The organism is Candidatus Yanofskybacteria bacterium (assembly GCA_016181175.1).
Classification (GTDB): domain Bacteria; phylum Patescibacteriota; class Minisyncoccia; order 2-02-FULL-40-12; family IGHO2-01-FULL-4-A; genus 2-01-FULL-44-17.
In genome coordinates this window covers 230,685-346,027 of sequence record JACOZV010000001.1, presented here as the reverse complement: position 1 = coordinate 346,027, position 115,343 = coordinate 230,685, and the positions used below count along the sequence as shown (strand labels likewise).

Genomic DNA, 115,343 nt, shown 5'->3' with positions numbered 1-115,343 from the left:
TTTGGATAGCCTCATTGTTTAAATTTTAGGACATTTTTCGCCAGGATGCCAATATTGTGTTTTTGTAAAATCCGGTTTGCCGCCTTCCAAATCAACAGTAACATTCGCGCGGCTGTTATTTGGAATTGTTTTTTCACACCTGGCACAAACATGCTCTTTGCGTGTGTCAAAAACTGCCGCTCTCCAAAATGTTGGATATTTCTCCCATCTTAATTTTTTATGCTCCACTTGCTCTTCTTTTTTGGGATTTTTATAAAGTTTTAACTGTTCAACCATAATTTTATAGGAATTTCAAAATATCTTTTGTCGTAATATAAATCATAAGTAAAATTAAAAGTGCGAATCCGACGGTATTTACGGCATTTTCAATTTTTCTGGAAACGGGTCTGCCTCTTAACCTTTCAATGCCCACAAAAAGAAGGCGTCCTCCATCCAACGCGGGAAAAGGAATTATGTTTAATACGGCAAGATTGATTGATATAAGCGCTGTAAATTGCATTAGATATGTGAATCCAAGCCGCGCTGCTTTGCCGGTAATCACGGCAATGCCTACGGGCCCGGAAAGTTCGACCCCGGCTTTTCCTGTAGCAAAAATATTTTTTATAATTGTCGCGTACCCTGCCACTGTGTAGTGAAAGATGTTGACCGCGTCCATGGTGCCGCGTCCGATTGATTCATACCACGGGTATTTGATAATGCCGGTGGAAGCTAATGATATGCCGAGGGACCCTTCGCCTTCAGGCGGGTTAATGCGGGGCGTCATTTTCTTTTCTGATAACTCGTTGGCGCTTCGCACCAACACAATGACGTTTTTGCCTAGATTTTGATTAATAAAATTCTGCACATCTTGAACCTTGAATACTTCTAGGGTTCCGCCGTCCAGTTTGAATCCAACTATTTCGTCCAAGGGCTTCAATCCCGCTTGCTCCGCAGGACTTCCGGCGGCAATCTGAATGATTTGTACTTTAATGTCACGAGCCTGTTTTACGGATGCCTCATCAACTAATCCCACACGTAGACCCATGGCATTGCCAACCACCAAAAGCACAATTGCCAATAGAACATTCATAACCACACCAGCGACAATGATTCCTGAACGCACTCCTGCTTTAGCCGATGCGAAACTTCTTGGATTTTCTGACTCTTGTCCATCCTCACCCAAAATTTTAACGAATCCGCCGAAAGGTATCCAGTTAACAGAATAAATTGTCTCTCCACGCTTTATGCCAAAGGCGCGCGGCGGAAAGCCAAAACCAAATTCCTCCACTTTCATACCCGCCCGTTTGGCCATAATAAAATGCCCAAACTCATGGACAAAAACCAACACGCTTAAAACAATTATGAAAATTATAGCGGTAATCAAATTAATTTAATAATTCCTGCTCTTTCTTGTTTTCCAATTCTTCAATTTTCTTGTTGTAGTCGTCTATGATTTTCTGCAAGTCGTCTTTGGCTTTAAACTTATCGTCTTCGCCAATTTCATGGCCACGTTCCATTGCCTGAACCTTGTTCCAAATTTCTTCGCGAATTCGGCGTATTTTGACGCGCGCTTCTTCGGTTTTATGTTTAAGAGATTTGATAAACTCTTTTCTACGCTCTTCGGTTAATGATGGTATGTTCAGACGTATAATTTGACCGTCAACAACCGGATTCAGCCCTATTTCGCTTTTTCTTATAGCACCGCTTATTGCCTCAACTACACCCTTGTCCCATGGCTGTATTACTAATGATCGCGGTTCAGGGGTAGTAATGGTTGCTAGCTCTTTAACATGCATCCTCTGGCCATAGGCATCAACAATAATATCCTCCACTAGCGCCGGAGTTGCTCGTCCCGTGCTTATGGAAGCAATATCATTTTTATAAAAATCCAAAACCCCCTCAAAACCAGACTTTTTTTGATTGAGTAAATCTTTAATATTCATGGATTGAGTTTACACTTGTATTAAAAAGTTTTCCAATGCCAACCGTTGATTAAACTGTGGCTTATTTATTATTTCATGAAGCACCAACAGATTTTTAAGGATTTTATGCGCCTTGGGTTCATTTAAACGTGTCCTTAGATAAAGCGTCCAATATAAAATCTTTTTGGCTAATTCGGTCTTATTTTTTTCACCTGCAAATCCGGCAGATGGGTCGGCAAGTTTTTGGGCAATAGCCAGCCGCTCATTGATGTCAGATTTAATTAAATGCATCACCTCTTCAATCGCATCTTTAACTTCATCAAAAGAATTTTCCTCTACAATTTTTTTAATAAGACCCAATCTGCCATTGGCAAATTCTGTCAGTAATTCTTTGTTCTTGTTGGATAATTTAGCGTCAATTAACATGTTTGCTATCAATTTTTTAGGATGTGATGAAAATTTAATCTCCTGACAACGTGATACAATTGTTGTCAAAAGAGATTCCGGGTTAGCAGTAACTAGAATAAAAATTGTTGATGGACTCGGCTCTTCCAGAATTTTCAATAACGAATTCTGGGCCTCAATAGTCATTAGATGCGCATCATCAATAATCACAAATTTATAAGGCCCGACATAAGAACTTAAAGAAACAAATTTTTTAATTTTACGTATCTCTTCAATTGCAATAGAATGCCAGCTTTCAGAACTAGCGGGACTAACAGTTAAAATGTCCGGGTTGTTACCCTGCGATTTATTACCGCTTATAACATGATTTGCTAATTCAAATGCAAAAGTCCTCTTGCCTATCATTTCCTGGCCGGTAAAAAGATAAGCATGGGCAAAACCACCATTTTGTATGAAATTTTCAAATAATTTTTGATTTTTATCAAAACCGATTGTTTGCCAAGACATTGTAATTAAGAAATCACAAAACCAAGAATCTGCTGAGCTATGATTCTTGCCGCTTCGAGTCTAGCGAATTGTTTAATTTTTTGCGATAACTCAACACGATTGCCATAAGCATTCTCTATCTCATTAATTAGTATGTGCGCAGTTAAGTTATCTTGTTCAATTACTATAGCTCCAAATTTAGCAAATTCTCTGGCATTAGCCAATTGGTGATCGCTAGCTGAACCCTTAAGGGGAATGATTATTGCTGGTTTACCAACGGCAGCTATTTCAAATATCGTTCCGGCGCCGGAACGTCCCACAATCACATCAGAGGCGGAATAAGCCAAAGTCATCTGCTGCAAATCAAAAGCAGGGTAAAGACGATAGTTTTCTGCAATAACCTTGCCAAATGTACCTTCTCCTTCTTTGACGATTCTTAGTATTTGAGAGTTTGTATTATCGTAATTATTCAAACCACACTGGTGAATAACCTGGAATTTTTTGGTAAGTTCAGTCAAAGAAAGCAAAAGCTTTTCATTTATAACTTGCGCACCCTGGCTAGCACCGGTAATTAAAACGGTTGGTTTGTTTGGATCAAGGTTAAACGCGGACAAGGCCACCGCTTTGTCTACTAAGTTAGCAATTCCGGCTCTCATTGGATTACCAACTACCTCAATCGAATTTTGCTTAAAATAAACCCTGGCTTCATCGAATGCCAAAAAAATCTTTTTAGCCCACTTGCCAACCCTAAGATTTGCCTTACCAGGTATGACATCTGATTCATGAATTATAATCGGAATAGAAAAAAGACGAGCCGCAAGCACCGGCAAAAAAGAATCATGCCCCCCCTTGGAAAAAATTAAATCTGGCATAAATTGCCAAACATGGAATAACGCCTGCAAAAATCCAAGTGGCACCTTCAAACTATCTACAAAATTTTGGATACTCAAATAACGGCGCCATTTAGGGCTTGCGATGTCAATAACAGCAACACCCATAATAACGGCTGCGTCTTTTATAAACCCACCAGCGCCAATAAATTTTAACTCCAAATCCTGGCTTGTTTGGCCAGCCAATTTCTGTAATTCTTCTGCCACGGCAATAAGCGGGTATACATGCCCGCCAGAACCAGCACCAGTTAGTAAAATGCGTATGGGCATAAATTCAATTCTTTCCACGTTTGATATCCTTAACTATATTATACACACTTTCTTGAAATTTGGTCATTTAAGCAATTTTAACATCTCCGGCCAGGGCCTGGTATTTATTACGTCTTTTTTTCCTGCCCAGCCGCGACGAGCTTGGGCAATACCGAATTCAAGGAATTTGAAATGAGCAACGGAATGCGCGTCAGAATCAATTGCCAATTTTACTCCAGCACTTACGGCCTTGCGTATATATTCGTCTTTTAAATCAAGACGCTCTGGGTAAGCATTGATCTCGAGTATCGTCTTGGTGCGCTTAGCTGTTTTAATAAGTTCATCAATGTTCACTTTGTATGGTTCTCTTTTTTGTATTAACCGACCTGTTGGATGAAACAATATGTCCACATTGGGGTTTTCCATCGTTCGAATTATCCTTTTTGTCATATCTGCTTCTAGCATATTGAAACTGGAATGCACTGACGCACCGACAACATCCAATTTGGCCAATGTTTCGTCGTTAATGTCTAATGTGCCGTCTTTGTTTATATTAACTTCCGCACTCTTTAGTATCTTAATTCCACTAACCTGTTTTTGAACTTTATCGATTTCGGCCATTTGCTTGACTAGTCTTTTTTCATCAGAACCGTTGGCCATGGCAAGGGACTTTGTATGATCAGTAATCACAATATATTCTAGCCCTTGTTTTTTGGCCGCTTCCGCCATTTCTTTTATTGAATTTTCACCGTCAGTCCAATCAGTCTGCACCTGCAAATCACCAAGCAAATCGTCATAACCGATCAACATTGGTAATTCGCCTTTTATGGCCGCTTCTATCTCTCCGCTATTTGTCCTAATTTCCGGATCCATGCAGTTCATACCAAGTTTTTTATAAATTTCCTCTTCTGTTTTTCCGGCAACCAATCGCCTGTCCTTGTATAAACCATATTCATTTAGCTTGTAGCCCTTTTTAATCGCAATTTCACGTAATGTGATATTGTGGTATTTATCTCCAGTAAAATACTGGAACGCGGCGCCGAATGATTCCGGTGGCAGAACACGAACATCCGCATCCGCTCCAATCTTCAACCTAACAGAAGTTTTTGTAGGTCCTTTAGATAGTACCCCCTGGACTTCAGGCATGTGCACAAAATAATCCATCACCTTGTCTGGTTTGTTGGAAATAACCAAAATATCCAGATCGCCGACCGTTTCTTGCATCCGACGCACAGAACCGGCCGCTTCTGCTTGCTTGATATATGGCAAGGCACGTAAATTTTCCAAAATTTTGCGGGCAACTGGCAAAACATGTCCCAACAAAAAACGGCCATGTGACTGCCGCAAAAATTCTATACCCTTGAGTATTTTTTGCTCTGATTTTTCGCCTAAACCCTCAAGTCCCCGTAATTTGCCAGTCTTTGCCGCTTTTTCAAGATCAGCAATATTTTTTATTTTTAATTTTTGATACAATTTTTTGACCAGCTTTGGCCCAACACCTTCAATGGTCATCAGACTCTTAATATCAACCGGAAATTGTTTTTTTAGTTTTTCGTAGTCCTTAACGCGGCCGGTCTTTATATATTCCTCAATGCGCTCGGCAATACCGCGGCCAACGCCGGGAATGTTTTCAAGCGCTTTAATTCCGCCTTTTTTGTAAATCTCGCCCACGTCTTCTTCAAGCGATTGAATTGAAAAAGCCGCATGCTCATAAGCGCGCGGCTTAAATGCTATTTCATTCATCTCCAAAAATGACGCTATTTCAGATAAAATTTTTGCTAATTCCTGATTAGACATATTGCTTAAATTCTACCAACCCACTCAAAAATTACAAACCAACTCATTCCAAAGAGCTCGATAACCAGCTACGCGAGCTCTTTTTGTTCAATCCACCTGATTACAGGATTTTTCACAAAAAGCCTCGCCTCCGCTGGAATAACATCCTCTCCTTAGTAATTTGCTAACGATAAAAACCGCCGATTGGTATCGGCTTAAGATTTGCAATCTTAATTGAGAGAGCAATTACTTGGTTCCGTCTAATTTGAATGGCGCGGCGGATTCGCGCTTTAGTTTGAGCGTCTGAAGAAGTTTTTCCCGTTTTATTTGCATTAACGTTTTGGCGTCATTTTTAAGAGTTGAAAGTATGATAGTAGAAACATAACCCATGGCTGCCAAGAGAATAAAAACAACCTTAAAACCGAATTTATCAGCCAATATGGATCCCAGATACGCGCTTGAGCCTACGGAAATACCGATAGCAATATCCTCAAGCGACCATTCAAAACCGGTTTTACCACGATCGATATGGTCAGTGAATAGTATGCGCCACCCCGGAACAGCCATTGAATTAACTAGCCCTAAAACTGCTTGGATCAAGTAGATATGCCACGGCAAACTTACAAAAATATAAAAAAGTGGCAACGAAGACATGATGAAGGTGCCTGCAACGACAAAATAAAATTCATCACGCTCGCCATCGGTCCGATCCATAAAACGTGACAAGGGCACTGTAGTCGCAGTGCGGACAATCCAATAGCAAGCCGTGGCCAATCCGATTACCCTTAATGAGCCGCCTTCAATGTTATTCAAGACAAAAACAGCAAAAATCGGCGCTAGAAGGCCGAAAGCAAAATTAATAAAAAAATCAGAAATTACAAGATGACGAATTACGCGATTGACCATATTAAAAAATACTTTTTATTTCACTTGAGGCAGCCCAAAACCTGAGGCATCATCGTCCCCAAGAGGCAAGAGGTCGTTTGCTAAAAAGTGAAGGTAATCGCGAGTTGCTAAAAGTTGATCTGAAATAGAAGCAGAAGCGGATGATTGCCAGTATTTAGCGGCAAGACCCACAACAAACGGTGAAGCCATTGAAGTGCCTGAAAGTATTGCATAGCCCTTGTTGTTCCAAGTTGACTCAATATATTCACCGGGTGTGGCTAGTTCCACGTCTCTATTCTCCACAATCCAAGGTGTCGTGGTTGAATTGATGCCCCGAGAACTCCAATCTGTCACAGATTTTGTTTGATTTATGGCACCAACAGCAACAACAGAAGCGTAGGCGGCCGGATAATCAATACTGTCCGGAAACGGCCCATCATTGCCAGCAGCGGCCACCAAAAGCGAACCTTTGGAAAAAGCGTAGTCAACCGCATCGCGTATCAATGACGATTCTTGGTCTGAACCGAAACTCATATTTACCACTTTGGCTCCCTCATCTGCGGCCATACGCAAAGCGGTGGCGATATCATCGGCATAACAAGAACCGTTTGTGCCGCAAACCTTATAGGCAAAAAGGTTGGCTTGTGGAGCGACGCCATATAACCCTTTGCCATCAGCACCTGCGTCAGCCGCTATAATACCGGCCACATGGGTACCATGACCATTCTTGTCATCGCATTTGCCATCAACTACCGGATATCTAAAATTTGAAAAATCCTTGCACTGCGTGATTCTCCTTGCCAAATCAGGATGGGAAACCAGAATGCCGGTATCCAAAATAGCAACATTTATTCCCAGGCCTCCAGAAGTCGTTTCAATGGCCGAATTGGCATAAATCGTTTCAATGCCCCAAGGCGTTTGATCCGAAGGAAGATAGCGAATTGTGCCGCCCTTGCCTTTTATACTTTTCGGCGCGGAAATTTTGGGAGATACAATATCTGAATCGTCTGAAGAAAACGCTGGACTAATTTTGGAATCGGAATCTGTATCGGAAGTAACCGTTGGCTCGCCAGGTAAAATCTGTAATATGGCAACTGGTTCAATTTCTACTCCGAAAACCTTAGCCAAGCGTAATTGGAAGTCGGAAGCATCGGTGGTAAAACCATTGTCAAAATTATGTCTAACTCCAAGAGCATTTTTCCAAAATCCTTTCGTTGATTTGACGAAATATCTGCTATTATCAGCAGAAGCGTGAGCCATCGGCAAAAATGCCAAAAAACCCCCAAAAAGTAAGCAAAAAACTAGTTTTCTATAAGTTTTCATGTTTGTCATTAGATTATAGCACAATAATCAGTTAAAACAAAAAATTATCCACACCCACCCAAAAACTAATTTTTATCGCCATTTGCGGTTATGAAAGCCAATACCAACCAGAAAGCCAAACTTCCCTGCTGGGATGTCAAAAGAAAATGATCAAAAATACCAATTACAATAAAAGAGAGGGCGAAAATTAGAAAAAACACGGTACGAAGTTTCGTGAAATCTGCGTGATGGATAAAATTATAAAAAATATAAAATATAAACAGCATGAGCGTGCCGAAGCCGATAAACCCAGTTTCGCTAACTATCAGTAAATAAATATTGTGGACAGGCTGATAGGCTACTGACGGTAAATGTTTAAATTTATACATAAGATTCAGCACGAATTGACCGATCCCGACTCCAAGCAGTGGATTTGATAGGGCGGTAGAACCAGCTATCTTATTGTAAAAAACCCGCTGGGTAACTGCCTCCTCCTGCGCTGAAACATGAATACGTGAATTCACCTGAGGCCAAAAAATAACCGAAAACAACAAGGCTGCCGCTACGGAAACTGAAAAAAGAATAAACATTTTGCGCTTTAATATTTTATTTTCGCGAAACTCTCTTTTTAAAAAAACAATGACAAATGTTGCTAAAACACCCAAAACCCAAAGTCCTATAATTACTCGCGAAAAAGTAAAGAAAAAGCCGAAGAGTAAAACAGGGTAAATAAACAACTTCGGCACATCATGAAACCGTCTGTCTTGTGCTGTGTGATAATATAAAAACCAATAATAAAAAGCGAAAATTGCTACAAACAACCAAGCGGCTAAAATGTTAGGGTGCGTGGCGGTACCATAAGCGCGCAGATATTTCTCGCCATCAGCCATGAACACGGCCATGCCGGTTGTATTAACAGAAAGTGGACTCTCGCCTAGCAACCGCAAACCGATACTCCCTTGCTTAGCATATTGAACAATGGCAATTATTGATTGAAAAAAACCGGACGCGATAATAACAGCTAAGACCGTTCTGAATTGAAAAACTTTGCCAAAATTGTGTTGCAAATAGAAATAGAATCCGATAAACTCGGCCAGTTTGAGCAGTTGGTAAAAAGATAGACCGATGATACGCGAATTAAAAACAGAAATTGCCGAAATTATTAAAAATGATAGCAACCAAAGGTTTGATGATTTTAAAATTGAAAATTTACTGGAAATTGGAAATTGGAAATTTGAAATTGGGCCATTGTTAATTTTCAGACTTCTCGCCAGCCAAAAAATTAATAACAAGACGAGAAATATATCCGTCCCATAAAGATAGGCTGATGTCCACTGGTTGAACGGTCGAGTCCAACTATGCAAAATCACCCGCGCCTGGACCGGTATGGTAAATATCAATAAATAAAAAATGGTTCGCTCCAGCCTTTCAGACATTATTTAAACAAGTACAAATTTTTTACTTTACAAGAATCGTATATACCGCTCCAGCAGCAAATAACAACATCATCAGATACAGAACCGGGATAGGCAGGCGTATGGAATACTCTGGGACACGATCCCCCTTTTTTCTTACTTTGGCATACAAAAATATTAAAATCACCACCTCAATACTAACAGCCACTCCTCCAACTAAACTGATAATATCAATAAAATTCCTGACCCCAGAAAGAAAAAGCATATACGGCGGGATTACGGTTAAAAACCAGGCCCAGCGTTTCCCAAAATGAAAATCTTGTTGAAGAGACTCATTCAAAGCAGTAGCCAAATTAAGAAAAATCGTAGAGGAAGTTAAAAAGCCAAATAGCGAACCTATAAAAACTATTTTAAAGCCCAAAAAACCGGAAAGCCCGGAAATGGCATCCGGCGAAGTGGCATCTCCTGAAATTCCAACTACCGCTAAAGTAAAAAGGAGGTAAAGTGATGCCGGTATAACAGTACCGACTATCAGCACTTTCCTAAACTTATCTTCAGCTCCGGCTAAAACTTCACGAACTAACGGAATTCCCGGCATTGAGCTCATGGCAAACATGACAATACCAAAAGGTAGGAACCAAAAATCTTTTACGGCCAATGTGTAATTGCTTAAATCAATACGCTTAAATCCAAGCAAACCAACCAAAAGAACTATCGCGGTAAATAATAACATCATAAAAAAATCAATCCTTGAAACAGTCCTCAAGCCGCGAAAAATAAAAATTGAAGCAAATACAACAAAAAGCGTGCTCCACGACACTGGTGATAAGTGAAAGAAGAAAGAAAGAGTGTTTGCCAAAAATCCACCGCTTATAATAATTATTCCGATAAGCGCTCCGTAAGCGCCGACCATAAATGTAAATAAATTAATTTTCCTGGCCCAAACACCAAGATATTTATTGGTATAACCGACTAACTGGTGACGCTCGTGTGTGCGAAGGATGATTTCACCGTACAAAAGTGTGCTAAGCAATATGAGTCCGCTAACAACGACCAAAAATAAAAAACCGACCCCAAAGCCGGCTTTTTGAAAAGCAAAAGGGATTCCATAGATCCCCACCCCAACAGTTGACCCCACAAGGGTCGCCACCGCGTACCAAAATTTATTTTTCACTCGTAAAAATCTCGCCGTTTGTAGCGAGGTTTTTACGATTAGTGAAAAATAACCCCGCCTCAATTTTGCCGAGATTGGCAAAAATAAATAATAAATTAGAAAAGTCTTATTTTACTTTCGCAATGCAGCGGCCGAATAGGCCCGAACCGAAGGTGAGTGCGTTGCTATCCCAAAATTTGCAAAATTGGGGCGTGGGTATTTCTACTCAAAATTTTCAATGTCATGGGATACCGATTCTGCCCCGCTAATGTGTTGATACGGCATTTTGGGAATTAGCCGTTTTTCAACTTGCCACAATACTGTTAAAACCAAATAGCCGACTGCCGCCCCAGCCAATGCTCCAAAAATAAAACCAATTCCAGCGGCAATACCAACTGCCGCTACAAGCCATAATGTTGCCGCCGTAGTCGTACCCATAATCCGCGACCCTTGGCGTAAAATCGCTCCGCCGCCTATGAAACCTATACCAACAATGATATTTGAAATCAAACGCGACGGGTCATACGCACTTCCGTCGGTTAAACCCTCAAAACCATAGATTGAAATGACGGAAAGCAGTGCCGCTCCCATCGCCACCAAAGCGTGCGTACGCAAACCGGCAACTTTGTGCGCCCTCTCACGTTCAAACCCGATCGCCCCGCCCAACCCGGCCGCCAGCAACAATCTCAAAATCAAATCGGTTTCAGTAATCATAAGATAATTTTAAAACAAAAAGCGCTAAAACCACAAGTTGATAAGAACCCCCATCAAAAATTATCCACTCGCCATAGTGCCTTTTATCCCGCTCAACCCCTATCACGAAATCAACATTCGGCTTTGACAAATATAACTCGCTCGCAACGCGGAATCCTTCCGAGCTTTCCTCAACCTTAGTTTGTGTAAACACAAACTAACCCCGCTATTAAGCGGGGTTTGCGGGTTTGCGGTCTCGGCTTTCCGCTGCTCGCTCGCCTTATTTGTTACCAAAGCCTGCCATGAATGATTTCTTAGATGGGGGTTTCGCTGGACTAATTTTCAAAAGGCACTGTGATCTCCGCCAATCTAAGGAAAATCAGCGAATATTTTTTGTTAATTAAAAAGTCCCGCTCTTGCCTATTGGCAGATGTGCGGACCCCAAAATCAAGCATTAAAAACTAACGACAGTTGGCTTGACCGATAAGTCTTTCCAGTGTTTGTTTGGTAAGCTCGAAATGCTTACGTAGGTGTTCCAGTTCCTCGTTATCCCCAGCATAACGAACCCAAGGTTCCAGCCTCGCTAAATACTTACTAAGCCGAGCCATTTCTTCAAGTCTTTCGTAGGTGCGATCGTTTGGATCGGCACCAGCCATTGTCGCTGCAAAACGAATATCATCCATCAAAGAATAATAAGCGTAAGGATGGGTGTCGCTCTGTGTCTTCTCTTGGTTGAGTTGCTCCAAAAGATGCCGAAATTGGCCGAATTGGCCGTCATCTATCAAGTACGTAAAGTAGGAGGTAAGTGTCATCCCGGTAAAATCTCTGGCTCGTTGATTTTCATAGGAGATAATCTCCTGCCGAAAAAAGTTTTTCTCTTTTTTGAAAGTAGCAATGGAGTGAAGCTCGTAACCAATGATTATGCCAACCAGAGCGAATACAATCGCCACAAACATAACTCTGTATTTCTTCATCAGGCATCTCCTTTTTAGATAAACATCGAGTTTTCAAAGGGCATTTTGATAATAACATATTTCTTATAAAAACGCAATAGTGCGAAAGCTATATTAAATGTGGGCAAATCAAATTCATTCAAAAATTACAAATCATATCAAGCAAAACCTCCTGATTTTCGTCATTCATATCCCGATTTACAAATTAGCTTTGTAAGCGTTAAAAATTGTCGGGTAACGCTAAGACTAGTCGGAAAACGCGCAGTAAAACAAGGAATGAAATGACGCAGTTTTCAAGCGGCAAACGGAGAACTGGTCTGTGTCCGACAATTTAGCGAGCAAGGCGTTATTTGTATGAGGGATATGTTGTAAGAAAATTAGGAGGGTGAGCTGGATTTGTAATTTTTGAGGTGAGTGATTACCGGAGAGCGATTTTGAGCAGTTCATCCACGCTTTTGACGAATTTGAATTTGAGGTCTCGGCGAATTTCGCGAGGAATGTCTTCGGCAATATCTTTTCTGTTGTCATCTGGTAATATCACTATCTTAAGTCCGGCTCTATGCGCGGCTAATACTTTTTCTTTTACACCGCCAATTTCAAGAACCTTGCCGCGTAATGTTATCTCCCCCGTCATGCCGACGTCTTTACGAACGGATTTGCCGGTAAAAAGTGAAATAATCGCTACTACCATAGCAGTCCCCGCTGACGGTCCATCTTTGGGAATGGCGCCAGATGGCACATGCACGTGAATATCCTCTTTGTAAAAGTCATTTTTAATTCCAAGCTTTGATGCCTGCGAACGCGCGTAACTTAAGGCGGCATAAGCTGATTCTCTCATGACTTCGCCCAAATGGCCGGTTAACAACAGTTTGCCTCGGCCAGGCATTTTGGTGGCCTCAATTGATAAAACCTCACCGCCGACAGGTGTCCATGCCAATCCGGTCGCCACGCCTATCTCGTCATTGGTTTCCGCCTGTTGGTGTGTATATCTGACCGGTCCCAGATACGTGTGCAAGGTTTTGGAAGAGACACCAATTTTGTCTTTAGACTTTTTTTCTACAATTTTTCTGGTAACCTTGCGAAGAATTGTGGCCAACTGTCGTTCAAGATCGCGCACCCCGGCTTCACGAGTGTGTTTGCGAATAACATCAGCTAAAATCTGGTCTGCAAAATCAAGCGTGTGTTCTTTTAGGCCGTGCTCCTGGAAAAGTTTGGGCAAAAGATATTTCTTGGCGATATGCAGTTTTTCCTCTTCGGTATACCCAGGAAACTCTATTATTTCCAAACGGTCTCGCAACGCCGGGGGAATTGTATCTAATACATTGGCGGTCGTGATAAATAAAACATCTGATAAATCAAAAGGCAATTCCAGATAATGATCTGAAAAAGCAAAATTTTGTTCAGGGTCCAACGCTTCCAATAAAGCCGCCGAAGGATCTCCACGGAAATCAATGCCGACCTTATCTATTTCATCCAGCATGAAAACCGGATTGCGCGTGCCTGCAGTATGGATTCCCTGTATGATTCTGCCCGGCAATGCGCCGACATATGTCCGCCTGTGCCCTCGTATTTCGGCTTCATCGCGCAATCCGCCAAGAGACATGCGGACAAATTTACGCCCCAATGCGCGGGCAATTGATTTGCCAATAGAAGTTTTACCTACGCCGGGCGGGCCGACGAAACAAAGTATCGGCCCCTTGATTTTGCCAACTTGTTTTTGGACGGCCAAATATTCGACTATTCTTTCCTTTGCTTTTTTTAGGCCATAATGATCATGGTTTAGTATTTTTTCGGCATTTTTTAATTCTAACTTACCGCCATTGCCGGGCGATTTCTTAGACCACGGCAGTTCCACCAACCAATCAAGATAGGTACGCAAATATGAAATCTCTGGACTGAACGAAGGCATCTTCTCAAACCTAGCCAACTCCTTGAGCGCCTTGGCTTCGGTCTCCTTGGGCATACCAGCCACTTTTATTTTTGCACGAATTATTTCAATCTCACCTTTTTCGCTATCAATGCCGAGTTCTTTTTCAATGCTTTTCATCTGCTCGCGCAAGAACACCTCTTTCTGCATTTTGCCAAGCTGTTTCTTGGTTTCTTTAAATACCTTTTTTTCAGCGTCAATTATTTCAATCTCGCGCGAAATATAAAAATTAACCTTCTTAAGCGCTTCTACTGAATCTGTAGTTTCTAAAATGTCCTGCTGGTCTTTAAGCTCCAAATTGAGGTTGATGGCGATCAAATCAACGACTTGCTCGGGGTCTCTGACCTGATTGAGCGCTTCTACTAAGTCATTTATAACTGTTGGCATTTGGCGCACTTCCAAAAGTTTTTTAAACTGATCAACTGTTGCACGAGTTAAGGCTTCGGTTTCAACGTTTTTGGGCATGGTCATTTTCACTGGTTCTATTTTAACTTTAAAAAACGGGTCAATTTGTGAAAATTCTTTTATTCTTACTCTAGCAACGCCTTCCACATTAATTTTTGAAGAACCGTCCGGAAGTTTGTGCACTTCAAAAACACGGCCAACTGTTCCGATCCTGAACAAATCTTTCTGGTTAACATCATCGTAGATATTCTTCTGGGCGACAAAAACCACCAGCCGATCTTGCGACATGGCCAAATCCAAACTGCCAGCCGACTTCGGCCTTTGCACTAAAAGTGGAATTGCCACCCGTGGAAAAAGCACCACATTCTTCAGTGGAATTAAGGGCAATTCTTCTTTTATTGTGATGTTGTTGGAAGTAAAGGACATCCGTGTAAATAAAAAGTATAAAGTATTATTTAAAAAAAGTCAATAAAAAAACCCTAACCAGGTCTTGATACTAATGGGTTTATTGGGGCAAACATTATTCTCTGCCCTGCGCAAAGTCCTCTTCTTCTTTAGGCACTGCCCCATCAAAACCCTGATGCTCTTTATCAATAAGTTCAATAAGTTTCTCAATAAGTCGCTTTGGGTCGGAGTCATAAACAATTTTACCTTTACCGCGATGACCAATATCTATAATGTGCTTAATCTCATCGGCGAAACCACCGGTACCCTCAAGAACCCCGATGGGTTTATTGTCTTCAAAGGCAATAGTAAATTCGTTTAGTGTCCCAATACGCCCACAACAAATTATAATGGCATCAGCAGAACGAGTAAGTAACAAATTGCGTCCAGAATAATCAAAACCGGTATAAATTATAAAATCAAAATAATCGTCTGGCAACTTGTACGATCTAACATGTGCTACATAACTAGCGGCCGGCGAAATGCCGATTGATATGCCACCTGCCTCTTTGGCTCCCTTAGCAGCAAAATAAGGGATACCCTTGGTGGCACCGGTAATCAAAATACCGTTGTGTTTAACAATTTCTTGGCCAAGCTCATACGACTTTTTATCGGCATCTATGGCACAATGGCCGGTTTCTGCCGCACCAGAAACTACAAATTTATATTTCATCCCGTACGAAGTAGCTGCTGCGCAGCTATAAATATAAGTTACAGGCGCAGAACTACTGTTATTTTATATCCCATATCCCGTTCGTTTAGCCCGCCAGGGCTACTTCGTACGGGATTCATAAATTAATACTATCAAATCTTTAAAGCACAAACAACTTGACTTTAAACACAATTGAGAATAATCTACGACCAAATAACGCACTTTTAAAATTGGTTGGTGGGTTAAAAATGAATGGCTTCAAACTCGTTCTAATACTTTTTTTGTGTCCACTATCCGTTCTTGCCCAGGAAAAATTCAAAGGTGTTGAATTTCCTTATGACTGGCACAAGGGAGATCAGGACTTTTTTGTTAAAAAAAATTCTATTTCTACCGCTGATGGGCTGTTAAGCTACGAAGCGTATTATTTTGAAAAAGACCCATTTTTTAGATTTGTTTGGATTTCTGAATCTAAAAACGGCTCGGTTATTACTGTTTTACAATGGATTGAAGATCAGGAAAAGGGACATTTATTCCGTTTGGTAAAAAAAAGGAAATTCTTGATTTTACTCAAACAACGCTGGACCGAAGAACCGATGATGCAGGATAGCGATTATCGCAGATTATTTCCGTTGATTTCACCGGACCTCGCCAACCAAAAAACAGGAGAGGCGGTAATGCTAAACGAAATGAGCCGGTCGCTAAACGAAACTCCGACTCTTATTTTGGTGCTTGGCTGTATTATTGTCTTGTGGATTATTTTAAAAAAACACACAAAAACATCTTCTTGATTCAATTAAACCGTCCTTTTGACGGTTTTTTAATCCCGCCAAAAGTTTAAATTATAATTCAAAACTTTCACCCTCAACTGGTGCTACGGCTTCTACGTGATATTTTTCATGTACTAAATTTGCCAATGTGCGCGCGGATTCGTCCTCGCCCTGGACAACAAATACTTTTTTGAGACTGCTCGTCTCGCTGTCTCCAACCGCAGAGCCGCCAACCCACTTGAGAAGGCCCGGCTGATCAGCATGGGCAGAATAAGCGGACAGATTTTCTATGCGGCATTTGACCTGTATATTTTGGCCCATGATTTTGACTTCTTTTTCTCCACTTTGAATTCGCCGCCCCAAACTACCATCTACCTGATATCCTACAAAAAGAATTGCACTGTTGGCGTCTGGCAAATAACGAATCTCATGATGTAAAATCCTGCCACCCTGACTCATGCCTGAACCAGCAATAATAATTTTAGGCGACGGCACATTGTTTATCGCTTTGGACTCCTCCACCGTAGATGTAAGTTTCAAATCCGGGAAATTGAATACATCATCTCCGGAATTTATTAAATACATCGTTTCTTTATTAAAATACTCGGAATGTTTTTGATACACAGCGGTCATCTTGTTGGCTAAGGGACTGTCAACAAATACTGGCACTCTTGGAATTTCTTTATTATTAAAAAGTCCGTTAAGTTCGTGCAAAAGCTCCTGGGTTCGCTCAATGGCAAATGACGGTATCATCAATACTCCCATGCGTTTAATGGTCATTTTAATGATTGAGGCAAGTTTTGCTTTTCTTTCTTCTCTGTCTTCGTGAACGCGGTCACCGTAAGCCGATTCTATCACGATATAATTAGCATCTTTTACCTGTTCTGTCGGCCGTAAAAGCGGGGTCGGTGGATTGCCTAGATCGCCAGAAAAATAGATTTTTTTATTTCCACCAAGAGTTTGGTTGTGCCATTGGATTTCAATAATTGCAGAACCCAAGATGTGCCCGGCGTCGTGAAAAACAACGCTTATGTCACCAAGCTCAACCGACTTGTCATAAAAAACTCCTTCTACCAGTGACATTAGACCGTCCAAGTCTTCCTGTTTAAATAACGGCTCATGTCCCATTTCTCTGGCTTCCTCCTGAATTTTATTAAAATTGTCAGGCAGTGCCACGGCAATCAGGTCACGGGTTGCACTTGTAGAAAAAACTTTGCCGCGAAAACCATCCTTATAAAGTTTAGGTAAACGACCAATATGGTCAATGTGGCTATGCGTGATAAAAATGTATTTTATTCCATTGGGATCGTATCCGAACGGACGGTAATTCAATTCTTCGGCATATCTGGTGCCTTGATTCAACCCGCAATCCACAAGCATTTTTGTTCCATTGTGTTCAAGGAGGTAGTTGGCTCCAGTCACCGACCGTGCTCCCCCATAAAAACTTATTTTCATATGATAATGATTGAATCTTTTGCATTTTACCTCATGACACCTCTTTTATTTATTCCATTACTCAATTTGTCACGCGGTAAAAACTATATCAAATTTACAATCAAGTAACCAACTATACTCATCAAAGCTATCGGCGGTAAAGCCGCCATTGGACGACGGATTGTTTGGTTGGTAAATATTATATGCATCAAAAACAAGCCAAGGACAGAAAATACCGCCACCACAACCGACTGATAAATCGAAATCCTCGCCAACGAAGCGGAAAGCAAAAGAGGGAAAATAACATCGCCTGAACCGAGTATCATAAAACCTCTGCCGGGAACAACTTGGGCAATTTTGTGTTTGATCGCACTGCCTGTTTCTGGAATGACAAATCCAAAAATGGCCCTAGATTCAATCATGGCTTGAGCAAGTTTTATCATGTGGCCTGTTTTATAAACAGAAATAATATCGTAAAAAGAAAACAAAACGAGGATGTAAACAATCGTCATGGGCAAAAATGAAAGACCCAAAACAGCCCCGACCCCGGCCAGAGTAAACACCATAGCAATATTCTGCATTATAACATTGCGCAAAAACCAGAATAAAATCGTAACGGCCAAAGCGAAAATCATGGAAATTAAGGGGACAAACAAGATGCCCAAAACTGCCTGCGTCCCTGAAAATATCAAAAGCGCCAAAAATACCCTAAAGACAACATGACCGACTTTCTTAAACCTAATAGCGGTAAAAATAAAAATAACGGCAAACGCGACAAACGCAACCAAACCCAGAAAAGAAAACTGACTGAAACCAGCGGGTTGGACTGTTAAAAAATCCGGCAAAAATTTATACGCCGCGTAAATTCCCAATGCCTGTGTTATACTAAACGGCACCAGAACCTTCAAAAAATTGTTGAATTTAAAATTAATAGCCATGATGGTTCTAAAAAAAAATAAATTTAGGGTCTGACTATTACAGTTCCCTCTTCCGACTGGTTCTTAAAGTTGTGGTAACCAAAAATTCCCGCCTGGCCAAAAGTATACGTAAAAACCCCATCTGGAGGAATTCCGCCGACACTGTCCAAACCAGCCAAATCCAATACGTTATTAGCGGAGTCCGAAATCACCCGCATGGCAATATTGCTGTCGTTTTGGAATCTGACGCTGTCGCCGACATGAATTCTTATGTTCGTGGGGCTAAAAACGCCCAAACCGTAAAAAACTGTGTAGGTTCTTGGTTGCCTGGTATTTGTAAGACGACTTACAAATACCTGACTATTGTTGGCCAAATCCGGATTCTTGCGGCTAAAATACAAAACTGCCCAAGCAAAGCCGGTTAAAACCAAAATAATAAAAAGCCAAATGGCGCCTTTAGGTTTGAAATCCTTTTCTTTTTCCATGAAATTCAAGTTTAACATAAAATTTAAGAAAATAAAAAAGGACTCTTTTGAAGTCCCGCTAAAGTAGCGCCCACAATTTATTCAGTTCTCTTATTGTGCAACGGAGATTGTCTTGACGATTAGTCCCGTAATTTTCACAGTTTATCAACTGAACGATTATTTCAAAATCAAAATAATCGTCATAAACCCTGTCCTTAGCATAATGGAAGCCCGGCAAATTGGCTTTTGGGGACTTGATGGCTCTTTGGTGTGCCGACTGTGCATCTTGTACAAAATTATGGTCTTTTGTAACTAAAACAAATAACGGCCTTTTGTTGGGATCTTCCCAGGCTTTATTGTTTCGTATTAGATCAAAAAAATACTTTATCACTTGAAAATCATCAAGCCTATCAAGTTTTTTACCGGGGTAAATAATCTGGGCTTTAAAATTAAACCTGTGCACGCAAAATACTAAGTCTTTTCCTTTCTTAGAGCAATTATCACTGCACTTATCCATGTTGGGCATATTCGCATCAAAAAAAATTACCACGTCTGCAGGGCCGTCCGCTTCATTACCCAACTAGTCCCCCAATTCGGTTATAAAATAACAGCGAGAAATTATTATAAAGATAATCTCCTAACAAATTTTAGTCAACTGGGTCTTGGCTACGAACAAAAATCCAATTGACAAAGCCGGGCCAGACATAATTGGAACTACTATTATCCCCACAAAGCCAAAGACCTGGACCGCCATGGCCGCCGTGGCCGACTTCAGCCACACCCAAACCACCGCTTGAGTCCTCAATCGGCTCCATCGCGATAAGCAGCCATTCGCCGTGAGGCTGATCCGGATACTGCAAACGCAGTTGCGCGCCTACCTCGGCCGGAGAAAGTTTTAAACCAAGCTGAATTGCTCTTCCATAGATATCGCCCCGCGTAGCGCCTGTTTTGAAGCCAAGTTCAGCGGCAGTTACCTTCACCAATTCAACTTCTTTTTTTTCTCGACTTATACTGGCCGCAAAAGCTGGCTTTTCAATGGCATCATCGCTCCAATGGCCAATGACAAATCCTTTGTTCGCCAAGGCCTTGCGAAAATCACCAGCCGTATAAAGTCCCGTGCCAAGCCTGATTGTCTTCCATGTTTGGAAACTTTTTTTTAAACTTTGTTTCTCTAGACTTACTTTGTGACCATCACTCGTGTTGGTAGTCGGAGCAACCAGGACCGTAAGGGCAAAAATCAAAAGTAACAAAAAGGCAACAACATTACGTCTCATATTTTCTTTCACGTTTTTCTCCTTTTTTGTCAGAAACTATTTTAAAAGTTCTTCTACGATTCCTTTGTCTGACCAAGGAATTTTTCTGCCTCCGGCAATCGCCATTGAGGTTTCAGATCCCTTGCCGGTAATTACTACAATGTCCCCTAATTCTGCCAGTGTCAAGGCAGTTTGAATTGCTTTTTTGCGATCTAAAATTTTTTGGCATTTAGATTTTTGAATTTGGGCTTGCGAAAACCCGCTTTCAATTTGTTTTAATATTTCTGCGGGATTCTCCTCATAAGGGTCTTCGTTAGTTAATATAATCTCATCACAATATTGCACGGCTATCCTGCCAAATTCGGGCCGCTTCCACTTGTCACGGCCGCCACCGGCCGCGCCCAAAACACAAATTAATCTTTTGGCATACGGTTTCAGTGTTTTGTAAACTAATTCCAGCGAGTCAGGTGTGTGTGCATAATCTATAACCACCTTAAATCCTTTCGTGGAATCTATAACCTCCATACGTCCAGGAATGGTCTCAATAGCATTGAGTGAAGCAACGGCCTTTTCTAAACTAAGATTATAAACATTTGACACAGCCAAAGCTGCCAGAGCATTATAGCCGTTAAAATCGCCTATAATCTGTAACTGCAAAGATGAAACAGGTTCTTTCAGGGGTGTAATCATACCCCAGCTTCGGCCATAGGTTATTTTTAATTTTGCAGGAAAATTGGCAAATTTTTCAAAATGAATGTCGTCAATATTCAAAACATGGGCATTTTTGGTTTTTAAAAAAAGTTTTTGCTTGGCCCCTATGTAATTTTCAAACGAACCGTGGCTTTCCAAATGTTCGCGGTGCAAATTGGTGTAAACCGCACAATCTATTTTGATACCGGCAAGCCGATGTTGAGCAATGCCTTCTGATGTCGCTTCTAATACGACATAGCGCGCGCCGGCCAGTTCTGCCGCGTGAAAAAATTTCTGTAGCTTCAAACGTCCCGGCAAAGTCATTTTTAAAGTATTGGGCCAAGTTTTATCTTTTATCTTAAACCCAAGCGAACCGACGGCCGCCACCGGCAAACCCTGATCTTCAAAAATCTTGCTTATCATAAAAACCGTGGTTGATTTGCCTTTGGTGCCGGTTACGGCAATTATCTTCATTTTTCGAGACGGAAAACCATAAGCAACGGCTCCCGACATAGCCAGCAACCAGTGATAAAATGGCTGGGCCAACTTAAACAACGAGCTTGGTATGAGCCTCCGGCCAAAATCCAGCAATTTGTTTAATAATTTGTTTTCCTGAAACATGAAAAAATAACCCTAAAGTCAATATAAAAACATGATAACACGCACCAATAAAAAACAAAGCCCAAACTTTAAGCTTGGGCTGTTAAATTACACACGACAACAAATTTACTCTACTCAAGATAACCAATTTTGAATTTCTTCCGAAGTTAGTTTGTGGTAAGTTTCTTCTGGTTTGCCGCCCAGCAAAACATCGCGCGACAACACGGAAACTTCCAAAGCGCCATGATTGGCACGCAACTCTTCCTCCATGACATCGGCCACCGTACGAAGCGCCGCTTGCATTGTTGTAGAATTATTAAGGACGCTGAGTCCGGGTGGTGTAACGGCATTTACTGTCGGAATCATAAAGAATGACGAACTTGAACCCTCAATGCCGGCACAATCAATTGAATAAAACCTATCATTTGATTTGTCCTCTCCCAAAAATGCCAAAATTAATTCGCATTGATAATAATCAGCCGAATACAAGTTGCAAAACTTCTGCCTTATTTCCCGACAAAGCGTTTCAATTATTTTATCTAAAATAGTAAAGTCGCGCTCTGAAGCATTTACAAACCTGTGAGCGATGAGAGAGGCGGAGGCAAATTCCCACAACTTGTTAAAATCGCTCCAAATTCCTACTCCGATAAAAGCGGTAGGACCGGAAACCTGTTTGATTTTTGGCTTCCTTAAGTTGTTGAGCGTGGCCAACAATATCCCATCACTACAGCTGACGACAATCGCCGGTCGAGCCCGCTCAAGCTCCTTTTTTATTTTGTTTTCCCTCTCCTCAACCGAATTTTCAACCATCAGCTTAATCACGGCAACACCTCGCTTCTGGCAATTTTTTCGCTAAACCCGCTTATCTCTTCTTCCGAAACGGACTCTACGCCGTGTTTGGTAATAACGCGCATAAATATCTTTCCTCCGGTGGCCGCATCTCTTTTGTGGGCATACTCAAGCGCTAAGACCGCTAGATGTTGGGCATCCTGGAGTGAAAGTTGGTCCGGTTTCTTTTTTATAACGTTAAGGGCCAGGTCCAGAACAACGTCCGCGACTTGACCGCCAGAACCGCAAGTAACGTAGCGGTTTCCTTTTTGCACCGTTCCGTCAATCCAGATGCTAAAAATTTTACCGCACGGTTTGGATTCACTTAAATCAAAAATTGCCAAAATTGGCTGAACAACCAGTTTGTGAGTTAACACCAAACCCAAATTATCCCTGATGCTTGCGGCAACGACATTGGCTTTGGTCTCGGCAGGAAGCGGAAGGTTTTCGTGGTCCATTGCTGAAAACATGAATCTTGCTCTTATTAGTTTCGCCATGGAAAAACCCAGCCCGGGAACGCCAGAAATTGCAATCAGGGAGTGACTATCAAGCATGCATGTTTTGTCAAAAAATTCATCTCCGATATGCATATCTTGTCCGGCGGCTCGGCCGTCTGTAGCTAACACTATCCCGCTCTCAAAAAGAATGGCTAAATCAGTCGTGCCGTGCAATAAAAACTTTCCAATGTCAGCAATACTGACGCCATTTGTATCATTTAACCCCTTAAACGCTTCAGCACTAGATTTATCAAAAACCTCTTCGGCGGTTAGAAATTCCATAATATCCCCTATAAATTTCAAACAGCAAGTTGCTAAAAGTTTATCCTAGATACCATGCTGAAGTCAAGAAAAAAAGCGGATTAAATCCGCTTTACTGACCGCCCTTGCGGCCCTTCTGCCTTTGTTTTTCCGTTTCACCTATTACATCTTGAAGGTCTTCAAGAATGTCTTTATGCTTTTTTGATCTTCGCTCTCGTTCTGCTTTTTTTCTTGATTCTTCTTGCGGTTCGCGATTATCGCCAGGCCTTTTTTTGGTTTTTTCTTCCTGCGACATTTCATCACCTCTTAAGAGAAGCCTAATGATCTTTTTTGATCTTGCCATACTTTGCAATAAAAATCAAAAGGATCTTCCATGCCTATGACGGATCTAACCAAACGCTGGTGCGGCGGAAGACCACTTAAGCTAAAGCTATTCCAATTGCCAACTCGGCCTTCTATTTTGCCAGACTTCATAAGTTGAATCATTTCTCCCCTAATTCTTGCTCTGGTATCTTGCGGCGGATTGGTCACGGCATGAGTTATTTCTTCGTCAGACAGAAGCCTTTTGATCAAACCCGCTTCTTTAAGTTTGTTATACAGGCCGTCAGGCGTGATAAAATGATATGTCAGATCAAGGCTCATGCAACAATTTAAAGTTTCTAGCGGCAAACCATTGGTCTCCCTAATCCTCTCGGGACAAATGCCGTATTTTTCCAAATAAGATTCCATTAAACACAATTTGGTAACCCAGTCGAGTTCACCATAAAGAGAGTAAATATCTTTTTTGAGACGCTTCAGCACGCTTGCCCAATAGGCTACAATATCATTTTCTTCTTCAGTCGACGGGTTACAATTAATAAACTCACCGGCTCTGGCACAAAAATATTCCTGAATTTCAAGAGCAGTTATTTCTTTTTGGAGTCCGCTAAGCATTGCCTTATTTTTTAACAACGGGTCCGAATTAAATATACGCAAGGCCAAAATCGGATTTTCCAAAATTGGCACACCGGCAAAATCGTATCCCGATTCCAACATCCTCACAACCAAACCCGTGGATCCAAGGGTTAAATACAAGGCCACTTCCGACATTAAATGATCGCCGGCAATAAGATGCAATCGTGGCGGACTTAGTGTTCCCAATGGTTCATCACGAGTACAAATCAGGGCTCGTTTTTCGGTTGTGCTCAAACCTTTAATTTGTTCTAAAAAATCAACCCGTTGACTTAACTTATAACCCAAACCTTTTGAATCCAACCAACCTGCTCCGCTAAATAGAATACGCGAGGCAAGAAACGAAACAAATACGCAGGATTCCCAGCTGTCTTTTTTTAATCTTGCTTTAAGTTCTTCGTCATATGAATAATTTTCATGATGGCCGCAAGAAACTTCCACTACTGTGCCGTCCAAACCCCAATAATTTGCCATGCCGCGGCCGTGCTTGACCATCAAAAAAACAGAATTATTCGCACCTGAAAGATCGAACAAGCCCCGCATTATTATTTCCCCGGCTTTTTCCCAACAAACCGCGTCTCTGGCTGATTTACATTCCGGTGTGGCAAATTCTGGCGTACAATCACAGTAATCATTTGGATTATCTTTCTTGATTAAACCGCCATTTTGAACAAAAAATTCGGACAATCGACTAAAATTTAAGTTATCAAAACAGTTAAAAAGGTTTTCATAATCCGTAATGGATAGAGCAAAATTTCTATCCATCAAATCAAAAATGTCGGTTTTATTGGTATTCCAATAGAGGCCGTATTCTGTTTCCGTACCGTAAATCCGGTCCAGCTCACATGCAAAACTGGTTAGTGGTTTCATGATTCTTGCTCCACATCTAAAGCGGGTGAAAATGAATATGGACTGTTTAGAAATATTTTGTAAGGATTGCGTTTAATGCAAATGAGGTTCCAGTTTACAAGATATATGTCGTCCCTGAAATGTCTAAGAAATTTGCCCCTCTCAAAAGCCCTGGTGCCTTGCGGCGGCTCAAGACAAGCAATGTGAATATTAACGTCCTGAACAATACGTTCAACTTCTTGAGCTTCTTCTAATTTATTGTATATGCCAAGTTCGTCTAACCTATGATATGCGCCGCATATCCCGATCAAACGGCGAAATAGCGGGTTCGAACGCGAGGTTACGTCTGTCCAACCAGCATTTCGGTTTTCAAGTTCAGAACAACATAAGCCATACTTGGTCACCCAGTCAATTGTGCCAAAAAGATCCATGGGATCATTTTTTAACTTGGTCAAAACTTGATCTAATCTGAACAAAACTTCCGAAACCCAAGAAACAGATTTTTTGTCGCTGGTATTTTTAAAACGTTCTTCAAGCCATTTTGCCGCCAATTCGCAAAAAAACTTCTGTATATCTATCGCGGTCATGTGTCTAAACTGACCGCCAACATAGACATCTAGGAGATTGGAGCAATCAACGTCAGACATGACGGTTTGCAAGGCTTTAACCGGTTTTTCAAAAATAGGGAAAGAACCTTCAGAAATAAAATTATCTTCTAACATCATCAGCATTATCATCGCCGTGCCAACTTTTAGGTAAATTGCCGGTTCACACATGTTAGAGTCACCAATTATTACGTGCAGCCTCCGGCCAAATCCGGGTCCAACATAAGGAATATCGCGCAGATTTATAATGGGACGGTGTTCCATGGTTCTATGACTAAAATTACAGCTTATAAACTCCGCTCTTTGCGAAATCAAAAATTTATTTTCCAAATCCTGGTCAATTTCACTGCCCATTTTGCCAGAACCACAAAATACAAAACGTGTCACCAAAAAAGAGGCCCAAAAGTCCTGATATGAATTAAGGGTTCTGCGAAAATCGTGACGGTGGCATCCTTCCTCAGTAAGGCTCTCGAAAAGCTCATCGCTTACAAGGTAATTTTCGTGAGAACCCCAGCTTCCCCCCAAACCGTCGCTGTTGTCAGCCGAAAGCGTAATCCGTCGTCCGGTTTCTTCTTCGGTTTTCTTTCTGCCCTCTTCTATGATCCTTTCCCCGGCTTTTTGCCGGCAAACCAAATCAAAAGGAGTGGCACATTCAGGCGTTGACACTTCGGGATGAGTTCCATCAACATAAATCCTAAAACCCGAAAACGTATAACCGCCCGAAAGGCCAAATCTTTGATATGTATCAAGGCAGTCTTCTTCAGATATGCCACGGTCCCGCTTTCTTGCGCTTCTGTTTTCCAAATGCTCTTGTATGGCTTTTTGTGACGACGGATAAAGTTTTTTTAAATTTTCCACAATCGCCAAATTTTTTTGCAAATTTGCGGGTTGCGTGTCGGAACCAACGGCGACAACTCCACCAGATTGGCTCAACGCGTTTTTAACAACACTCCCCGGAAGCACGTAATCTTCCAATTCTCCAGAATTCTTTCGGTTTTTGTCATTTTCGGGATCGACGCAGTCAAGTCTTAGCTCGGTTTCTATTCCAACAATTTTTTTAATACTCATATTCCTCTCGTTTTTAAAGATCTGCACTAATTAAACCACTCTAAGTAAAAAACCTCGCCAAGTAAAGCGAGGTTTTATTTATTTTATTAAGACATGACCCTGCGTTCCGGTGTCCGGGACGGATCTTTCTTGTCCAAAAGAAAACGCATTCTTCTTATTTTTCTGTGTTGATAACCTTCAATTTGAAGCCATTCTTCTAGTGCCTGCTCGCCGGTCGGTAATTTAATTTCGCTTCTGATAATTATTGCAATGGATTGGAAAAAGTCGTCCAACATAAGCCCTTCTAATTCTCTTTTCTCGCCTTGTTCTTTGGGAATATTCACAAACCGGCGACGGGCAATTTTTTTTGCCCTTGAAACTATGTTTTTAATCAAAGCTCCGGACATAAAGTTGCCAATAGTGAACACGATAGATTCTCCGGAGTCATCATCTATGACTTCTGCCAGCTGATTTTCTGGTCTCTGACTGTCATAACACAGATCAACGATGTTGTTAACAAACAGGTTTGCAGTTTGTTCCGGGTCTTGATTTTTATATTGGTGATGGAACTTGAGTGTCGGTTTGATGTATTTGCTAAAGACTTTGGCGGCAGTTTTTTTATCATATCTCGGAATTTCTATCTTGAGATCAAACCTGCCGGGTCTGATTACGGCGGGGTCAATTAGGTCAGCCCTGTTTGACAAAGCCACAACCAGTACGCCATCCAATTCTTCAATGCCGTCCATTTCAGCATTTAACTGGTTAACATCTTCATTGCCAACCCCGGCATCCAAAACCATTGAGCCGCGTATTCTAAATAACGATTCGAACTCATCCAAAATTATAAAAACCAAATGGCCTTCCTTGGCCCTTCTTTTGGCTTCAGCGAAAAGATATTGGATTCGCCGCGGCGAATCCCCCACAATACCGCGCAAAATATCGGCTGGACCGTTTACAAGGATATAAAAACCCTCGATATTTCTGCCTGTTTGCTGATTAACAAACTTTACGGTTTCGCTAAGCGCGACTTTTACGAGAAAAGTCTTACCGACTCCGGGCGGACCGGTAATTAAAACGCCTTTCGTTTGCTCAATTCCGTAAATTTTGGCTGATTCGGGATCAACCAGGTTGGTTTCAACTTCGTCCCGCCACGCACCAATTTGTTCTTCCAAACCACCAATATCATCCCAGGTATAATTAGGAACTTTATGCAAAACCAGTTCGGTTACTTCGGAGCTGGACAATTTTTCAGTAACTAAATTGTTATATCGCGAAAGTAAAACCTTATCGCCTATTTTGAGATCCGCCTCTTGGACACAAGGAGAAATAAAAACTATGCTTTCACCCCTATTTTCTTGGCTAACCCTCAATCGGTTGTCACCCAACAACTCGAGAACTTGCACCATGTCGCCGTCTTTATCAAACTCGTCCAACAATTCTATGGCTACACCGGATTCGTTGAGCCGAACCTTTTGGCCCGCTTTGGCGGTTTTTAGTTTCTCAACCAATTCGTCTGAAAATACTAAAGCAGTACTATCTTTTGTACGAATCCAAAATTCGCCACCTCTTTCTTCCAACTTCTGAAAAAAAACAAACGAATGGGGAGGGCGTTGAAGAGCTTTTATTTCTTCAACGGCACTTTTCAGGTTTTCCAATAATTTATTGGCTTCGGCCTTATTTTTATTGTTTTCTGCTGTTACTTTTTGCAGTTGGTTATAAAGGAAACCGCAAACTGAATCTAAAAACTCAAAACTTAACCCAACCGATCTGCCCGATGCCTCCTGCCTTGTTTCAATTCTTTCAGCACTTTGAACAAGCTCATCAACAAACTTAATAAGCTTTTCGTTACTACCCAATCCTATGTGTGCCCTGTATAACTTAAGGGAAATAATAAATCTGCGCAGCGGGTGTGGCTGTGTCTGTTCCGGCATATCACTCTCCAGTTATAAAAGTACTAATAATAAAAAAGCATATGAGAACTGGCTTGATTCGTCAAATGCGTATTACTGACAACTTTTGAGTTATTTTATAAACCATATACCAAAACTTAGAAATAGGCAAATTGAATGAACCCGGGTATTCAACGGTTTTACCTCCCCAGCCCAGCTTGAAACGGGTGACGCCGGGCCACTTACGGGCATCTATACCCCAAAAGTCATACTGTTTCAATCCTTCAGTTTTTAATTGTTTAATTATGTGCCAATGAAGGGCATAGGGCGCCATCAACGACCGATACTCATAGTCTGACGCGCCATGGAGATAGTAACCGGTATCGCCAAAAACTAAAACTAAAGCCGCCGCAACAGGTTTACCGTTGTGATTGGCAAAATATAGTTTGGTTTGCAATTCTCTGCAATCAAAAAGTTTTTTATAATAATCAGCTGGGTGCGGATTGAACTTATCTCTTTTAGTAGTTTTTTTAAGTAAGCCCAAGAAAGAATCTGAGTCGCTATGCTCGCCAACAACCACGCCGTGCCTGTCAGCGACCCCAATGTTATAGCGGGTTTTGTGGTGCATCTCGGCAAGTAACTCTTCCTCGCCTTTGCTTAAATCAATAACCACAGTTTTGCTAGGCTGGACTTCTTTTTTAGATTTTTTAAATTTATGTTCAGCCAATACCTGTGCCACGCCGTCGGTCATCGGTTCAATTTTTACAAAAATAGATTTGCGCATTTTGGCTTCTTCGCGCAGCCACCCGACAAAATTAGCAACCGGATTTTTGAACCCGCCGATCATTTGGTTAAAATCCATATCCGGCCCATAGGGAATGTATAAGTAATTCTTGCCGAGTGGTAAATCATGCTTTATTATCTTGGCTGATATCCCCCCTTTCTCATATTCAAAAACCTCCCGCCCCAGCGACTTTTGAAATTCCATCCATTGTTTGGATTGCAGAAATATTGACATATCGTAACTTATTTGATATACTAATACTAACAAAGAGGAGGGGGCTAAATGAATAACAAAGAATTAGTAAGGTGGGCCGCGATCATTAGTGCTCTCGCAGGTATTGCCTCAATAGCAGTAGTTGTTTGGGCATTGTTCCAGTAACAAACCTGGAACCTGCCAAAAGTTACTCTTGGCGTAGGCACACCTATGGCCGCAAAGTATACTTCTGTAGAAATGCGGCTTTTTATTTTTTAGACCCAAGAATTCTCAGTGCTTCTTTTATTTTTTCTTCCGATGTCTTGGCGGTTTTTCCAACATGCTTAAGTATGTCTCTGGCCTGATACTGTGAGTAACCAAGAGTTACAAGAGCATCTATGGCATCCGAATCCGTGCCAGCATCTGAATCTGCGACAACACCGACGTCGGCGGTCATAATTTTGTTTTTAAGTTCAAGCACAAGCCGGTGGGCGGTTTTCTCACTAATTCCGGATACTTTATGTAAATAATCGCCGTCACCACGGATTATGCCAATTTGTAGAGTCTGCAATTCAGCTGAAGCCAATATTGCTTGGGCTGATTTTGGGCCAATACCTGACACAGTAGTAAGCAATTCAAAGAAATTCAGTTCCTCGGGTGTGGTAAAACCATATAACTCTACCGAACCGTCTCTGGGGTTGGTTTGATAGTGCGTAAAAAGCTTGACTGTCTCCCCTATTTTTGCTATACTATTCAGGCTTTTAGTTGGCATAGTCACGCGATAACCCACGCCATGGACATCAACAATGGCATACTTACCTGAAATCGCCTGAATTGTGCCTGATATATAGCCAATCATGTCTTTATAATAACATGTTTAACCTAAACTCAAAATTCAAGCCGACTGGCGACCAGCCTGATGCCATAGCAAAACTAACTCGTGGGCTTGAGCGCGGCGCAAAACATCAAACTTTGGTCGGCGTAACTGGTAGCGGTAAAACCTACACAATCGCTAACGTAATCGCCAACATCAAAAAGCCGACGCTTATCATTTCCCACAACAAAACATTAGCCGCACAACTTTATCAGGAATTCAGGGAGTTTTTCCCCCATAATTCCGTTCACTACTTTGTCAGTTATTACGACTACTATCAGCCCGAGGCCTACATTCCCCACACCGACACTTACATAGAAAAGGATGCCCGCATAAACGAGGAAATAGACCGCTTGCGCCACGCGGCAACTCAGGCAGTTATGACTCGCGATGACGTCATAGTAATAGCTTCGGTTTCCTGCATTTATAACCTCGGCTCGCCCGAAGATTACCAGAAAATGTCGCTTCACCTTTTTGAAGGACAAAAAATAAATTTAAAACAATTGGCATTCTCCCTACTGAAATTACAATACGCCCAGGACATAGAACTCAAGCGAGGAACATTTCGTAAATCAACTGATGAAATAGAAATAGTTTCGGCGACTGGCAACAAAATCACAAGGATCAAAACAAAAAACAATCACATAGAAAAAATCGCCGTTGCCGATGGCGTGGATTTGGATTCTCTTATTTATACAGATCCGGCATATGAGAAAATCATTGAAACTAAAATTTTTCCGGCCAAATACTGGATAGCCGCAGACGATAAAATAGATCTGGCTATTGAAAACATAAAAACCGAGCTTCAGTGGCACATAAAAAAACTTGAACGAAATGGGCTAGCCCTTGAAGCAGCCAGGCTAAAAGAACGCACTGAACGCGATATCCGAATGATAAAACAAACCGGTTACTGCCATGGCATTGAAAATTACTCGCGCCACCTTGATTTCCGCACCCCCGGCGCACCACCTTTTACAATGCTTGACTTCTTCAAAACTAAAAGCAACTTTTTGACGATCATAGACGAATCACACCTCACGATCCCACAATTAAACGGCATGCATGCCGGCGATTACTCCCGCAAGGCCACGCTAGTTGAATATGGCTTCCGCTTGCCATCGGCGCTGGATAACCGTCCGCTCCGTTTTGATGAATTCAAAAAAAATGTCGGCCAGACAATATATATGTCAGCCACTCCCAAGGAATATGAGCTCAAGAAATCCGGCAAAAAGGGTATAGCCGAGCAACTGGTACGACCTACCGGACTACTTGATCCGACTATTGAAATCAGACCAACCAAAAATCAAATAAAACATCTGCTCGGTGAAATAAAAAAACGTATAACTAATGGCCAGAGAATTTTGGTTACAACACTTACCAAAAGAATGGCCGAGGATTTGTCGGAACACTTGGCCGACAACGGTATCAAGGTCAACTACATACATTCAGAAATCAAAACTCTCCAACGGCTTGAGATTATACATGACCTGCGACTTGGTAACTATGATGTCATTGTCGGCGTTAATTTGCTTCGGGAAGGGTTGGACTTACCGGAAGTCTCATTGATCGCAATTTTGGATGCCGATAAAGAAGGTTTTCTGCGCAACGCCACCACATTGATACAGACCATGGGCCGTGCGGCACGGCATTTGGACGGCCATGTCATTATGTATGCCGACAAAATAACGCGTTCAATGGCTAATGCAATAAAAGAAACGGAACGCAGGCGCAAGGTGCAGGAAGAATATAATCGCAAGCATGGCGTTACTCCTACATCCATACAAAAAGCGGTTAAACGCTCGGATTTACCTTCGGCAAAAAAAGCACGAATCAGCAAGTGGTATAGTTATGATTTATCCGACAAAGAAAAAGAAATAGAACATCTAACGCCCACAATGCAAGTAGAACGCCTGCAAAAAGAAATGGAACGGGCAGTCAAAGAACTCAAATTTGAAAAGGCGATGTATCTGCGGGAACAGATGCTTAAGCTCCGAAAACAGTTATAATTTTTGAGTCGTTGTCTTGTTTGACAAAAATGTAGCTGTTTGTTAGAATGTAGAAGTAGTTCGCTGACAACCAAACTGGTAGCTATGCCGAGGCAAAAGGCCTAAAAATAGCAGAAGGAGAAATCTCATGCGGATACGAAAGAAGTTTAGTGTCTGAACCGTTGTTCTGACGATCGTTTTAGGTCTTGTCGCCATCCGGGTCGTTAACTTCGCTTTCGCTCTGATCAACTCACCGAGCGACGCTGGCGTCGTCGAGGGTGTAGCGATTCTGCTCACAGTCGGAATTTGCGGATTCTACTACTGCAAAAGGATACTGAAGCCATGCCTGACTGGCGAGCAGAGGGAAGACAACGTAAGGTCAGCCGTCATTATTTTGGCGGTTGCTTCTTCAATGCTAGCCGGCAGTGGCTGTACGCGGATCGGCCCTGGCCATGTGGGGATTGAAGTGGATCTTGCTGGCAGCCAGCGTGGAGTTCAGGACTTCACATTGAAAACGGGCTGGGTATTTTACAACCCGATTTCGACAGAAATTGAGGAATATCCTACCTTCGTCCAAACAGTGGCCTGGACAAAGTCGCTTGAAGAAGGAAATCCGGTGAATGAGGAAATTACGTTCACCACCGGTGACCAGATGAAGGTGGACGCGGACATCAGTTTGGCCTACCATCTCGTTGCAGAGAAAGTGCCTGCATTTTACGTCAAGTTCAGGTCTGACGATCTGCAAACGTTTACGCACGGTTTTCTCCGTAACATGGCCCGCGAGAAGTTCGACAACATAGCCGGCAAGTATAAAATAGAGGACATCATGGGCGACAACGCTAAGTTCCTGGCAGATACCAGGAAGGCCCTCCAAGAAGAACTGGAGCCGCAGGGGGTAATTCTCGATCAGTTCGGTTTCATTGGTGCACCACGACCACCTCAAGCAGTTGTGGACGCAATCAACGAAAAGGTAAGGGCCATCCAGCAAGCCATCATGGCGGAGAACCAATTGCGAACCTCTAGGGCAGAGGCACAGAAACGAATCGCAGCAGCCGAAGGCGAAGCGGAGTCAAACAAGATCCTCACGAGTTCGCTCTCGCCAACACTCCTGGAGTGGCGACGCCTAGAGCTACAAGGCCAGGCGATCGTCAAATGGAACGGCAACCTACCGACCTACAATGGTGGTGGAGCTATTCCTTTTCTCCAATTGCCACAAAAGTAATCACAACAGGATAGTGCTGACTGTGCTATCCACCAAAACGGCAAGAGAGCTCGGGCTAGACATGAGTATTCCTCGGACAAGCCCCAAGCAGTAAACCGTCAAGTTCCATACTGAACTGGCAAGCCTCGTGTAGCTCATGCACACGAGGCTTTTTTATTGAGTAAACTCGTTTTCTATGCTAGAATGTTACTTTCCGCCCTTAGCTCAGTTGGGTCAAAACCAACTGCTTGGCTTTGACGGTAATTTTAGGAAATCGTCTCGATTTCCGTCAAAAAATTCCCCGGAAGAGTTCCGATACAAAGTCCGTCCATAGCTCAATTGGTAGAGCAGCTCCCTTTTAAGGAGAAGGTTCCAGGTTCGATTCCTGGTGGACGGACTTTGTATCGAGAATCCTCGATTTTGTTTACAAAACCAGGACAGCTCCCTTTTAAGGAGAAGGTTCCAGGTTCGATTCCTGGTGGACGGACCCTCATAAACCATAAAACCGGCTTAAGCCGGTTTTATGGTTTATGACCAACATATTTGCAAACAAGATCAAAAACTTCTTTCCATTTGGAATATAGCGCCTGGCGATGTTCAGGCACCACGCAGACCCTGACACACAAATATTTATCCAATTCTTTTTCAAGAAGTTCAAAATAACTCGGATCTTGCTGTTTTAATGAATAAGTTTTCGGTCCGTCAAAAAATAAAATATCCTCTGGAATAAAGCGGTTTTTCTCCACTATATGGCTTACGGCCATTTTCCAACTTTCTATGCCCAACAATTTGGCAATTGCTGTTTCTATTTTTTCCAAATCGGCGGCGCTGGATTTTACAAAAAACTTATCAAAAAATTTCTTATCAGCTTCAACAACCTTTATCTGCTTGCCAGCGCGCCGTTCAAGCCACTTATATCCTGTTAAACGGATTGCCAAAGCAGTCTTTGGAAAATGGCGCACACCGTTATCAAAAATCGCTATGCCATTTCTGACGGTCTCGTCACGGCATTTTTTCAAAGCATGAATCAAGTCGCCGTCTACCATCTCCCACAGCTCGTCTTCGGTAATCCCACCGAGTTTTTTGGGCGTATTGAGTAATCTGTACATCAGCTTCTGCATAAAACGCTGGATTAAATAGGCGCTTTTCTCCAGATGAACGTTTCTGTAAAAATAGATGTAAGCTCTCTGTATTTCAATAGCCGCATCCAACGCTTTTAAATCAACCGTAAGACTGCCGTTTTTATATTCCAAATGGTTAAAAACGCTCTCCACACAGCGACGTATATTAGGGCCGAATTCTGTCGCTTCTTGATCGCGAACCAGGTAATCCATTTTTTCCATGCCAAAATTCTTATCGCTGACTATCCGCCAAGCCGGATCCTTTTTTTTCATATAGCTTTTTATCAGCTTAATATCACCGCCGCATTTTTTAATATCATCCGTCATCCTATCCACAATCTTAAGGCCGTATTCCTTGTGGTTAATCTTGGTAAACGGTTCTATAATATGAGAAAAGGGACCGTGGCCGATATCGTGTAACAGTGCGTAAAGGCCGAGGTTCAAGGCTTGTTTTTTGGTTAAAAAACCGCGCTCAACCATCCGCGCGGTAAACTCGCAAGTTTTAATGTAAGCGCCCATTGAATGCTGACGGCGGTCATGTGTCGCCCCGGGAAAAACCAAGTAACTGAAAGCGAGCTGGCGCTTATCGCTCAAACGTCGGAAAAAATGATTGTCTACAACCGGAGAGATGCTCCCCTTGTCCACCTGTCCTATGCCCGGCCACGGAATCCATTTATGAGTAGCCATTACCTTTGATTAAATATCAAAAAATACAAAAAATCAAATTGCTATCATCAAAAATTACAAAACAAAAGCCGATACCAATCGGCGGTTTTTATCACTCCCATAATTGCTAAGCAGAGGATGTTACTTACCGGCGGAGGCGCGCGCGTTTTGCGCCTGTCCAAGAGGGCCAGCAAAACACGTGCGCGTAGCCGGCAAATAATCTTTTTTGCTAATTAAATTTGTAATTTTTGATGTAACTCCAGGGTTTGCCTAATCAGGGCTTTCTTCTTTGTTCATGCTCTCTTCCAGAATCTTACGCAATCCACCGACATCAACTTCAACTTTTGGTCGCGGCACAACTGTTTTTGGCTCAAGTTTGCGCCCCTTAAAATCAACAGGACCGCTTTTTATGGCTTCTGAAAAAGAAATTGGTTTAATTGGTGGTTTAGATGAAGCAATGGGATTAGATCGCATGGGTCCAGGCACGGCCCTAACCTCGCTGGGTGCGGGACGATGCTGAAAAACTTGGGGTCTGGGTTCAAATCGTGTTGGAAGAGTATCGAATCGGTTTGACTCGCCATAATTTGGGCGTGGCGAACGCATTTCGCGTTGCGGACGTTCATCATAAAATCTGCCCGCGGTGGATTTGTCGAATCTGCTAATATCAGCAGTTACCGGGGCATGCCAGTCAGCAATTTTTTTCTCCACATCTTCACGGCGAGCAGAATAATGTTCTCTTGAATAGTCGATAATTCTTTGGCGATAACCGATGGGTAAGCGTTTAATTGTATCCATCGTCATTGCTGAAAAAGCGCGCGACGCCACACCGTCAATCATAAGCTTCAAATATATCTGCCTTTTGCCTAGATTAACTATATCGGTTGCCATGAATTCCGGCGCTAATTCTTTTTCCAGTAATTCTGCATCTTCTGCGCCCACTCTAAAAGAAACAATTGTTCCCACATTGCCAAAAACCGCATCTCTGACACCTTCGTCCATTTGTGCAACATACTGGTGTGCAATAACCAAACTTAAATGATATTTGCGGGCCTCCGATAAAATATTGGCGAATGAAGCAGTGGCAAAATTCTGGAATTCGTCTACCATAAGTATAAAATCCTTGCGCTCCCGCTCTGGCATGTCAACACGAGACATTGCCGCAAGCTGAATTTTGGTGATAATCAACGCACCAAGCAATCGCGAGGCATCTTCGCCGATTCTTCCCTTTGAAATATTGACCAGCAGAATCTTACCGTCGTCCATAATTTTTCGCATATCAAGCGTGGATTTCGATTGGCCAATAATGTTGCGGATTAAAGATGAGGATACGAACTGACCAACTTTGTTTTGTATCGCCGCTGTTGCCTCCGAAGCAAATCTGTCGGCGTATTTGGCAAATTCTTCAGTCCAAAACGCTTTTACAACCGGATCAGTTAGCTGATTCACAACTTTTGCCCGATATTCCTTCTCGGCAAGCATTCTATTAATGCCAAGCAGTGTCGCATCCGGAGTTTCCAACAAAGCCAAGATGGTGTTATTGAGGATGTATTCCATGCGCGGCGACCATACGTCAACCCATATTTTTTTGAATACGCCCATCACACCGTCAGCAACCAGGTGGCGCTTGTCTGGATCAACTTGTTCCATGACATTGAAAGCAATCGGATATTCCAAATCGGCAGGATTTATATAAATAACATCTTTTATTCTGTCTTCTGGAATGTAATCAAACAGGTCTTCAACAGGATCCCCGTGCGGATCAACAAAAGCAAGCCCCCTGCCATCCTGAATATCCTGTATGGCAATATTTTTGAGCAGTTCTGATTTGCCCATACCGGTTTTACCGATTACATACATATGGCGGCGGCGGTCATCCATCTTAACACCAAAAGTCACTTTCTTATTGCGAAAGTTAGTTTCACCAAATAATACGACTGGATTGTCATTCACTACGTTCATGAAAAATTTTTAAATTTTTAATTTTATAAATAATTTCTAATGTTTAAAAATTAAAAATTGGAAATTAAAAATTATCAACATTCTACCCTGTTGGTAAACCGGCAGGCGGTTGCCCCTTCTTCGCTTCAACCCTTGGAAATGCCGGCGCCTTCACGCCAATGCCAGGCAAATGGAATAATGTGGCTAGTTCTTCAGTGTTTAAAATTATAAACTGGTCGACAAAAGCCCTCTCGCGGTATTTCTGATAAAGATACTCCTTGCGCCTATATTCACGTTCACGATAAAAAAATCCTTTTTCCGAAGGGAAAAGCCATGGGAACCATCCTTTGTCCTTGGTAATAACCCTTTTATTGGGTTTGAAACTGTTAAGGTTATTGAAATAAAGCTGTTTGAACATGCCCATAACCGCTGAAATATGTGACCCATGAAAACGGTCTTTGCGCGCAATGTAAAAAAATCTATAACCGGATTTGAAGCCCAGTTTTGAAATTTTATTTTCAACCTGTTCAAGAGTAAATTTCTGACCCGGCGTAAGTTTTTGCGGTGAAAAATCTTCTTTTTTCTTTTCTTCCTGCGGTGGTGTTCCGCCAGGCAAAAGCTGGTCCACAAAGTCAACAGCTTTGCCAAGCGCATCGCGTTCAATTTTTGGCTCTTTGCCGACTAGTTTGTCTATCTCAATCTTTGCTTCTTTAACCCACGCATCGCCAGTAGCCCTTATTAAAAGCTGCACCCAGATGTGCTCGCCTGATTCCAACGCACTCATTATTTCTGCAAGCGGTGCCAGTGGATCCGTCCGCCTGAATTCGTCCTTGCCGGACTCCTCTTCAAAAAACGGATACGTTTTGACTGGATAGGCGTTTGGTTTTGAAAATACGAGTTCGGTGCCGAACATATCATAGTCATTGTTGGGCAAATGCTCGGGAAGTTGGCTTATGTAATCATCAGCAATTTTAATTTCCGCGTCTGGATACTGCGCGAAAATTTGAGCTTCGACTAAGTTGCGCAGGTCTTCTGGTGTCCTGACATAAAAGTTAATTTCACCGCCATTGCCAACGATTTCAAACGAAAACCAGGGCTGAACTTCGCCTTTAAAAAATTTGTCCTTCCAGCTTTTTGGTCCCGAATAAACAGCGTGAAGGCCAGAAAATATATTTTCAGCTATTTTGGGACTTTTTTGGACGTCAGGTGGAGGCTTAACCTCAAGTAAAACCCACCTGATGGAGAGCAGGTGCTTTTTTCTTTTATAAAAAAGCCAGCCGTCAAGTGCGCCGAAAAAAAATAAAAACGGGGTGAAAATCCACCAATAGAGCAAGATAAGAGAAAAAGCGGTTTTTAGTGGACTAAAAACGTCGTAGAACAAAATACAAAGTAATTAGTAACTCGTAACTGGTAACTGGAAAAATCAAAAAATAAATTACTGATTACTGGTTACTGATTACCGTTTACTGGAAGCATTTATGCTTCTTTAAGTGCGTAGACTCCATTGCCTTTTCTTTCAAAGACTTTGGGGTTCTGTAAATTTAAAAGAATCGTATTTTCTTTAACCATACGATTAGATAAAACCTGGGTTACAATGTCTTTTTTATGCATGGGCTGACCGGTAGAACGCAATATGTCAACTATAACATCTTTAACGGTTCCCGCCTTATATCCCCATTCGGTCAAACCGTATAAACCGCGGCCAACTAAAACAAATCTTTTGTCCTTGATTAGTTCGTTGTGAACTGTTTGTACATTAGCCTTGCGGTTACCAAAACTTGACGTATTAATCAATTGGGTTATTTCCCTGAAATGTCGGGGCTTACCATCACGCTTAAGCACAAGAAAGGCCTTATCTTTTACGCCACGAGGTTTTATGTCAGGCCAACTAGTCAAACCAAGCTGGCCAAAGTTGTTTTTGGCAATATTCTTAGAAACTGAAATAAAAGAAGCAACAGTTGCAGACGTTACATCTTTGAGGGTGGCACCAGATTTCTTATAAAAATCGACAACTGCCGATTCGGCAATTGGCGTCCCTAACTTTTTTAGAGCGTCGATAAAAGCAAAAATGGACTTATTAAATGATTCGGCATGCTGATCGGATAATGCCCAAAAAGTATTAAAATCATCAGTCTCAATAAATTTCCTGAGTCTGCCATCCAAAGAAAGAAAAAAGACTAGTGTAGCATTGGCCGGATTTTCTTTAGCAACACCCGAAAACTTTGCAAAAAGATTATCTTCGCTGGTTACACCTCCGGCTTGTTCAAGAGTGTTTTCAGCAAGGTCAACAAAGGGCTTCACCTTACTGGCCAGGCTGGAATTTAAATTTTCCCTAATCTGCTTTAGCGATGCTTCTTCAATCTGCCTGACTCTTTCACGAGTAATACCGTAGCTTTTACCAATCGATTCCAGCGTCTCTTTTTTGCCGGTTTTCAAACCAAAACGCCGGGATATCACATCCTTATTTCTGGTGTTTAAAACATAAAGCACCTGTCCGACTACCCCCCTGATTGTACTATTCAAATTTGTCAAGTATCACTTATGCCAACAAATAATAGTAAAAAGTAAACTAATTATTACTATTTTCTAACCATTAGTTGGTTGTTATTTATAAAGATACCATATAGTTTTAAATGGGTCAACTGCTTAACATATCAACATATAACCGTGCGCCTGACATGTCAATACCACCATATTTTTTAACTCTTGCGTCGATTGCTAAGCCAAACTAGAATCGGAGAAGCAACAAAAATTGAAGAATAAGCGCCTGAAAAAATACCTATAATTAGGGCTAAAGAAAAGTATTTTATTGATTCTCCTCCAAAAAAGTAAATCACAATCAGAGAAAATAGCGTTGTGAGGGTCGTATTAATGGAACGGACCAGGGTTTGTAAGACACTTTTGTGGACAAGTGCTCCGAAACTTTGATGAGAAATGCCCAAACGAAGCACGTTTTCTCTTACTCTATCAAAAATAACAACGGAGTCAGAAAGCGAATACCCCAAAATAGTTAATGCGGCCGCCACAAAAATTGCCGTAATCTCAATTCCATAATAATGCCCAAGTAACGCAAAAACGCCAACGGGTATAATAACATCATGAACCAGCGCAACAATGGCAGCTAAACCCATAGCCCAAGAGGAAAGAACGCGTGAAATTTTCCTAAAAACAAAAGCGAGATAAATAATTATAGCTATTAATAAAATTACTATTGCCTTAACGCTCTTATCTCTCAACTCATTGCCGACTACAGGACCTATGGAATCAAAGCGATTTTCCATTATCTCACCAAAACTTCCGGAAATCTTAGTTAAAATATCTTGATGAGTCTGCTCATTGATATCATTTAGCCTTATTAAAGCACCGTTGTCACCCACCGGATTTACATTTATGTTTTTGACACCGTCAATCCCGCTTATAATATTTTGTATTTCTCCGGTTGATGGACGAGGATTAACAAAGGCAATTTCCAGTAAAGAGCCGCCCTTGAAATCTACCCCAAAACGCAAACCAAAAACTGCCACCAAAATAACGGCCGCGACAGTCAGCGCCATGGAAATAAAAAACATAATTGTATATATGGGTTTCATCCAGTACGAGACAGGAAACGCTTCAATCTGTTTTTGAAGTAGCGTTTACCTGTTCCAGATTTAAAATACTTTTCTCTTTAACGAGCGTCATTCTCATCAAGACAAGCTTCATAGTAAATAAGTTCGTATGGGCCACGATATTTTGTATAAGTTGATTTTTTATTATTATGTTCATTGAAGCGTTTCCGTAAATCATAAGTAAAACCAACATAAAAGCGGCTTTTTTTATTTCTTAAAACATATGTATAAAACATGGTTTTGCTGTCTCGTTTGGGATTCATATTTAAAACATCCACTTTGTTTTCTCCATTTTGTGTCCAATAAACAACCTTAAAAATGATTTAGTAATAACAATGGCCGTAAACAAACTTGCCAAAACTCCGATTCCAAGCGTCAAAGCAAATCCCCTAACCACAGATGTTGAAAAAGCATACAGCACAAAAGCGCCGAGCAAAGTTGTAACGTGACTGTCACGGATTGAGTACCAAGCTCGGTGGAAACCGCTTGCAAATGACTGTGCTAAAGAATTGCCAGCCTTTAACTCTTCGCGCATTCTGGCAAAAATCAAAATATTGGCATCCACAGCCATACCCAAAGACAATATAAAACCTGCTATTCCGGCCAAAGTCAGCGTTACCGGAATTACTTTATAGACAGTCAGAACAATTGCAACATACACCAACAAAGCGACAACTGACACAAGGCCGGGCAAACGGTAAAACAATATCATGAAAATGGCTACCGCAAGCAATCCGTATAAGCCGGCCGTCAATGATTTTTGCAGTGATTCCTGCCCCAAAGAAGGGCCCACCGTCTGTTGTGAAATTAAATTTATCGGTACCGGCAGTGCCCCGGCATTAAGATTGTTAACTAAATCCCTGGCTTCTTTTATGGAAAAACTGCCACTGATCACGGCACGACCGCTTGGAATTTCGCTTTGAACCGTCGGTGCGCTTATGCCCACGCCGTCAACATAAATTGCAACACGCTTCCCAATATTTCGCTTTGTAATTTCAGCAAATAATTTTGCTCCGTCGTCGTTTAATTCCAGCGAAACCTCCGGTTGTGATGTTGTCTGATCAAATGTCAATTGGGAACGCTTAAGATATCGACCGGTTAAACCGGTTGGCTTAAAATACGGATCTTCAAACTGTTGCTTGTCCAGCACCAGTTCGGGGCTGTCCAAACTGGTGCTGGATGAACCTTTTTGTTGGGCTTCAATAATTTTTTGCGACTCTTCTGACGGACGTTCTTCTTTGAATTCCAAAAATGGCGTCTGACCAATCATCTGTATTGCCTGATTTACATCTTTGATGCCGGCCAATTCCACCACAAGACGATCGTTGCCTTCAATTTGCACCAACGGTTCTGCAACGCCAAAAAGATTAACTCTGCGCTCGATAACGTCACGCACACCAGACATAGCGTCACCAGCGCTTTGACCCTCGGTTCCAGACAAATCGGCTTGATAAACTAAGTGGGTACCGCCCAACAGGTCAAGACCAAGACGAAATGGCGGAATTTTAAACATACGTGGAATCTTATATTTTGAATTTTGGATTTTGAGTTTTGAATTTACTATGTCCGCGCCCATATCCCAACCTTGAGGATAAGCAAAAACGCCCAAAAACAGAGCAACGGCTAAAATTATCAATGGAGTAAATCTACGTAACACTTGTCCCGTTAGAAGTCGCTACTGTGTAGCCTTATACATAAGTTACGGCTAAACAATAAGACTTTAAATTATTTGCTAATTATGACCGCGAACCCGTTAGGGCGACTTCTAACGGGATTAAATTTGATAGTAAAATACTATTATTTAAAAATCAAGTCACCAAAAAATCAGCATAAGCTGATTTTTTTCTTGTTTTAATATAAACACTAGTCTTCCGGCAGTCGCTCCTTGCTTGTTCGGGGTTTTTGTTTATCCAACCACTCCTTGAGAAACAGTGTAGCTTTTACATCGTCCTCATTATATTTGATGATTTTGTCCATGATTTTTTGGTCATGCTTCTGCAACCAATCATTGTACCAAACCACCGATTCTGCTCCGCCAGCGTCATCGGCCTGCCATTTGAAGCCAAGATACTTGGCAACATCTTTTAGGCTGTAAAAATAAATTGGCAAAACTGCTGCTTCAATAAATTTCCAGTGTAAATCAATTGTATTATTTTTGAACTTATCTTCAAGCGCCACTGAAATACCATATTCATTGCCCAAACGCTTAAAAACTTCTCTTTCGTAATAAGAATAGTGATAAATGACAAAGTCATTAAGAGATTCGAGAAAATCCAAAAAATCACGCCACACCCTTTCCTCGTCCTTTTTATCCTGTGCCAAAAAATATTTGTATTCGGGTTTTTTGTTTCCGCTTTTTATGAGCATCCCAAAAAGATAATCGATGCCCTCCGTTGGATCAGATTCAATATCAAAATATATTTCGTTTTCTACTTGAGGAAACTCGCTTTTCTTGAGAACTTTTGGCTCGTTTGAAACCAGTACTTGGGCCTGATTATAAAAACGCAGGATTTTATCAAACGGCCAGTCTTCAAGCCGCGAACGTAAGTTATCCAAATCGGCTGAAGCCAAATCTTTTACGCTATGTATACCAAGTTCATAAAAACGCCGTTGGTCGTTCTGGCTCAACCTGTAAATCAACGAGACATCGTCGCAACCCTTTGTCTCATCAACACAAAGTGAATACCATGGCGATTGCTTGCAGCCACTTTTAAGAAATGGTGGCGGTTTTTCGCCGGCCAAAACTCGTTCAATTCTCTCCCTGGTCAAGTGAAAATAGTCAAGAAAGTCATCAACCATGAATGAACGCTCCTCGCCGTCAGAGTTGACGATAAAAGCATCGCGCGGCAAAACCCCCTGCAGTCGTTCCAAAATTAAACTGTAGAAAACCAGCTGGAATTTGTATTCGTCACGCATTTCTTTGCCGGTTTTAACATCATATACAACATAGTAATGGTCACCAAAGTTAGATTTCATTCCTTTCTCCACTGGCCGCGCTTCAAGCAGGTCCGGAATGCCAACCCAATTCTGATCCATCAACACACCGTGGTAGATATTTTTCCCTTGTTTCATCAGCTCAAGCGTAGACAAAAAAGCTTCATCAAGATCGCGAAAAAGTTCCGGCTTTATTTCTTCAAACTTGCGCGTCTGGATCATTTCTTTTTCATGCTTGAGACCGCCCCGGTGAATCATCTCTATCAGAGGAGGAATTCCACCCTTTTTGGTTTGATCGGCATAGATATCATACCAAATCCAATGCGGACATTGGAAAAATTTATAAAAATGTTCGCCGGTAAGTTTTGGTTTTTTATCAACCATTTTATTCATTTATATGTTTATGGTGCTCCGCATACATACAATATTGACACTCGGCATGAGACGGAGGTGGATTGTCTGAACGAGCCAAGGTAACGGCCTTAGCAAAAAGATCATAAATATAGCTTGGATCAGCATCCACATCACGTATTTCACCACGAAACGGCAAACGCCCTCTAAAACCGTCTGTTTTGTCTACCTGAAAAAATACGAAATACCCTTTTCGGGCAGTCTTATAACCGAGTTGTTCCAAAATATACGTATAGACATCCATCTGCATTTTGTAATCATCATAAACGGATATTTCCTTGGCACCTGAAGATTTATAATCTATCACCGCAAGCGAACCATCGGAAAACTCCAACATATCGTCAACCGCACCGAAAAGCGTGGCATCCAGACCCTCGTCGTGGTATTTAAGTCCTTCAAAATTATTGCGCCACTTTTGAAGCTGTCCTTGGTCAGAAAAAAGATGAGCTTCCGCCAGCCCATCAAATCCAACTAAAACCGGGTGCATCTCTCCCCTCTCCCGATACTCGTCAAACTCATGCTTAAGCAACTGGTCTACTGCTATTGAAAGCGTGTACGGATAGCCCTGCGGCCGACCGATACCCTTATGCTTGTATAACCAAAAACAGCGCGGACATTCTTTCATCAGCTGAATATTGGCGCGGGATATTTTTAGTAGTTTTGAGGTTCTTACAAACGACATTCAAGAATTTTTAATTTCCAATTTTTAATTTTTAAATAAATATCAATGTTTAAAAATTAACAACTGCCTTCTTTAATAAATCTCCCTGTTTGATTTTTAACACCACATCCATTCCCTTAACCACTTTGCCAAATACCGTGTGTTTGCCATAGAGATGTTGTTGGGGTTTAGTTGTCACGATAAAAAACTGACTGCCATTGGTATTAGGTCCGGCATTAGCCATGGCAATGTAACCCGGATCCACAGGCAATGACTGAAGGATGTTGCTATATTTATAACCTTGCGCTTCATATTGGGCAATTAGTTCATCCGGAGCGCCAAGTGATTTGAGGTTAATTTCGTCTTCAAATTGATAACCGGGCCCGCCTGTGCCCACGCGAGGATCGTCAGTTTTAGATAATGGATCGCCCCCTTGTATCATAAAATCGTCAATGACCCGATGAAACTTGGTGCCATCGTAGAAACCCGATGCGGCTAATTTTACAAAGTTAGCAACGGTTTTGGGCGCCACTTTCTGGTAAAGTTCAAGCTCAATATTGCCGCGAGCGGTTACCAGTATGGCTTTGACTACATCTGGCAATGGTTCTTGTGACTGAATGTCTACAGGAGCAGTCGGTGTCGGTGACGGCTCTGGCGATGCGCTTACATTGACGCCACCACCTTTCTTCATGGCAAAATAACCACCAAGGGCTACGACCGCTATTGCGAAAAGTAAAACTAAAATTTTCATGTTAAGCCAACTCTATCAAATTGCTAAGTTCCTGTAAAATTTCATCGGGTATGGGTACGGTTTTGCCAACCGGACTTACGCCGGGGTAACGCCACGCGGAAATTATTCTTATCTTATTTTGCTTGAAATCAAAAACCGGTGACTTATTGTTACTTGTGCGTCCAGAACCCACGGGTTGAAACATCACCCACACTTCTTGCGGTTTATTCTTGTTGCTAGTCGACTGCATAACTGCAACGGTATTGGTCGCAATGCCAACTTCTTTACGTTTAGGAAATCTAGTTATACGTTTTATTAAACTTTCAGAAATCCCGTAATAAACCATCTTGCCTTTAACATGGTTAGTCCACTGGTATTTATCGTCGTTTTTAGGAGGTTTAAATTGCATCAGTCTGTTGAGTAAACAATCTTTCCGGCTTCAAAAATGTGGAAAGTGTTGTTCTCTTCAGAAACAGTAAAAACGGCGGTATTTTTAAAAACATGAGAAGAAGTAATGGCAAAAAGATGTCTTGAATGGACTTTTTGCTTGAAACCAAACTGTTCTGACAAGTCCTTGAACTGACCCGGATTTATCGCGTCGGCAACCATTCGGGGACGCAAACCTTCCAATATAACGCCGGAGTGTTGTATCACGCCGTTACCATCTATCAGGATAGCACCGTCAAAACCAACCGTAGACTCCACCTCAAGATACCAATCAGAGTGATTTTCTATATCGTTCAGGTTTATGCGGTGAGCAACAAAAATATCCTGAGCGGCATCAGAAATATCCGTATATTCCTGCCATTTATCCTGCCAGCCAAGTATTATAAAAAGACCAAAATTTTTTTGATGGGCCATAAGATTCAAAACCAGCTCGGTGGTTTTTATTTTAAGCAAAAGCGGTAAAGACACGTCCGACTTGAGAAATATATCTCTCGTCTCCGAAATTACTTTTTGAATATTCATCCCGTACGAGACAGGAAATGCTTTATGCATTTCCGTTGATTATAAGTAATCCCGCCATAAATGACAACTAATAACACGGCAATTATTTAGCAAGGTAAAAATTAGCTGTCTCGTTCGGGATTCATTATTAACTTTCTTTTGCAAAGCCGGCAACAAGTTTAGAACTTGAAGCGATTTTGCCTCCTCGTCCGACATTAAAAACCACCTTGCATCCTATTTTTTTGCAAACAGCAATTTCTGGAATATTACCTTCGTTTCTGTCGCCGCCGTTTGCAAAAATGTGGGGCCGAATTTTTTTCAGTTCGGCACGCACACTCATATCTAACGTCTTAGACGAATGTTTAGTAAGAATTACCCGATCAACCCCCTTGATTGCCTCAATGACTTCCTTGCGTTCTTTTTCAGACATAAACACGTAACCTTTTTTCTTTTTCAACCAGTTGTCGTTATTTAGAATGACAACAAGCTCATCGCCCAACTTCTTGGCTTCCTGGAAAAGACGTATGTGGCCCGGATGAAGCGGATCCATACCGCCTGACACGACTATAATAATTTTATTTTTGTTTTTCATGAAAGATAAAAAGCAAATGCTTTCCAAGTGGGGACGGGTTGACCCCGTTAGAAGTGGCCTCGCCGATGTCCTTCGGACTCGTGCCATTAGGCACGAGCGAGACTTCTAACGGGGTTGACTCTATTAATATTAACAGTTAATTTTAAACATGAAAGCGGCTTAAAATCAGGTGAGGTCTAAAATGCTTAGTGAGCTTGAGGAAGATGCACGCAGCTTAGGAATTAAAGACCTGTGCCCCAACAAAGGACGCTTCCATCCGCTCTGCGGCAATTCTCCTTTCCGCTATGGAATAAAGCGCAATGGCACTATTGTGGAATGGTGTACGGAATGCGGGCAATTTGTTTACCCGAACAATCTGAAGACTTGCCCCAACTGCAAATCGGCAATTGACCTCCAAAATCCTCAAGATAGGCACATTAAAAATAATGGCAAAGAAACTAGAATTGTCTGCCCAATTAGAGAGTAAATTTTTTTGTCACCCGTTGGTCCAACCAACGGTTTTTTATCCTCACTTTCCATGACACTTCTTATATTTTTTACCAGACCCGCAAGGGCAGGGATCATTCCTGCCTATTTTATTATGGTCATGAACATTTGCCAACCGACTTTGTTCTTGATCATTGCGACGCTTTTCTTCAATTACCATAGCATTCGATTTCTGAACTCCAGATGAAGCAAGAGCATGCTGCGTTCCCTTACGGCTTCGTTCGGGGTGAACAAATCCTACTTTAAAAATCATGCCGGCGACTTGCGCGCCGATTGCCTCTTGCAATTGGTTGAACATTTTCTGGCCTTCTATTTTATACTCAACCAACGGGTCACGCTGACCGTAGGCGCGTAAACGCACCGAATCACGCAGATATTCCATTTGCTCAAGATGGTCAACCCACAATTCGTCAATCACACGTAGTAAAACCATTTTTTCAAGATGCCTCATTGCTTCAACACCAACCTGCTTTTCACGTGCAGCATAGGCATCATCAATTATTTTGTGAGAAAATTCTGATAATTGGTTCGGGTCCTTTGTGGTTGAAATTTCTTTTAACTTGCCGTGCAGGTCATTTTCAATGGGTATAATAGTTTTGATGTTTTCGGCAATTTCTTCAATATTCCATCCCTCACTAAAAGATTCCGAAGTGACACTTGTATGGAATTGCAAAATTTTATCAATTTGATTGTGGACATAATCTAGTGTTTTTTCTCTGGTATTAGCCGATCTAAGTATATCGTTGCGCAATCCATAAATCGCTGTTCTGTGCTTATTCATTACATCGTCATATTCTAAGACGTATTTTCTTATGTCAAAGTTGTTGCCCTCAATCTTGGATTGCGCTTGTTCAATAGCGCGTGAAATAAATCGGTTTTCAATAACATCATCCTCGCCCACTCCCAAGCGATCCATGAGGTTCTTTAAACGGTCACCGCCGAATATGCGCACTAATTCATCTTCGGTGGATACAAAAAATTGTGAGGAACCGGGATCGCCTTGACGACCAGCGCGCCCGCGCAATTGGTTGTCAATCCGTCTCGCCTCGTGTCTCTCAGTGCCCATAACGTGCAAACCACCATATTCGCGAACCCTGATTGCTTCTTCTGTGTCTAGCGGATTGCCGCCAAGAATAATATCAACTCCCCTTCCCGCCATATTGGTCGCTACCGTTACGGCACCCGGACGACCAGCTTGAGCAATGATTTCACCTTCCTGCTCGTGATTTTTAGCATTTAATACTTTATGCGGAATACCTTCCCGATTGAGATGAACCGATAAAAGTTCATTCTTGGTAATCGCCGCGGTGCCGACAAGCACCGGTTGACCCCTCAAATGACGATCTTTGATTTCAGCGACAATCGCCCTTAATTTGCCGGCTTCAGTTTTGTAAATGCGATCGGGTAAATCGTTACGAACCATTTGTTTATTTGTCGGAATTGAAACAACATCAAGTTTGTAAACTTTGTGGAATTCTTCAGCAGATGTCTGCGCCGTACCGGTCATGCCTGCCAGTTTTTTGTACAAACGAAAATAATTTTGAAAAGTAATCGTGGCAAATGTGCGCGATTCTTTCTGCACGTAAACGCCCTCCTTAGCCTCCACGGCCTGATGCAATCCCTCCGACCAGCGTCGGCCCGGCATCAAACGCCCCGTAAACTCATCAACTATAATAACTTCTCCATCTTTAACAACGTAGTCTTTGTCGCGGTGAAAAAGTATTTCCGCCTTTAACGCTTGCTCAAGGTGGTGGACATAGCGAGTACCGCCTTCTTCGTAAATATTTTTTAAGTTAAGCATGCCTTCAACTTTTTCAATACCTTTCTCGGTAATTGACACGGCCTTTAATTTTTCATCAACATTGTAATCTTCGTTTTCATGAAGACGCGGAACGATTTTGGCAAAAGTTTCGTAAAGTTTGGTTGAATCGGAGTCTGGCGCGGAAATAATGAGTGGAGTGCGCGCTTCATCTATCAAAATGGAATCAATCTCGTCTACTATTGCGTAATTGTGGGATTTAGTTTGTGCAATTTGCACCAGCTCATAAGCCATATTGTCACGCAGATAATCAAAACCGAATTCATTGTTGGTACCATAGGTTATGTCCGCCTCGTAAGCCTCTTGTCTTGTAACCGGTCTTAAGAATTCATGCACAACCCGAAATGAACCGGTTGTATCGCGTATTTCATCTAACTTTTCTGATTTTTCATTTTCCTTTTCACTTTTAAATTTTAAATTATCATTTTGAATTTCACTATGTAGCGGATCGTATACAAAAGATGATTCGTGGTTAATACATCCCACAGTTAATCCAAGCAAGTGATATATTTGACCCATCCAAACCGCATCGCGTCGTGAAAGATAATCGTTAACGGTTACTATGTGGACACCGCGCCCAGTAAGCGCATTGAGATAGGCTGGCAGAGTTGCGACCAAAGTCTTGCCTTCACCGGTTTTCATTTCAGAAATTTTACCTTGATGAAGCGCTACGCCACCCATCAGCTGAACATCAAAGTGCCTCTGGCCAAGCGTGCGCTTGGATGCTTCACGGACCATAGCAAAGGCGTCAGGCAATATGTCATCTGGTGATTCACCACCAGCAAGCCGTTGTTTAAATTCAGTTGTCTTGCTCCGAAGTTCATCAAATGAAAAACGCTCGAACGTCGGTTCGAGCTCGTTTATTTTCTGGACAATCGGCTTGTAACTATCAACTGTCCGCTGATTGGCATCACCGAATATTTTGGATAATAAATTCATGACCGTTTTGGAATCCTCTGTGTATCTCTAATTTTAGATTTAAATTTTTTGATTTGACGTTCAACTTCGTCCCTAGCAAAGTCAATGGCGGTTCGAAGATCCACGTGTTCGGTAGTAGCTCTCAATAACTTGCCGCCTATTTTGAGGTTAATCTCGGCATAATAAACCGGGCCTTTTTGGTGATGACTAGAGGGCTTACCAATTTCAATACGCGCCTCGGTTAATTGTTCACCTGGCTTAAAAAGCTTGGCAATCGTATCCATCTTTTGTTTAACAAAAATTTCTATTGACGGAGTCAGCTCCAGGTTTTTAGTATGAATCATTGTACGCATATATGAACGGGCTTAGCGAATAATACCTTATAGCACCGTCAAAAGTGTTAATTGCATGGTTTGATTTTGTTACAATATTTCTTCAACAAAATCAAAATTAATATTTTTGACGGAATGCAGTCGCCTCGCTGGGGCGACAAATGGTGATAGAAGGTATTATTCGCTAAGCCCCTATAATTTATCACAAAATAAACAAATTGAAAACCCCGCAACGCGGGGTTTTCGGAGTACGCCTTCCGGCGCGAAGAAGCTTATATTCTCTTCTTCTTCTTTGCCTTCTTTTTCTTTGCCATTTGGCTTTGAAGTCACGAGACAACTTTTTGCTAGTTCCTAGAAACTAGTTTCTAGCGATCAGTTATCTCGCCCTCCTAATATGACGACTGACCAAGCCGTCAAAAGTTTTCAAAAATATTTTTGTTATCAAAAATATTTTCCACTTACTTATTAATTATATCACGAAAAAATTTTTTTATTATAAAAAAGTGGATAACTTGGCGGCAAATTAAAACCGCCTTAATGGCGGGTTAAAACTCTCCGATTTGAATAATTTCTTCTTCCAGTAAAATTCCTGATTGTTCAAGAACGCGGCTCTTGGCAACTTTAATCAGCTTAAGAAAATCGCTTGCAATGGCGCCACCAAGATTTATAAAAAAATTGGCATGCTCGTAAGATATCATCGCCCCGCCAATGCACATACCCTTAAGACCGGCTCTTTCAATAAGCAAACCGGCTGATACTTTTTCACCGTCAACATCCGGATTTTTAAAAATGCAACCAACGCTGGGCGATTTTGGCTGACTTGTCTGGCGCAATTTTCTTATTCTTTTTGTTTCTTTTACAACTAGTTCTCTGTCTTTTGGCTCAAATTTTAAACGACAGCCAGTAATAATCCAGTTGGGATTTCTTTTAAAAATACTCTGGCGATAGCCGAACAGAACCGGGTCTTTTTTTATAGTTTTAAAATATTCCCCGTCAAAAAACATAACCTCCTCAACCACATCCCAGAACTGTCCGCCGTAACAACCGGCATTTCCGAAGATTGCACCGCCAACAGTGCCGGGTAAACCTGCAAAACACTCCAATCCCATGTAACCATTTTCGTACAGCGTAACCAGTTCAGAAACTAATACTCCCGCTTCAACCCATAATTCGTCATTGTAAAAATGCACCCGCGACATGCCCATGCGCAAAACTAATCCCCGAAAACCGGAATCGGCAAACATAATATTAGAACCACGCCCAAGAACAAAAATATCAAGTCCGTTTTCTTTTGCAAATTCATGAGTTTCGCACAGATTAACAAAAAACTCCGCCTTGGCTTCCTGAATGTAAGTTTCTTCAGACCTGGAATTATATGTTTTGATCCTTTTGATATCAGTAAAATAGTCAGCCGTACCGCCCACTCCCAGCGTAGAGTAGCCGGCCAATGGAACATTTTGTCTTATAAAGTCCGGCAACTTCATATTTATCCTCCCAATTTTGAAAAAACTATTCCACTATACTAGTCCCGATCTTGTAGAAATTCAACTCTCTTATATTAACTTCAAAAATAGCGTCCCACGCACGGCCAGAAGCAGTGAATTGCGCGCCGCTTATATCTAACCAGTGGCGGACACCAATCTTATCAATACTATAAACTCGCTGGCTATCAGCATAACGGACAAGGTCGCTTTCCTGATACTGATTTAATATAGACGGTTCAACTTCCGTTACTTTTTCAAAACCAAGTCCGGGATAAAAATTGAAAATCCTTGAATCTATTATGTGTCTTCGCCATTTACCCTTTACGACATAAACCTTGTAATCTCCGCGCGCGCGGATCAAAGAACCGTCGGGAAAATTATTTTTAGGTATTTCGTATTTAGTATCAGACACAGATGGCACAGAATCAGCCATTACAGAAACGGGTGCGGAAATGATTGACGGCACCGAAGCAACACGTTCAAAAGTAGTATCCAACCGTACGGACGTTTCATTAATAAAAAAATTGGAAAGTTTGTCTTTTTTAATAGGCAAAATCAAAACTCTTCTAACATCGGCTCCTATGTTTGAAACATAAATAGCGTTAGAACTAGGCGTAGGATTGAAAATGTATAATTGATGTTTACCAGTAGAATCAAAAACAACATAAGGAACGTAAAAACTGGCCAGTGACGACGAGGTAAAAGAAATCTTCAAGACGTTCTTCTGACCAGGCGCAAGTTGAATAAGATCGTACCATCTGCCTTGCCAATCTTTTATAGAACCAGAAACAAGAAATGCAGCATTATCGTCAAGATTACTTAAGGTTTTTGTGGCTGACACCTTGAAATTGGCCAAGTCTATCCTTGAATAACCAAATTTACCGTTATAAGAATCGTCGTTCAAGTAATTAGAAATAAGCCAATCTCGATAAACATCAGTGAAGTTGTCGGAAAATCCGTTTTGCGAAAGCGCATAATTAAAACTGGGTATACTTTTAAGATTATTCTTCAGTGTATCGGCTATTACTTGAGGCGACCAGTGTTCGGCTATATATTCACTGAACATGCCAATCTGACCGTAATCTGCCGGAAGGTTTTTCCATTCGGTTAAACTGTCGGATGGCGCATCTGATAAATCAAGGCTACGCTTTTCTAAATTTGAACCCAGGAAGATATCGTTATAACCAAGCAGGGTGGGCGCGTATTCCGACCTCAACTCATTGAGCCAAATGTCATCGTAGATATTTCGGAGTTTTTCTTTTTGATTAAAAGAAATAAGGTGCTGAAATTCATGGGCTAGAAAAATAAACATCCTGGCTTGATCAGCCACTTCTTTGACGTTCAGATAAATAATCTCCCTCTGGTTAGAGTTGTTGGCTTCGGAAATGCTATACTGATTAACCGCATCAAAATAACCACCGGCGTTTTCTATAAGCGGCGCCATTAGAATCGTAATACGAGAATCGCCATCAATACCCGGATTGGGTTCGGAACCGAAAAATTGAGTCTCAATAGGATAAATACGTCCGTCGAACTCACGAGCAATAATTTCTACTTTGTTCAAAACCTGATTACGCGCATTCGTACTTATGACATTCCAATAGTCATCAGCAATATAAAAATAGGCGTGTTCTGAAACATGCCTAAGGGTAGCCGAAGTTGACTCGCGTGATTGAGCGTCATATTGCGAACTGATAAAAAACCGCTGATTTTGGCCAAGAGTATCTGCACTCGCGCTAAAAGAAACCGAAATAAAAAATACAAAAATAGAAACAGTGTACAACTTAATTTTATTTTCCATTCTAATAATCTTACACTAATATTAAAAACCGGCCTAGCCGGTTTTTAATTGCTTCAAAGTAGATAAATTAAATTTTTTTTAACATCGCCAAGCCGTCTTCAAATGAAATTGTTGGTTTCCAGTCGAGAAGTTCACGGGCTTTTGAGTTATTAGCTAAACTGCGCTGAGATTCATTAATACGCGGGGGAATATATTTAGCACGGTTACTTTTAAGAGCGGCCGCAAGCACAACTTCGGGTTGTGAATTTTCAATTGCAACGGTTCTGGCCTGCGAACCGCCCATCGACTGGAATGTATCTGGTGCCAAAATCATTGCCGCCACTTCGTTTATTGAATAACTTTTGCCGGGTCCGATATTTATTACTTCACCCCTGCCTACTTTCTTGGATTGGGCCGCCAGCATATTTGCCCTTACCACATCATAAACGTGTGTGAAATCTCGACGCATTCTACCATCACCAACAATTGTAAGGGGCTTACCCTGTTTTTCTTGTTTTAGAAAAATACCAATTACCGTGGCATAATTACCGGATGACAATTGCCTCGGACCATAGACATTAAAATATCTTAAAGAAACGGTTTCTAAGCCATGCAAATCGGTAAAAAGCTGGCATAGTTTTTCACCCACATATTTGAATAGCGCGTAAGGATTTTTAAAATTTGGTGTCATTTCTTCATGAAACGGCACTGTTTCTTGATCGCCGTAAAAAGAAGACGAAGCCGAGTAAATTAACCGCTTAACTCCGGCATCGCTAGCCGCAATTAAAACATTGAGTGTTCCTGTTACGTTATTATCCAAAGTAAGGGTCGGATCTTTTATTGATGGCTGCATTCGCGCTTGAGCCGCGGTATGAAAAACCAATTCCGCTCCTTTGAAATATGGCTTGATTTTTTTAAGATTCCGGATATCTGTTTTGACGAACTTGGCTGCTTTATTGACTTGCGATCTCTTGCCGGTTGAAAGATTATCCAAAACCACAACGTCAAAACCGTCTTTTATCAACGCGTCCGTTAAGTGCGACCCGATAAAACCAGCCCCGCCGGTTACCACTGCTTTTTTTCGTTTTTTTATAATTTGATCGATCATTTTTTTATGATTTTCTAACTCGTATCGGCTTGCGTTTTAGCGTAATAATTTCTTTATCGTGACGCGAGACATCTTCAATGGTTAATCCCTGCAAATTAAGAATTGACTTATTGTAATCCGTAACAGCCCTTAAAACAGCTACACCCTTTTTTAAAGAAGTGACCAAATCCAAGTTCTTTTTATTCTTGGACAAGTCTTTAACCAAACTTTCTGCAAAACTTATCAGGGCGTTCATATCCTTGGGAAAACAATATCCGCCGGCTCCGCAATAATTGCCATGCTCCACATTGAGCCATGCCGGGCCGATTCTGGGATCTGCAGAAATAACTTCTTTTATATTTTCGTAGGTAACTTCCGAATTTATTTTATTGTTTTTAAAATTGACTGCGAGAGCATGGCACAGATCAGCTAAAATATTGCCATAAATTACCTTGATATAGCCAAAAACGTTGCTGGCATATTTGGCAAGTTCCGCTTCGGTAGCGTTGATATCTTTCTTGCTATAATCACTCGCCCAGGGGCGCTCAAAATGCGCTTGAGGAAGCAAAGCCATAATTTCTTTTACGTCAGCATAGCTTCGGGCTGTGTGGCCAAGAATCTGACGGCTTGGCTTTATAAAATCAAGCCAAGCTTGTGACTCGGTTAAAAATTCCGGATTAAAAACAAACTTCTTGCTAGGATATTTCTTTTGCAGCCCCTCCACTGTCCCCGGCGGCACTGTAGATTTAATAATCACGATCTTACCGTCATTAATTGTTGAGGTAACGCTTTGTACAATAGAAACATTACAGCTACCATCAGGATTTGTTGGTGTCGGTACGGCAACAAAAATAATATCAGCCAAATTAACGTCATCGCTATAACCCTTTTTGGGATCGGCATCGTAACAAAACAGTTCCTTTCCGCGTCTATATTTTTGGTTTTCTTCAAACCACCTTTTAATCGGTTCCCCCACCATTCCAATACCGAAATGGTTACGATGGTTATCTAGGCGGGATTAATAAAGTAGATTAAATGGGCACGGAAATGATTTACTCAGATAAATCATTTCCTGTCTCGTACGGGATGCGTAAATTTTTACTCTTCTTGGGCGACATTATTACCCTATATCTAGCGCTTTTTTTGACCCTCTATGCAAGGTATGGGCGTAGTTTTGACGAGCAGATCAGCATGCACTTTCTACCGTTCACCATTATTTTTGTTGTTTGGGTAATAGTTTTTTATATTTCCAATCTGTATGAAATAGGTCTTTCTAAAAATAACGCCCGCTTTTTTTCCGATCTTTTTTATACAATTGCCGTTATTTCGTCTATCTCTATTTTTTTCTTCTATTTTGTCCAGTTTTTTAGAATCGCCCCCAAAACCAACTTATTTGTTTTTATTGTCATTATTGCAGCCTTACAAGGATTTTGGCGCTTTTTCTTTAATCGGCTCACCGCCAAAAACGGCTACAAAAATAATACATTAATAGTCGGCTTGAGTCAACAATCTCAAGAGCTTTACGACTTTTTGTTGAATAATCCACAACTGGGATACGGCGTCTTAGGCATACTTGATATTGGAGATAAAACCGCTTCTGCAATTTTAGACAACCTGATTAAGAGAAAAAATATCCGGACATTGGTTCTGGCTCCGACGGTTTATAAGATACCGCACATAATAGACGTGTTTTACCACCTGGTAGGTTTTGGGATAAATTTTTTCAACTTGTCCGATTTTTATGAACGAGTTGCCGGAAGAATACCACTGGAAACTATAGATCAGGTTTGGTTTTTGGAAAACCTCTCTCAGGGTAGCCGACGCGGATACGAAACTGGAAAAAGAATTTTAGATTTAATCGGCACCATAATCATAGGGCTGCTGACCCTGCCGTTTTATCCCTTGATAATCTTAGCTATAAAACTTGATTCGCGTGGTCAAGTTTTCTATCACCAAGGACGAATGGGACGAATCGGCAAAATTTTCACCGTAATAAAGTTCAGGACAATGTTTCAGGAGATTGAAAAAAGTACGGGTCCGATTTGGGCCGCTGAAAATGATGCTCGAACTACGCGAGTCGGCAAGTTTTTGCGCAAAACAAGAATTGACGAACTACCGCAAATTTGGAACATATTGCGCGGCGAAATGTCATTTGTTGGGCCTCGCCCGGAAAGACCCGAGTTCCACCAGAAATTAAAATCTGAAATCCCTTTTTACGAAGAACGCTACTTGGTCAAGCCGGGACTGACCGGTTGGGCGCAAATCAAATATAAGCTGGACTTCCGCGGCGGCATGACCATCAAAGATACGTATGAAAAACTCCAGCATGATTTGTTTTACATAAAAAACAGGTCATTGATCTTAGACCTGGGAATTTTACTTAAAACAATAAATATCCTCTTAAAAAAAGCATTCCGCTAGTTAGACCTCAAAAATTAAAATAAGGTAGCATAATAGTTTATCTTCCGGCTCCGCGGACCCTTTTTGTTCAATCCACCCTGCTGGGATTTTTCACAAAAAGGGTCCGCCTGCGCCGGAAACTGACATCCTCTCCTTAACAATTATGGGAGTGATAAAAACCGCCGTCTGTTGACGGCTTAGGTTTTTTAATTTTTGAGAAAGCATTCTGAAACATAGCAAAAATTTGACAACATATCACTATTTATGCTATGCTGTTTTAAACTAGTTTTTTAAAAATAGGAGATTAAAATGACAAGGTGTGAAACATTACAAAACAAGCCTACTCGTAAGCAAAGAAAAAGAATAGCACTAGAAAATATTAAGCAACTGCGAAATATGATTCATTTTTGCCTTGGAATGTTACCATTCCACGCTGAATATTCGGCTCAAGAAATTCTATCTTCTGTTTCTGATGCCGTTATTTCATGGGAAGAGCTTGGAACAACGCCGGGGAAATTAAAAGAACTGGTTTTACAAAACAAGCTTCTTTATTACCCCTTGGCATTAAAAGAACTCCGTCGTGCAGCAAACTATCCTTATCATGCAAGAGCATCTGCCACCGCCATTAGAAAAGGGGTGCATTGCGGTGAAATTTCTTGGGAAAAACTTGGTATAACCGAACGGGAGTTTAATGAACTTATGCGTACCTATGAAGATAGGTTCAAGCGTTTTCCTTTATAAATAAATCTACCGTCGATGCTTTCATGGCTGAGGCGGTTTTTATTTTTCTAATTCGGTCAAAGCATTATGCCTCATAGCACCGTCAAAAGAGTGGATTGCACGGTTTGCGAGCAGTATAATAGTAAAACACTGCGAGCAAAATCCACGCTTTTGACGGAATGTAGAATTCTCGCTGGGAATTCAAATGGTGATAGGAGGCATAATGGCGAGCGATAATTTTTGATGGGGGCAAGTGTTATTTTGAAAATTCAAACATTTTTTTGTAAAAGCCATCGGGGTTGAGGCTGCGGTAAAGCTCATTGCGTCAGGACAGTTTTTTCAAGATTTGTGATTCGTTTGTCGTGGTTAGCCAATTGGTCTTCTGCAGATTTGTGGAGGTAGCTATGCACCACACCCTCAAGTTCTTTCTTTTCCAGCTTGGCGTATATTTTTTCTGAAGCAGTTAGTAATTTATCAAACTTCCAATTCATTTTTTCTTCTAGCCCACCCAATCCTTCTTTCAGGTCTTGCTTGGTCGCAAAAATCGCCAAATTTCTTTCGTTTTGTCTGACAAACTCTTTCTTCAAGAAATCCTTGGTAACATAAGGTTCGAGCGCATTTTTAAGTTTCCGCTCTAGAATACTTTCGGTAACTAATTTATCTTTTTTATTTAAATCCTTCTTCATGACATTTAGTCTAGCACCGGTGAAAATACTGTCAAATTCACTTTGACAGCTCAAACATTTTTTTGTAAAAGCCATCGGGGTTGAGGCCGCGATTAAGCATTAAACGTTTGCGAATTAAATACTCAACTATTGAGTAGGCGCGAACGAAGAAGCATTTGAGTTTCAACTGATAAATCATATCCAAAATCAGATGAAACACCAACCCCCAAAAAATCGTCATAAAAAAGTTGTAATTCCAATAACTGGCCAACAAATACACGCCGATAAAAACTTCGACGGTATGCAATATGCTGATTGCAAAAAAGTTTTTATCATGCATGTGCTCGGTTATTCGGTTATAATACCTAAACATCCGCCAACCGCTCCAATCCTGAAACTTGCTCCGCCACAAATAGTCCCAATAATGGTCGGCGTCTATCAGTACCTCCGCTCCCCAAAATAAAAGCGCCCGCCACAGGCCCCAATGCGGAGTTAAAATAATCACAGACACAACGCCAATTATCAGATGTTCTCTAAGTTTCATCCAAAAAAATTATGACATATTTATATCCAAAAACAAGATTGACAATATAACCAATGTTTAATAACTTAAAAAAGTGAAAAAGGCACTAATAACGGGAATAACTGGCCAAGACGGCTCTTATCTAGCCGAATTTTTATTAAAAAAAGGCTATCGGGTTCACGGCATGGTACGCCGGGTTGCTTTTGAGGACAGCGATAACCGCTTTTCCAGGATTAACCATCTAATCAAAACTGGTCGCATTAAACTGCATGGCGCATCCTTGGAAAGCTACCCGAGTATTTGCAACGTTTTAACCAAAGTAAAACCCGACGAGGTATACCACTTAGCCGCACAAAGTTTTGTCTCTTACTCTTTTGAAGATGAGCATTCAACAATGCACACGAATGTTTCTGGGGTGCATTTTGTTTTAGCGGCTATAAGCCAAATCGTACCAAAGGCAAAGTTTTACTTCGCAGCTTCAAGCGAGATGTTCGGGGACGTCCTGGAGGTGCCGCAAACTGAACTGACCGCGTTTAACCCGCGATCCCCTTACGGAATATCCAAGGTTACCGGCCATCATATGACGCGCTACTACCGTAACCATCCTGCTATTAAGATGTTTGCCGTTTGCGGCATACTTTTTAACCACGAAAGTCCTCGCCGCGGTATAGAATTCGTGACCAGAAAAATTACTCACACCGCCGCGCTTATCAAACACGGCCTAGCCAGTAAGTTATATCTCGGCAATCCAAACGCTAAGCGTGACTGGGGCTATGCCGGGGATTTTGTTCAAGCCATGTGGATGATGATGCAGCAGCCAAAACCCGATGATTATGTTATCGCTACCGGAGAAAATCACTCGGTTAGAGAATTTGCCGAAGAAGCGTTCAGGGTTGCCGGACTTAATCCGGCAAAATATATCGTATGGAATAATTCAGCCGACATTCGTCCATCCGAAGTCAATCTACTAATTGGCGACTATTCCAAAGCCCGCAAAATTCTCGGCTGGAAACCCAAAACAAAATTCAAAGATTTGGTCAAAATGATGGTTGAATCGGATATGAAGTTAGTAGCCAAGGGAAAAGTCATATAAACCCAAAACACGCTTACCACTCCCTGCCCAAACTCCGCACAAACGAACGAGCTTCACTTTCAAAAGTTTTGTCTAGTTGAGCAGCGGCACGTGCCTGTTCAACTGCTTCATCTATTTTTCCGATTTTTGCATAACCTGCCGCCAACGAAGCACGATATTGCGGGTTATTGGGCTTTATACTAATCAATCTCTCAAAAAGGAAAGTTATTTTGTTAAGATCGCCGGTTTTAATGTAAAGGTTGATCAGTCTTAAGGTATCGGATTCGGAAAGCATATAACCCAGTTCAGTGGCTCTGCTAACCGCCTTTAATCCCCCCTCGATATCGCCCGTTTCTATTAGGATTGCCCCCAAGTACCAATGGCTCAAACCAACATCGGGGTTTAATTTAACTGCCTGCTCAAAATATTTTATAGCATTGCTATAATCTTTTTTATTTAGAAAAGCCTGCGCTACTTCGTAATACGCTCTTACAAAACTTGGAGAAATTTCCAATGCTTTCATAGAATTTTTTAATGCTTCGTCGTTATACGGCGATTTCAGATCGTCTTTGCCTAAAATTATATAGGCACGCGAAATGTAAAGATATGGTAAATAGTCCTGATTAGACTCATCAGCATTTTTCTGCACTTGCTGTATGGCATACGTCAAAGCGGCCTCTTCTTTTTCTCCCCGTTTTTTGCCATTTGCATATTCAAGAAGCCACTGGGCAAAACGGTGGCGATACTCATATTTGCCGGGTATATCGTAAGCCAACGCTTCTTTATACTTAGCCAAAGCACCATCAAAATCCCCAGACCAACTTCTAACAATGGCACGTGTGGTTGTGTAATTAGCCTTGGACTGCGTGATATTCGTCCGATAAATCAGGACTGCCGCGCCAATCAGCAAAAGAAACAATAGGGTTTGTTGACCGACGGTTAATTTATAACTGGTAACTGGTAACTGGTAACTGGTAATGGGGGCTTGCCCCGCACCTTTCTGCGGCTGCGCTTCGCGCAAGCCCATGTTACCTGCCGCAGAAAGGTGCGGGGTCAACCATGCAATAAAACCTAAAACCGTAAAAAATATTATAAAATTAGCCGAGGTGTCAAATATGAATGAATTGTGAATAATATATGCGGTAATTAAAGATATCAAACCCACACCAATCGCCCTTTCTTTTCCGTTTTGCACTACGCGTTTCCACAACAAACGCATGGCTACAGCAAACAGGGCTATATAGAGCAGAAATGCCAATGCGCCCATTGTTACTAAAATCTCAACGAACTGATTATGGGCACGGTCAAAAAGAGTTTCAGAACCAATACCGCGGAAAAACTTGGGATTAAAATGCTTGGAAAAAGGGACATTAAAGTTTTCCGGACCCCAGCCGAATAAAATTGTTTTTGGTGTCTCCACCCAGCCGGTTAACCCAGCTCGCCAAGCCCAAAAACGAGTTTGAACCGTAAGCGTCTGGAATGAAAAATCAGTCAAACGCGTCAAGTAACCGGAACTTTTTACAAAATTGGAGGTTTTGAAAGCAAAAGCAAACCCGACAAAAATAACAGCCAAACCGACCAAGCCCAATAAAATCTTTTTTGCCGTACGCGAATGAGAAGAAATAGTGTAAAGGAAAGCAAAAAGTAAAAAACCTACGCCAACACCCAATATAGAACCCCTAACGGCAGTCATTAAAACAGCAACTGTGTTTATAAGAGCGGCGGTAAAAAAATAACCTCTGTGTTTAGTCGATACCCAAGAAGAAAGAGCCAAAGACAAAGCAAGGAATAAAATTATAATCTGATAACCAGCAAACAGAGCGGCATTGCCGATAGTGCCAAATATCCTCTCGCGTTTCCCAGAACCTATGAAAAATTCAATATTTGTCTTTTGGCCAAAACCATAAAACGCGGAAAGAGCTCCGACAAAAATAACTATCTTAAACAACCGCAGCCAGTCCTCGCGGGTCTTGAATATGGAAATAAGAATTATGAAATAGACAAGATAATGGATAAAACTCCAGAGTCCGCCCATACGTTCAAGCGAACCCCAAAAACTTAGATAAGGGTTGACGCTGATAAAAGTTGAAATGACAAAAATCAGCGTGAAAAGAGAGAAAATTGTCAGAAGTATATGCTTTTTGGGAAAATAACCTCTGTCTTTGATGATCAGAATAAAATAAAAAACGGCCATTATCTCCACAAGCGAACGAAAAACCACCACTTTGCCGAAATGGAATGGCGATATGAATTGCGAGAATATAATCAACGGCACAAAGGCCGTGGCATAAACTAAATATTTAGTGATTTTGACTAGTAATAGCTCGCGCATGTGATTTTATTTTATTCTACTCCATAATTCTTTTAATTCAAAACCTCCCCCGATTAAAGCAGCCAGCACCTGAAAACCGAATAGCATAAGCGATATGCTTAAGGCTAGCTCACGGGATACGCCCAACAACGAAAAAAAATAGACAAACGTTCCCTCTCTCACTCCCAAGCCGGCATAGGATACCGGCAGAAAAGTGGCTACAGACATTATCAAAAAAGTCCAGGCAATAAATAAAAATGGTACATGGAGATTAAATGAGAGGGCAATAAAATATATAACCAAAACCCATATAAGCTGTGCAATGGCTCCGATTCCGATACCTATAAGAGTAGATTTTCTGCGCTGATTGTATTTAATGAGAAGTCCCTTTAAAATGGCGACGTGGCCGGCTATAAATAACGGCAAAAATTTGACTAAAAATTCAGGAACCTTATAAAAGTATTCCAGCAAAACGCGACTGAAGAAAATCATAATACCGGCCAGCACAATGGCGGCACTTACCGCGAGACTCAAAATACTCAATCTGTCGCCGTATAAAACAGGCTGTGTCAAAAAAGATATTAAAACCAGACAGCCTAGAGCCATAAAACCTATGGCCTTATCGGCAAAAACCGATAAATACAACTGGGGTTTGAATTCTGACTTGTTAGACATCCTCCAAGCCTTCATTCCTTCGCCTAGAAGTTGGCCGCCTGGCACAAATAAAGCGTAGAAATATCCCACAAGATAGTATGAAATAAAAAATCTAAAAGGCGGGGTTTTGTCCACGATGGTTTTGGCCAGGAATTGCCATTTGAAAATACCCACAAGCCACGCGGGAATGGAAAACACCAAAGCAATAAAAATATATTCTATCTGCACGTTCTTAAACGCTCCCGAGAGGTCACCGAAATGAATATTTTGAAAAATAAAAAAAACCAGCATCGCGCTGACAACAATCTGAATTAATAAAAATAGGTATCGTCTCATCCCGTACGAGACAGGAAATGATTTATTGAGTAAATCATTTCCGTGCCTATTAAAAATACTTTATTAATCCCGTTTAGATAGCCATCGTAACCCTTCCTTGTTGTTGGCAAAGGCTGTCTCGTTCGGGATTCATCCCGTTAGATTAACACTTAATTAAAGTCGTGAAAATGGGGCATCTACAAATTCTATTGCAATTATTCCTGAAATTGGGTATCCATTTATTAGCACTATTAACAATCCAAAACTTGACGAGGTAAAAGCATGGACACTTTAGACTGGCGAGATTCAGCATGCAAAGAATATTTTAAACAATGTGTAGATTCTATTAGTTCAATTGAGGCTGATTGTTGTGACGTTCCAAGAAAATTTTCAAGGGTGGTTTTTGCGGCCATCTCAAAGTTAAAGGTTCTAAAACAATCCGGCGGTCGTATTTTTATAATCGGAAACGGTGGAAGCGCCTCAATTGCCAGCGAAACGGCAAATCGTTTTTGGAAGTTTTGCGGTTTGAAGGCTCATACTTTCAACGATCCGGCCATGCTCACCGCCACGGCAAACGACATGGGTTGGGAAAGAGTTTTTGAACTGCCACTTGATACTTTTGGGCAAGCGGGCGATATTTTAATCGCAATTTCAAGTTCCGGCGAATCACAAAATATTATTAACGCGGTTGCCACAGCCAAATCTAAGGGTTTAGCCATAATCACTCTATCCGGTTTTCAGTCGAATAACAGATTGCGTCAAATGGGCGACATTAATTTCTATGTGCCATTACTGACTAAATATGCGGTACCATCAACTGCCTATCGTCACACCGAAAGAACCCACCTTTTCATTCTCGACTGCATTTTGGATATTTATCTTTTGACTAAAGAAAATAAATAACCGCCAAGTCTGACTTGGCGGGTTTTTTTATAGCCAATTTGACCGAGACCGGTTTTGGTGGTGGCTCAAATAGTTAGGAAAATAAAACCCATCAATTATGACGGGCATTCATCAAGCGGGTATTGATTCCTTATCCTTCGTGACCTAAGCAAAATGGTATTTAACCCCTTAAAGAATCAGCCCACTCAAAAGCATTCAGGAAAATAGTAAAAGCCAAAATATTTAACTTGATTTTTACCAAGATAATCCAAGTCGGTCCAATTCAGATAGAGTAAAAATTTGATCAACGCCTCCGAATTACAAAAAAGCTCAAGGAGTCTTTTTAATGTTGGATAGATTTCTTTGTTTTTCAGTTGCCACTCATTTCTATGTGAGCCAAGATCGTGCCATATCCCAGACAAGAATATATTTTCCCCATCTTTAAATGGACTGCCATAATGCATAATACCAATTCTAAGTTTCTCGTCTATTGTAACATAATAGTTAGATAAAGATTCAGATAACCATTGTTTATTCAAATCCTTAATATCCTCATCAGATAACCATTGGCTAAACTCATCCTGATTAGGAATAAGTTTAAAACCCAATCTTGGAATAAATTCTTCCCGATCTTCTAAGCCGCTAGGAGAAGAAGAAAGTTTTTTTAACAAAAACTTTTTAAAACTAGGAGATTCACGAAGTGTTTTCTCCAAATTTTTTTGTGCCTTTTTTCTAAGTATTTCAATTTCCACATACATTCCCTCTGCTTCTCTCTTGGCGTTTGCGCTTTCGGTTTCAAGTTTTAATTTAGCAGATTTTTTAGCGTTTCTTCTTGTTTTTGTAATTGATTTATGAAGCCTTTGAAATAATGTTTCTGGTTTGGTTGGTTGCAAAGAATTCATTTTAACTTCTCCTTCCTCTATTCAATTTAATTGAAAAAGACCAATTTGCTGGGGCTTTTTATGGCTCTCCAACAACATAAATAGGTTAACATATTGGTCTGTTATGTGTCAAGGAAAACATATTTGGTATTTAAGACTTACGCTCCCAATAGTCGCATCTATTTTTAATGGCTTTTAAAAACCTCAAGTCTGTCTCTTGGGCTATCGGTAAAATATGCGCCATTGTTTCTTTAATTTTTCTAATTCGTTTCTCTGGTTTACAGAACTCCAGGGTTAAAAGATTGTGTAATCTATCGGCAAGTTTTACCCTTCTTATTAGAATAGAACCACGTTTAATTGAATCAAAATATTCTTTTTTATTTTCTGGTGTTTTGGTAATTTTACCGTGACTTTTGTAGAATAGCTTTTCGTGAGATAAAGCCTTCAGAGCTTCGTCAACTTCATTACCGAAAAGTTGCCTTATCATGCCCCTGGGAACAAACTGATCTTCATAAACATCATGCAAAAGTCCGACAATTAATTCATCGGGATTAGTCGGTCCATACTTTATCAAAATAAGGGCCACGTCACGACAATGCTCAAAATATCTTACACCCTCATCCCGTACCTGCTCTCTATGAAATTGTTTAGCCAACACATAAGCCCATTCTATCTGCTCTCTACCTTCAAAGCCCATCTTCTTGTCTATTATCTCAAAAAATTTATCTCTGGTCATAATTAGATTAATAACATAGTTTTATTTTCTGAGCCAATGGCAATCTTTAAGATTTTTAAAATAGTTAGTTGACCAAGTGGTTTATGCGTAAATAAAAACGGCGTGATAATTCGCGCCGCTACCTTGTCAAATTTATTATGTTGCAGTTTATCCCAATTCTTTCATAATGCTCTGATAAAGATTCGGCACGGTAATACCGCAATCGCCTCTTATATAAAAGCTTTGTCCGAATCCTCCGGCAACCGTGCGAGTTAAAATAGTTTTTCCGGGACGAAAATAATATCTGGAGTCAAGATTTTCTTTATCTCCATTATCCATGGCTTTCATATCGCGACGCCAGTCGTAAATCTCTTTTCGTGACTCACGCCAGTTACCCAAATCCAAAATGTCAAAAACTGCCGTGGTAAAATTCAAAATATTTTCACGGCCCTCTTGAAGCTCAACGTTTCTGGCCATAGACAAGGCCTTGAGATATACTTCAGGCCCGTGAACCGCCGTGCCAAGGTTTAAAAATACCCCGCCTTCAAGATTTCTAAGCGCGCGAGCAAAAATAAGTAAATCTGTGTAAGTTGCCTGGCCAGTAGCCGCGCCGTCCATATTCGGATGCTGGTGAACAATGTCGGCGCCAATAAGAACATGTACCGTAGCCGGAATTCCCAAACGATGAGCCGCGGCAAAAATACTTATATCCTTGTGCGGGAACTTGAAGTCAAAACGGTCATTTTCTATCATCCAGCCGATTGTTTCGCCAAAACCCCACTTGAATTCAGCAGCCCATTTGGCCGCTTCATTGATTGCAAAACCGACTTCGTCCCAGTTTCCAAACTTGCCATCGCGGATATAAAATTCAACGTCTTCAAGTGTTGAGCCGATAAGCGCGAGCTCAAAATCGTGTATTGGAACGGCACCATTTCCTGCAAGATGGGTTACTATGCCTCGTTCCATCAAATCTATAAGATAGCGCTGGTTACCGCGCCTCAAAGTGACGTGGTCTCCTGTCATCCAAATAACTGGACGGTTATTCCTGTGCGCCTCGGCAATTTTCTTGGCCAGGCCGTTAATTTCTTGTTGGACTTCGGGGCTGTTAATTGATGGCACCGGCTCGTCCAAATACTTTATTTTCTGAAAGGTCATTTTATCCCGACGCATGGAAAGCGGAAGCTGTCGGACTTTTTTAGGATCAAGCTTCGGAAATGGCATTCTTTCTCCTGTTTTATTGACAAGGTGCTGTCTTAATTTCAAATTACAAAACAAACTAACTTACGTCAAGGGTATTATGCGTTACCGGGTGAGTCGTGAACAAACAAAAATATTGTTGCCGTAAAAGGGCGGGGAAACTTTTTTATTATCAAATAGGCGAAGAAGGTTTTCCTTCGTAAAGTAAGCGGAATCAAAAAATGGATATTCAACACGCATTATTTCAAAACCATAATCTTCCAGCATCTTTACCAAGGAAAACGAAGTGAATAAACTGACATGATCCGAATCATGAAGCAGGCGGAAATTTTTTTTGAATCTCCTCGCACAGCCGGAATCAAAATCAGGAGTTTCTATAATTAAGACGCCGCCTTTTTTAAGTATTCTTTTTATTTCTTTAATATATTCGAGTGGCTTAGGCAACTGTTCTATCACATGATTCAAAACCACAACATCAAAATATTTTTTATTAAAATTAATGCGCGGCAATTCACCCTGATAAACCCGCGCGTATTTAGAACAGATATCTAGAGCCGTTTTGGACTTGGAAATATCGGTCCCGTATTTATCCCATTTTTTGTCTAAAACCGACAACAAAAACCCGGGACCGCAGCCGATATCAAGTATCCTGCCCGGTTTTACCTGTTTCAAAAATCCGGCTATATGCTTACGGTTTTTAACCTGCTGGTCCCACTCTTTCAGAAGATTTCTTTTGTTTCCATCGGGATCTACCGCCTCTCCCCAATAACTTTTTTCATAATGCGGGGTGCGCCTGGGATAAAACCAATAGTATTTTTTCCAAGCTAAATCCCCAAATGGACAAATTGGGTTTTTTCTCATAGACATTTTATTAATAGAATTTTTCATGGCATTAAGTAATATAAAATTTAATATGCGGACACATTACATGTCAAGTCTAAAAGCTTGGCAAATACTGCTTTATAGCACCGTTGAAAGGGTGGATTGCACGGTCACCGAGCAGTATAATGGTTGAACTGCGAGGCGAATCCACGCTTTCAACGGAGCGACGCAATCTCGCTGGGGTTGCTAGCGGTGATAGAAGGCAGTATTTGCCAAGCTTTTAGAACTAGAAATCAAGCAGTTTTTTGAGTGAGTACTTAAACTGCGTAATTGGGCCGGGATACTGAAATTCCACTAAATGCTCCCCCGGTGGAACCAAAACCGCCTGATACGCGTAATTTGCCATAAGAATCGGGGACATTTTCCCATCAATCCTCGCCTCCCAATACGGCAAATTAGACTCCGAATAAACTAAATATCTTGGATTTTTGGTTTGCGTTTTAACTTTTAAATAGCCTTCTTTTTTTTCAATGATTTCCAGACTATCTTTGAAATTCGGCTGGCCCGAATAAGCGCAATCCCCGCTCGCACATTCAACAAGCGTTGTGTTCTTAAAGTTTTTAATAGCCAGTAACGCGTCAAAAGCTTTGGCCTCGTCCAGCACCAGTTTGGCCTTGGCTAAACTGGTGCTGGACTCGTCTGGTTCTGCAAAACTTGCATTATTAGCAAAATAGACCCTAGGCAAAACTTCGGTATTTTCATAAACATAAGTCATAATTTTCTCGTCCTCAACCGGTTTGGTTTCAAATATCTTTTTCCATGGCATCTTAAAGTCAAAGGATGAAATAATGTATTTTACATTCATCATTGAAAGCAAATTTCTGTTTTGCAAAGATTGCCATGCTTTAATTCTGTCAGCGGTTGAAAGTTCTATTCTCCTTCCGTCGTCTGAATCTGTAATAAGATCTATAATTTTGGCATAACGGCGCGTATCAAGCATCGTTATTTCACCTTGTATGCCAGATACGCCGTTTAATCCAAAACCAAGCATCCGGCTCCGTTTAAAAAGCATATCTTTTTTGTAATTAGAGAGGTCGTATTTATCATAGCCCATTTTTTCCAGCTCTAAATACCCTTCGGAAATGACATAAATCCTAAATGGTTCTTTATCCCTTGAATTCAGAAATACCGCCGCCGGAGCCGGGTCTAACCAATCCCTGGGCATAAATCTGTAGTGGCCACGCCAAACGAAAAGTAAATCAAGAACAGTAATAATAACGGCGATTATTTTAAAGTTGTTAAATGTAAGTTTGCCCCGACTGTAAAAATAAAATAGGGCGAAAACCGCACTCAACGTAAACAGTGCGGTCAAAAAATATGGATTTAGAAAAGATACGTGCCAAGAAAACTTATCAAAATATCCGTTGATTAAGGCATAGTAGTGCTCCAAGGGACGGTATTTTGTATATTGCAACAAGTTTTCAACAAAATAATTATAACCGAAATTTTGCAGGTTAGACCTGTAAAACTTCATAATCAATGCTATAACCATTGCCGTCGCAAGTCCAAATATAACCATTATTTTCAATCCCCGGACATAATTTTTGAAAAACCTTAGATACGAGATTGTTTTGTTTTCCGACAATCCGTCTAAACCGAATCCAGCAAGTATCGCCAAGAAAAAATTTCCCACGAAAAGTAACTGCAGGGGCACTCGGAAAAGATTAAGCACCGGAGTAATGTTAAATAATCTCCAAACAGGCGAACCGGGAAATAAAGCAGAGATAATAAAAATATAACCGATGAAAAAAAATCTAACCAGCCGGTCTTTTCTAAAATTTACCAAAGAAAAAATGGCTAAAGCAAAAGGTAAAATACCGATATATAAAAAATGTTCGCGGATAAGTTTGGGCATTGAAAAAGACGGATAGATATATGAAAAAATGAGATCCCAAGGTAGAAGCCGTCCTTCTCCTGCCGCCTCTAAAGCAAGACCTCCGGCTCTGGAAGAAAGCTGAATAAAATCATAAACCGGAAGCAACCAAATGAGAGCCAAAAAAGTGCCGGGGATGATAAAGTAAAAAAAACTTTTAATGGCCAGCCAGCGTTTCTGAACTAAACCTTCCGTACGTTTGGCAAAGTCTAAATACAAAGCAAAAGCAAATGTCGCAATAAGCGAGTATAAAAATATCTGGGGCAGAGCGAACGGCCAAGCCAAAAAAATAAAAAGGGCCGACCAATATATAAACTTGCGCTCACCCCGATAAGCCTTAAGCAACGTCAAAAACAAAAAAGGCAAAAGAAAATAGAGAAACGAAAAGGAAAGGAGAAGCCCCCACCAAACATTAAAACTGTTAAAAGCATAAGCTAGAGCGACAATAAGGGAGGCAGCCCTGGATAAACTCAACGCCCTGCCCAAAAAATATGCCGCATAAAATCCGGCTATAAAATAAAAAAGGGTAAGAATATGGGACGCCAAAGCAAAATCTAAAAATTTAGTCAGAATAATATGGAGCGGGTTTAATAGCCCGAAATTCGCCGGAAGTAGCCAGAGGGAAAATCCGCTTGTCCATTGGGAAATCCAAACCGGAAACCATACACCGGAATTAAGAGAACTCTTTAGGGAAAACAGGGCCGAATATTGAACCGTAGAATGCGCGGAATCCAAAAACACCTTGCCGCCCCAAAGAGTAGGGCCGATTAAAACCAGTGTAATTATTACGGGCGTTAAAAAAATAAAAAAACGTGTAATGTTTTTTCTCACAAAAAATATTTTAAGTTTATTATTCATAATAAAAATTACATTGATAAAAACTTAACATAGAAAATGTTACCTACACAACAGATTGACAACCACCGTATTTAGGTTAAAATTATTCATACGAACTTTAAAAAACGAACAAATCTTCAGGGAGAAGAACTGATGAATAAAAAGAACTATCCGGTTCTGGATGAACGTAAAATCGCTTTTGCGGTTATGCCAGAGATATTTACCGCTTATACTGGAACCCGTATTAATGCAGCGACCCAGGTGTTTCCAATTCAGGCCTATCAATGGTTATCGGCTTATCTAAAACTTAATCTTAAGGGTTTTAAGACTTGCGTGATAGATATGGGCATAATTGAGCTAGAATTAGCTTGGCACACTTATAAGAGATTTCTGCTTGAGGAACGTCCTAAATATTTGGGCTTAATGGTAGTAACGCCATCATTTTTTAGTACAAAATTAGCCGGCATTATCGCCAAAGAAGTTTTGGGTCCGGAATTAGTTTTGATTCATGGCGGAGTTCACGCATCTAATTTGGCCAGTGAAGCTCTTAGCGAGACGCTGTGCGATGTTGTCGTTAAGGGTGAAGGCGAGGCTACTTTAGCTGATATCTGCTCTGGTATGCCAATTAAGGATGTTAGGGGTGTATTTTATCGAACTGGCGAAGATGATCGGAGCATCAAAACAACAACTGATGAAATAATTCGTCGCCTCTCGACTGGCGAGCTTGCTTATTATGTTGCTCTGGACGCAATGTACCCGCCCGAACAAAGTGTTAAATTGGAGGTTCTAGAAACCCCGCCCAGGAAATTTCTGACAATGGATGACCTGCCACCATTGGATTTGGACTTGTATCCCTACTATCTTTACAAAATGCCAAGACTTCTTGCTCACGAACACCCCTGGATTGGTTTTGAGACCAGCCGCGGTTGCCCATTTCATTGCAATTTTTGTTCAGCCGAAGATGCGTATCGGGTATTCAGTCCGGATAAGGTTATTGAACTGATGAAGTATTTCAAATTCAGAAATATCAAAGAATTAAGAATTACCGACGATCAGTATTTAACCAACGTGAAAAGAGGTAAAATCATTCATCAAAAAATGTTAGAGCACGGCCTCCATTTTGCGATAAATCTAGGTAATGGAGTCCGGGCCGACCGAATAGACAGAGAATTCTTAGATCTAGCTACCCGCACCGGACTTTACTCTCTTGGCGCCGGCTTTGAATCAGGCGACCAAGACGCGCTGGATTCTATTCAAAAATCATTAAGTCTAGATAAATCCATTGAATGTATGAAATTGCTAAAAGAATTTAATGTCGAGACCATCGGTTTTTTCATGATCGGAGCGCCTAAGGACACTCCAAGGTCAATGCAAAAAACTATTGATTTTGCCAAAAAGTTGCGGCCAGATTTCGCCAAGGCGACAATATTTACTCCCTTTCCCGATACTCGAGCATTCAAAGATTGGAAACGAGCCGGATTAATTCTAAGTGAACGTTGGGACCTGTATAATATTCATCGGGCAGAAGGCATGTTCCGCCATCCCAACCCAGAGTTAACACCCGAAGTTTTACGGGCTTGGTATAATAAGTTTTATCGCGAATTTTACTCACCGCTTCACAATCCCGGATACGCTTTCTGGAAAATAAAAAAATCTATTGGCGACGGTTCGTTCTTAAGAAATGTGGGCTATGCCGCCAAAACCTTTTTCCCGCGCCTTTTTCCCGCGAGTCCTTTAGATAATATCCGGGCCGGCATGAAAGAAGCCGCCAAACATCAAAAGGATCAAATTGACTCCAAAGAAAAGCCTAAAGACGTTGTTTAAACACAAAAACACCCTAGCTAATTAGATTAAGCTAGGGTTTTTAATTTGGACCTACATAGGACTATGCGCGTAAGTCCTATTTAGATGGGTTCTTGGCAGATAATACAGAACTGCGTGTTGTCATGACATTCCTGACAAAGCTGGGCATCCTCATAAAATGAATCACGAAGTGAATCGGGATCACCCGTTGAACACATACGGCATTTTATTTTTACCGAATCTTCTAGCTTGGGCGTATCTTTATGGTTTTCGCAAAGCGGGGACGGTGAATCGGTCATTTTATCTCCTTCCGTAAAATTTTTTCCAAATATTCTTTTGATGCCGGGTCCAGTACGGCACCCTCAAAGTTTGCGTCCAAAATATCGCCTTCCGAAATTACCGTTAAATCAGTACCCGTAAAATCGGCGCCACCACAGTCTATATTTTCAAAAATTGGTGAACCAATTTTTTTAATATTCCTAAACTTCGTACCAATAGCAATCGCGTACGTAAAATTTGTTACCCCCTCAAAATCTGAACCAGAAAAATCAGCTCGAGTAAGAACAGCTCGTACAAAGGCCGTCATTGAAAATTTACAATTATCCAGTTTCGCTTCTGTTAGGTCGGTACTATCAAAAATTGCTTCCCTTAAGCTACAGCGAGCCATCTTGGCTCCAATCAAGGTCGCATAAGAAAATTCGGTTTCATCAAGATTCATGCCTTCCATAATTGCTTCTGTTAAATCTTGTCCGCTTAAGTCTGCAAACTCCAGATTGAAACCCCGCAGGTCTTGGCCGATAAACGTGTCACGAGGATAAACAAAAAGCAATTCTCTTGTATGGCGGTGCAGAATTTTTATCATTCTCTTCACCCTCCCTAAAATTTCGTATCTTCATCCCAGTGCCAATATGATGTTCTGGCGCCATTTTTTCTGGCGCCAGTCAGGTCAGCCCCGCATATGTTTATTCTTTCCATGTCTGCTCCTTCAAGATTGGTACCGACAAACTTGGCATCTTGGCACTGCGCATAAACTAGGCAGGTTTTCTGGCCGGACATATCCGCACCGGAAAAGTCAGCTCCGCGGCAATGAGCGCCACCAAGGTTAACATTTCTCATGTCTTGGCCGCGAAAATCGGCCCGACCCAAGTTTTTGTTATTGCTCAAATTGGCTTCAACCAACGAATCACCGGGAAAAACAAAAACAACTTCTCCGTCTAAGTTTTTTATTTCAACCGACATAAATTATCCTCTTCTTTATAAAAGAACTTTCACCCAAACAAGATAAACCATTACTAAAATAAGGTCAAATCAAAGAGGATTATTTTGCACTACCTTCTTTTCGGCATATAAAAAGAATCTGGCCGTCTATTACCGGCAAAGGAACTTTGTCTAAACGAGTTTTTTGAGCCAAACCGACTAAGAGTTTTTCCAACCAACCAAAACTATCGTTTTTGAAAAAACGCCCAAATAAATGGAAGAAGAATTCTTCAACACTGAAAAAGGTACAGTTGATTGAAGTTTTAATGGTTTTAAAACCGCAATCTGATAAAAACCTGATTAGGTTTCTTTTTGAAAAATAGAATACGTGTTCCGGCACTTTAACCGCACCTCTCCCTAAAAAGTTTCCGGTATCCAATGTTAAAACAACTAGTAGACCCCCCACTTTGAGAATTCTTCGTATTTCCGATAACTCTTCCTTGGGATCATACCAATGCTCAATAACCCCCAAAACTGTCACAACATCAAAAGAACCGTCCGGAAAATTAAGCTCTTTGGTTTTGCCCAAAACCACGTTTACATTGCGGCTCTTTGCATAATCCACCGCTTCCCGCGTTATGTCGTTTCCCATAGCTTCAAACCCGTACTTTGAAGCCAACTCAACGAAAAAACCATATGCGGCACCGACATCCAATAATTTGCGTGGAGCTCCTTCTTTTTTATTCAGCTTTGAAAAATATTTTGAAATCTTGCGAAGTATTGGCTTATGCCCGAGGTTTATAAAAAATTTTTCTCGGATATAATCTTTATACCCCACCCCATGATCATCAGAATGAAAGTACTTTCCCGAATTATAAAATTCCGTTAATTGTTCCACGGTTGGCTGCGGATCAACGTAAATAAGCCCGTCATTGGGACATTCGACTAACTGCCAGCCATCTTTTTCCCTAAAAAAACGCGGGGAAGTTCCGCCGCAAATAATACAATTCATAAGTTCAACTTAGCACATGCAAAATTATTTCACAATAAAAAATCGGATATAATCCGATTGAATTTAATTTATTGAACCAATTTTAATCCTTGTCCTCTTAAAATGAATATTCCAAAATAACAAAGCGATAGTGCCCAAAGCTTCAAAAACACTTTTTAACTTAAAGGAAGATGAGATTGCAGTGGGTTTGATTTCCATTGGAACCTCTTTGTATCTAACTCCGGATTTGACCAAGTAAATAATAATCTCGGCCATGTATGCAAAATTATCGGACTTCGTCGGCACTTTTTGGAGTAGTTTCGTCGGATAAATACAAATACCGTTGTAATACTTCAATCTCAAACCAAACAGCAAATTACAAAACTCAGTAAAACATCTGGACACAAAACGTCTTTTCCATTTCCTGACTTGAGTGTTGGAAGTATAACTGGTAATCATATCGGCTTCGCCGATATGTCTGAAGATGCCGGCAACGGACTCCTCAATATTTTCATTATCGCCCGGCACCCAAGTTATGAAGCTCTTCCGGGCATCTCCAATGCCTTGTCTAAATTTAAAACCCAAGCCCACGTAAGAGTTGTTATGAATATGCCTAACCCTGGAATCTTCCTTCACGATTTGTTCGGCAACATACGGCGTACCGTCGTGGCTACCATCACGCTTCGTGTTGGTTATGATTATTATTTCGTAATCAGAAATACCGGCTATTTTAAGGGCCCCGGTTGCGCTTATAAAAGCCCCCCTAAGATTTTTAAGCTCATTGTAGGCCGGCATTATTACGGTTAATGTTGGTTTCATTTTTTCCATCGCTGTTTGTGTTTCATTCTAATAAATAGCATAATCCCCCTTCTTGTGGTAGATGATAACGTTTTTAAAGTTCTCGTTTTCTGCATATTGAATAACACAATATTCTCTGAAAATCAATCGCACGGCTAAAAATAAAGACCGTTAAGACGGTCTTAGGCTGATGAATTGTTATTGGTTTGTAACACTTGACTTAACTCGTCGGCTGAAATGTGATGGACATGTTTGTCGCTTGGAAATCTTTTTTCCTTTACGGCTTTGACATACCAGCGAAAAGCATCCAGGGTAACATCACCGATCGTAATGCCCTGTCTTTCTGTAAGATATTTTTCAAAGTGAATCGGGGGGTTGCCCGGCCATTCGAAAAATCCAAGTAAATCAGAACTGATGACAAGCTGGCCATCAAGCTTGCGACCGGCGGCAATGCCAAATACTGGAATATTAACTTTGGACTTTAGCATTTCGGCTATTTCTTCCGTAACCGATTCTATTAAAATTATACAGGCACCCGCTTTTTCAGCTTCAACAATTACCTTGCTTAATTCCAAAAAGCTTTCTCTTGTCTTACCTTGCGTCCTGTAACCTCCAAGCATCTCGGCTTTGTTGGGATTTAAACCGATATGCGCCACCACCAAACAGGCGCTGGCAATAACTCTGATGCGGTCAATGTAATCAAGATTGGTTTCCACCTTCACTGCGTTACAACCCGCTTCTTTGACAAAGCGCAAAGCATTACGCACCGCTTCTTCGTTTGAAACCTCATACGAACCCAAGGGCATATCACCAACAACAAATAATCTATCCGTGCCCCTTCTTACAGCTTGGGTAAACATAACCATTTCATCCATTGTTACCGGCAGGGTGTTAGCTCTACCCTGCAAAGTCATACCTACAGAATCGCCGACAATAATCATATCTCCGCCAGCCCTGTCAAATAGCCGGGCATGTAAAGAATCATAGATGCTCAAAGCACAAATAATTTCCGGCTCCGGTCTTTTTTTCTTCATGTCATGCAAGGTTTTAATGGTCACCCGCTTGATTTTCGATTGGAGAGGAATGGCATTTTTTTCGTCAGACACAATTTGTCTCCTTTTTTATTTTATTTAAAAGAACCTTGATATTTATAACCAGTAAATCAAAATGGAATACAAAGTCAACCCCGCACCTTTTCAGCACCCTGAAGGCTATTTTTAATACGTCTTTTTAATTGGGCATAGACTTTGCCAAAGTATTTCAGATTCCGTTCGCGATGCAAGGCATCATCCTTAGAAAAATAGCCTTCAATATAAACAAAAAACCATGGTTTATATCTGGTCGTAGCTCTAGATTTGCCAGTATTATGTTCGGCCAGTCTTTTCACTAAATTTCCTGTGCTGCCGATATATAATTCTCCATTTTCCTTACTTTTAATTATGTATAACCAGTGCATGCTGTGATTATTGTGCTGAAAAGGTGCGGGGTCAACCCCCTTGCTAAATTAAAAGACCCGATCTGGGTCTTTGTTTAATCAATTATCTTAAAAATGTCGTCTTTCTTTTTTGGCTTTGGCGGTGGAGGTATCAGTCCGCCTTGCGGCAAACCGCCAAGCATGGGCGTAGTCGCTTGAGACATGGTCCTCTTGGATTCATAAATACGCTCGCCGGGAGCATGTTTCTTGTACTCTAACGCTATGCTTCTGCGGATATTTAACAAAAGGCTAACAACTGAAAATTTCATCGGATATATTTTGAAAACATTTAGATAACCCTTAACGAAAAAGTATAAAATAAAATAAAGTTTTGCCAGCGGCAGTTTGAACAGAAATTCGGCAAATTTCCTGGAATATAAGAACGGGAAAGCGAGAAATACCGTTCCCAGCAACGACATGTTGCTTTGCATTCTTTTTTCCAGTGGGGTAAAACAATTTAACGGACTCTCGTTTTGATAACTCGCGTGAAGTTTTCCAAAGTCAGTATAGTCAAACCAGCCGTTTTCCACTACATATTCTGAAAGCTCACAGCCTGGGTAGGGATATACCGGCGAAAATTCTCCAAAAGTAACTCTTGATTTGAGATTCAATTCCAGGGAATCAAAATCGTAATCAATCGGGGTTTTATCTTGTTCGGCCATTATTTCCTTTTTTACCGGAATAGCCAAAATTGAATTAGCAAAAGTTTTTACGCCCATTTCATTGCAAAGCGCAAAGGCCTCTTCAATTTCAGGCCGAGTCATATGGCGTTTTATAACTTTTTCTCTGATATAATCATTACCTGACTCAATGGACATTGTTATTGAATGAAGGCCGGCCTTCTTGAGGACGGTAAGATTCTCTCTGGTCAAAACATTACATCGCGTTAAGCAGAAAAACGGCAAGCCGACTTCTTGAGGGTAAATTTCGGCAAATTCGGCAAGCCAAGGATCAACGCTCCGGCTCAAAACGAACATATCATCATAAAACTTAATGAACTGGGTGGAATATCTATTTTTTAATTCTTTAAGTTCGGCGCATAATCGTCTTGGAGAGTATCTCCTATATATCGGACCCAGACCGCGCTGTTGGGCATTCGTTTTTGGCTCAAAACAATAGGTGCATTCAAACGGACAGCCCCAGGAACTCATAAAACAGCGCATTGGAAATTTGCCAAGATGAGTTTTACTGTAAACAATCTCTCTGTCATAAAAAGGCAGGCCATCCAAAGGGTGGGTCAATTTGTGTCTAAAACGATTACGATTTGCTTCAGTTTCATTTTTCCATTTAGAAAGCCAGGAATCTCTGGTAAAGATATTTGGTATGTTGCTTGTGTCTTCTCTGTCCCGTAACGCCTTAAGGAGTTTGGGCCAGGCAACATCGCATTCGCCCATACCAACGGCATCAATTAGGCTTTCTTCAATAATGTCAGGGTTGAAGGTCGGGTGAGGACCGCCCATTATCGTAACGATGCTTTTTGAATAATCCTTTATTTTGTCGTTGGCTTTTAGAAAAAACTGTTGTTCGCCGGTTTTGACACTGCAATGCGCGACTATATCCGGTTTAATACGCTTCAATTCCTCGCCCAAGTCGTCCTGACTTAAAACGGTTAGAAATGTCGCGAATCCCTCCCGTTTGGCCAAGGCCGACATTAGCATCACTCCCATCGGGTCAATGTAATCAACGTTATTTACAACAAAAAGAATTTTGTCGGCCATATTCCACCTCCTCTCCGGCTATAATTTAATTTTTAAAAAACTTGTTATTGAAAATAGCACGAATCACTATTTTTATCAAATTCAAAAACCAGCTCGCCATAGTGCCTTTTGGTAATTTCAAAAACTAGCTCGCCATTATACCTCCTATCACCATTTGAATTCCCAGCGAGAATTCTACATTCCGTCAAAAGCGTGGATTTTGCTCGCAGTGAGGAAATATTATACTGCTCGCAAACCATGTCCCGATTTTCATTCATGAAAATCGAGGATCCTCGATTCTGCAAAGCAGAATCGGGACAATCCACTCTTTTGACGGTGCTATGAGGCATAATGGCCTCGCTTTTCCATTTTGCTATCCACAAAAATCACAAAAGGCACAATGGTTCGCTAAAAAATTACAAACCAAAGGCAAGCGAAACCTCTTGATTTTCGTCATTCGTCTGCCGACTAGTAAATTAACGAACCGGGCGTTTATTGTTCCGCTGGCAATTTGCGGGCCCCGGAGTCAGAAGACGAAGGGGGAATGGATAACCGCAAATTGCCAGGAACAATAGCACGGTGAGGAAAATTTGCAGAAAGGCATGACGTTGTAAGAAAATCAGAGGGTGAGCTTGGTTTGTAATTTTTGAGAAAGCTCGTATTCTTGTATAATAAAAATATGGAAAACATAAATCTTGCCACGATGATGGCATCGGTTGCCATACTATTGGGTATTTTTGTTCTCAATTTGGTTGTGGGAATGTACTACGGTTTTGGTGTTCGGCATTACTGGTTTTTCCAGACATTGCATTTTTTGGGCGGGTTTTTTGTAGCTATGTTTTTCTCAAGTTTTTTCAGCTCCGTCAGTTTGATTTTAATAAGTCTTGGTATCATCAGCATTTTGTGGGAATCGGCGGAGTTTTTGATTGCGTCTGCTCCGACGCTTTCAAGATACATAAAAAGTAAATTCAGACTTAAAAGCGTGAATTACGAATGGAAGGATGGTTTATTTGACCTTGCATTAAACTTCACCGGCGCAATTTTATTTTTGTATTTGTTTTGAAAAAACAAAACCGCCAGCAATGGCGGTAAATAATTTTTCTTTTCAAGTCAAGACACTGTTACAACTCTATCTCACTCTAGTTTTTTACGCTACTCGTTTAGAAATTCCTCTAGTACTTGGAGGGGAGTAACATTGAATTTGTCCAAATTGCTAATTATTAAACCAAAACTATAAACAAAATTCCGAGTAAGGTAGCACCAATATATTCCTAGCGTAAATAACGACAATACCAACACCTTTTTCCGGTTTTTTTAATGTAATCCGTCCTTTTGACGGATTCCTGGATTAGATGGGTCGCTAAAGTTACTAGTTCTTGATCTGAAAATTTTCTAAGTACATCTATTATTACTTCTTGTATTATTATTTCTTGGCGCGAAAGACCAGAAGAATATTCCATACATAAGTAATCTAAAGAATACTCCTTACCTGTATACCAAAAAATACACATGAGAAATCTTCTCTTTACTGCTTTTAGCGAATCGGCTACTTCTTTTTCTTTGCTCTTTTTTAATTTCTCTATTTTTGAAAGCAAGACCTCAATTGGCTTTCTTTCAATTAGTAAGTTACCTTCGGCTGCTTGCTCTAACATTTAAAACCCCCGATTTTTAAAGTTACTAATATTGTAATAGGTTAGCATATGAATTTGCGATGTGTCAAGGGTGCAAAAATTACAAACCCCAAGCCGATACCAAAGACACTTTTAAGAAATCACGAAAGGATCTCTAGCGATATCTATTATTTCAAAAATTTAGCGAGCCATAGTGCCTTTTGGGACTTCTGGGGTTGCCGCCAGCACGGTTTTGTCAATGACCGAACGAAGTGAGTGTCTTGACAAATGGCGGCAATCACAAAAGATGAGAAAACCTCGCTGGAGGTTTTCGAAATTCCCAAAAGGTTCTATGGCGAGCGGGGGTTTTTAATGGAATAGTATTATATTTTAAAAAAATAAAAAGCCTCACTATTGTGAGGCGTCTAAAGTATTTATATCCCCTGCATCCACTCTTCTTCATTATTTTTCAAAACATCAATTAGCATAACCTTTTTTAATTCTTCCCTTGGCAACAGCGGATGCTGGTCTTCAAGCGGATTGCCGAATTCCAGCCGCGGAGTGATTTTTTGATGTTCATCCAGCACCACATCACAAACGATTGGACCATTATAATCCAAAGCTTCTCTTATTCCTGATTCCATTTCGGCATGACTACCGATCCTAAGATTGGCAATGCCATAAGCCCGGGCAACTTTTAAAAAATCAGGACAACTATAACCGTCGCGCGATGATACAGCCAAACATCTTTTTTCAAGCTCTTCCGTGCTTGCAATACCAAACCACGACTCAATTGTCTGCTTAATGATTCCGTAGCTGTGGTTGTTCAAAACAAAAACTTTAATCGGCAGCCCCAACCGCTTAATAGTTTCCAATTCTTGTATGTGAACCTGGAATCCCCCGTCTCCGATTATACAAACAGTTGGTTTTTTGTCGTTGGCAAGGCAAACACCGATGCTCGCGGCAAGCGAATAGCCCATGGACGACAAACCCATATTAGAAAAAACTCTTTGGCCATCTTTTACCTCAAAGGCCTGCATTGTCCAGATAAGGTTTCCGCCGCAGTCCGTAACTGCCGGAACAGAAGCATCTATCATATTAGAAAGTGTTTTTAAAAAAACATAAACGTTAACAGAATTTTTTTGCTTATAATATTCAGGTAAAACTTCCGTGTATAAGATTTTGTAAGTCGTTGTTTGATTGCGCCAACAGTCAATATTAAGCTTTGGGAGATATTTGTTTTGACCGAACAAAAGGTCAAAGAAGTCACGCAAATCGCATTTGATTGGCAGGTCAACTTTGACTCTCGCCCTTGCCAGCTCAAATTCATCAATATCAACCATGATTTTTTTAGCGTCTCGCGCGAATGTGTTCGGACTGCCGCCGGTTTGTCTGACATTTAAGCGCGCTCCAAGAGCAATAACCAAATCTGCGTTTTGAACGGTAAAATTAGCCCGCCTGTTCCCGTAACTGCCAATATTGCCCAGATAAAGCGGATGGTTATGCGGCATATTGTCAAAAGCGGCCCAAGTGGCAACAGTTGGAATGCCGAGAGATTCAATAAATATTCGCGCCTGTTCAATTGTGCCTGATAGTCTTAACCCGCCGCCCAGCAAAACAACTGGACGTTTGGCTTCTTTAATCATTGCCAGAGCTTCTGTAATTTTAGTGGAAATCTTGTCTTGGTTTTGCGGTCCAACTTTTTGCAATCTTAAATGCGCATCCGGATCCGGATTAAAACCAACCAGTTTTTCCGGCTCAACATTTGCTTTTTGCACATCCAAAGGAATCTCAAGGAGCACCGGTCCCGGTCTGCCTTCGTTGGCAATAGAAACGGCTGTCTCCATATAATATTTTATATTCTCCGGGTCTTCCACATATTGGGCATACTTGGTAACCGAACCGGCAATGGTAACCATATCTACAATCTCGCGGCCATGTGAAGTAACGTCTTTGCTGCGGTTCCATCTCTCCCTAACTACCTGCCCACAGATAAAAATACAGGGAATAGAATCATTCCACGCGCCATCTATGCCATTAAGCAGATTCAGTGCCCCCGGCGCATTAGTGCTGATCATAGCGCCAAAACCGGCAAAACGAGAGTAGGCCTCGGCCGCCATGGCCCCAACCTGTTCATGATTAACACAGATATGTTTCAATCTCGGTTCTTTGTGGAATGAGTCAATCAGATTAACGGCATAACCGCCCGTCAGCACAAAAACATGTTTCAAGCCCAAATCGGCCAAAAAATGAATCACGTAATCCGAGAGTTTCATTGGCCCTCCTCAAATTATTAAATAACATTTGGTGCTAATATAACACGCCGGGGCAACAAATCAAGCGTGTATTTTGTCAAGAAAAAAGTGCGTCAATGCGCACTATTTGAGCTGAACTCTATATCTATTTTCCAACCACCTTGTGATATTTATTTGCGTTTGCTCTCGAAAGTGCCATGGCAAACTGCAATAGCCCAGCTTCTTCATCTCGCGCCAGGCATCTTTGGCATCCCAGCCCATCACTTCAACTCTGTATAAAAAACAGAGGCAGCCGGTGCGATCCCTGCCATGAACGCAGTGAATTAAAACTGGCTGGTTAGACTTACAGGAAACAAATTCAATGAATTTGTTTATTTCATCGTCGCTAGGAGCGCGGCCTGATATGGGAATTTGCAAAACGGCAAGATCGTGAGACAAAGCCCAATCAAATTCCCAATCCTCGGCATGTTTTAACAAAATAATAATGGAATTTATGCCATATTTTTTGAAGAAATAAGACAACGCTTCAGGTGCGGGTTGAGATGAACGGTATAACTTGCCCGCTTCTACCTCGTAAAATCTGAATCTGTCTTCATACGACAGCCAGGGAATAAAATGTTTCAAGCGCACAACCGCTTCACGAAGCATTGATTTAAACATTTCTACCCATCCTGCCAGAAAAATAGACTTTTTTTATGAGTTTAAGCACGGTCTTGGCAACGCTTATAACATTATCAATTCTTGTGGCATTGGTTCGACCGTATTTACGGCGGCCGCGGGTATAAAATGGCGCTTCTGCATAGGACAGACGGTATTTTTTCAAAAGCATCACCAAAATTTCGGCCATGTAAGCAAAGTCGTCGGCATCGGGATTAAGCTCGCGTAGTATTTGGGTCGGGATAATCGTCGTGCCATTGTAATAACGAAGGCGCAAACCAAAAATTAAATTCATGAACACGGTAAATGTTTTGGAAATCAGGCGTCGTCCAAATGGCCGGCGGCTCATATCGGCTTGATAGCCAATGACGACATCAGCATGTTCCAGGCAACCGAAAAGGTTTTTCAAAGAATCGCCGTGCAAAGTATTTTTACCAGGCACCATCATAAAGTAACCAAATCGCGCCATGGCTAATCCCTGCTTATATTTAAAACCTAAATTGACGAAGGCCTGATTGTGGATAACGCGTATATGCTGATTTTGCCTTGCCAACTTATCGGCAAGCTCTGGCGTGCCATCACTTGAACCATCCGGTTCAAGAGAATCAACAATTATAATTTCCCAGTCCACGACTTTCCCGTTTTGGATAAAAATATTCATGTTGTCGGTGACATACCCGACCGCACCCTCTAAATTGCCCGCTTCTTTGTGAGCGGGCATCACCACGCTCACAGAAACGGCCATATGATTTTCCTGAATTATTTGTCAACGAACTTGTCTAAGTCAATATCACAAAAGTGGTATATTGCCAATACGTCAAGATTGTTATAAACTCACAAAAGCTATTTCACAAAAAATACAGGAAACACAATGGAAACTCCACGAATTGACACCCAATTTGATAGTCAAAAAATTTCATATCACCCAGCTTGGTTGAAACGATGGTTAGATAATCCTTTTTCAACGCCACCAATTTATATCGAAATATCCCCCATTGGTCTTTGTAATCATCGCTGTACCTTCTGCGCCAAGGAAGTAATGGGCTATCCCGACAGAAGTATTCCTAAAGAGAGGCTGATTGGGTTTATCCGAGAACTGGCATGGTTGAGATCTCAAGACCCTGATGGTTTGGGCGTAAGAAGCTTAATGCACGCGGGCGAAGGTGAACCTACACTCTACAAAGACCTGGCCGAAGTTATCGCAGAAACTGCCAGATGCGGCATTGAAAGCGCTCTCACTACCAACGCCACCGGTTTAACTGAAAAATTTCTTGACCCCGCCCTACCGCACCTAAGCTGGATTAAGGCCAGCGTTAACGCCGGTAAAAAAGAGACTTACACAAAAATACACAAAGCTGGACCCAATCATTGGGATACAATCTGGCGCAATCTCGGAAAAGCGGTAGAAATGAGAACAAAATTCGGATATTCGTGCGAAATCGGCTGTCAAACAGTGCTTCTGGTAAATGACACGCTAGATTTAGACGGCACGGTTGTGCCGGCCAACTGGCATGAAGCTATTGACTTGGCAAAAAAAGCCAAAGAAACAGGGTTAGATCATGTAGTGATTAAACCATACGGCCAAAATCCCTATAGCTTGGGAACCATGCAAAGATATGGGGACATGAAATATACCGGCTTCCTGAAGGAATTTGAAAAAATGGATGGTGAACTGCAAAAACTGAATGATGCAAATTTTAAAGTTGTTTTCAGGTGGAATACAATACTAAGCTATGAAAAGCCGAAACGGGAATACGAAAAATGTCTGGCTACACCCATGTCGTGGGCATATCTACAATCGGACGGTATGATAATCAGCTGTGCCGCCCACAACAGCAACCCGGATTTTGACCTCGGCAACATTACAGATAAGACCTTCAAAGAAATTTGGTGGGGAGAACGCCGTCGCCAGCACATTGAATTTATGAAAAACTTTGACATTTCGGCCTGCCGCAAAAATTGCAGGATGCATTTTGTAAATGAAGCCCTCTGGGATTTGGAAACGAAACGCCAATCAGGACCGGAAAATGTACAAGAAACGTTCCAACCGGATTCCTTACCTAAGAATGTTAATTTTATCTGACGGGAGATGACAGTGCAGACAAAACTAATCATTTTTCTCGGAGTCCAGCTTTCGGGTAAAACAACTCTCGCCAAAATAATAGCCCAAGAAACAGGCATTCCTTTTATCAATCTAGACAAAATAAGGAAAAAACTATTCGGACCGGTTTTATCGGCACCAAAAGATTGGACTAATCAAGAAAAAGAAGCGATAGAAAACCAGAAAACCGCCCAAGCATATGATAAACTCTTTGAAACGATTAAAAATAGTGCGGGCCATAATGTGCCGCTGATCGTGGAAATGCCGTCACTTACCAAAAAATGGCATGTCGGTACCATGGAAGATCGTCTTAAGCAAATAGCTGAATCGTATTCAGTAAAACTAAAAATAATATGGTGCCAAATTACTAACGACAATGAACTAGAAATCAAAAAAAGATCAGATGAAAGATTAAAAGATACCCAAGCAGCTCCGATACGGCCAGAAGACTATTATATGTTCAAAGCAAGATACGCAAGATGCGGAGGAAAGCCAGCGCTTGAACATTTAGCCGTAGATACTTCGCAACCACAGGAAGTATGTCTTACCCAAATACATAAATATTTGGACGAATAAGTCTAGCCAAAAAAAAGAACCCGTTTTACAGCGGGTTTTTATATTATCCTAAAAGAGTATCAACAAAACCAAGCAACATTTTAGAATTTACGGTGGTCTTGTTACCCAGATATGTTGTGGCTATGGCTCCGGCGGCATTGCCAATGAAACCGCACAACTCAAGCGGCAGTCCGGCGCGAACACACGGCGCCACCAAAGAATAGTACGCGTCTCCGGCACCAACGGTATCAATCACTTTTTTTGAAAAAATCGGAATCTCAAAAATCTCTTTGTTGTTTGAAATAACGGAACCTTTGTGTCCTTGGGTGATGGCAACTATGGAAGCTCCGAGACTTGCCATCAGCTTAACTGCCTGATTAGGAACCGTACTCCATTGATCTCTCAAGGCAAGACTGGCCTCAAACCGATCAAGACACACCAGATCAGCTTTGGGATACTTAGCAACGTCATTTAAACCTCTATTTCCGCTGTTTACCTGGGTATTCACGGAAAGGAAAGGAGCGTTATTGCAAACGAATTCAATGACTCTTTGCGTCATCAAACCGTGGCCGTAATCAATTACAAAAACCAAGTCAGCGTCTTTAATTCCTCCATCTTTTAGAAGCGCCATAAAACTGTCTTCTTCGCTTGGGGTCAATGGCGCTTCGTCAAAAGTATATGTCTCGGAATATTTTCTAAAATACGCCATTTCAATCTCTCTGCGTTTTATAATTGTTGACAATCCATCTCTGGTCATTATCAACGGCTTTGTATTGTCGGTAGCCATTGAATCCAAAATAAGACGTTTGTGCGAATTACGCGAACCGATGGCAGTAACCAGGGTTACGCTTGAACAAAAATTGGCAATATGACCGACACAGGCCAAGCTCCCGCCCGCGTACATTTCCGTGTTGAGATATTTTAAAGCGATTACGCCGCCTTTTGGCGATACCCCCATCGGTTTCACAAAATCGTACTGATCAACTATGGCTTCTCCGATCACCATAACCTTGAGTTTTTTCAACTGCTCTAAAAAATTAATAATTTCTTTGAAAGAATATCTTTTCTTAAAATCATCAAGAAAAACTAGAACGTCTTCAGGATAAGGATTAATATAGTGGTTTAAAAGGGGTGTCGCGTGGATCGGAATCTCGTGAGTAAAACACAATTTACCGCCAACTTCCTCAACGGCTTTTTTTTCCAAAAACACTCTTGTTGACGGATCCTCGGCACGCTCACGGCAGGAAGCACCCTTTATATAGAAATCGGGTTTTAAAAGTTTAATGAGCTCAACGCAATCTTGCGTATCACAAAGGACAACATAATCAGTCAACTCCAGAGCTGCGATAATGCTTGCTCTGATATTTTGATTAAAAACCGGCCGGCCCGGACCCTTTAAAACGTAGCGATCCGTTGTTAGGCTTACCACCAGAATATCACCAATCTCTTTTGCCTGTTCAAACTGATGCAGATGTCCGGCATGCCATAAGTCAAAAACGCCGTGGCACAAAACTGTTTTTCTGCCAAGCGCCTTTTGGCCCTCAAGTATGCCCGACAGTTCTTCCGGCGTTTTTATTTTCTTATGAGTCGGCATTGATCACCCCCGCTTAATTTTTAAATAACTTGAGTTGAGTCCACCCTACCACCTACTTAACATACCAGTCAATTGTCTTTTTAAGACCTTTTTGAAAATCAGTTTTTGCCTTAAAACTAAATTCTTTTTTGGCCCTGCTGACATCCAGCATCCGGCGCGGTTGGCCGTCAGGTTTGGTTTTGTCCCAAACAATTTTACCTTCATACCCAACAAGCTGGCAAATTAATTTCACAAGATTTTTTATGGAAATCTCCATACCCGATCCCAAATTTACCGGTTCATGACCATCATAATGTTCAGCCGCTAAAATAATCCCCTCTGCAGCATCTTCTACATACAAAAACTCTCTGGTGGCTTTGCCTGTACCCCAAACTTCAATGCTTTTTTGTTTATTTTTCTTGGCCTCCAAAACTTTACGAATAAGGGCCGGAATCACGTGAGAAGAGTTGAAATCAAAATTATCCCCAGGACCAAAAAGATTAACCGGCAAAAGATAAATAGTGTTAAAATTATATTGCTGACGATACGCCTGGGCTTGGACCAAGAGCATTTTTTTGGCCAAACCATAGGGAGCATTGGTTTCTTCGGGATAACCAACCCATAAATTTTCTTCTTTAAAGGGTATCGGGGTCAATTTGGGGTATGCGCAAACCGTTCCTATGGCTACGAACTTTTTTACTTTTGCCAGTCTTGCCGCTTCTACAAGCTGTGCTCCCATCATAATGTTATCGTAAAAAAGTTCGCCGGGTTTGGCGCGATTCAAACCGATACCTCCGACCTTAGCCGCAAGATGAATAACAACATCCTGACCGCGAACAACTTTTTGACAATTTTCCCACTTTCTCAAATCGCAGTCCTTAGATCGTGGCACTAAAATGTTTTTGGCCGGAACGCCTTTTTCTATAAGTTTTTTCACGACAAAAGAGCCGACAAAGCCAGCACCGCCAGTCACAAGAATTTTACTTGAACTGAGTTTTGTCGAAGTTTTATTTCGTAAATCCATAGGGTAATTACTTAATCAAAGTTAGCAAAAAACACAAAAATAAGCAAAGATGGCGGCTTGTAAACATGACGTTTTTGGTATAGTTTAATGGTGAATCCCGTTAGAGGTCTCGCTCGCGACATAGTCGCGAGTCCGAAGGACCTTGGCGGGGCTACCTCTAACGGGATGCGATTTTGTTACATAAACATAACACAAGACCCACCTTCGCGTGATGCGGTTTATTTGAGAGGCCTAGAAGAAAATGACTGTGAGATTTTGTATTGCAATGATGGTTCTTCGACTTTTTTAAAAAAAATTTGGCAAATTATAAAGAAACACGGACATGCTAAAAGAAACTACGATATGTTGTGGGTCGGTTATGGCGCACACAATCTAGTCCCGCTGGCTAAATTAATTTCAAGAAAAAAAGTTGTTTTTAACGCCCTGGGTTCCCTATATGAGGGGAGGATATTGTCACGCCGCCAAGCTATGCCATTTTCCCCAAAAGCGACCTGGATTTGGTTAATAGACTTTCTGGCTTTTCATTTGTCAGACGTAAGCCTTGTTGAAACTGAGGCGCAAAAGGAATGGCTAATGAAAAAGTTTTTCCTCGGCAACAATAAACTAACGGTAGCGTTGACTGGGGTTGATGATAACTTGTTCTTCCGTGAACCTGAAGCCAACATGTCAGCGACATTTACCGTTTTATTCCGCGGCGGATTTCTGCCAGAATCCGGTATAGAATATGCCATAGATGCCGCAGAAATTCTCAAAAATGAAAAAATAAAATTCAGAATAATCGGCAGGGGTCAAATGGAAAAAATAGTTAAAGAAAAACTGGCAAAATTTGATTCAAAAAACGTTGAGTGGATTTCACAAAAACTGGAACAAAACGAACTGCGCCGGCTCATGCAAGAATGTCACACATCCCTGGGCCAGCTTTCAGACCATAACCGCCTTACCAGAACCATTCCACACAAAGCATTTGAAAGCTTGGCCATGAAAATACCTTATCTCACGGCCCGCAATAAAGCCGTGCTTGAGTTGCTCACAGAAAACGAAACTTGTTTCTGCTGCCGCCCGGCTGATGCACGTGATTTGGCCGACAAAATTATCTGGATAAAAAATAATTATGAAAAGGCTCAAAAAATAGCCGAAAATGCTTACCGGTTATACCTGCGCGAACTAACTCCAAAAATCCTCGCAAGGAAGGTTTTGGAATCATTTTGACATTTAATTATTTTGGGATAAGCTTCCTGATATAATCTGCCATGTCTAACAAAATCACAGAAAGAAAAACCTGCCGAATCTCCGGAGAAAAACTCATCGGTTTGTTTTCTTTGGGAAAACTGCATGTGTCTAATTTTTTACCGCTTGATGACGACGTAAGACTGGAACCTGTGGAACTCAAATTGTGTCTGGCTCCAAAATCTGGCCTCGTTCAGCTCGCCCATTCCGCGCCCACTGATTACATGTATACCCACTACTGGTACCGTTCAGGCACAAACGCGTCAATGACCAATGAACTTAAACAAATTGCCGAACCCGTTCAGAATCAAATGAGTTTGAAAAAAGGCGATGTATTTATTGATATTGGCTGTAACGACGGGACTCTTTTTAAATTTGTTGACCCGCGAATAATAAGAGTGGGGTTTGACCCGACAAAAAATGTTAGTGAAGAAGCCAAGAAACATGCCTCTTTAGTTATTCAAGATTATTTTAACTATGCCGCGTATAAAAAATCACGATACGGCAATAAGAAAGCAAAAGTAGTCACTTCAATCGCCATGTTTTACGACCTTGAAAACCCGCATATTTTTGTAAAAAATATTCATAAAATCCTTGAAAAAGACGGATTGTGGGTTATACAAATGAGTTACTTGCCGCTTATGCTCAAGCAGCTTGCTTTTGATAATATATGTCACGAACACCTTGAATATTACACTTTAACTTCACTTAAACATCTGCTGGACAGCCACGATTTCCAAATCGTTGATTGCCAACTAAATGATGTTAACGGTGGAAGTTTTCGTGTTTATGTAAGAAAAAATAGGGCCGACCCGACTAAATTTGCCACGGCGCCCTATCGGGACGTTGCCCTGCACAGAGTTGAATCAATACTTGCCCATGAAAAAACTCTAGGCCTGGGGAAGAGTAAAACTTATTCCGATTTCTACCAAAAAATAAACGACCTAAAAATTAAGACCGTTAATTTTATAAAACAAGAACGTGGGAAAGGAAAAACAACTTGGGGCTATGGCGCATCAACTAAAGGTAACACTCTGCTTCAATGGTTCGGTTTGGATAATACCCTGATAGAAGGAATTGCCGAACGTTCTCCCAAAAAATTCGGACATAAAACAGTTGGCACTAATATTCCGATTTATTCCGAGGAAGAAATGCGCAAACGCCGGCCGGATTATCTTTTGATTCTGCCGTGGCATTTCATAAGTGAATTCAAGGCTCGCGAATCAGCTTACCTCAAGGCGGGCGGCAAGATTATCGTACCTTGCCCAAAGTTTGAGATTATCAGTAACTAGTAACTGGTAATCGGTAACTAGTAAATAGTAAATTAGTAAAATGAGTAAAGAAATTAAAAACTTTTATGATCTGGAAGTGTGGAAAGTAGGACATAATTTAGTTTTAAGTGTTTACTAAATTACAAAAAGTTTTCCAAAAGATGAGATCTTTGGAATAACCAGCCAATTGCGCAGAGCATCCAGTTCTGTTACTGCAAATATTGCCGAAGGATTTGCTCGTTATCATTTTAAAGACAAAGTTAGATTTTATTATCAATCTCGAGGGTCGGTTGCAGAAGTTCAAAATTTTTTAATTTTATCCAAAGATAACGGTTTTATTACCGCCCAACAGTGTAACCAGCTCGACGAAAAAGCAAGTGAGACAGCACGATTAGTTAATGGGTTAATCCGTTCCATAAAAAATCAAAAATAGTTACCGATTACTGATTACCATTTACTAATAATCTTCATAAGATTTTTCCTGAACAATATCGGACTTCAATAGGGTATTTATCTCTTTCCAAACTGCCGCCCTTTCATCATTATTTTTGAAGGCCACTCGCGCCGCCTTGATAAACTCCGGCCCGAAATCACCGTTTCTTTCGCAAAGACGTTTTTTGTCTTCAATATCCCAACCCTTGGCACTTAACCGACGCAACTTATTAAAAAGCTGGCCGAGTTCTTTTGTTGGTTTTATTGATTTATTAAAAATTACACGGAGCAGTTTAAGTTCACGTTTAATATTTTTTAACTTCTTCACATCTTTTATCCTCTCCGATTTAACCTCTAAAATTGCGATCTTGTCCATTAACTCGGCTGAGGAAATAGGTATTAAAATTTTAGTTTGCGTTATGATTTTCATTTTTATGTTACTTTTTTAGATTATTTAATATAACATCAATTTCTTGTTTTGCCATGTCAAGGGTTATATTTTTCACATCGCCACCGACACTCTTGAGGACTCGATTTAACTGACCTGGCGGGCGGTGATACTCGCGCTCATCTGTAGATCCGACAAAGACAAGATTTGCCACATCAAAGGCATCGGCCGTTACCATCGGGCCGGAATCATTGCCTATGACAAGATTACATTTTGAAATTGTAGCCTTGAATTCGTCCAGACTTTGGTTAAGCAGGTTAACCGCCGGAACGTCACCCAAGGCCGCAAGCATCGCTATTATCGGCCTCTCATCTTTGCCGGCTCCGACAAGCAGAATTTTAGCGTTATATTCTTTGTGGATAATTTTGGCAAGTTCGGCAAATCTTTCCGCCGGCCACCAGCGTTCGGGAATCGCGCCGCCAGGCGCAAAAGCGACAATTAAATCACTTGCTGATATACTATTTTGAATAAAAACATTATTAACTTTATTTTCCGCATCTTTAGAAAAATATAGACGGAAGTGGGCATCACCCGTATTAGCACCAAGTGGAGCGAGCAGTTTAAGATATTGCGGCGGAACATATTGGCCGGTGTAAAACGGCGACGTGAGTGCAAATTTTTTTAGAATTGAATAAGAAACCGAGGTGTCTCCTCTGTCGCTCTCTAGTGAAAAAGTAGAAATGCCCTTAATGCCTGCGAAATATAACAAAGCAAAACCTATCGTACTGCCAAGATTGGCCAAACAAGCAAAATCAATTTTTTCTTTTTTTAACTGTTTAACGACAGTCCAAAAGTTATTTTCGTAATTTATATATTTATCTATATCCGGGTTGTGTCTGATTACTTCCTCCACTCGTCCAGCCCCGATAACATAAAGTTTGCTATCCGGATACATGGTCTTAATGGCCCTAAACATTGGCGTGATGTAAACAACATCTCCCACGTGCGGCTTCCAACGCAAAACAAGAATCCTTTTGGGATTTAAAGGAATTTTATTGGCTCTACCGTGAAATAAGTAATATAAAAAACACAATAATATAATACCAAGGTTTATAAATTTATTGGAGAATTTCATCCCGAACGAAGCAGCTGCTGCGCAGTGTTTAATATAAGTTACACGCGCATAATCACTGTTATTTTATAATTAATATCCCGTTCGTTTAACCCGATAGGGCTGCTTCGTACGGGATTTATTTTTTTAAAATTATACAAACCACCGCCCTGGCGGCAGCTGCGTAGTCCTCGTCAATTTGTTTATCTTTGTGTATGTTGAAATATTTAGCATCTGAACACCTTGCCTCATCACTTATTTGCCAGCCATTTTTTGAATATTTATAAAAAACGGACTCACAACTGGCGGCACCAAAAGCATCGATAATTTTTTGCACCATTTGCAAATCAAACTGCTGAAAAAAGCCGTGGTTTTCGTACTGACCGAACGGCACTGTAATAAAAAGTGTTCCGCCCGGTTTAAGCATTCTTTTCATTTCCAAAACCGCCGGCAGATAATCACCGTTATTTTCTTTGAACTGTTTTTCGCCGGTATATATTTGAGTATTATCCATTCCTATGTGCTCAAGCGTTGAAACACAGGAAATTATATCAAAATTATCGCTTTTGAAGGGTGCTTTTCTTATGTCGCCATAAACATACGACACTCCTTTTTTCCAAAAACAATTTGATTCTGGATTTAGATTCATTACAAAAAGATTTTTAGAGGCAACATTTTTGTGTTCAACAATTTCCACGAAATTAAGCGCCGAACCGGCATCTAACATTTCCACACGGTCACCGCCGATTTGGGAAATTATCCAGGGAATCTCAACAATTCTTTCGTCAACGCCAACACCATATTTTTCCGGCAGTTTCTCGCCGTTCTTAAACAATTTTAACAAATCGTTGTTTTTAAGAACCGCACCAATTTCACGCCATTTATACTCAAAATAACCTCGACTCCAAGGTTTACGGCCATGTAATTCATAGGATAATAAATTTCTCTGAAAAACTAATTTTTTGGCAAAATTGTATATTTTTTTTCTAAATCTCATTGGGTAGTGCAAATAAAAACTTTGTTAAAAATATCATTAATCGGTTTTTGATATCTTAATACAAAAAGCTCGCCGTCGTCATAAATTTGGAAAGCTGTTTTATTGAGGCCCAAAAATGGTTCCCAAATTTTATTGTAAAACCAACTTGCTTTGGTAAATCGGAAATTGTCGTTACCTGAAAAAATCTGGTTTTCTGGATTATAATTAAAATTAAAATCCCTCTCGCCTATAAATCCTATCCGCTTGTTGCGCTTATAATATGACAGAAAACAATTTTCAAGAAATTCAACTTGAGAGAAGGAAATTATCATGTCATCAGGCTTAATACCAAACTTTTTAACAGCTAAAGCAATTTTTAAATTATTAAATAACTTACGCGGCTCTAGCGAATAAAAGATTCTGGGAAAAAACTTTATTTCATCGAAGCAGTCACTGATATCATTTTGTTTTATGAAATCCCAACGAGGATGGCGTGAAACAACCAAGTTTATTTTAACGCCGTGCAAAATGTTTTTCAAAAATCGGGCCAGTGATAACGCGCTAACAGCAAACTCTGTATGCGAAAAAACAAGCCAAATTTTGCCGTGAAAACTGGAAAAAAGTTCACGAATCTCATGACCCAAACATTCATCTTTTGCGATATATATTTTATTTTCCGTAAGTTTTTGTTTGAGATCGTTTACAAAAATGGTGTCCGGTACTTGCGCCAAATATGTTTCAACTGATTCATAATATTTACTGCTGTATACGTTTTTAAAAAGCCGGTTAAACAAATAGACATCCAGGCCGAAACTGCGAGCAGAAACCGCTGACCACGAGTTCACGGCAAAAACACACTTAATTTTTGGAAGATTTTGCCACAAAAACAATTCGGCCGTTGTCTTATCCAGAATTAAGTTAAAACCCTTTAGGTTTAAAAATAAACACTCTTTTTCATCGGCCGGATGCGGTTTATAGTAAAGGTCATACCCTTCAAAATTACGGCGGATATAATCAAGACACTCATTGCATTGGGCAATGTAAAGATCTTTATCTGCAAAACCGGGCTTCAATATGCCGTTCATATCACTGCCAAAAAAAATAACCATTCTCTTCCTAAAAACACCGGCAGAATCCGATTCTTTACTGCTCAAACTCCATAAATATGGCAAGTAAATTCTGGAAACATTATTAATTTTGGTATTTATACCGGCAAGTTTTTTGATATCCATATTGTGAAGTTAGTTCTAAATAATCTTCTCAATTTTCTTAGTATCCAAATAATCCTCCGAGGAAAAACTTAAACCCGAGGTAGTTTTTTGAAAGCCATCGTAAGAATGCGGCTCACCAACAAGATTATGGATATCGGCGGTTGGCACAAGAATCAACATCTCATTATTGATCCACGTCTCTTTGTTAGAGTCGTTGGAACCCAGAAGAGATTCGTGCAATTTATCTCCGGCTCGGTCACCAACGTATTTTATCTTTATTTTTTTTCTTGGATAGTATTTATTAATAAATAATTCGGCTAAATTGCTCAAACGAATTGAGGGCATTTTTAAAATAAAAATTTCGCCACCAAAACAAAGCTGAGACGCTTTTAGAGTCAAACTGACAGCCTGTTTTATGGACATAAGGAAGCGGGTCGCATTTTTATTGGTAACATTAATCGCGCCTTTGGCTTCTATTTGTTTTGACCATATCGGCAAGACCGAACCGTCGGCCCAAGCGACATTCCCGAATCTAACACAGGCCAATTTCATTTTATCGCCGAGAAAAAAATGAGAGTTAATAAACAATTTCTCCATCATAAGTTTGGAAACACCAAGCACGTTTAAAGGATTGGCAACTTTATCGGTGGATATGGCAATAATTTTTTTAACCCCGGCATGTAAGGCCGCATCAATAATGTTGTGCGAACCGATGATGTTGGTTTTCATCGCTTCCGAAGGATTATACTCGCAAAAAGGAACATGCTTTAAAGCGGCTGCGTGAAAAACGATATCCACGCCCTTAAAAGCAAGCTGTAAACGCTCTTGGTCTCTTATGTCTCCGATCAGCATTCTTAAATTTTTAGGGTAACGAAGCGCTTCCAGCAAATGGTATTGGCGTGTTTCGTTCCTGGATAAAACCCTGATTTGCTTGGGTTTATACTTTAAAAGCTGGCGCACCAATTCGGCGCCGATTGACCCCGTGCCGCCGGTTACCAATATTATTTTGTCTTGAAAATCATCAAGCATGTTTTTGTAATACTACGATTAATTTAGCCACAATAAATTTAATATCACTTTCTTTAAGGCCTATGTAAAAAGGTAGAGCCAATGACGACTGGCTAACCCTTTCAGCAATCGGGAAGTCCCCCTCTTTGAAACCGAATTTGTCTTTATAAAAACTGAATAGGTGGATAGACGGCAAATATGGCTTGGCGCTTATGCCAACTCTTTGTAAGGCATCTATAACCCCATTTCTCTTGGTTACCTTATTCTTTATTCTTACAACATACACAAACCAGGTATGGGTATTGCCCTTAGCTATGGTGGGGACCTCCACAAAACTTGAAAATGGCCCCAAATGCTTGCTATACCAGCCAGCAATCCTTTGCCTCTGTTTTATCATGAAATCAAGTTTTTGCAATTGGACAACACCCAAAGCTGCGCTCATTTCGTTCATCCTGTAGTTATAACCAAGATACTGATGGTCCAGCCATTGCATATTTTCCGCCCTACCCTGATTGCGCAAACTCCCGCAAAGCTCATATGCTTTCTTGCTGTTGGTTACAATTATCCCACCTTCGCCAGTGGTCATTTGCTTATTGGGATAAAAAGCGAAAACCGCCGATTCCCCGAACGTTCCGGTGTTTTGGCCATTATATTTAGCCCCCACCGATTCACAGGCATCTTCAATTATTTTCAATTTATGCTTTTTGGCAATTTTTAAAATTGGCGCCATGTCAGCCGCCTGGCCAAAGATATGCACCACCAAAATAGCTTTTGTCCTTTTGGTAAGACGCTTTTCAATTTCGGCCGGTTCCATATTGTAAGTAATTGGATTTATATCAACAAAAACAGGTTTAGCGCCAACATACAAAATGCAATTTGACGAAGCTATAAATGAAAAGGGTGAAGTAATTACCTCATCGCCCGGCCCGATGCCAGATGCAATCATGGCCAGATGTAAACCAGCAGTACCGCTGGACACGGCACAAGCATATTTTGTGCCGATTTTTTTGGCAAACAATTTTTCAAATTCTTTATATTTCGGCCCCAAGCTTAAATTACCGGAGCTTAAAACTTCCCGCACTGCGATATGCTCATCTTTTGTTATGTGGGGCTTGGCAACTGGATATTTTTTCATCCCGTACGAGACAGGAAATGCTCTTTGAGCATTTCCGTATTATATAAGTTTATCTTTTGTTAGTATTGAAATCATAATATCCCGAAACGATCGTCAGAGTTACTTTTGCTATCTCGTACGGGATTCATTAAAAAACCGGATTATAAAATCCGGGCGCTTTATTTTAAACGTTTAATTATTTTTGCTGGACATCCGACAGCAATAACATTATCAGGCAAACTTTTATTTACAAAGCTGTGAGCTCCCACAACAGAATTCTTGCCGATTGTTACACCGGGCATAACCGTGCTATGAGTTCCCAAACAACAGTTTTCTTTTAACACAACTCTGCCGCCTTTTCCATCTATTGTTGAAACTGAATAAATTGAACAATGAGAACCAATTTGGACACCGCCTTCTATAACTACTCCGTTTTTAGCATTAATATAAGAAAACGCGCCTATGTCCGTATCCGCCCCCAATTCAAGATTCTTTGGGTGTTGAACCATCCAATTCCATTTTGTCAGTTTGCCGTGTTTAATTTTGGGCTTGTTCCATTTTTTAAATCTTTGTTTTGCCATGTTTTTATTCCTAATGGGTTATCTGTTTTGTTAACAATCTGGCATTGATATTAATATTTTCCAGTATTTTTGCAACTCTCGGACCGGTTTTGCCGTCTCCCCAAGGATTTTTAATTTTCTTTAGCCGTTTTAAATAAGCCGCGTCATTTAGAGACTTATCAATTGCTTTTTCTATTTCTTTCTTATTATGGCCAACATCAATAACATTGTCGCCGCGCTGTCGTCCCATCTGACGAATGCCAATATTGACTACAGGGGTTTGAAAAGAAGATGACTCTATCATGGCACCACTGGAATTACCCACCCAAACAGCAGCTTCGCGCTCAAACGCAAGAAACTGCTTATATTCTAAACTTGGAAATATATGAAAAAGCGGGTTGCTTTTTTCTTTTTCTAAAACTTTTATAATTTTTCTGCCACCGGCATCAGCATGGGGATAAGTAATAACTGCAGGTAGGTTAAATTTCTTGATCGCAGCAAGAGTTTCTTCCATTTGTATAGCAGCATCTTCAGCTTCTTCACTGACTGGATGTTGGGTGACTAAGATAACTTTTTTTCTAAAATCTAAACCAAGTTCCTTAAATAATTCTTCTCTTGTCGGAAGTTTTTCGTTTAATATCGCATCCAATGCCGGGGCTCCAACTATATGTATCCGCCAATCTTCCTCGCCCATTTTTTCAATACGGCGAGCCGACTCTTCAGTTGCAGGAAAATGAATATGGGATAGCTTAGTAATCGCATGGCGCGCAACCTCGTCAACGGTAGATGTTTTCTCTCCACCATGAACTTGGCCGGTAGGAATTCCGAGATACAAACAGGCCATAGCCGTACAAAGCATCTCCGGCCTGTCGCCGAGGGTCAAAACAAAATCAGGCTTGTTTTCAGAGAAAATATTGGCTAATCTTTCCAAAAAGTTACCTGTAAATTTTGCCGTCCCCAATCTGTTATCTGTTTCAAATTTTGCTTTGATACTGATTGTATCGGGAAATTCTTTTCTGACGTGACGCACCGTTTCTCCAAATTCCGGCATCAGATGGATTCCTGTAGCATATACTTGCAAGTTAAGTTTTTTACTTTTATCTATGGCTCTAAGTATCGGGGTCATCAAACCAAAATCAGCACGAGTACCGGAAACATATGCGACTTTTTTCTTCGTTCTGGTCATATAATATGTTTTTTTTCTATTAGTGTGTCTGCATTTATGTCAGTTCTTGCTACCGTTCCGATTAGTTTAAAAAAAACTTTGGGTGGCAAGCCGGTTCCCGGCCTTTTGACAGTCAAATTTTCCTTAGTAAACTTATCCCCTTTCAAAATATTTCTGGCCGCAACAATGCTTTTTCGCACAATTGGCAAATACTGCAATTCACTTTTGGTCGGTTTTTTAACCGAAGAACCTAGAATTAAATTTATATTTTTTAATTGTTCTACCATTTGTTTAAATTCAGATGGTTCCATTGAAGCTTTCTGGTCCGGACCGGATAAATTTTTATCTAAAGTAAAATGTTTCTCTATGACACAGGCACCCAGTGTCACTGCCACAAAAGACGCTTGCGCATCGGCTGTGTGGTCAGAATAGCCCACCAGAGTTTTTGTATTTTTCATAATAGCCAACATTGATCTTAAATTAACTTCATCCAAAGGGCAGGGGTAATTGGTAGTGCAATGAAGCACAACGATCTTATTGTTGCCGGCCCCTTTTATGGCACCGACCGCCTCTCTCACTTCGGCAAGAGTAGCCATACCAGTACTTATGATCATGGGCTTCTTAAATTTAGCCGCATACCGAAGAAGCGGAATGTTGGTCAAATCACTAGAACTAAATTTGAATGCCGGCATTCTCAAAGATTGCAAAAAATCCACCGACTCATGTCCACCGTGGGGGGTGGAAAACAAAATGATATTCTTCTTTTTGGCCCGCTTAACAAGTTCGGGGTAATATTTTTCTTTCAACTCGAGTTCTTTTAGCATTGCGAATTGTTTTATGTTTGCCCCCAGATTTTTTATTTGATATTTAGCCATCTTGCCACTGGCAGTAACGACCTGCTCAGCACGAAAGGTTTGAAATTTAATCGCATCCGCCCCGGAAACCGCGGCGGCATCTATCAGTTTCAAAGCCAAATCAAGACGGCCATTGTGGTTAACACCGGCTTCAGCGATTATAAAGACGGGGAATTTATCAGATATTGTTTTATGACCTATTTTTATTTTCTTCATTTTACCAAGATTACTTTTCCCAACTTACTGCTTTTTTCAAGGGCAAATAATGTTTTTAGGAAATGGTGATTCTCTTGAAAAGTAAAAGGAAATGGTTTTTTGTCTTCTATGGCTTTTAAAAATAAACCTATTTCTTCTTCATACATATCTTCTGTGGTTACATAGTTCCTTTCGCTTTTACCCTTTTTAAATTTTAAAATCTTCCAATTTTTATTTTTTGCATCAAAAACTTTTATTTCATTATCCTGCCACTCCCACTGTAAAACTCCGCTTGATCCGATAATCCGTAATGTTCTAAATGGTTTTTTGGACAAAAGATCAACGGCTATATTTCCAATTACGCTGTCTTTAAACTTTAAAATTGCCGAATAAGCATCGTCGGCTGACATATTAAGATTGGAAAGTTTTTCCGTAAAACCAAACACCTTAGAAACTCTCTGCAGGTTTAGAGCATGGCTTAACCAGCCAAGCTCAAACGCGAACATCTCCCGGCAGGCCCCGGTCTTTTTATTTGAAAAATACACTTTTCTAAAATCTTCCCACGGATGCCAGGAGGGCAAATATTGGCCAAGATGATATTGAAAAGAGAGTATTTCACCTATTTGTTTCTTGCCTATGATTTTTTTTATCATTTTCACGGCCGGATGAAATCTTAAGGTGCATGATGGAGCCATTATGAAACCTTCGCCCTTAAGGCCCATGAGTTCTTTATAGCCACGGTCCGTTGTAGGATGTTCAACAAAAAAATGCTTTTTGTTCCTGGCAGCATGCAAAAAATACGGCCAATGCGTGTCTGGCGGAGATGAAATAATGTAGGCATCTGCATCGGTTTTTTTAAGAGCTTTTTTAAAACTGTTAGGGGTGTTTATACCGTATTTTTTATTCGCTTCAATGCAACGGTCTTTCCGCGGATCAAAACCAAAAATGTTCTCTTTTTTAACGCCGTGAAAAAGGAGATTGCGTATTCTCCTTTTTCCCATTGAACCCAACCCTATTTGCAAAAAATTAAAATTTTGCCAATTTTTCATGTATTTTTTCTTTATTTTCATATAAAAATTCTGCCATTATCCAATCCTCTCGTTGATCCAAATCTACCGATCTCCAACGGGGACAAAGAACGCCTACCGTATTTTTGTTAACAAAACTTTTAGTTTTAAAAAATTCTTCCGTTCTGATCATGTAAACCATGCAGCCATTCAATAAATAACCGGCAGGCCAAACCTGCCTGTTAGTGCTTTCTCTTTCAATTTTATTAGCCAAGATTAATCTGCCTTGATTATCTAAATAATAAAGGCGCGGATGGGTTTCGCATATTGTACAAATGGATTTGACTTTGGAATCCTGCATCCGTTCCCAGCATTTTTTAATGTCGGATATTTCTCTCAATGGCGAAGTTGTTTGTAAAAGCGTAATAATGTCGGGTTTATAACCATCTGTTTTTTTAAGTCTTTCAAGCAACAGCAATACGGCGTCATTAACCGAAGATTTATCACCGGCTAACTTTTTGGGTCTTAAAAACGGCACCTCCGCACCGTATTTTTTGGCTATCACGGCGATTTTTTTATTTTCCGTATCTACAATAATCCTATCAAACAGTCTGGTTCCCTTGGCTTGTTCTATTGTGCGCGCAATTAGCGGTTTGCCGTGAAAAATTTTGATATTCTTTCCTGGTATGCCTTTAGATCCACCCCTGGCTGGAATAATTGCTAAATTTTTTATTTTCTTCATATTTATAAAACTTGGTACCTTAATTTCCACTTCCTTTTATTTTTTTTCCAAAGGTGCGGCGAACGAAACCTGTCTGCCAGTTTCAAAAAATATTCGCGAGTCATTTGCGGCTGTTTAAAAACTTTATACGCGATGGGAAATTCTTTTTTAGTAATTGAAAGATATTTCCACAATTCATCTTCAAATCTTGTTGGGAATTCACCGTCAAATCTTTTTACCAAAGAAACACCCTCATCCCGCGTAATCTCACCGGATCTAACTTCTTGAGCGGCATCATAAGTAGACCTCCCAATACCGAACTTAATGAATGTCGTGTAATAGTGCAGGTCGTCTATCCTGTCATCAATGCTATTATATTTGCTATAAGTGCCGGGTGTGCGCTCCGGTGATGCCTGGAATCCACCATGTTCTACGGCATAGTAATAAGAACCTTGCGGATGCCATTTTAGATAATAACCGAGATAATGAACCTGCAATTTCAGCTTTTTCAATTCTTTGGGATCGGCCGGAAGGTATGCCTCAAGATCATTGGCATTTAAACCAAACCTGCCCATCAAATCCTTAAAAGAAGTCCCGCCAAGAAAAATTTGCGATTTGTCAGACGCGGTAAAATAAGACCAATCCCGCTCTGATTTTTTGGAATCTCCAATAGGATTGCCGTATTCTGACTCGTTTTCACCATAAAAGACAAGCGGCACTTTGTAAAGTAGGGCCATCTTGGGCGCTAATGCCTTTTGACCAATTATAAATGGCTGGAAAGGATGAAAAATGTTCTCCACTGCTAATCTAGTAAGAAGACGGTGGACGCGTCCGTTTGGGGTGAATAAAACATTATCCAGGCCGGCGTGAATCCATGACTGCATATTTTTCCATCCCCAATCAGTATAAATATGCGGCGCCCAGGTAACTGTCAGCGGGTGCATGCCGAATTTATACTTAAGCTGGTGAGCCGCAAAAAAACTATCCTTACCGCCAGAACCTGGAACGATACAATCGTAATAGCCGTCATTCCTGCGATAACGGTTACAAAGAACAGTTAATTCTTTTTCGCGCGCAATCCAGTCAATATTTTTTTTAGTCTCGGCAACACGACAAGCATCACAAACACCTTGCTCGTCAAAATGTATGGTTTCTTTTTTACTCTTTATTGTGTGTTTGAACTCAACCGCTGAATTCGGCCTTTGATTAGAAATAACGCACTTTTTACAAAATTTTACTTCGGCTGGCAGGCCGTATAATGTTTTCATATTAAACGAATAAAGTTTTTTATTACTTTTAAACCGACTTCTCCGCTTTTTTCGGGATGAAATTGGCAACCATAAATATTGCCTTGCTTGATAATTGAACAAAAGCTATTCCCACCATAATTAGTCGTGGCAAAAATATTTTTAGAATCTTCCGGCTGCATTACATAAGAATGAACAAAATAAAAATATGACTTTTCGCCTAAAGAGCTGAAAATGGGTTCCTTCTTTTTGCTTTTAACAGTAATTTTGTTCCAACCTATATGAGGAACTTTGGTTCCAGGCAATAACTTCCCAAACTTAATAACCTTTCCAGACACAATGCTCAAGCCTGCAAATTCACCGAATTCATATCCCCAACTCATCATTAATTGAGCACCCAAACAAATCCCCAATATGGGCCGGCCGCTATCGGCAAACTCCTTTATAATCTTAACCAGACCACGCCGCTTTAGTCCGTCAATCCCGGCCCCAAAAGAACCGACCCCCGGCAAAATCAGGGCAGATGATGACCTTATAACTTCGGGGTCTTCTGTCACAACAACAGAGTCAGAAAACTTCCGACAGGCCTTGGTAATGCTATACAAATTGCCAAGACCATAATCAATTATTGATATTGTTGGTTTTGGTTTCATGGATAGTAACTGGTAACTGGTAATCGGTAACTAGTAACTTTAATTACTGATTACTGATTACGAACATTAAAACCACTGCGGCTTAAAAATTTCTTTAAATCTCCGATGGTAAAATCTTGATAGTGAAAAATTGAAGCTGCCGATATGACATCAGGCTTACACTTATCCAATACCTCTTTTACCGATTCCAGACTTCCCGCGCCGCCGCAAACGATAACGGGCACCGGCGCAAAAGCTGTAACTTTTGAAATTAATTCAACATCAAATCCCTTACGTGTGCCATCTTTGTCAACGGACGTTATTACAATCTCCCCCACACCCAATTTTATCGCCTTCTTTATCCATTCAACCGCATCAATGCCGGTCCTTTCACGGCCACCGTCGGTATAAGCTTCCCAACCACCATTAGCAGTTTTTTTCGCTTCAACAGACAGTACGATACACTGCGCACCAAATCTCTGCACAGCTTCCGGCAAAAATTCTGGATGTGCTATGGCATAAGTGTTGATGGCCACCTTGTCGGCACCAGATCTTAAAGCATTTTCAATATCGCCCAGTGATCTTATGCCACCACCGACAATAAGCGGCACAAAAATTTCATCAGCCACGCTTTTAAGCAATCCGAAATCAAGATTTCTCTGATAAAGACTAGCAACTATGTCCAGATACAAAATCTCGTCGGCGCCTTCTTGGTAATATCTTCTGGCTAAATCACGCGGGCTGCCGACAACACGCAAACCCTCGGTATAAATACCCTTAACCACGTTAGAACCCTTTATGTCCAGCCTTGGAATTATTCTAATGTTGTGGGGATTAGAATTTTGCATTTTCAAATAAGTATACTTTGTCATATACATCGTTAAGGGGTTTCTCGTAACGACTGATATTTAAAACAGTTCCGTCTCCATATTTCAGATACAAGGTCTTGTTCAGCCCCAATAGCGGTTCTAGGATTCTGTTGTATAAAATGTTTGATTTAATCTGATGAAACTTGTCATCGCTTAAAGTTGCGGATCTCTTTATGCTATACATCCACTCCAGGTTCAGTTTGTTCTGGCACGATATTTTCATAGCTCCTTTGTTATAAGAAATCAGACAATTTTCTAAAAAGCCCGAATGGGTGAAACCGAAAATGATGCCTTCGCTGCCAATCGGTAATTTCTTAGCGGAAAAAGCAATCTTTACGGCATCAAAAATCTTACGCGGCCTTAGGGAGTAAAAAGTTCTTTTAAATATATGGACCCCATCAAAATACGGCCTAATTTCCTCAATATTCATCTTATCCCACCTATTATGACGAACAATTATTAAGTTGGTTTTGCGGCTGGGATCAACCCCGTACGAGGCAGAGGCACGCTGCGTGCCCTCGCGGCCTCGTTCGGGGTCAATGCTTTTTATCAAACGGGTCATAGCAATAATAATTGGCAAGAATCCCGGATCGGCAATGACAAACCAAGCAGCACCCTTTTTTAAAGTGAGAGCATTTTTAATTTCTTTTTCAAATAATTCCCCTTTTCCGATTAACCTTTTATTCTCGATCAATTTTTGATCAAAATTATTTATAAAAAATTGCGGCGGCATTTCTTTGAAGTAGTCATCGTAAAAGTCAGCCCGCGCTTCGCCCATAGCCGTTTTGAATAATTTGGAGAACACAAAAGAATTTAATCCCATTGCATAAGCTGAAACTGAAATCCACGAAAATGGAGAAAAAACGTACTGAATCTTGCAAAGATTTTTCATAATAAAAAACTCGCTGATTGATGGGTCATCAATGGATTTAAAAGACGCCAGATTCAGAAAATTTTGCTCATCCTTTTCCGCCGGATGCGGCTTGTAATAGAGATCGCAGTCAGCACATTCTTTTCGAACATAATCAAGGCATTTGTTTTCAACATCTATATAATTTTTTTGGTCCAAGTCCGGAAAAAGACGAAAATCAAGGCCCATAAAAATAACCATTTTCCTTTCGGTTTTTTCGAGGCTCAACTCATTAAAAACCGGATAAGGCGTTTCGAAAACAGCAATATTGTCTTTTGCTGTGTTTAATTTTTCCAATTTTCTGATGTCTTTAGCCAAAAACATATGAAGTTTCAATACCTGGCATAAAAAAATACGGCTCTTTTGGTGCCGTATTAATTTACCATAAAAATAAGAGGTTGGCCAGGTAGGAGATTTTATTACTTTAATGTATTTTTTCGCCTTAACTTGGCCTCAATGTGTTTTTCCGATTCCAGTACAAATTTTACCGGTTGCCCTAAATAAGTCGGCAAATCCCTTAGCTGTACCGTCAATCTGCCCAAACCGTACAACTCAAGGCTTGCCGCCTGATCTGACCCCCACATGGCCCTGTCCAGCGTTATGTGCCGCTCAATAACGCAAGCACCCAATGAGGCGGCAACAAGAGAGGAATATACCCCAACCTCATGCCCTGAATATCCGATAAGAGCACTGGGGTATTTTTTAATCAACCTGGGAATGTTGGCCAAATGCAGTTCATTATCTTTGCCGGGATAAGTAGATGTGCAATGCAAAATTACAAGATTTTCTTCCCCTAAAAATTTAACAATTTTTTCAATCCTCTCATCGTCAGCCATACCGACTGAGACAATAATTGGTTTGTTCTTAGATTTTATGTAAGCCATTAGATCTTTGTCCAAATTGCAGGCGGAAGCAATTTTATAACAGGGCTGGCCAAATTGTTCAAGAAAATCCACACTTCTCTCGTCCCAAGGCGAAGCAAACCATAAAATTCTTTTTTGCTGGCAATAATAGTCTATTTCCTGATATTCTTCTTGCGTAAATTCCAAAGCCCATTTAAGGTCTCCGTTTGTGGAATTTTCAAAGTCAGAATCTGTCAAACGCTTAACAGCTTCATCTGAAAGTACTCCCCGTTTAACGGCATTTCTCAATATGCCCTCATTAACTTGGCGCGGTTTTGCCAATTCTTCAGCGGTATAGACAGTGGGTATAGTTCTTTTCTGAAATTTAACAGCGTCGCATTTTTGCGCAACCGCTCCATCAATAAGCTGTTTGGCTATATTGATATCACCGTTATGATTTATTCCGATTTCGGCAACTATAAAAACTGGCTTGTTGTAACCAATCTCCTTATCACCTATTTTAAGCATCCTGGATCCCTTTTTATTTTTATTATTTTTAAGTAACTCTTAGAGCCAGCAAAACATGGCCATGAATAAAATCAATATTGATTTTATTCATGATTTATGGCAAAAAAAAATAAATCCGCGTTCACGCGGATTCCAAGTTGAATCTTAAGACTCGCCAACCAACTCGCTTTCTATTAAAAAACAGAGTAGATGTATAACTGTCTGATGAACTTCTTGAATTATGGCGGTATTAGTTGCCGGCACAATAATTGCGACATCAACCAGCGGCAATAGATTTTTAGTTTTTTGACTGAATAATCCGATTGATTTGGCACCCTTCTTTTGGGCTGTCAAAAAAGCATGGCGGATATTGGCAGAGTGCTGACCGTCTGTATCGCTTGTGGTCAATCCGATTACCAAATCACCGGGTCGACATAATGCTTCAATTTGTCTTGAAAAAACCGTCTCAAAGCCATTGTCATTGCTTTGCGCAGTTAAAATTGAAGAATCAGTCGTTAGAGCAATAGTAGGCAAAGCCTGACGGTTTTTCTCAAACTTACAAACAAGTTCCGCCGCAAAGTGCTGAGCCTGCGCCGCCGACCCGCCATTGCCGAAAATCAGAACTTTATTTCCTGAATCAAATGTCTTCTTGATAAGACTAATGACATTTAAAATTTGCCTCTTAAACTTAGACGAATTACTTAATGCGCTATACACAATTTGTCTCCTGACTAAAAACATATGTATGTCAAGCGTGGTTAACATAAAAATCTCCTTTTAAAAGTACTTGTTTGTGGAATTATTACATCTAAAGCATCGTCGGTCAATCGCCCAACCTTGACGCACGCTAATAAAGTGTTAGATTGGTATGACGTTATATCGATCTTTCAAAAATAGGATAAAATTATGGGTTGGCGATTTAAGGGCAATGAGCTCAAATACTTAAAAGAAGTGCTGGATTCCGATTTCAAACTTGCCAACGGAAGCATGATCAAAAGATTTGAAGATAAATTCGGGCAAGTATTCGACATGCCATACGCCATAACCACGACATCTGGAACCGCCGCGCTGCACCAGGCTCTTCTTGCCTGCGGCATTCGCCCGGGAGACGAAGTGATCGTGCCGCCCCTGACGCCACTTATGTGCACTTTGGCAGTGATTTATTGTAGAGCCAAGCCGGTTTTCGCGGATGTCAGATCTGATACATTTTTACTTGATCCTGAAGATGTCAAAAGAAAGATAACACCCAAAACTAAAGTCATCATGCCCGTCCATCTGTGCGGCCACATATGCGATATGGATGAAATCATGTCCATAGCAAGGGGGAATGATTTTAGAATAATTGAAGATTGCGCTCAATGTTGTTTTGGGCGAGATCATAAAGGCCGTGTAGCGGGAACAATCGGCGACATCGGTATTTTCAGTTTTGGCGAATACAAAATGCTTTCCAGTAGCGAAGGCGGCGCCCTCATAACAAAACAAAATGGGCTTGCCGAAAGAATTAGAAAGGTGGGGCATCTGGGTTTTAAGAATGTCTCCGCGGAAAACGCTGGATCAGTAGGCAAAAACCCGTTGAGAATTCAAGACCCCAGCTTTTTGAGACATGACTCCATTGGTTTAAATTATATAATGTCAGAATTTACGGGAGCCGTGGCCCTGGCTCAATTGGAAAGAATCAACTGGTTCTTGAGTAAAAGAGTTGCCATGGCAAAATTGTATAAGCAAGCCATTGGAAACTGCGATTGGTTAAAAACGCAATCAGCGCCGCCGGGTTCCAAGCCAACATTTTGGACTTACGCCGTTTTGTTTGAAGGGCAAGAAAAACTCGGAATCAGTTGGTATGAATTCAGGAACACGTTTATTCAATTCGGCGGAGACAAGATCAGGGCGGCTCTGGCCTTGGTTTATAATGATCCGGCAATTTTTAATCTTAGCCAGACCGGCTGTTTCTTCCATGACCAATACGAACAAGGTGAGGATTTTAAAAATTTTCTAAAAGATAATCAATGTTGTCCCAATGCCGAATATCTTCAACCGCGATTAATGTACTTCACCACCAACCAGGAAAATAAAAAAGAAATGCAAAAGCAAGCCGACGCATTGCGCAGAACAATAGAATATTTTAATACTTGCCATTAACCGACAGCAGTCGGTTTTTTTAAATAAAAAAGAGTAGAAAATACTACTCTATGGACTATTGCGGAGGAAGCGCAAGCGGATTTATGCCGCGACAGTTTAGAATAAAATTCACAAAATCACGCAAAGCGCCATATCCACCGGGGCGTTCCGAAATAAAATGCACAATTTTCTTTATGGCCGGGTCAGCAGAAATCGGAGCCGCCGCCAACGCTACTTTTTGCAAAAGCGGAACATCCACTAAATCGTCACCCATGAAAGCACACCGATCAAACGTTACTCCGATTTCCTTTAGCCATTCTTCGGCTGCAATAACTTTTTTTGTTCCGCCCATGCCTGTATAAAGTCTTACGTGATGCCAACCGCCATCGCCGAAAATTTTTTGAGAAGATGGGAGGTTATTCCACTTTTCCACCACATCCACAATACCTTTTGCGGAATCGCCCTTCTCATTAGTAATAAGGCAAACATGAAGACCAATGGCCCTAAGCAATGATACGCCCTGGCCATCATAATAACTACGCCACTTTGCCTTATACGGCGCACCCTCAAGAACACGATTATCAGTAAAAACACCGTCAACATCAAAAAAAACCGCTAAAATTATTTTAGCCAAATCTTTACTGTCCACGTTTCTCTCCTGTAAAAATTAAATTCATTTTCAACGTCCCACTAAATCTTCATTAAGTTAATATAAATATGCAGATTAGTCAAGGCAGACTTGCCATAAATTACTAAAAACACCAGTTTGGACAGTTGACACTTGGACTTAATCGCTTGTATACTAACTCGAGATACGTTGAAAACAAGGAGTAAATAATGTCTGATTCTACTAAAAATCCTTACTCCAAAGACGAGCTTCGATTCCGTTGCACTACTACCGATACCCCAATAACTGAATCATCTATTCGAGAGCTAATTAGCATGGTGCGGGCAAAAGTTAATACCCCCACTTCTGTTTATCCAAAGACGGTGCTTGAGGGTATTATCAGTTTTTTACAAAATCATAGTTTACATGAATTTGCCGGCAGATCTGATCATTTTAAGAAAAATTCATTTGCCACGTCAGAGCTGGCACACGCACTTTCATATCCAGATTCATCCACAAGAATAAAATATTTGGCTTATCGGTATAAATTCTGCCAATATCCGGCGCAAAAAATACTTGATGACTTTCCGATTGTTTTGGTGGTAGAACCTACCAGCGTCTGCAATTTAAGATGCGAGATGTGCTGGTGGTCAGATAAAAGTTTTACTTCTGAAAAGTCACACATGGGTTGGATGGACTTCGGTTTATTTAAAGATGTTGTAGATGAGGCATCCGAAGCCGGTTTGTGTTCTATGGTTTTTGCCGGAAGGGGTGAGCCGACTCTCCATCCTGATTTCTCCAAGATGGTAGCTTACGCGACTCAAAAAGGTATCATTGACGTGAAGATCAACACAAACGCAACCAAACTAACGGACAAAACGTCGAGGGAACTGCTTGAAGCAGGTCCAGCGCTCATAGTTTTTTCAATTGACGCACACACCAAAGAAGATTATGAAGCAATTCGCAGAGGAGCCAAATTTGAAGAGGTGACTAGAAACCTAAAAAGATTTACGGAGTTGAAAAAAAGCGAATTTCCAAATTCACCAACATTATCCAGAGTATCTATGGTTGTTTTTAAAAAAAGCCAAGATATTGAACAAGCAAGAGCTTACTGGGCAGGATTAGCAGATGAATTCGCTAGCGAAAGAGCAACGGAACGTCTGGGAATTTATGAAAGCCCCTTGCGACCGACAGAAAACTCTCCCTGCTCTTTTTTATGGGAAAGATTATATGTTCTATGTGATGGGAGAATCAACCCTTGTGACGAGGACTACAAATCAACGCTTTGGTTGGGAAAGATAGACCAAGGCCATACGATTAAATCCATTTGGCTCGGCGAGAAGCTCCAAAAAATGCGGGCTGACCACATGGCAAAATTGAAAAACAATTACTCGCCCTGTAATCGTTGTTGCGGGTTTTAGTAACCACATGAAATACCACATGAAATACAAAATACTATGGATAGGATTTGGCAATTTTGCCCAAAAGATAGGCCTTGTTGTATTGGCCAAACCGGGAGTGGAAATATACTATTTTTACCCCGACAAAAACAAAGCAATAGAACGTTTCGGAATATGGGCTTGCTGGGATTTAAATGAGGCATTGGCAGACCCTGACATTGATATTGTGTTTATTACCACGCCGGACGACAGCCACACAGTTTACCTGGAACAGTGCTTAAAAGCAGGAAAACATATTTTTGTTGAAAAACCGATCACTGGTTATTACCATGAGGCATTGCCGCTAAGAACTCTTATGCAAAAAGGTAAAGTGTTCATGGTCGGACACAACAAAAGGCGTGAAGCAACAATCAGGATGGCCAAAGAATTAATATCCAACGGTCTTATTGGTGAAGTTGTAAGCATCTACGCCAACGATTCCAAGGGAATCGCCTATCAAATGAACCAATCAAATTGGCGTTTCCAAAAAGCCCGCCACAGAGAAGGACCACTGATCACGGTTGGTATCCACCTTATTGAAGCCGTTCATTACTTAACAGGAAAAGTTGATTCTGTTTCATCGGTGCTTAAGAACATATCCAAACTATCTGAGGTACCCGATTCCAATGCTACAATGCTTTGTTTAGAAAAAGGTGCAACCGCACTCATTGAAGCCAATTACAATATGCCCTCTGTGGATGTGTTCAATATCTATGGAACGGATGGCGTCATAAATATTGCCGACGATAAGATGTGGCTAAGAAAAGGAAGGGATGTAAATAGGATACCATCCCCATCCTTACGAGTTGATTTAAAACCAATTGACACAATAGCCGAAGAAATCAATGAATTTTTTGACGTTATTGAGGGTAAAAAAGAAAATGTTGAAACCGGCTATCAGGAAGCATTAAATGCTCTTGCAGTGATTGAAGCTTGCTGGCAAAGCTCACAACAAAAAAAAATTGTTGAGATGTCAGAATTTAAACAATATAAAATATAAAAGAGGTCAACCGCCTCTTTTTTACTGGTCATTTTAACACCAGCTTGGTTTTCTTTTTTTGATTATCCGCAAAATCTTGCTGGCGGAAAAAATTTATTTTAGCCAATTCCGGTCTTTTATTTAAAAACTGCAAAATTTGCCGGAGAGGAACTTTGTTGACTTTAATATCCAACTCTTCAAAAACTTTCTTGAAAAAATCAAAGTCCTCCTGATAATCAAGGGTAAGACGAATATTGGGGTTGTGAAATACACGCTCTTTTACTTCTAAATCTCTCACTTGGAATAAGCCGGTATCAGTAAAATAATTCCACCAAACGGTTTCCGTGTCGTCGGTAGCCTTGATCTGACATACTTTTTTAAGAGCGGGCACTGACATACAGGGTCCTACTCCGCCGCAAACCAGGGTACCAGGAACTTTCAAAAAATCACAGTGTTTCTTCACGACCTGCTTGATAGCAAAATCAATCAGTTCAGGATCGCAAAAAAGATCGTCACCGTCATACTCTACAAAATAATCAAGGCCAAATGATTTTGCAGCGCTAAGCCAACGGCCCAATTTATCTGAAAGCGAACCGCGATAATATTCAATGCCATGTTTTTTTGCAAGTTCCACTAGAATATCGTCCTTACTTCTTTTGGTGGTACAAAGAATGATAATGTCTGGATTGCGCGCCTGTTTTGCCCGCACTATGTCGTGTTCAATTACCGGCTTGCCCCTAATCGGCAACAACATTTTATTGGGCAAACGCGACGAATCAACGCGGGCTGTAATGAAAAGACCGAATTTTGGTTTTTTATTTTTAGACATGGCTGTTTGTTAGTCGGTTGACTAATTTTTCCAGTTCTAGTGGATAATTGGGGGTGTCGGCCGATATAAAATCAAAAATGTCAGCATCTTTAACATGGTTGGCCTCTGACATTTGCGTAACTGGTTCCGTGAAAAGTTTTTCTAAGTCCTCGTGCTTGTCAACAAGATAAATGTTTTTAAATTTGTTAATCCCTTTGAAATGCTCATGGCGAGCAAGCAGATTTTTGGGGTTGGTAAAGTGTACGCCGTCATCATAAACCGGCACAAAAACTTTTTTTCCAAACAGTAAGCCTTCAATCATCATTGTAGAAAGAGGGCAAATCATAAACTCCATGTTGGCTAAGAGTTTCGGATAATATTTCAAATCGGGCATAAAAACATCATTGAACTCGTCCATTTCGTCGCGTTTATAATAAAGTTTAGCCTGTTCGTCTATTATTATGTGCTTAAAGTCATATCCGAAAAAAGTATCGGCACATTTGCGGTGTTTTCTCCAAGGATGAGGACGATAGACAATTTTGATATCAATACCCTTTCGGTCTATTATTTTTTCCAGTTTATGGAGCGTAGAAAGTTCATCAAAAGGCGCGGCAATTCCAGCAAAAAGAATATACTTAAAATTATACGGAGAGGATAAATCGTGACCCCCGCTGTTCAAGTATTCTATAAAACGCGGGGTTCCCAGCGGAAAAACACGATTTCTTTCAATGTTGTGAATGCGAACGGCTGCTTCAACAGCTTGCTTTCCCCAAACCACAAGATAATCCGGTCTCCTGGTAAGAACGGTTTTGCTTGTTAAATTGTCCCAATTGTCTACCAATAGACAAGTCGGTATTTTTTTCTTTTTTGCTATTCCAATAATTTCAAATGTCAGGCCTTCATAGCCGGCTGACGGCAGAAGAATAATTTGAGGGTTAATCCCGGCAATAATAGCTTCCAGATTTCTGTCCCGAGTAATTTTAAAAATAAAAAATTTAACTAGGTTATAAATCACGGGCAAAGAAGCCAACTTATAATAAAATTGACGGCGCCTATCCGACAACATTTCAAACCGAAAAGCAAAAGAACTGCTTTTGTGCCTGTATCTCCATGCATCCACGTAGAAAAAATGGCGATACCAGGATTTGTGTCGTTCAGGATAAAGATATGGGATCAGTTGTTCTCTTTTTATGCCGGGAAAATTTTTGGCCATTAATTTTTCGTGTACAATAAAAACGCATCTCTCTTTTATCTTATCGAGTGCGGGAGAAGAAATATAATTCCGATAATATTCCGGAGTAGAAATGGCAACCAAAATTTTAGAATTAACTGCTAAATCAACCATATTATTTAGACGTTTATTTTAGCTAATATGTTTGGGTTTTCTTTTATCATATGTTCGGCTACCACCCAATCCTCCGGCGTATTTATGTCAAAACCTTCATGGCCTTTGGTAAAAAACGGCATAATCGCATCACCAGCTATGGTGCTTTTTTCAAAAATAGTTTTACACCAAGTCATTTCAAGACTGGCATTTTGAACATAAATTTCCGGCAATGACTGGTATTGCATGCTGTGCCAGGGCACTTTGTGTTTGGCAGGATTAACTAGCACCGGTTTCATCCGGTTCGCTGCAAAGTCAACACGCCACATCTTTGCCGGATGTTGTTTGCACTTTTCTACAGCCCTCAACGAATCAGTTCGATTATCCGATAAAAATTGCCGCCAAGCCCGTCTGATAGTTTCCGGCTGTCGAAAAGGGCTTGTAGGACGCAATATTGAAAAACAATCGACCGTATCGCCTTCCTTAAAAAGTTTACCAAGTAGATGTTTGACCCATTCCATGTCTGGCGAATGGTCTCCGGCAAACTTAACAGGACGCAAAAAAGGAACCTCCACTCCATATTTTTTAGCAATATCGGCAATCTTGCGGCTATCGGTGGAAACAATGATTCTTGCGAATATTCCCGAATCAATCGCCGCCCGAATTGTATAAGCCAAAAGAGGGTGCCCGCCAAGCAACTTAACATTTTTATTCGGTATCCTTTTAGAGCCCGCCCGGGCAGGAATCAACGCCCAGCAAGTTGGAGTTTTTGAAGACATTGTCTTTGTAAATTAATCACAAATAAGAATATTTTTCAATATCAGGGGTTGACCTAACGTCCGATATCATGTAAACCTAGTTCATCTTTAACAACTAAAAGTGAGAGGTAGAAATGGAAGAAAGAAGTAATATTGGTCCGAAATTTGATCTTACCGACAGGATCGCGATAGTTACCGGCGGTTCAGGTATGTTAGGAAGTCAATTTGTAAAAACATTGGCACATGCTGGTGCAAAAGTAAT

111 protein-coding genes, 1 tRNA gene and 2 pseudogenes (2 of these 114 cut by a window edge) are annotated in these 115,343 nt (G+C 40.9%); 20 read left to right on the top strand and 94 right to left on the bottom strand.

Annotated elements, in window-relative coordinates; all coding sequences use genetic code 11:
- From HYT61_01715 to HYT61_01640, 16 genes are all read right to left on the bottom strand, one after another.
- A protein-coding gene (locus HYT61_01715) for a hypothetical protein (GenBank protein ID MBI2062940.1) crosses the window boundary here: on the bottom strand, positions 1 to 15 show its 5' portion. It extends 1,272 nt beyond the left edge of the window; the window shows 15 of its 1,287 coding nt (coding positions 1-15); it begins with the start codon at positions 13 to 15; its stop codon lies beyond the left edge, outside the window.
- A gap of 3 nt (positions 16 to 18) precedes the next feature.
- Positions 19 to 276, bottom strand: coding sequence for a hypothetical protein (locus HYT61_01710; protein MBI2062939.1), 258 nt, complete (start codon positions 274 to 276; stop codon positions 19 to 21).
- Between the two features lie 4 nt (positions 277 to 280).
- Complete coding sequence (locus HYT61_01705) at positions 281 to 1,363, bottom strand: site-2 protease family protein (protein ID MBI2062938.1); 1,083 nt, start codon at positions 1,361 to 1,363, stop codon at positions 281 to 283.
- Between the two features lies 1 nt (position 1,364).
- Positions 1,365 to 1,922, bottom strand: a complete 558-nt coding sequence (gene frr / locus HYT61_01700; GenBank protein ID MBI2062937.1) for a ribosome recycling factor — start codon at positions 1,920 to 1,922, stop codon at positions 1,365 to 1,367.
- A 9-nt stretch (positions 1,923 to 1,931) separates the two neighbouring features.
- Entirely contained in the window at positions 1,932 to 2,813 is an 882-nt protein-coding gene (locus HYT61_01695; protein ID MBI2062936.1) for a hypothetical protein, read from the bottom strand.
- A 5-nt stretch (positions 2,814 to 2,818) separates the two neighbouring features.
- Positions 2,819 to 3,970, bottom strand: coding sequence for a UDP-N-acetylglucosamine--N-acetylmuramyl-(pentapeptide) pyrophosphoryl-undecaprenol N-acetylglucosamine transferase (locus HYT61_01690; GenBank protein MBI2062935.1), 1,152 nt, complete (start codon positions 3,968 to 3,970; stop codon positions 2,819 to 2,821).
- 45 nt (positions 3,971 to 4,015) lie between these two features.
- Complete coding sequence (polX, locus tag HYT61_01685) at positions 4,016 to 5,728, bottom strand: DNA polymerase/3'-5' exonuclease PolX (protein MBI2062934.1); 1,713 nt, start codon at positions 5,726 to 5,728, stop codon at positions 4,016 to 4,018.
- Between the two features lie 225 nt (positions 5,729 to 5,953).
- Entirely contained in the window at positions 5,954 to 6,613 is a 660-nt protein-coding gene (locus HYT61_01680) for an MFS transporter (protein ID MBI2062933.1), read from the bottom strand.
- Positions 6,614 to 6,628: 15 nt separating this feature from the next.
- The gene (locus tag HYT61_01675; protein MBI2062932.1) at positions 6,629 to 7,924 is read right to left on the bottom strand and encodes a S8 family serine peptidase; all 1,296 of its coding nucleotides are present in this window, start codon (positions 7,922 to 7,924) and stop codon (positions 6,629 to 6,631) included.
- A gap of 56 nt (positions 7,925 to 7,980) precedes the next feature.
- A complete protein-coding gene (locus HYT61_01670; protein ID MBI2062931.1) occupies positions 7,981 to 9,330 on the bottom strand; it encodes an O-antigen ligase family protein in 1,350 nt (449 codons plus the stop codon).
- 22 nt (positions 9,331 to 9,352) lie between these two features.
- Positions 9,353 to 10,483, bottom strand: a complete 1,131-nt coding sequence (locus tag HYT61_01665; GenBank protein ID MBI2062930.1) for a hypothetical protein — start codon at positions 10,481 to 10,483, stop codon at positions 9,353 to 9,355.
- Positions 10,484 to 10,684: 201 nt separating this feature from the next.
- The gene (locus HYT61_01660; protein ID MBI2062929.1) at positions 10,685 to 11,176 is read right to left on the bottom strand and encodes an MgtC/SapB family protein; all 492 of its coding nucleotides are present in this window, start codon (positions 11,174 to 11,176) and stop codon (positions 10,685 to 10,687) included.
- Positions 11,166 to 11,369 (bottom strand): hypothetical protein, encoded by a 204-nt coding sequence (locus HYT61_01655; GenBank protein MBI2062928.1) that lies wholly within the window; start codon positions 11,367 to 11,369, stop codon positions 11,166 to 11,168. The genes HYT61_01660 and HYT61_01655 overlap by 11 nt, the downstream gene beginning before the upstream one ends.
- Before the next feature lie 247 nt (positions 11,370 to 11,616).
- Complete coding sequence (locus tag HYT61_01650; GenBank protein ID MBI2062927.1) at positions 11,617 to 12,129, bottom strand: hypothetical protein; 513 nt, start codon at positions 12,127 to 12,129, stop codon at positions 11,617 to 11,619.
- Positions 12,130 to 12,526: 397 nt separating this feature from the next.
- Complete coding sequence (gene lon, locus HYT61_01645) at positions 12,527 to 14,866, bottom strand: endopeptidase La (GenBank protein MBI2062926.1); 2,340 nt, start codon at positions 14,864 to 14,866, stop codon at positions 12,527 to 12,529.
- 94 nt (positions 14,867 to 14,960) lie between these two features.
- Positions 14,961 to 15,557, bottom strand: coding sequence for an LOG family protein (locus HYT61_01640; GenBank protein ID MBI2062925.1), 597 nt, complete (start codon positions 15,555 to 15,557; stop codon positions 14,961 to 14,963).
- Positions 15,558 to 15,784: 227 nt separating this feature from the next.
- Here HYT61_01640 and HYT61_01635 point away from each other — a divergent pair, with 227 nt between their 5' ends.
- Positions 15,785 to 16,324 (top strand): hypothetical protein, encoded by a 540-nt coding sequence (locus HYT61_01635; protein MBI2062924.1) that lies wholly within the window; start codon positions 15,785 to 15,787, stop codon positions 16,322 to 16,324.
- A gap of 51 nt (positions 16,325 to 16,375) precedes the next feature.
- On the opposite strand, the gene HYT61_01630 is transcribed toward HYT61_01635, so the two are convergent.
- The 14 genes from HYT61_01630 to ruvA form a co-directional block, all read right to left on the bottom strand.
- The gene (locus HYT61_01630; GenBank protein ID MBI2062923.1) at positions 16,376 to 17,758 is read right to left on the bottom strand and encodes an MBL fold metallo-hydrolase; all 1,383 of its coding nucleotides are present in this window, start codon (positions 17,756 to 17,758) and stop codon (positions 16,376 to 16,378) included.
- 83 nt (positions 17,759 to 17,841) lie between these two features.
- Complete coding sequence (locus HYT61_01625) at positions 17,842 to 18,675, bottom strand: hypothetical protein (protein ID MBI2062922.1); 834 nt, start codon at positions 18,673 to 18,675, stop codon at positions 17,842 to 17,844.
- A 23-nt stretch (positions 18,676 to 18,698) separates the two neighbouring features.
- A complete protein-coding gene (locus HYT61_01620; GenBank protein ID MBI2062921.1) occupies positions 18,699 to 19,139 on the bottom strand; it encodes a hypothetical protein in 441 nt (146 codons plus the stop codon).
- A 58-nt stretch (positions 19,140 to 19,197) separates the two neighbouring features.
- Positions 19,198 to 19,698, bottom strand: coding sequence for a hypothetical protein (locus HYT61_01615; GenBank protein ID MBI2062920.1), 501 nt, complete (start codon positions 19,696 to 19,698; stop codon positions 19,198 to 19,200).
- Between the two features lie 67 nt (positions 19,699 to 19,765).
- Positions 19,766 to 20,404 carry a hypothetical protein gene (locus HYT61_01610; protein ID MBI2062919.1) on the bottom strand — a complete coding sequence of 213 codons (639 nt, stop codon included), beginning with the start codon at positions 20,402 to 20,404 and terminating at the stop codon, positions 19,766 to 19,768.
- 24 nt (positions 20,405 to 20,428) lie between these two features.
- Positions 20,429 to 21,682, bottom strand: a complete 1,254-nt coding sequence (locus HYT61_01605) for a UDP-N-acetylmuramoyl-L-alanyl-D-glutamate--2,6-diaminopimelate ligase (GenBank protein MBI2062918.1) — start codon at positions 21,680 to 21,682, stop codon at positions 20,429 to 20,431.
- Between the two features lie 114 nt (positions 21,683 to 21,796).
- The gene (locus tag HYT61_01600) at positions 21,797 to 22,471 is read right to left on the bottom strand and encodes a hypothetical protein (protein MBI2062917.1); all 675 of its coding nucleotides are present in this window, start codon (positions 22,469 to 22,471) and stop codon (positions 21,797 to 21,799) included.
- 8 nt (positions 22,472 to 22,479) lie between these two features.
- A complete protein-coding gene (locus tag HYT61_01595; protein MBI2062916.1) occupies positions 22,480 to 23,268 on the bottom strand; it encodes a hypothetical protein in 789 nt (262 codons plus the stop codon).
- 91 nt (positions 23,269 to 23,359) lie between these two features.
- Positions 23,360 to 23,590: a hypothetical protein gene (locus HYT61_01590; GenBank protein MBI2062915.1), complete on the bottom strand. Its 231-nt coding sequence runs from the start codon at positions 23,588 to 23,590 to the stop codon at positions 23,360 to 23,362.
- The gene (locus tag HYT61_01585) at positions 23,554 to 25,068 is read right to left on the bottom strand and encodes a proteasome accessory factor PafA2 family protein (protein MBI2062914.1); all 1,515 of its coding nucleotides are present in this window, start codon (positions 25,066 to 25,068) and stop codon (positions 23,554 to 23,556) included. Before HYT61_01585 ends, HYT61_01590 begins: the two co-directional genes overlap by 37 nt.
- Entirely contained in the window at positions 25,065 to 26,720 is a 1,656-nt protein-coding gene (locus HYT61_01580; GenBank protein MBI2062913.1) for a proteasome accessory factor PafA2 family protein, read from the bottom strand. Before HYT61_01580 ends, HYT61_01585 begins: the two co-directional genes overlap by 4 nt.
- A gap of 86 nt (positions 26,721 to 26,806) precedes the next feature.
- Complete coding sequence (locus HYT61_01575; GenBank protein MBI2062912.1) at positions 26,807 to 28,630, bottom strand: AAA family ATPase; 1,824 nt, start codon at positions 28,628 to 28,630, stop codon at positions 26,807 to 26,809.
- 61 nt (positions 28,631 to 28,691) lie between these two features.
- Positions 28,692 to 29,606: a peptidoglycan bridge formation glycyltransferase FemA/FemB family protein gene (locus tag HYT61_01570; protein ID MBI2062911.1), complete on the bottom strand. Its 915-nt coding sequence runs from the start codon at positions 29,604 to 29,606 to the stop codon at positions 28,692 to 28,694.
- Between the two features lie 226 nt (positions 29,607 to 29,832).
- Positions 29,833 to 30,423, bottom strand: coding sequence for a Holliday junction branch migration protein RuvA (gene ruvA / locus HYT61_01565; GenBank protein MBI2062910.1), 591 nt, complete (start codon positions 30,421 to 30,423; stop codon positions 29,833 to 29,835).
- A 14-nt stretch (positions 30,424 to 30,437) separates the two neighbouring features.
- Here ruvA and uvrB point away from each other — a divergent pair, with 14 nt between their 5' ends.
- The 3 genes from uvrB (at position 30,438) to HYT61_01550 (ending at position 34,021) form a co-directional block, all read left to right on the top strand.
- Positions 30,438 to 32,444: an excinuclease ABC subunit UvrB gene (gene uvrB / locus HYT61_01560; protein ID MBI2062909.1), complete on the top strand. Its 2,007-nt coding sequence runs from the start codon at positions 30,438 to 30,440 to the stop codon at positions 32,442 to 32,444.
- A 373-nt stretch (positions 32,445 to 32,817) separates the two neighbouring features.
- A complete protein-coding gene (locus tag HYT61_01555; GenBank protein MBI2062908.1) occupies positions 32,818 to 33,645 on the top strand; it encodes a prohibitin family protein in 828 nt (275 codons plus the stop codon).
- Positions 33,646 to 33,948: 303 nt separating this feature from the next.
- A tRNA-Lys gene (locus HYT61_01550) sits at positions 33,949 to 34,021 on the top strand.
- Positions 34,022 to 34,145: 124 nt separating this feature from the next.
- Here the strand turns inward: HYT61_01550 and HYT61_01545 are convergent.
- The 13 genes and pseudogenes from HYT61_01545 to HYT61_01485 all read right to left on the bottom strand — a co-directional run bounded on the left by HYT61_01545 (position 34,146) and on the right by HYT61_01485 (position 47,233).
- Positions 34,146 to 35,432, bottom strand: a complete 1,287-nt coding sequence (locus HYT61_01545) for an HD domain-containing protein (GenBank protein ID MBI2062907.1) — start codon at positions 35,430 to 35,432, stop codon at positions 34,146 to 34,148.
- A gap of 249 nt (positions 35,433 to 35,681) precedes the next feature.
- Positions 35,682 to 37,370: a type IV secretion system DNA-binding domain-containing protein gene (locus HYT61_01540; GenBank protein ID MBI2062906.1), complete on the bottom strand. Its 1,689-nt coding sequence runs from the start codon at positions 37,368 to 37,370 to the stop codon at positions 35,682 to 35,684.
- Between the two features lie 82 nt (positions 37,371 to 37,452).
- Positions 37,453 to 38,730 (bottom strand): hypothetical protein, encoded by a 1,278-nt coding sequence (locus tag HYT61_01535; protein MBI2062905.1) that lies wholly within the window; start codon positions 38,728 to 38,730, stop codon positions 37,453 to 37,455.
- 95 nt (positions 38,731 to 38,825) lie between these two features.
- Complete coding sequence (locus tag HYT61_01530) at positions 38,826 to 39,872, bottom strand: hypothetical protein (protein MBI2062904.1); 1,047 nt, start codon at positions 39,870 to 39,872, stop codon at positions 38,826 to 38,828.
- A 176-nt stretch (positions 39,873 to 40,048) separates the two neighbouring features.
- Positions 40,049 to 40,939 carry a protein translocase subunit SecF gene (secF, locus tag HYT61_01525; protein MBI2062903.1) on the bottom strand — a complete coding sequence of 297 codons (891 nt, stop codon included), beginning with the start codon at positions 40,937 to 40,939 and terminating at the stop codon, positions 40,049 to 40,051.
- Positions 40,936 to 41,193, bottom strand: a pseudogene (locus HYT61_01520) (GIY-YIG nuclease family protein). The gene secF and the pseudogene HYT61_01520 overlap by 4 nt, the downstream one beginning before the upstream one ends.
- Positions 41,194 to 41,222: 29 nt before the next feature.
- Complete coding sequence (gene secD / locus HYT61_01515; GenBank protein MBI2062902.1) at positions 41,223 to 42,533, bottom strand: protein translocase subunit SecD; 1,311 nt, start codon at positions 42,531 to 42,533, stop codon at positions 41,223 to 41,225.
- 287 nt (positions 42,534 to 42,820) lie between these two features.
- Positions 42,821 to 44,284: a TM0106 family RecB-like putative nuclease gene (locus HYT61_01510; GenBank protein MBI2062901.1), complete on the bottom strand. Its 1,464-nt coding sequence runs from the start codon at positions 44,282 to 44,284 to the stop codon at positions 42,821 to 42,823.
- The gene (locus HYT61_01505) at positions 44,277 to 44,984 is read right to left on the bottom strand and encodes a PD-(D/E)XK nuclease family protein (protein ID MBI2062900.1); all 708 of its coding nucleotides are present in this window, start codon (positions 44,982 to 44,984) and stop codon (positions 44,277 to 44,279) included. The genes HYT61_01510 and HYT61_01505 overlap by 8 nt, the downstream gene beginning before the upstream one ends.
- Before the next feature lie 49 nt (positions 44,985 to 45,033).
- Entirely contained in the window at positions 45,034 to 45,654 is a 621-nt protein-coding gene (locus HYT61_01500; GenBank protein ID MBI2062899.1) for a peptidylprolyl isomerase, read from the bottom strand.
- Between the two features lie 61 nt (positions 45,655 to 45,715).
- Positions 45,716 to 46,102: a hypothetical protein gene (locus HYT61_01495; protein MBI2062898.1), complete on the bottom strand. Its 387-nt coding sequence runs from the start codon at positions 46,100 to 46,102 to the stop codon at positions 45,716 to 45,718.
- Complete coding sequence (locus HYT61_01490) at positions 46,102 to 46,662, bottom strand: hypothetical protein (GenBank protein MBI2062897.1); 561 nt, start codon at positions 46,660 to 46,662, stop codon at positions 46,102 to 46,104. The genes HYT61_01495 and HYT61_01490 overlap by 1 nt, the downstream gene beginning before the upstream one ends.
- 127 nt (positions 46,663 to 46,789) lie before the next feature.
- The gene (locus tag HYT61_01485; protein MBI2062896.1) at positions 46,790 to 47,233 is read right to left on the bottom strand and encodes an adenylyltransferase/cytidyltransferase family protein; all 444 of its coding nucleotides are present in this window, start codon (positions 47,231 to 47,233) and stop codon (positions 46,790 to 46,792) included.
- A 181-nt stretch (positions 47,234 to 47,414) separates the two neighbouring features.
- Here HYT61_01485 and HYT61_01480 point away from each other — a divergent pair, with 181 nt between their 5' ends.
- Positions 47,415 to 47,699 carry a hypothetical protein gene (locus tag HYT61_01480; protein MBI2062895.1) on the top strand — a complete coding sequence of 95 codons (285 nt, stop codon included), beginning with the start codon at positions 47,415 to 47,417 and terminating at the stop codon, positions 47,697 to 47,699.
- 42 nt (positions 47,700 to 47,741) lie between these two features.
- Here HYT61_01480 and secA read toward each other — a convergent pair whose 3' ends face one another.
- The 6 genes from secA to HYT61_01450 all read right to left on the bottom strand — a co-directional run bounded on the left by secA (position 47,742) and on the right by HYT61_01450 (position 56,118).
- Positions 47,742 to 50,477 carry a preprotein translocase subunit SecA gene (gene secA, locus HYT61_01475; GenBank protein MBI2062894.1) on the bottom strand — a complete coding sequence of 912 codons (2,736 nt, stop codon included), beginning with the start codon at positions 50,475 to 50,477 and terminating at the stop codon, positions 47,742 to 47,744.
- A complete protein-coding gene (gene raiA / locus HYT61_01470; protein ID MBI2062893.1) occupies positions 50,474 to 50,800 on the bottom strand; it encodes a ribosome-associated translation inhibitor RaiA in 327 nt (108 codons plus the stop codon). Before raiA ends, secA begins: the two co-directional genes overlap by 4 nt.
- Before the next feature lie 533 nt (positions 50,801 to 51,333).
- Positions 51,334 to 52,272 (bottom strand): UDP-N-acetylmuramate dehydrogenase, encoded by a 939-nt coding sequence (gene murB, locus HYT61_01465; protein MBI2062892.1) that lies wholly within the window; start codon positions 52,270 to 52,272, stop codon positions 51,334 to 51,336.
- A gap of 25 nt (positions 52,273 to 52,297) precedes the next feature.
- Positions 52,298 to 54,073, bottom strand: coding sequence for a hypothetical protein (locus HYT61_01460; protein MBI2062891.1), 1,776 nt, complete (start codon positions 54,071 to 54,073; stop codon positions 52,298 to 52,300).
- Positions 54,074 to 54,140: 67 nt separating this feature from the next.
- Entirely contained in the window at positions 54,141 to 55,160 is a 1,020-nt protein-coding gene (locus HYT61_01455; GenBank protein MBI2062890.1) for an NAD-dependent epimerase/dehydratase family protein, read from the bottom strand.
- Positions 55,161 to 55,164: 4 nt separating this feature from the next.
- Entirely contained in the window at positions 55,165 to 56,118 is a 954-nt protein-coding gene (locus tag HYT61_01450; GenBank protein ID MBI2062889.1) for a UDP-glucose/GDP-mannose dehydrogenase family protein, read from the bottom strand.
- 68 nt (positions 56,119 to 56,186) lie between these two features.
- On the opposite strand from HYT61_01450, the gene HYT61_01445 reads away from it, so the two are divergent.
- Positions 56,187 to 57,560 carry a sugar transferase gene (locus HYT61_01445; GenBank protein ID MBI2062888.1) on the top strand — a complete coding sequence of 458 codons (1,374 nt, stop codon included), beginning with the start codon at positions 56,187 to 56,189 and terminating at the stop codon, positions 57,558 to 57,560.
- Positions 57,561 to 57,848: 288 nt separating this feature from the next.
- A complete protein-coding gene (locus HYT61_01440; protein MBI2062887.1) occupies positions 57,849 to 58,280 on the top strand; it encodes a hypothetical protein in 432 nt (143 codons plus the stop codon).
- Positions 58,281 to 58,576: 296 nt separating this feature from the next.
- On the opposite strand, the gene HYT61_01435 is transcribed toward HYT61_01440, so the two are convergent.
- Together HYT61_01435 and HYT61_01430 are read right to left on the bottom strand one after the other, a co-directional pair.
- Entirely contained in the window at positions 58,577 to 58,945 is a 369-nt protein-coding gene (locus HYT61_01435) for a hypothetical protein (GenBank protein ID MBI2062886.1), read from the bottom strand.
- Positions 58,946 to 58,982: 37 nt separating this feature from the next.
- A complete protein-coding gene (locus tag HYT61_01430; protein ID MBI2062885.1) occupies positions 58,983 to 59,468 on the bottom strand; it encodes a hypothetical protein in 486 nt (161 codons plus the stop codon).
- 73 nt (positions 59,469 to 59,541) lie between these two features.
- On the opposite strand from HYT61_01430, the gene HYT61_01425 reads away from it, so the two are divergent.
- Positions 59,542 to 60,540 carry a GDP-mannose 4,6-dehydratase gene (locus HYT61_01425; protein MBI2062884.1) on the top strand — a complete coding sequence of 333 codons (999 nt, stop codon included), beginning with the start codon at positions 59,542 to 59,544 and terminating at the stop codon, positions 60,538 to 60,540.
- 13 nt (positions 60,541 to 60,553) lie between these two features.
- Here the strand turns inward: HYT61_01425 and HYT61_01420 are convergent, their stop codons facing one another.
- Positions 60,554 to 62,851 carry a tetratricopeptide repeat protein gene (locus HYT61_01420; GenBank protein ID MBI2062883.1) on the bottom strand — a complete coding sequence of 766 codons (2,298 nt, stop codon included), beginning with the start codon at positions 62,849 to 62,851 and terminating at the stop codon, positions 60,554 to 60,556.
- A 6-nt stretch (positions 62,852 to 62,857) separates the two neighbouring features.
- Positions 62,858 to 63,820: a flippase-like domain-containing protein gene (locus HYT61_01415; GenBank protein MBI2062882.1), complete on the bottom strand. Its 963-nt coding sequence runs from the start codon at positions 63,818 to 63,820 to the stop codon at positions 62,858 to 62,860.
- 261 nt (positions 63,821 to 64,081) lie between these two features.
- Between HYT61_01415 and HYT61_01410 the strand changes: the two genes are divergently transcribed.
- Positions 64,082 to 64,702, top strand: coding sequence for an SIS domain-containing protein (locus HYT61_01410; protein MBI2062881.1), 621 nt, complete (start codon positions 64,082 to 64,084; stop codon positions 64,700 to 64,702).
- Positions 64,703 to 64,887: 185 nt separating this feature from the next.
- Here HYT61_01410 and HYT61_01405 read toward each other — a convergent pair whose 3' ends face one another.
- From HYT61_01405 to HYT61_01385, 5 genes are all read right to left on the bottom strand, one after another.
- The gene (locus HYT61_01405; GenBank protein MBI2062880.1) at positions 64,888 to 65,583 is read right to left on the bottom strand and encodes a hypothetical protein; all 696 of its coding nucleotides are present in this window, start codon (positions 65,581 to 65,583) and stop codon (positions 64,888 to 64,890) included.
- A 130-nt stretch (positions 65,584 to 65,713) separates the two neighbouring features.
- Positions 65,714 to 66,298: a bifunctional (p)ppGpp synthetase/guanosine-3',5'-bis(diphosphate) 3'-pyrophosphohydrolase gene (locus HYT61_01400; protein ID MBI2062879.1), complete on the bottom strand. Its 585-nt coding sequence runs from the start codon at positions 66,296 to 66,298 to the stop codon at positions 65,714 to 65,716.
- Positions 66,299 to 66,445: 147 nt separating this feature from the next.
- The gene (locus tag HYT61_01395; protein ID MBI2062878.1) at positions 66,446 to 67,498 is read right to left on the bottom strand and encodes a hypothetical protein; all 1,053 of its coding nucleotides are present in this window, start codon (positions 67,496 to 67,498) and stop codon (positions 66,446 to 66,448) included.
- 81 nt (positions 67,499 to 67,579) lie between these two features.
- Entirely contained in the window at positions 67,580 to 68,335 is a 756-nt protein-coding gene (locus HYT61_01390) for a class I SAM-dependent methyltransferase (GenBank protein MBI2062877.1), read from the bottom strand.
- A 247-nt stretch (positions 68,336 to 68,582) separates the two neighbouring features.
- The gene (locus HYT61_01385) at positions 68,583 to 71,087 is read right to left on the bottom strand and encodes a hypothetical protein (GenBank protein MBI2062876.1); all 2,505 of its coding nucleotides are present in this window, start codon (positions 71,085 to 71,087) and stop codon (positions 68,583 to 68,585) included.
- 132 nt (positions 71,088 to 71,219) lie between these two features.
- Between HYT61_01385 and HYT61_01380 the strand changes: the two genes are divergently transcribed.
- On the top strand, positions 71,220 to 72,890 hold the full coding sequence (locus HYT61_01380) for a radical SAM protein (protein MBI2062875.1): 1,671 nt from the start codon (positions 71,220 to 71,222) through the stop codon (positions 72,888 to 72,890).
- 80 nt (positions 72,891 to 72,970) lie between these two features.
- Here HYT61_01380 and HYT61_01375 read toward each other — a convergent pair whose 3' ends face one another.
- From HYT61_01375 to HYT61_01335, 9 genes are all read right to left on the bottom strand, one after another.
- A complete protein-coding gene (locus HYT61_01375; GenBank protein MBI2062874.1) occupies positions 72,971 to 73,168 on the bottom strand; it encodes a hypothetical protein in 198 nt (65 codons plus the stop codon).
- Positions 73,165 to 73,731 carry a pentapeptide repeat-containing protein gene (locus HYT61_01370; GenBank protein MBI2062873.1) on the bottom strand — a complete coding sequence of 189 codons (567 nt, stop codon included), beginning with the start codon at positions 73,729 to 73,731 and terminating at the stop codon, positions 73,165 to 73,167. Before HYT61_01370 ends, HYT61_01375 begins: the two co-directional genes overlap by 4 nt.
- A gap of 14 nt (positions 73,732 to 73,745) precedes the next feature.
- Positions 73,746 to 74,108, bottom strand: coding sequence for a pentapeptide repeat-containing protein (locus HYT61_01365; protein MBI2062872.1), 363 nt, complete (start codon positions 74,106 to 74,108; stop codon positions 73,746 to 73,748).
- Positions 74,109 to 74,187: 79 nt separating this feature from the next.
- On the bottom strand, positions 74,188 to 75,078 hold the full coding sequence (locus HYT61_01360) for a methyltransferase domain-containing protein (protein ID MBI2062871.1): 891 nt from the start codon (positions 75,076 to 75,078) through the stop codon (positions 74,188 to 74,190).
- Between the two features lie 63 nt (positions 75,079 to 75,141).
- On the bottom strand, positions 75,142 to 75,885 hold the full coding sequence (locus tag HYT61_01355; protein ID MBI2062870.1) for a glycosyltransferase: 744 nt from the start codon (positions 75,883 to 75,885) through the stop codon (positions 75,142 to 75,144).
- A gap of 152 nt (positions 75,886 to 76,037) precedes the next feature.
- A complete protein-coding gene (panB, locus tag HYT61_01350; GenBank protein MBI2062869.1) occupies positions 76,038 to 76,961 on the bottom strand; it encodes a 3-methyl-2-oxobutanoate hydroxymethyltransferase in 924 nt (307 codons plus the stop codon).
- 74 nt (positions 76,962 to 77,035) lie between these two features.
- The gene (locus HYT61_01345) at positions 77,036 to 77,311 is read right to left on the bottom strand and encodes a GIY-YIG nuclease family protein (protein MBI2062868.1); all 276 of its coding nucleotides are present in this window, start codon (positions 77,309 to 77,311) and stop codon (positions 77,036 to 77,038) included.
- 74 nt (positions 77,312 to 77,385) lie between these two features.
- The gene (locus HYT61_01340; protein ID MBI2062867.1) at positions 77,386 to 79,047 is read right to left on the bottom strand and encodes a B12-binding domain-containing radical SAM protein; all 1,662 of its coding nucleotides are present in this window, start codon (positions 79,045 to 79,047) and stop codon (positions 77,386 to 77,388) included.
- 44 nt (positions 79,048 to 79,091) lie between these two features.
- The gene (locus HYT61_01335) at positions 79,092 to 79,304 is read right to left on the bottom strand and encodes a hypothetical protein (protein MBI2062866.1); all 213 of its coding nucleotides are present in this window, start codon (positions 79,302 to 79,304) and stop codon (positions 79,092 to 79,094) included.
- Positions 79,305 to 79,672: 368 nt separating this feature from the next.
- Here HYT61_01335 and HYT61_01330 point away from each other — a divergent pair, with 368 nt between their 5' ends.
- The gene (locus HYT61_01330) at positions 79,673 to 80,089 is read left to right on the top strand and encodes a hypothetical protein (GenBank protein MBI2062865.1); all 417 of its coding nucleotides are present in this window, start codon (positions 79,673 to 79,675) and stop codon (positions 80,087 to 80,089) included.
- Between the two features lie 208 nt (positions 80,090 to 80,297).
- Here HYT61_01330 and HYT61_01325 read toward each other — a convergent pair whose 3' ends face one another.
- The 4 genes from HYT61_01325 to HYT61_01310 all read right to left on the bottom strand — a co-directional run bounded on the left by HYT61_01325 (position 80,298) and on the right by HYT61_01310 (position 84,293).
- The gene (locus HYT61_01325; GenBank protein ID MBI2062864.1) at positions 80,298 to 80,678 is read right to left on the bottom strand and encodes a hypothetical protein; all 381 of its coding nucleotides are present in this window, start codon (positions 80,676 to 80,678) and stop codon (positions 80,298 to 80,300) included.
- Between the two features lie 392 nt (positions 80,679 to 81,070).
- On the bottom strand, positions 81,071 to 82,912 hold the full coding sequence (locus tag HYT61_01320) for a thiamine pyrophosphate-binding protein (GenBank protein MBI2062863.1): 1,842 nt from the start codon (positions 82,910 to 82,912) through the stop codon (positions 81,071 to 81,073).
- 102 nt (positions 82,913 to 83,014) lie between these two features.
- The gene (locus HYT61_01315; protein MBI2062862.1) at positions 83,015 to 83,551 is read right to left on the bottom strand and encodes a dual specificity protein phosphatase family protein; all 537 of its coding nucleotides are present in this window, start codon (positions 83,549 to 83,551) and stop codon (positions 83,015 to 83,017) included.
- Positions 83,544 to 84,293, bottom strand: a complete 750-nt coding sequence (locus HYT61_01310; GenBank protein ID MBI2062861.1) for a glycosyltransferase family 2 protein — start codon at positions 84,291 to 84,293, stop codon at positions 83,544 to 83,546. The genes HYT61_01315 and HYT61_01310 overlap by 8 nt, the downstream gene beginning before the upstream one ends.
- A 126-nt stretch (positions 84,294 to 84,419) precedes the next feature.
- On the opposite strand from HYT61_01310, the gene HYT61_01305 reads away from it, so the two are divergent.
- Complete coding sequence (locus HYT61_01305; protein MBI2062860.1) at positions 84,420 to 85,631, top strand: radical SAM protein; 1,212 nt, start codon at positions 84,420 to 84,422, stop codon at positions 85,629 to 85,631.
- A gap of 6 nt (positions 85,632 to 85,637) precedes the next feature.
- Positions 85,638 to 86,225, top strand: coding sequence for an ATP-binding protein (locus HYT61_01300; protein MBI2062859.1), 588 nt, complete (start codon positions 85,638 to 85,640; stop codon positions 86,223 to 86,225).
- A 43-nt stretch (positions 86,226 to 86,268) separates the two neighbouring features.
- On the opposite strand, the gene HYT61_01295 is transcribed toward HYT61_01300, so the two are convergent.
- Positions 86,269 to 87,798 carry an adenylyltransferase/cytidyltransferase family protein gene (locus HYT61_01295; protein ID MBI2062858.1) on the bottom strand — a complete coding sequence of 510 codons (1,530 nt, stop codon included), beginning with the start codon at positions 87,796 to 87,798 and terminating at the stop codon, positions 86,269 to 86,271.
- A 52-nt stretch (positions 87,799 to 87,850) separates the two neighbouring features.
- Entirely contained in the window at positions 87,851 to 88,801 is a 951-nt protein-coding gene (locus tag HYT61_01290) for a GDP-L-fucose synthase (GenBank protein ID MBI2062857.1), read from the bottom strand.
- A gap of 87 nt (positions 88,802 to 88,888) precedes the next feature.
- Here HYT61_01290 and HYT61_01285 point away from each other — a divergent pair, with 87 nt between their 5' ends.
- The 3 genes and pseudogenes from HYT61_01285 to HYT61_01275 all read left to right on the top strand — a co-directional run bounded on the left by HYT61_01285 (position 88,889) and on the right by HYT61_01275 (position 91,732).
- Complete coding sequence (locus HYT61_01285) at positions 88,889 to 90,010, top strand: glycosyltransferase (GenBank protein MBI2062856.1); 1,122 nt, start codon at positions 88,889 to 88,891, stop codon at positions 90,008 to 90,010.
- 41 nt (positions 90,011 to 90,051) lie between these two features.
- A complete protein-coding gene (locus tag HYT61_01280; protein MBI2062855.1) occupies positions 90,052 to 91,320 on the top strand; it encodes a methyltransferase domain-containing protein in 1,269 nt (422 codons plus the stop codon).
- 40 nt (positions 91,321 to 91,360) lie between these two features.
- Positions 91,361 to 91,732, top strand: a pseudogene (locus HYT61_01275) (four helix bundle protein).
- A gap of 24 nt (positions 91,733 to 91,756) precedes the next feature.
- Here HYT61_01275 and HYT61_01270 read toward each other — a convergent pair.
- The 17 genes from HYT61_01270 to HYT61_01190 all read right to left on the bottom strand — a co-directional run bounded on the left by HYT61_01270 (position 91,757) and on the right by HYT61_01190 (position 107,813).
- Positions 91,757 to 92,161, bottom strand: a complete 405-nt coding sequence (locus HYT61_01270) for a hypothetical protein (GenBank protein ID MBI2062854.1) — start codon at positions 92,159 to 92,161, stop codon at positions 91,757 to 91,759.
- A gap of 7 nt (positions 92,162 to 92,168) precedes the next feature.
- A complete protein-coding gene (locus tag HYT61_01265; protein ID MBI2062853.1) occupies positions 92,169 to 93,254 on the bottom strand; it encodes a glycosyltransferase family 9 protein in 1,086 nt (361 codons plus the stop codon).
- A 115-nt stretch (positions 93,255 to 93,369) separates the two neighbouring features.
- Positions 93,370 to 94,227, bottom strand: a complete 858-nt coding sequence (locus HYT61_01260; GenBank protein ID MBI2062852.1) for a methyltransferase domain-containing protein — start codon at positions 94,225 to 94,227, stop codon at positions 93,370 to 93,372.
- The gene (locus tag HYT61_01255) at positions 94,224 to 95,438 is read right to left on the bottom strand and encodes a hypothetical protein (protein MBI2062851.1); all 1,215 of its coding nucleotides are present in this window, start codon (positions 95,436 to 95,438) and stop codon (positions 94,224 to 94,226) included. Before HYT61_01255 ends, HYT61_01260 begins: the two co-directional genes overlap by 4 nt.
- Positions 95,439 to 95,453: 15 nt before the next feature.
- A complete protein-coding gene (locus HYT61_01250) occupies positions 95,454 to 96,446 on the bottom strand; it encodes an SDR family NAD(P)-dependent oxidoreductase (protein ID MBI2062850.1) in 993 nt (330 codons plus the stop codon).
- Positions 96,439 to 97,560 carry a DegT/DnrJ/EryC1/StrS family aminotransferase gene (locus tag HYT61_01245; GenBank protein MBI2062849.1) on the bottom strand — a complete coding sequence of 374 codons (1,122 nt, stop codon included), beginning with the start codon at positions 97,558 to 97,560 and terminating at the stop codon, positions 96,439 to 96,441. Before HYT61_01245 ends, HYT61_01250 begins: the two co-directional genes overlap by 8 nt.
- A 158-nt stretch (positions 97,561 to 97,718) precedes the next feature.
- Complete coding sequence (locus HYT61_01240) at positions 97,719 to 98,120, bottom strand: acyltransferase (protein MBI2062848.1); 402 nt, start codon at positions 98,118 to 98,120, stop codon at positions 97,719 to 97,721.
- Positions 98,121 to 98,130: 10 nt separating this feature from the next.
- Positions 98,131 to 99,285: a UDP-N-acetylglucosamine 2-epimerase (hydrolyzing) gene (gene neuC, locus HYT61_01235; GenBank protein ID MBI2062847.1), complete on the bottom strand. Its 1,155-nt coding sequence runs from the start codon at positions 99,283 to 99,285 to the stop codon at positions 98,131 to 98,133.
- Positions 99,282 to 100,334: an N-acetylneuraminate synthase gene (gene neuB, locus HYT61_01230; GenBank protein ID MBI2062846.1), complete on the bottom strand. Its 1,053-nt coding sequence runs from the start codon at positions 100,332 to 100,334 to the stop codon at positions 99,282 to 99,284. The genes neuC and neuB overlap by 4 nt, the downstream gene beginning before the upstream one ends.
- On the bottom strand, positions 100,331 to 101,383 hold the full coding sequence (locus HYT61_01225) for a Gfo/Idh/MocA family oxidoreductase (GenBank protein ID MBI2062845.1): 1,053 nt from the start codon (positions 101,381 to 101,383) through the stop codon (positions 100,331 to 100,333). The genes neuB and HYT61_01225 overlap by 4 nt, the downstream gene beginning before the upstream one ends.
- A complete protein-coding gene (locus HYT61_01220) occupies positions 101,340 to 102,062 on the bottom strand; it encodes an acylneuraminate cytidylyltransferase family protein (GenBank protein MBI2062844.1) in 723 nt (240 codons plus the stop codon). Before HYT61_01220 ends, HYT61_01225 begins: the two co-directional genes overlap by 44 nt.
- 2 nt (positions 102,063 to 102,064) lie before the next feature.
- Positions 102,065 to 103,309, bottom strand: a complete 1,245-nt coding sequence (locus tag HYT61_01215; GenBank protein MBI2062843.1) for an N-acetyl sugar amidotransferase — start codon at positions 103,307 to 103,309, stop codon at positions 102,065 to 102,067.
- Positions 103,306 to 103,941 carry an imidazole glycerol phosphate synthase subunit HisH gene (gene hisH / locus HYT61_01210; GenBank protein ID MBI2062842.1) on the bottom strand — a complete coding sequence of 212 codons (636 nt, stop codon included), beginning with the start codon at positions 103,939 to 103,941 and terminating at the stop codon, positions 103,306 to 103,308. The genes HYT61_01215 and hisH overlap by 4 nt, the downstream gene beginning before the upstream one ends.
- A gap of 50 nt (positions 103,942 to 103,991) precedes the next feature.
- A complete protein-coding gene (gene hisF / locus HYT61_01205; protein ID MBI2062841.1) occupies positions 103,992 to 104,768 on the bottom strand; it encodes an imidazole glycerol phosphate synthase subunit HisF in 777 nt (258 codons plus the stop codon).
- Positions 104,755 to 106,023, bottom strand: coding sequence for a hypothetical protein (locus HYT61_01200; protein ID MBI2062840.1), 1,269 nt, complete (start codon positions 106,021 to 106,023; stop codon positions 104,755 to 104,757). The genes hisF and HYT61_01200 overlap by 14 nt, the downstream gene beginning before the upstream one ends.
- A 95-nt stretch (positions 106,024 to 106,118) precedes the next feature.
- Complete coding sequence (locus HYT61_01195; GenBank protein MBI2062839.1) at positions 106,119 to 107,069, bottom strand: N-acetylneuraminate synthase family protein; 951 nt, start codon at positions 107,067 to 107,069, stop codon at positions 106,119 to 106,121.
- 144 nt (positions 107,070 to 107,213) lie between these two features.
- Positions 107,214 to 107,813, bottom strand: a complete 600-nt coding sequence (locus HYT61_01190) for an SIS domain-containing protein (GenBank protein ID MBI2062838.1) — start codon at positions 107,811 to 107,813, stop codon at positions 107,214 to 107,216.
- A gap of 141 nt (positions 107,814 to 107,954) precedes the next feature.
- Here HYT61_01190 and HYT61_01185 point away from each other — a divergent pair, with 141 nt between their 5' ends.
- The gene (locus tag HYT61_01185; GenBank protein ID MBI2062837.1) at positions 107,955 to 109,187 is read left to right on the top strand and encodes a DegT/DnrJ/EryC1/StrS family aminotransferase; all 1,233 of its coding nucleotides are present in this window, start codon (positions 107,955 to 107,957) and stop codon (positions 109,185 to 109,187) included.
- A 55-nt stretch (positions 109,188 to 109,242) separates the two neighbouring features.
- On the opposite strand, the gene HYT61_01180 is transcribed toward HYT61_01185, so the two are convergent.
- Complete coding sequence (locus HYT61_01180) at positions 109,243 to 109,815, bottom strand: HAD hydrolase family protein (GenBank protein ID MBI2062836.1); 573 nt, start codon at positions 109,813 to 109,815, stop codon at positions 109,243 to 109,245.
- Between the two features lie 188 nt (positions 109,816 to 110,003).
- Here HYT61_01180 and HYT61_01175 point away from each other — a divergent pair, with 188 nt between their 5' ends.
- Positions 110,004 to 111,194 carry a radical SAM protein gene (locus HYT61_01175; GenBank protein ID MBI2062835.1) on the top strand — a complete coding sequence of 397 codons (1,191 nt, stop codon included), beginning with the start codon at positions 110,004 to 110,006 and terminating at the stop codon, positions 111,192 to 111,194.
- A 19-nt stretch (positions 111,195 to 111,213) separates the two neighbouring features.
- Entirely contained in the window at positions 111,214 to 112,212 is a 999-nt protein-coding gene (locus tag HYT61_01170) for a Gfo/Idh/MocA family oxidoreductase (GenBank protein MBI2062834.1), read from the top strand.
- Between the two features lie 28 nt (positions 112,213 to 112,240).
- Here the strand turns inward: HYT61_01170 and HYT61_01165 are convergent, their stop codons facing one another.
- From HYT61_01165 to HYT61_01155, 3 genes are read right to left on the bottom strand one after another with little or no spacing between them, the layout of a single operon-like run.
- Positions 112,241 to 113,020 carry a hypothetical protein gene (locus tag HYT61_01165; GenBank protein ID MBI2062833.1) on the bottom strand — a complete coding sequence of 260 codons (780 nt, stop codon included), beginning with the start codon at positions 113,018 to 113,020 and terminating at the stop codon, positions 112,241 to 112,243.
- Positions 113,013 to 114,344 (bottom strand): hypothetical protein, encoded by a 1,332-nt coding sequence (locus HYT61_01160; protein MBI2062832.1) that lies wholly within the window; start codon positions 114,342 to 114,344, stop codon positions 113,013 to 113,015. The genes HYT61_01165 and HYT61_01160 overlap by 8 nt, the downstream gene beginning before the upstream one ends.
- A 5-nt stretch (positions 114,345 to 114,349) precedes the next feature.
- Positions 114,350 to 115,102: an acylneuraminate cytidylyltransferase family protein gene (locus HYT61_01155; protein MBI2062831.1), complete on the bottom strand. Its 753-nt coding sequence runs from the start codon at positions 115,100 to 115,102 to the stop codon at positions 114,350 to 114,352.
- 113 nt (positions 115,103 to 115,215) lie between these two features.
- Between HYT61_01155 and HYT61_01150 the strand changes: the two genes are divergently transcribed.
- Positions 115,216 to 115,343: the 5' portion of an SDR family oxidoreductase gene (locus HYT61_01150; protein MBI2062830.1), read on the top strand. 703 nt of this gene lie beyond the right edge of the window; only the first 128 of its 831 coding nucleotides appear in the window; its start codon is at positions 115,216 to 115,218; its stop codon lies off the right edge, out of view.

What these genes read in the sequence shown, in the direction of transcription:
- HYT61_01710 (MBI2062939.1), bottom strand. Translation starts at nt 276, where the DNA reads ATGGTTGAACAGTTAAAACTTTATAAAAATCCCAAAAAAGAAGAGCAA.
- frr (MBI2062937.1), bottom strand. Translation starts at nt 1,922, where the DNA reads ATGAATATTAAAGATTTACTCAATCAAAAAAAGTCTGGTTTTGAGGGG.
- HYT61_01695 (MBI2062936.1), bottom strand. Translation starts at nt 2,813, where the DNA reads ATGTCTTGGCAAACAATCGGTTTTGATAAAAATCAAAAATTATTTGAA.
- polX (MBI2062934.1), bottom strand. Translation starts at nt 5,728, where the DNA reads ATGTCTAATCAGGAATTAGCAAAAATTTTATCTGAAATAGCGTCATTT.
- HYT61_01680 (MBI2062933.1), bottom strand. Translation starts at nt 6,613, where the DNA reads ATGGTCAATCGCGTAATTCGTCATCTTGTAATTTCTGATTTTTTTATT.
- HYT61_01675 (MBI2062932.1), bottom strand. Translation starts at nt 7,924, where the DNA reads ATGACAAACATGAAAACTTATAGAAAACTAGTTTTTTGCTTACTTTTT.
- HYT61_01670 (MBI2062931.1), bottom strand. Translation starts at nt 9,330, where the DNA reads ATGTCTGAAAGGCTGGAGCGAACCATTTTTTATTTATTGATATTTACC.
- HYT61_01660 (MBI2062929.1), bottom strand. Translation starts at nt 11,176, where the DNA reads ATGATTACTGAAACCGATTTGATTTTGAGATTGTTGCTGGCGGCCGGG.
- HYT61_01650 (MBI2062927.1), bottom strand. Translation starts at nt 12,129, where the DNA reads ATGAAGAAATACAGAGTTATGTTTGTGGCGATTGTATTCGCTCTGGTT.
- lon (MBI2062926.1), bottom strand. Translation starts at nt 14,866, where the DNA reads ATGTCCTTTACTTCCAACAACATCACAATAAAAGAAGAATTGCCCTTA.
- HYT61_01640 (MBI2062925.1), bottom strand. Translation starts at nt 15,557, where the DNA reads ATGAAATATAAATTTGTAGTTTCTGGTGCGGCAGAAACCGGCCATTGT.
- HYT61_01635 (MBI2062924.1), top strand. Translation starts at nt 15,785, where the DNA reads ATGAATGGCTTCAAACTCGTTCTAATACTTTTTTTGTGTCCACTATCC.
- HYT61_01630 (MBI2062923.1), bottom strand. Translation starts at nt 17,758, where the DNA reads ATGAAAATAAGTTTTTATGGGGGAGCACGGTCGGTGACTGGAGCCAAC.
- HYT61_01625 (MBI2062922.1), bottom strand. Translation starts at nt 18,675, where the DNA reads ATGGCTATTAATTTTAAATTCAACAATTTTTTGAAGGTTCTGGTGCCG.
- HYT61_01620 (MBI2062921.1), bottom strand. Translation starts at nt 19,139, where the DNA reads ATGGAAAAAGAAAAGGATTTCAAACCTAAAGGCGCCATTTGGCTTTTT.
- HYT61_01605 (MBI2062918.1), bottom strand. Translation starts at nt 21,682, where the DNA reads ATGTTTCAGGAAAACAAATTATTAAACAAATTGCTGGATTTTGGCCGG.
- HYT61_01600 (MBI2062917.1), bottom strand. Translation starts at nt 22,471, where the DNA reads ATGGTTGAAAATTCGGTTGAGGAGAGGGAAAACAAAATAAAAAAGGAG.
- HYT61_01595 (MBI2062916.1), bottom strand. Translation starts at nt 23,268, where the DNA reads ATGGAATTTCTAACCGCCGAAGAGGTTTTTGATAAATCTAGTGCTGAA.
- HYT61_01590 (MBI2062915.1), bottom strand. Translation starts at nt 23,590, where the DNA reads ATGGCAAGATCAAAAAAGATCATTAGGCTTCTCTTAAGAGGTGATGAA.
- HYT61_01585 (MBI2062914.1), bottom strand. Translation starts at nt 25,068, where the DNA reads ATGAAACCACTAACCAGTTTTGCATGTGAGCTGGACCGGATTTACGGT.
- HYT61_01580 (MBI2062913.1), bottom strand. Translation starts at nt 26,720, where the DNA reads ATGAGTATTAAAAAAATTGTTGGAATAGAAACCGAGCTAAGACTTGAC.
- HYT61_01575 (MBI2062912.1), bottom strand. Translation starts at nt 28,630, where the DNA reads ATGCCGGAACAGACACAGCCACACCCGCTGCGCAGATTTATTATTTCC.
- HYT61_01570 (MBI2062911.1), bottom strand. Translation starts at nt 29,606, where the DNA reads ATGTCAATATTTCTGCAATCCAAACAATGGATGGAATTTCAAAAGTCG.
- ruvA (MBI2062910.1), bottom strand. Translation starts at nt 30,423, where the DNA reads ATGATTGGCTATATATCAGGCACAATTCAGGCGATTTCAGGTAAGTAT.
- uvrB (MBI2062909.1), top strand. Translation starts at nt 30,438, where the DNA reads ATGTTTAACCTAAACTCAAAATTCAAGCCGACTGGCGACCAGCCTGAT.
- HYT61_01545 (MBI2062907.1), bottom strand. Translation starts at nt 35,432, where the DNA reads ATGGCTACTCATAAATGGATTCCGTGGCCGGGCATAGGACAGGTGGAC.
- HYT61_01540 (MBI2062906.1), bottom strand. Translation starts at nt 37,370, where the DNA reads ATGAACGTAGTGAATGACAATCCAGTCGTATTATTTGGTGAAACTAAC.
- secF (MBI2062903.1), bottom strand. Translation starts at nt 40,939, where the DNA reads ATGAAACCCATATATACAATTATGTTTTTTATTTCCATGGCGCTGACT.
- secD (MBI2062902.1), bottom strand. Translation starts at nt 42,533, where the DNA reads ATGGGCGCGGACATAGTAAATTCAAAACTCAAAATCCAAAATTCAAAA.
- HYT61_01510 (MBI2062901.1), bottom strand. Translation starts at nt 44,284, where the DNA reads ATGAATAAAATGGTTGATAAAAAACCAAAACTTACCGGCGAACATTTT.
- HYT61_01505 (MBI2062900.1), bottom strand. Translation starts at nt 44,984, where the DNA reads ATGTCGTTTGTAAGAACCTCAAAACTACTAAAAATATCCCGCGCCAAT.
- HYT61_01500 (MBI2062899.1), bottom strand. Translation starts at nt 45,654, where the DNA reads ATGAAGAAAGGTGGTGGCGTCAATGTAAGCGCATCGCCAGAGCCGTCA.
- HYT61_01495 (MBI2062898.1), bottom strand. Translation starts at nt 46,102, where the DNA reads ATGCAATTTAAACCTCCTAAAAACGACGATAAATACCAGTGGACTAAC.
- HYT61_01490 (MBI2062897.1), bottom strand. Translation starts at nt 46,662, where the DNA reads ATGAATATTCAAAAAGTAATTTCGGAGACGAGAGATATATTTCTCAAG.
- HYT61_01485 (MBI2062896.1), bottom strand. Translation starts at nt 47,233, where the DNA reads ATGAAAAACAAAAATAAAATTATTATAGTCGTGTCAGGCGGTATGGAT.
- HYT61_01480 (MBI2062895.1), top strand. Translation starts at nt 47,415, where the DNA reads ATGCTTAGTGAGCTTGAGGAAGATGCACGCAGCTTAGGAATTAAAGAC.
- secA (MBI2062894.1), bottom strand. Translation starts at nt 50,477, where the DNA reads ATGAATTTATTATCCAAAATATTCGGTGATGCCAATCAGCGGACAGTT.
- raiA (MBI2062893.1), bottom strand. Translation starts at nt 50,800, where the DNA reads ATGATTCATACTAAAAACCTGGAGCTGACTCCGTCAATAGAAATTTTT.
- murB (MBI2062892.1), bottom strand. Translation starts at nt 52,272, where the DNA reads ATGAAGTTGCCGGACTTTATAAGACAAAATGTTCCATTGGCCGGCTAC.
- HYT61_01460 (MBI2062891.1), bottom strand. Translation starts at nt 54,073, where the DNA reads ATGGAAAATAAAATTAAGTTGTACACTGTTTCTATTTTTGTATTTTTT.
- HYT61_01455 (MBI2062890.1), bottom strand. Translation starts at nt 55,160, where the DNA reads ATGATCGATCAAATTATAAAAAAACGAAAAAAAGCAGTGGTAACCGGC.
- HYT61_01450 (MBI2062889.1), bottom strand. Translation starts at nt 56,118, where the DNA reads ATGGTGGGGGAACCGATTAAAAGGTGGTTTGAAGAAAACCAAAAATAT.
- HYT61_01445 (MBI2062888.1), top strand. Translation starts at nt 56,187, where the DNA reads ATGATTTACTCAGATAAATCATTTCCTGTCTCGTACGGGATGCGTAAA.
- HYT61_01440 (MBI2062887.1), top strand. Translation starts at nt 57,849, where the DNA reads ATGACAAGGTGTGAAACATTACAAAACAAGCCTACTCGTAAGCAAAGA.
- HYT61_01435 (MBI2062886.1), bottom strand. Translation starts at nt 58,945, where the DNA reads ATGAAGAAGGATTTAAATAAAAAAGATAAATTAGTTACCGAAAGTATT.
- HYT61_01430 (MBI2062885.1), bottom strand. Translation starts at nt 59,468, where the DNA reads ATGAAACTTAGAGAACATCTGATAATTGGCGTTGTGTCTGTGATTATT.
- HYT61_01420 (MBI2062883.1), bottom strand. Translation starts at nt 62,851, where the DNA reads ATGCGCGAGCTATTACTAGTCAAAATCACTAAATATTTAGTTTATGCC.
- HYT61_01415 (MBI2062882.1), bottom strand. Translation starts at nt 63,820, where the DNA reads ATGAGACGATACCTATTTTTATTAATTCAGATTGTTGTCAGCGCGATG.
- HYT61_01410 (MBI2062881.1), top strand. Translation starts at nt 64,082, where the DNA reads ATGGACACTTTAGACTGGCGAGATTCAGCATGCAAAGAATATTTTAAA.
- HYT61_01405 (MBI2062880.1), bottom strand. Translation starts at nt 65,583, where the DNA reads ATGAATTCTTTGCAACCAACCAAACCAGAAACATTATTTCAAAGGCTT.
- HYT61_01400 (MBI2062879.1), bottom strand. Translation starts at nt 66,298, where the DNA reads ATGACCAGAGATAAATTTTTTGAGATAATAGACAAGAAGATGGGCTTT.
- HYT61_01395 (MBI2062878.1), bottom strand. Translation starts at nt 67,498, where the DNA reads ATGCCATTTCCGAAGCTTGATCCTAAAAAAGTCCGACAGCTTCCGCTT.
- HYT61_01390 (MBI2062877.1), bottom strand. Translation starts at nt 68,335, where the DNA reads ATGAGAAAAAACCCAATTTGTCCATTTGGGGATTTAGCTTGGAAAAAA.
- HYT61_01385 (MBI2062876.1), bottom strand. Translation starts at nt 71,087, where the DNA reads ATGAATAATAAACTTAAAATATTTTTTGTGAGAAAAAACATTACACGT.
- HYT61_01380 (MBI2062875.1), top strand. Translation starts at nt 71,220, where the DNA reads ATGAATAAAAAGAACTATCCGGTTCTGGATGAACGTAAAATCGCTTTT.
- HYT61_01375 (MBI2062874.1), bottom strand. Translation starts at nt 73,168, where the DNA reads ATGACCGATTCACCGTCCCCGCTTTGCGAAAACCATAAAGATACGCCC.
- HYT61_01370 (MBI2062873.1), bottom strand. Translation starts at nt 73,731, where the DNA reads ATGATAAAAATTCTGCACCGCCATACAAGAGAATTGCTTTTTGTTTAT.
- HYT61_01365 (MBI2062872.1), bottom strand. Translation starts at nt 74,108, where the DNA reads ATGTCGGTTGAAATAAAAAACTTAGACGGAGAAGTTGTTTTTGTTTTT.
- HYT61_01360 (MBI2062871.1), bottom strand. Translation starts at nt 75,078, where the DNA reads ATGAATTGTATTATTTGCGGCGGAACTTCCCCGCGTTTTTTTAGGGAA.
- HYT61_01355 (MBI2062870.1), bottom strand. Translation starts at nt 75,885, where the DNA reads ATGGAAAAAATGAAACCAACATTAACCGTAATAATGCCGGCCTACAAT.
- HYT61_01345 (MBI2062868.1), bottom strand. Translation starts at nt 77,311, where the DNA reads ATGCACTGGTTATACATAATTAAAAGTAAGGAAAATGGAGAATTATAT.
- HYT61_01340 (MBI2062867.1), bottom strand. Translation starts at nt 79,047, where the DNA reads ATGGCCGACAAAATTCTTTTTGTTGTAAATAACGTTGATTACATTGAC.
- HYT61_01335 (MBI2062866.1), bottom strand. Translation starts at nt 79,304, where the DNA reads ATGAATGAAAATCGGGACATGGTTTGCGAGCAGTATAATATTTCCTCA.
- HYT61_01325 (MBI2062864.1), bottom strand. Translation starts at nt 80,678, where the DNA reads ATGTTAGAGCAAGCAGCCGAAGGTAACTTACTAATTGAAAGAAAGCCA.
- HYT61_01320 (MBI2062863.1), bottom strand. Translation starts at nt 82,912, where the DNA reads ATGAAACTCTCGGATTACGTGATTCATTTTTTGGCCGATTTGGGCTTG.
- HYT61_01315 (MBI2062862.1), bottom strand. Translation starts at nt 83,551, where the DNA reads ATGTTTAAATCAATGCTTCGTGAAGCGGTTGTGCGCTTGAAACATTTT.
- HYT61_01310 (MBI2062861.1), bottom strand. Translation starts at nt 84,293, where the DNA reads ATGGCCGTTTCTGTGAGCGTGGTGATGCCCGCTCACAAAGAAGCGGGC.
- HYT61_01305 (MBI2062860.1), top strand. Translation starts at nt 84,420, where the DNA reads ATGGAAACTCCACGAATTGACACCCAATTTGATAGTCAAAAAATTTCA.
- HYT61_01300 (MBI2062859.1), top strand. Translation starts at nt 85,638, where the DNA reads ATGACAGTGCAGACAAAACTAATCATTTTTCTCGGAGTCCAGCTTTCG.
- HYT61_01295 (MBI2062858.1), bottom strand. Translation starts at nt 87,798, where the DNA reads ATGCCGACTCATAAGAAAATAAAAACGCCGGAAGAACTGTCGGGCATA.
- HYT61_01290 (MBI2062857.1), bottom strand. Translation starts at nt 88,801, where the DNA reads ATGGATTTACGAAATAAAACTTCGACAAAACTCAGTTCAAGTAAAATT.
- HYT61_01285 (MBI2062856.1), top strand. Translation starts at nt 88,889, where the DNA reads ATGGTGAATCCCGTTAGAGGTCTCGCTCGCGACATAGTCGCGAGTCCG.
- HYT61_01280 (MBI2062855.1), top strand. Translation starts at nt 90,052, where the DNA reads ATGTCTAACAAAATCACAGAAAGAAAAACCTGCCGAATCTCCGGAGAA.
- HYT61_01270 (MBI2062854.1), bottom strand. Translation starts at nt 92,161, where the DNA reads ATGAAAATCATAACGCAAACTAAAATTTTAATACCTATTTCCTCAGCC.
- HYT61_01265 (MBI2062853.1), bottom strand. Translation starts at nt 93,254, where the DNA reads ATGAAATTCTCCAATAAATTTATAAACCTTGGTATTATATTATTGTGT.
- HYT61_01260 (MBI2062852.1), bottom strand. Translation starts at nt 94,227, where the DNA reads ATGAGATTTAGAAAAAAAATATACAATTTTGCCAAAAAATTAGTTTTT.
- HYT61_01255 (MBI2062851.1), bottom strand. Translation starts at nt 95,438, where the DNA reads ATGGATATCAAAAAACTTGCCGGTATAAATACCAAAATTAATAATGTT.
- HYT61_01250 (MBI2062850.1), bottom strand. Translation starts at nt 96,446, where the DNA reads ATGCTTGATGATTTTCAAGACAAAATAATATTGGTAACCGGCGGCACG.
- HYT61_01245 (MBI2062849.1), bottom strand. Translation starts at nt 97,560, where the DNA reads ATGAAAAAATATCCAGTTGCCAAGCCCCACATAACAAAAGATGAGCAT.
- HYT61_01240 (MBI2062848.1), bottom strand. Translation starts at nt 98,120, where the DNA reads ATGGCAAAACAAAGATTTAAAAAATGGAACAAGCCCAAAATTAAACAC.
- neuC (MBI2062847.1), bottom strand. Translation starts at nt 99,285, where the DNA reads ATGACCAGAACGAAGAAAAAAGTCGCATATGTTTCCGGTACTCGTGCT.
- neuB (MBI2062846.1), bottom strand. Translation starts at nt 100,334, where the DNA reads ATGAAGAAAATAAAAATAGGTCATAAAACAATATCTGATAAATTCCCC.
- HYT61_01225 (MBI2062845.1), bottom strand. Translation starts at nt 101,383, where the DNA reads ATGAAAATAAAGAAAAAATACATGAAAAATTGGCAAAATTTTAATTTT.
- HYT61_01220 (MBI2062844.1), bottom strand. Translation starts at nt 102,062, where the DNA reads ATGAAGAAAATAAAAAATTTAGCAATTATTCCAGCCAGGGGTGGATCT.
- HYT61_01215 (MBI2062843.1), bottom strand. Translation starts at nt 103,309, where the DNA reads ATGAAAACATTATACGGCCTGCCAGCCGAAGTAAAATTTTGTAAAAAG.
- hisH (MBI2062842.1), bottom strand. Translation starts at nt 103,941, where the DNA reads ATGAAACCAAAACCAACAATATCAATAATTGATTATGGTCTTGGCAAT.
- hisF (MBI2062841.1), bottom strand. Translation starts at nt 104,768, where the DNA reads ATGCAAAATTCTAATCCCCACAACATTAGAATAATTCCAAGGCTGGAC.
- HYT61_01200 (MBI2062840.1), bottom strand. Translation starts at nt 106,023, where the DNA reads ATGTTTTTGGCTAAAGACATCAGAAAATTGGAAAAATTAAACACAGCA.
- HYT61_01195 (MBI2062839.1), bottom strand. Translation starts at nt 107,069, where the DNA reads ATGCTTAAAATAGGTGATAAGGAGATTGGTTACAACAAGCCAGTTTTT.
- HYT61_01190 (MBI2062838.1), bottom strand. Translation starts at nt 107,813, where the DNA reads ATGTTAACCACGCTTGACATACATATGTTTTTAGTCAGGAGACAAATT.
- HYT61_01185 (MBI2062837.1), top strand. Translation starts at nt 107,955, where the DNA reads ATGGGTTGGCGATTTAAGGGCAATGAGCTCAAATACTTAAAAGAAGTG.
- HYT61_01175 (MBI2062835.1), top strand. Translation starts at nt 110,004, where the DNA reads ATGTCTGATTCTACTAAAAATCCTTACTCCAAAGACGAGCTTCGATTC.
- HYT61_01170 (MBI2062834.1), top strand. Translation starts at nt 111,214, where the DNA reads ATGAAATACAAAATACTATGGATAGGATTTGGCAATTTTGCCCAAAAG.
- HYT61_01165 (MBI2062833.1), bottom strand. Translation starts at nt 113,020, where the DNA reads ATGTCTAAAAATAAAAAACCAAAATTCGGTCTTTTCATTACAGCCCGC.
- HYT61_01160 (MBI2062832.1), bottom strand. Translation starts at nt 114,344, where the DNA reads ATGGTTGATTTAGCAGTTAATTCTAAAATTTTGGTTGCCATTTCTACT.
- HYT61_01155 (MBI2062831.1), bottom strand. Translation starts at nt 115,102, where the DNA reads ATGTCTTCAAAAACTCCAACTTGCTGGGCGTTGATTCCTGCCCGGGCG.